Here is a 108,979-nt window from a genome sequence, read left to right as displayed (position 1 = left end):
CGGCCCCAACGGCGCCGGCAAGACCACGCTGCTCGACCTGATCTGCGGCAAGACGCGTTCGAGCCACGGCAGCATCAAGTTCAAGAACCACGAGATGACCAAGCTGCCCGAGTACGAGATCGTGCGCAAGGGCATTGGACGCAAGTTCCAGACGCCGTCGATCTACGAGAACCTCAGCGTGTTCCAGAACCTCGAGGTCTCGTTCCCGCGCGGCCGCGGCGTGTTCGGCGCGCTGGCCTTCAAGTGCGACGCGGCAGTGAAAGACCGCGTGCAGGCCGTCGCCACCGAGATCGGCCTGGAACAGCACCTCGAGTTCGAAGCCGGCCTGCTCTCGCACGGCCAGAAGCAGTGGCTCGAGATCGGCATGTTGCTGATGCAGGACCCGGAGCTGCTCATGCTCGACGAACCCATCGCCGGCATGAGCGTGCGCGAGCGCGAGCTCACCGCCGAGCTGCTGCAGCGCATCTGCAAGGGCCGCTCGGTGATCGTGATCGAGCACGACATGGATTTCGTCAAGAAGATCGCGCACAAGGTGACCGTGATGCACCAGGGAAAGATCCTGGCCGAAGGCTCGATGGAGCAGGTGCAGAACGACCCGAAGGTGATCGACGTCTACCTGGGGCATTGATGACAACCCCCACGTCACTTCGTTCCTGCCCCCCGAGGGGGCGCTCGCCGGCTTGGGGCGGCCCGGCGCCGGCTCAGTCTTGTTCAGACCGGCCTTGCGGCCGTTGAGGATCAACATGCTCACCGTCACCAACCTCCACACCGCCTACGGCCAAAGCGAGGCCCTGCACGGCATCGACTTCTCTGCGAAGAAGAACGAGACCATCGCCATCATGGGCCGCAACGGCATGGGCAAGACCACGCTGTTCAAGAGCCTGATGGGCGTGCTGCCGATCAAGAGCGGCAGCATCACCATCGACGGCGCCGACGTCTCGAAGGAAGAGAGCTACCGCCGTGTGCAGAAGGGCCTGGCCTACGTGCCGCAGGGCCGCATGATCTTCCCGACGCTCACGGTGCTCGAGAACATCGAGACCGGCATGGAGAACACTAAAAGCAAGCGCGTGCCCGACGAGATCTACGCGCTGTTCCCGGTGCTGTTCGACATGCGCGGCCGCAAGGGCGGCAACCTTTCCGKCGGCCAGCAGCAGCAACTCGCCATCGCAAGAGCGCTGGTCACCAACCCCAAGGTGCTGCTGCTTGACGAGCCAACCGAAGGCATCCAGCCTTCCATCATCAAGGACATCGCGAAGGCGCTGAACGAGATCCGCAAGATGCGCGAGATCACGATCATCGTCTCGGAGCAGGTGCTGAGTTTCGCGATGGACGTCGCCGACCGCCTGTTCGTGATCGAAGGCGGGCGCCTTGTTCATGAAAGCTCAAGAGCCGCAACCGACTCAGCCCGCATCAAGCAATTCCTTTCCGTCTGACCCCAACATTCGCACCACAGGAGCCAAGCATGACCGACACGCTGATCAAGGTCGACCTCACCAAGTCGCCCGTCGAGAACGAGAACATCCACAACCGCTGGCACCCCGACATCCCGATGGCGTGCTGGGTCAACCCGGGTGACGACTTCATCCTCGAGACCTTCGACTGGACCGGCGGTTTCATCAAGAACAACGACAGCGCCGACGACGTGCGCGACATCGACCTCACCACCGTGCACTACCTCAGCGGCCCGGTGGGCGTGAAGGGTGCCGAGCCGGGCGACCTGCTGGTCGTCGACCTGCTCGACATCGGCGCGAAAGACGACAGCCTGTGGGGCTTCAACGGCTTCTTCAGCAAGAAGAACGGTGGCGGCTTCCTGACCGAGCACTTCCCGCAGGCGCAGAAATCGATCTGGGACTTCCACGGCCTGTACACCAGCTCGCGCCACGTGCCGGGCGTGAAGTTCGCCGGCCTGATCCACCCCGGCCTGATCGGCTGCCTGCCCGACAAGAACATGCTCGCGCTGTGGAACGAGCGCGAGCAGCAGCTGATCGACAGCAACCCCACCGGCGGCCTCGCCAACCCGCCATCGCCCGGCACCGCGCACATGGGCAAGATGAGCGGCGACGCGAAGGCCAAGGCAGCCGCCGAAGGGGCACGTACCGTGCCGCCGCGCGAACACGGCGGCAACTGCGACATCAAGGACCTGTCGCGCGGCTCCAAAGTCTTCTTCCCCGTCTACGTGGACGGCGCGGGCCTCTCGGTCGGCGACCTGCACTTCAGCCAGGGCGACGGCGAGATCACCTTCTGCGGTGCGATCGAGATGGCCGGCTGGGTGCACATGAAGGTCACGCTGATCAAGGGCGGCATGGCCAAGTACGGCATCAAGAACCCGATCTTCAAGCCGAGCCCGATCACGCCGCACTACAACGACTACATCATCTTCGAGGGCATCTCGGTCGACGAAGCCGGCAAGCAGTACTACCTCGACGTGAACGTCGCCTACCGTCAGGCCTGCCTCAACGCCATCGAGTACCTGAAGAAGTTCGGCTACTCGGGTGCGCAGGCGTATTCCATCCTGGGCACGGCACCGGTGCAGGGCCACATCAGCGGCGTGGTCGACGTGCCGAACGCCTGCGCCACGCTGTGGCTGCCGACGCAGATATTCGACTTCGACATCAACCCGAATGCCAACGGGCCGACCAAGTTCATCGACGGCTCGGTCAGCATGCCGCTGTCGCCCGACCTCGTTTAAGCGCCCACCATGCCGACCTACGACTACGCCTGCGCGCAATGCGGCGGCTTCGACGCATTCCGCACGCTTGCCGCACGCAATGAGGCGGCCGTGTGCCCCGACTGCGGCGGGGCCTCGCCGCGCGTGTTCGCCAGCGCGCCGCGGCTCGCCTTGATGGAGGGCAGCACGCGCCGCGCGATGGACGTCAACGAGCGCGCGCGGCATGAGCCCAAGCATTCAGGCGATTACACGCGGCTGAAGCACCCGTCGGGCTGCGGCTGCTGCTCCACCGGCAAGCGAGGTGCGACGGTCACCGCAGCGAACGGCAACAAGGCCTTCCCCAGCAGGCGGCCCTGGATGATCAGCCACTGAAGCAGTAGAGACGAGACAGCAGGCGCACCCGCCACGGCACAATGCTCCGGCCACGCCACCAGCAGGTGTGGATGGAGTCTCTCGATGAAATGTGCTCTGGTGGGATCCCGCTATTTCGGCGCCTCGGTGTTCGAGGCTTTGCGCAAGGAAGAAGGCGTGGAGATCGCGGGCGTCGTGGCCCCCGCGGCCGACGACCGGCTGGCGCTCGCGGCGCAGAAGGCCGGCGTGCCGGTCCATGTGATGGCCAACCCGAAGATCGTGCCGGGCGACGCCGTGCCCGAGGGCCTCGACCTCATCGTCGCGGCGCACACCCATGCGCGTGTGAGCGACGAAGCGCTGGCCCGCGCACGCCACGGCGGCATCGGCTACCACCCGTCGCTGCTGCCGCGCCACCGCGGCATTGCCGCCGTCGAGTGGACCATTCTCGAAGGCGACCCGATCGCCGGCGGTTCCATCTACCACTTGGCCGACGGCTGGGATGCCGGCGCCATCGCCGCGCAGGACTGGTGCTTCGTCGGCAAGGGCGAGACGGCGCGCGAGCTGTGGGAGCGCGCGCTGGCGCCGATGGGCCTCGCGCTGATTGCGCAGGTGGTGCGGCACGCCCGCGACCACGACGAAGTGCCTGCCCGCACGCAAGACCTGCGCTACGCCACCAAGGCGCCGATGATCCGCCGCGCCGTGGTGCTGACCGAAGACGACGCACACAAGACCACCTCGCTCGTGGTCACCGTGATGGGGCCCGACCGCCCCGGCATCGTGAGCCAGCTGTCGGACAAGGCCCAGCGCTTCGGTGCCAACTGGGCCGCCAGCCGGCTGGCCCGTGCGGCCGGCGAATTTGCCGGCATGGTGCACTTCGAGGTGCCACGCGAGAACGCCGATGCATTGGTGACCGCGCTGCGCGGGTTGGAGTCCACCGGCCTGAAGGTCGTGATCGCCAAGAGCGACGAAGCCAACCGGCCGGCCACGCTGCGCGGCGTGGAGCTGGAACTCATCGGCAACGACCGCGTGGGCATCGTCAGCAACCTGACGCGCATCCTCGCCGAGCGCGGCGTGAGCATCGAGAACATCCACACCGAGATCACGCGCGCCGCGAGCGGCCACCAGACCTTCAAGGTCGGTGCGCACCTGCTGGTGCCGGCCACCATCTCGATCGACGACCTGCGGCGCGAGCTGGGCACGCTCGCCAACGAGATGCAGGTCGACATCGGGCTGGAAGAGAAAGCACCCCGGGTCTCACCGGGCTGACGGCTTCAACTCTCGTTGTGCGCCACCTGAATGCGCCGACGCGTGCGTGCGTTCAGATCGTAGATGTTGAAGTTGCTCATCGTCTTGCCATAGAGATGCAGGCTGACGGCACGTGAGCGCTCTGCCGAAACCCCGGTCACGTGAATGTGATCCGGGTTCGGAACGAAGCTCGTCACGGCGCCGTGTCGCAAGAGAACCGTGCCGCCACGTGCCAGGTCGATCTCGGTGTCGACACCTCGGTCGGGCGAGGTCCTCACGTAGCTGCGCTCCTCGAGCACACCTTCCACCACGCCGACCACGCCCCAGCTGCCATGGTCGTGCACCGGCGTCCACTGGCCGGGCAGCCAGACGATCGAGTACAGAGACAGGCTTTCGTCCGGCGCGTCGAAGATGAGGTTGCGGGTGTAGCCGGTAGGGCTGTCGCGATAGTGCTGGGGTTCGAGGAACGTGCCGGCCTGATCGATCAGGTCCAGCATCAGTGGTGCCAGGGCGAGCACACAGTCAGCTGGGTCCGGTTGCAGGCGGCTGCGCGCGGCGGCCTGCGCGATGAACACGTCGAGAGCGGAGGAGGTCATGCCGACATTGTGCTGCGCTTGATCTTCAGCGGCGAGGCGGTTTGACCGCGGCGCGCTTCGCTGGCGTCGTGCCGACCTTGCGGGCCGAATCGACCACGATCAGATCGACCAGGGCCTGGGCCGCAGGCGACAGGCTTCCGCTCTTGCGCAACAGCAGCACGAAGCCCCGCGTGACCACTGGTTCGTGCAGCGACAGCACGCGCAGGCTCGGGTAGGTGCCGGCCTGCAGCGCGAGGCTGGGCACCACCGCCGCGCCCACGCCTGCGGCCACCAGGCCGACGGCCGTCGAACTGCGCTGTACCTCGTAGTGCGATTTCAGCAGCGAGCCGAAGTCGGCCAGGCTCTCGTCGAGCAGAGGCCGGTTGCTGCTGCCCGGGCCGGGCAGGATCAGCGTGTGCTCGCGCAGGTCGCTCCAGCGCAGGCGCTGACGCGTGGCCAAGGGGTGGTCATCGCGGCACACCAGCACGAAGCGGTCGTGCAGCAGCACACGGCTGGTGAGCTCCGGGTGGTGCTGGCCGGTGATGCCGATGCCGAACTCGGCCTCGCGCCGCAACACGGCCTGCTCGACGCCGTCGGTCGAATGGTCGAGCACACGAATGCGGTTGTCGGGGTGGCGCGCCGCATAGGCCTGGATCACACGCGGCAGGTATTGCACGCCGACCGTGGGCACGCAGGCCAGCGTCACGTTGCCGCGCATCGCACGGCCGGTCTCGCGGATCTCTTGCAGCGACGACTGCAGCTCTGCCAGAAGGCGCCGCGCCTGTGGCAAGAAGTTGGCGCCCAGGCCGGTGAGCGCCAGCGAGCGCGTCGTGCGCTCGACCAGCTTCACGCCGAGAAAGGTCTCGAGGTTCTGCAGCCGGCGGGTGAGTGCCGTCTGCGTGATGAACAGCGACGCGGCCGCCTTGCGAAAGCTGCCCTGCTCCGCCAGCGCCACGAAAGCCTGCACACCCAGCACGTCGATCTTCATGAAGTTTTATGCATCAATCGCTGCAATCAATTCAGTTTACACACGAGCCTGCGCGGCGCAACATGCCATTCGCTGCGGCTCAATGCACCTCCACCATGACAATCACTCCTTCGAATTGACATGAAGAATCAGAGTGAACCTTGGCTGGCCGGCTTGACCGAGCGCAGCTCCGAATCACAGCGGCTGGCCTTCGGCCTGGCCTGCGCGATGCGCATCGAACACTTGCTGGAAGATGCCCGCGCCATCGAATGCCTCGCGGTGCTGCGGGGCTTCGTCGAAGGCCGCACCGGCCGCACCGAACTCGATGCCGCCGCGCACCAGATGGCGCATGTGGCGCAGAGCCACCGAGGCTCCGCGTCCATCGACGGCTGTTCGCACGCTGCCGTCTCTGCCACGTACGCAGTAGCCAATGCGCTCGCCGGCAAAGCCGTGGCCGTCGCTGACTACGCGGCCTATGCGGCGGTCTACGCCTACGGTGGCTACGCCGTCACCGACCCGCAGGCCTACGAACCCGAACGTGCGTGGCAACGCGCCGCCTGGCAAGCGCTCTCGTCTTCAACATCACCCCACACCCAGGCCGCTGCGCCATGACCCCTGACCCTGACGCCCTCACCCCAAGCCTGGCACTTTCGATCCGGTGGCCCATGCTCTTCATCGCATTCAGCCGGATGGCCTTGACCGGCTTCGGCGGCGTGATGCCCTTCGCCTATCACGCACTGGTCGTGAAACGGCGCTGGCTGACGGAGCACGAGTTCTCCCAGTACCTCGCCTTCAGCCAGATGCTGCCCGGCCCCACCATCTGCAACATGGCCGCGATGATCGGCTGGCGCTTTGCACGCTGGCAGGGGGCCGTGGCTGCGTTTGCCGGCGTGCTGCTCGGCCCGATGCTGCTCGTGCTGGCCCTGGGCATCGCGTATGCGCGGTTCGCCACGCACCCTGTCGTGCAGCACGTGCTCGTCGGCATGTCGGCAATCGCCGCCGGGCTGGTGATCGCGACGGCGCTGAAGATGGCGCTCGGGCTGTCGCGCGTCAACGAGCGCTGGAAGCAGATGGCGTCGACGGCGTTCATCGGCGTGGCGGCCTTCTTTGGCGTAGGCGTCATGGGCTGGCCTCTGATCGCGGTGGCGGCCGTGCTCGCGCCGCTCTCCATCGCGCTGGCCTGGGCCCAATCGGCGCCAGCTTCACCGGAGCAGCCATGAACACCGACGCCGACGGCAGCGTGCTGGTCCCGATGCTCTTGTACTTTGCCCTCATCTCGCTGACGGCGGTGGGCGGCGGCGTGCTGATGCTGGCGCCGGACGTTCACCGCTACGCCGTCGACACGCACCACTGGCTCACGGCCGACCAGTTCGTCGCCGCCTTTGCGATCGCGCAGGCCGCGCCCGGGCCCAACGTGCTCTACGTCACCCTGGTGGGTTTGCAGGTCGCCGGACTCACCGGCGCGATCGGCGCCACCATCGCGGTGGTGATGCCGACGTTCGTGCTGACCATGTTGCTGGTGCGCTTCACACCGCAGCGGCCGGCGGGCCGCTTGAGCCGTGCCGTGAAGAGCGGGCTTGCACCCATCTCGACCGGGCTGCTGGCAGGCGGCGGCTGGGTGCTCGCCCGCACTGCGGACACCGGGCACACGCAGGTGCTGCTGACCGTGGCCAGCGTCGGCGTGATGATGATGACGAAGCTGAACCCGGTGTGGCTGATTGCCATCGGCGCTGCGGTCGGCGTCGCGCTGCAGCTCTGAGGTCTGCCGCGAGAACTCAGTCGACGATGAACAGCGTCGCGCCGAGCGCGGTGGACGACTGGTGCGGTTCCGCGTTGTCGGCCACCTGGTAGCTCATGCCGGGGGTGAGGGTGAAGGTTCTGCCATCGGCGAGCGCGGTGTGAAGCTCGCCGTCCATGCAAAAGAGCACATGGCCTTTCACGCACCAGTGGTCGGCGAGGTAGCCTGCCGAGTACTCGACCATGCGAACGCGGATGTCGCCGAACTGCCGTGTGCGCCACCACGCGGTGCCGGTCTGGCCCTTGTGTTCGGTGCGCTCAACGGTCAACCAGTCGGTGGTGCAGAAGGGGATGTTCGACATCTTCATCAAAAAACTTTCAGGTCAGCGCAGAGAGACGACACGAACCACCGTTTGCCAGTAGTCGCGAAACCCCATCTGCTGATAGAGCCGGCGCGCGCCGTGGTTGTCGTGCATGACGTGCAGAAACGGCGTCTCGCCGCGCTGCATCTGGCGGCGAATGAGTTTGAGCATCAGCCGGCGCGCGAGGCCGCGGCCCTGATGATCCGGGTGTGTGCACACGCCGCTGACTTCCCTCAGCGATTCGACGGCCATGCGCTCGCCGGCCATTGCGATCAGCCGGCCCTCTTCGAAGTAGCCGAAGTACTCGCCCAGCTCGATGGTGCGCAGCCCGAACGGCCCCGGGCGTGTGAGCGTGGTCAGCTCCAGCGCCTGTGTCGCATGCGCTGGCGTGAAGGGCACAGCGTCGGGCGCTTCGTCCTTCTCGGGCATGTCGGCCTCCCACACCATCTTCACGATGGTGGTCTCTGCATCGATCTGCCAGCCCGAAGGCACCGGCCCCGACCAGCCCACGCAGTAGAAGTGCTCGCCGGGCTCGCAAAACGGTGCGAGCGCGTCGAAGCGCGGCCGCTCCATCTCGGGGAAGCCGACGATTGCCGAGAAACCCGGCGCATAACGGCGCGCCTCCTCGTTGCCGACCGCGTGCTTCGCGTGCGGCCCGGTGAGGCTGTGCCAGACGATGTTGTCGAGAAGGTGCTTCATGGAATGTGGGCGCCCTGCAATCGGGCCGTCAGGATAAGGGCTTCAAAGAGCACGCACCGGCACAGTGGATCACGCCCGGGGCTCGACAGGCCATGACAGACCGCTGCGCAAACAGGCGTGATCTGTGGCGAGACGGCACCGATGCGCAGCGCTACCCTGCGCCCGAGAGGTACACCTTCATGCTGAAGCTGCTGGGCAAGTCGTCGTCGATCAACGTGCGCAAGGTGCTGTGGCTGTGCGCCGAGATGCAGCTCGCCGTCGACCACGAGGAGTGGGGTGCGGGCTTCCGCTCGACGCAGACGGCCGAGTTCCTGGCGCTCAACCCGAATGCGATGGTGCCGGTGCTGCAGGACGGCGCCTTCGCGCTGTGGGAGTCGAACACCATCTGCCGCTATCTGGCGGGACGAGAAGGGCGCGTCGACCTGCTGCCGGCCAAGCCTGCCGAACGTGCGCGTGTCGAGCAGTGGATGGACTGGCAAGCGACGGAACTCAACAACGCATGGCGCTACGCCTTCATGTCGCTGGTGCGCCAGAGTGCGGCGCATGCGGATGCGGCTCTGCTCGCAGCAAGCGTCGCCGAATGGAACCGGCACATGGCGATCCTCGACGGGCAGCTCGCCAAGACAAAGGCCTACGCCGCGGGTGAGACCTTCACGCTCGCCGACATCGTGCTCGGCCTGTCGGCCAACCGGTGGTTCATGACGCCGATCGAGCGGCCCGCCTTGCCCGCGCTGGCGGCATGGTTCGAACGCCTGAGCCAGCGCCCGGCCTTTCTGCTGCACGGAAAGAACGGCACGGCCTGATTCGTTGAACCGAAGGTGAACGGCGGGCCGCAGTTACCTGTCAACTTTGTAAAGCTCGGCCCAACGGCCCGGCACGGGTCAACCGGCCTCGGCACATGGCGTTGTGAACCCATGACCACGGCGAACCGCGCTGCCCAACCTTCCTCCGGCGAGGCATTCGGCGCGGCACGGCCTGACCCATCGCGCCGCGCCTTCGTGCGTGGGCTGACCGTCGCCAGCACATCGCCTTCGTTGCTGCTCGCTGCCTGTGCCACGACGGGCAAAGACGTGGCGCTGCCCTCCGACCCGGCCACTGCCTACCGGCTCGCCAACCGCATCAGCTGGGGTGCGACCGATGCCGAGCTGCAACGTGTGCGGCAAAAGGGCGCAGCGGCCTACATCGACGAGCAGCTCCGCGCCACCGCAGGCAACACGTTGCCCGCCCCCGTGCAAGCGCAGATCGACGTGCTGCGCATCCAGAAGACCTCGCTGCAAACGCTGGTGTGGGAGACCGAAGCCTCTCGCAAGAGCATCGACGCCGTCGGCACCGAAGAAGGCCGCAAGGCCGCGCAGCAGGCTTACCAGCAAGAGCTCAACAAGCTCGCACGCGAAGCCGCGTCTCGCCACCTGCTGCGTGCGCTCTATTCGTCGAACCAGCTGCAGGAGCAGATGACCTGGTTCTGGTTCAACCACTTCAACGTGCACCAGTACAAGGGCAACGTCCGCGCGATGCTCGGTGACTACGAAGAGCGCGCCATCCGTCCGCATGCACTGGGCCGCTTTCGCGACCTGCTCGGTGCCGTGGCCCACCACCCGGCCATGCTGCGCTACCTTGACAACGAGCAGAACGCGGCAGGTCGTCCAAACGAGAACTACGCGCGCGAGCTGCTCGAGCTGCACACGCTCGGTGTGGATGCCGGCTACACGCAGCGCGACGTGCAGGAGCTCGCCCGCGTGCTGAGCGGCCATGGCGTCAACCTCACAGACGACACGCCCAAGCTGCGGCGCGAGCTGGCGACGCAGTACGTGCGCGACGGCATCTACGAGTTCAACCCCAACCGGCACGACTTCGGCACCAAGAACCTGCTGACGCTCACCATCCGCGGCAGCGGCGCCGCCGAGCTCGACGAGGTGCTGGATGCGCTGGCCGTGCACCCGTCGACCGCACGCTTCGTCTCGCGCAAGATGGCCAGGCATCTGCTCGCCGACGAGCCGCCTGCCCGCGTGGTCGACGCGATGGTCGATGCCTGGGGTCGCAGCCAGGGGCAGATCGCTGCAGTGCTGGGCGTGCTCTTGCGCGCACCCGAGTTCGGCGCGGCAGCCTCGCCCAACGCGCCCGCCAAGTTCAAGGACCCAATGCACTTCGTCGTCTCGGCCGTGCGTGCCTGCTACGGCGATCGTGTGGTGCTGAACACCGGGCCGATGCAGAACTGGCTGAACCGCCTGGGCCAGGGCCTCTACAACCGGCAGACGCCCGATGGCTACCCGAGCAACGAAGCCTCGTGGTCGAGCTCGGGCCAGATGGCCACGCGCTTCGAGATCGCACGCGCGCTCGGCAGCGGCAGCGCCGGCCTGTTCAAGACAGACGACCCGATGGCGCCGCGTGAGCAGCCTGCGTTTCCGCAGCTGTCGAAGCCGATCTACTACGAGGCGGTGCGCCCGCAGCTCGCAGCGTCCACACGCGATGCGCTCGACACCGCTGCCTCGCCGCAAGACTGGAACAGCCTGTACCTGTCGTCGCCTGAGTTCATGTACAGCTGAGGGAGACGCCGCCATGCAACGCCGCACACTTCTCCACGCCGGCCTGGCCGGCGCCATGGGCTTGACGGCCACGGGCCGCCTGTTCGCCGCACCCGCGAACGGCTCGCGGCTCCTGCTCGTCTTCTTGCGTGGCGGCTACGACGCGGCAAGCCTGCTGGTGCCGACCAGCAGCTCGTTCTACCGCGAGGTGCGGCCCAACATCGCGATCCTGCGTGCGGCCGATGGCACGCGCGGCGCACTGCCGCTCACTGCCGACTGGGGCTTGCACCCCGCGCTCGAAGCGTCGATCTACCCGCTGGCGCAGAAGCAGCAGGCCTGCTTCGTGCCATTTGCCGGCACCCACGACACCTCGCGCAGCCACTTCGAGACGCAAGACACCATCGAGCTCGGCCAGGCCGACGCCGGCCGGCGCGACTTCGGCTCGGGCTTCATGAACCGCCTGGCCGCCACGCTGCAAGGGCGCGACGCCATCGCCTTCACCGACCAGCTGCCGCTGGTCTTGCGGGGCAATGTGAACGTGGCCAACGTGTCGCTCAAGAGCGTGCCCAAGCCGGGCGATGCGCGCCTTCGGCAGGCACTCACGTCGATGTACCGCGCGCACCCCCTCGAAACGCGCGTGAACGAAGCCTTCGACGTGCGTGACGAGGTCACGCGCGAGATGTCCAAGGACATGGTGGGCGAGATGGAGGCCGCCAACCGCAACGCCATCGACGCCAAGGGCTTCGAGGCCGAAGCGCGACGCATCGCGCGGCTGATGCGCGACCGCTACGCGCTCGGCTTCGTCGACGTGGGTGGCTGGGACACGCACGTGGGACAAGGTGCCGCCACCGGCTACCTCGCATCGCGCTTCGACGAACTCGGCCGCGGCCTCGCCGCCTTCGCCGACGAGATCGGCGAGACCGCATGGCACGACACCGTGGTCGTGGTCGTCAGCGAATTCGGCCGCACGATGCGCGAGAACGGCAACCGCGGCACCGACCATGGCCATGGCAGCGTTTACTGGGTGCTCGGCGGCAGCCTCGCCGCACCACCGGTAGCAGGCCTGCAGCAGGCGATCGAAGCACGCACGCTGTTCCAGAACCGCGACCTGCCGGTGCTCAACGAATACCGTTCGCTGATTGCCGGGCTGCTGGCGCGGCAGTTCGATCTCTCGGCCGCGATGCTTGACCAGGTGTTCCCCGGCGCGACGCCGCGCGACATCGGCCTGATCTAGACGACCGTATCGCGTCTTCTTTCTCCCCGCCCGTTTGTTTGTTCACTGCCCTCAGAAAGGCCGCAGACCCATGTCCCGTTCTCTTGAGTCGTTCTCGCGCCGCGCGCTCTTGCTCGCGCTGCCCGCCGTGCTGTCGGCCTGCGTGGTCGCGCCGCCGCGCCATGTGGCCATCGGTGTCTCGGCGCCCGGCATCAGCGTGCGCGTGGCCGCGGCACCGCCGCCGCCGCGTGTCGAAGTGATTCCGCCGCCGCCTGCGCCGCATTGGTACTGGATCGGCGGCCATTGGCGCTGGGACGGCAACCACCATGTGTGGGAAGGCGGCCACTGGGTCGAACCGCGCATGAATGAAGTGTTCGTGCAGGCGCGTTGGGTGTCGGCCGATGGCGGCTGGGTCTACCAACCCGGCCACTGGCAACGCAGCGAAGCGCCTCCTCCCAATGTGATCGTGATCGATGCGCCGCGCCCGCCGCCACCGCCCCGCCGCGAAGAGATTCCGCCGCCACCCGGGCCCGCGAACTTCTGGATTCCGGGCCACTGGCGCTGGGACCGCGGCGACCACGTGTGGGTGGGCGGGCATTGGGAAGCCGAGCGGCCCAACGCCTACTGGGTGCCGGCGCACTGGGTTCCGAATGGGCCGACGTGGCGCTACGTCGAAGGCCACTGGCATCGCGAATGAGCGCGGACCTGAACGCCCGATGAAGCACATCGCCGTGCTTAACCCTGGCCTCACGTCGCAAGGTCAACGCCTGTCGCCACGACCTCGTTGTTTGCAGCACGGGCCGACGGCTCGCTCACACAACCACAAGGAGCTTTCATGAAACGCACCCTGATCACCGCCACCGTACTTCTCGCCGCCAGCGTCGGCGCCTTTGCACAGACTGCTGCCTCCACTGTGCAGCGCGACGTGAACCAGCAGACACGCATCGAGCAAGGCCTCCAGAACGGCAGCATCACCTCACGCGAAGGCGCGCTGCTCGAACGCGACCAGACGAAGGTCGACAAGCTGCAAGCCCAAGCGTTGAAAGACGGCAAGATGAGCGATGCCGAACGCGCGCGCCTCACCGCCGCCCAGAACAAGGCGAGCCGCGACATCAAGACCGCCGAACACAACGGCGTCAACGGCAACCCGCAATCGGCCTCGTCGCAACGCATGCAGGCCGACGTGCAGCGCAACATCAATCAGGAGAAGCGCGTGGAAGGCGGCATCCAGAACGGCTCGCTCACCAACCACGAGGTCAGCAAGCTGGAGCGAGGCCAGGCCAAGGTCGACCACAAGGAATTCGTGGCCGGCCGTGACGGCAAGGTCAGTGCCAAGGAGCAGGCGCGCGTGCAGCACGCCGAGAACCACCAGAGCCACCGCATCCGCCGCGAGAAGACCGACGCGAACGTGCGCAAGGGCTGAGCCCTTCGCCTCTGCGCACCGTGCGCTGAAGGGGTGATGAACCAACGGCCGGGTGACCCCGGCCGTTTTTCATGCGTTCGCCAGCAGCGGCCGCTTAGCGTGCGATCGACGTCTCGCTGCTCGCCGAGCTGACCGCGCGCGGTTCGATGTCCGGCAGAGATGCTCGATCGCGTCTTCCCCCGGCGCAGCGCCAAAGGACATCGGTCAGTCTAACGGCAAGTCCATGGAGGAAGAGCGTTAGGCAGATAGGTGCCGTAGACTGCTACTCGTTCAAATAACGTTAAACGTCTTGAATCGTGCGCCCATTCGCCACCTGCTTGGAAACGGCAATGAAACCTGGTCTTCCCCTATTCGGCCGAATCGTTCTAGCTGTAGCTATTGCGCTCGCAGTGTCAGCCTGCGATATGGTCGCTTCGGTCAAAGAGGGGATCGCTCAGTCAGAGCAAGCGGCAGAGGCCATAGGCAAACAAGTAGGCAACAAGCCGCAGGTCGGCTTCAACTACAACAACGGCACATTGGCCTCGGTCACGGTCGTTTTTCAGAAAGCTCCCGCGGTGCCTCTTGACGAGTTGGAGAAGATTGCGCGCAAAGAAGTTCTCTCCGCCTTCAAGAACGAACCAACCAATCTTGTCATTTCCTTTGTCTATGCCAAAGTCGTCTAACGCTTCCGTCGAGAGGACGTCACAAGGGCTGCGCCCTCGTGCCACTCTCATGTCAAACGGTAGGGCGCTTGCAGATGAATCCGACATCCGAGTACATCGAAATTAAAGCGTTCTTGCGCTTCTTCGCCGGGCGCTTTTTAGATCAGCGTGTTCCCGCGGCCTGCGATCGGCCTATGGCGGTTCTCGAACGGCAGGAGGAGGAATCTGCAGCTCGCGCAGCCTCCGGCCTTCGTATGGCTGTAAACAACTGCATGGAGATCTCGTCTCCCTGGCCACTGTCACAGATCGTTGCGCTGGACGCGGAGATGGCGGAGAAGGGCCTTCGCACCCTCTCGTACGTTCGATCTCGCTACTGGGGTCGATACGCTGCAATGCTGAAGCGCGGTGCTATTCGAAATAGCGATGAGTTTGCCGTTGCTCAAGGCGTTCTGGCGGATCAGTCTCTTTTGCAGAGCCTTCCTGAAGCAGAGCGCCAGACGCTTCAAGCGCTGGTCCGTTCCTATCGACAGACGCGCCCCAACCCTTCTATCGGAAGGGCGTCGCCTGGCGGGCCGGGCAACGCCTCTCATATCAAACGGTAGGCCGTACAGCAGCATCCTGCGCGCTAGCAAAATGTCGGAGAAGCCAATGCCACGTCCCGCCAGAGCCGGCGTCCTCTTCTATGCCAAGAATCTTCTTGCAGTCTCGAACTTCTACGAGAAGGTCCTTGGTGCACAGGTGCTACACGCGGGCAACGACCACCGGGTCCTGCAGTCCCTCGACGCCCAGCTCGTCATCCACGCTATCCCGGCGGAGTACAGCAACTCAATCGTCATCGAGGTGCCACCTGTGCCGCGCCAAGAGCAAGCAATCAAGCCGTTCTTCACTGTGGACAACCTGGATTCCGCGGAGGAAGTGGCAGAGCAATGCGGGGGCAAGGTGTGGGTCCAATTTGGGCAGGACCAGGCATGAACGTGCGCAATGTTTGCGATCCTGAGGGCAACATCGTGCACTTGCGCGACGGCACAGCCTAGCCCTTCCGTCGAGAGGACGTCTCACAGCTGGCTTTGCCAGTTGCCATCCACCTCTTATGTCAAGCGGTTAGCTCTCGCTGGAGCAAATAGCAGATCGGGCCCGTGCCATTCGCACGATGGTCGCAGTGTTGGTGGCTGCGACTACGACCTCGAGAGCTGTCCCACCGATAGAGCCGACGATCAGGTTGTTGGCTATCCAGAATCCGGTTCCGCACAACATCACGAGCCGCATTGGAATGCCGCGCATAAGGAACAGCGCCACGGTTCCCAAGCAAGAAGCGGTCAGCGGCAACCAGTCACTCCACTTCGTTGCTACCGCGAGACCGAATCCGATGTTGGTCGACAAAACGGCCCCAACCACCCATAGAGATCTCGTCCACATCGCCAAGAAGGAGCGAACGGTAGAGACAGCTGAGCTGGCAGTTGCAGTCGGGTTTCCCAAGAGGGCAAAGTGCGCCACATAGGCAATGCACTCGCCCGTCATGAGCAGCTTGAACCGCTTGTCGTCCGTCTGCAGGAATGAACCAACGCCAAGGATGAAAGCCACGTATCCCAGGCACTGGGCGGTTGAGAACCAATCCGTTGTCATTCTTCAATTGTCGCAAGGGCCGCATGGTGGGGTGAGGCCTAACCGTTTCGTAGGGGACTCAGGACCTTGCTACGGTTTAGTTGACGCTTCCAACTGACGGCGACGGCAGCCCTCGCGTTCAAGCCCAGCTGAGTCAACAACCCATCGTCGTGGGCCGGCGTCGTATCACCCTTCAGCCAACGCCGCCGAGAGCGCACGATCCACGTCAGGGCTGCGGTACATCGCTTCCGGAATTCGCGCGAGCGTGGACTCGTGGAGCTGCTCCGCCCCGAGGCCATAGAACTTCTGGAAGCTCATGATCAGCGGGCGCCATTGGTCCGGGTCCACACGATCGTGTTCGCCCTGCATCAGGATGCGTTTGTCGAGGTGCACGCGCTGGATGCGCAGCTCGAAGGTCGCGATCTTGCCGCGCAGCACCGCGTCATCGGCCGCCAGGCCGTGGGTGGCTTCGACCACTGCTTCCATCTGCACGGGGCACTCGCGCACGCGCGGCGACTTGACGGTTTCGGACGCGTCGGGCGTCAGTCCCGCTTCGCCGAACTTGTCGCGCAGGTGGCGGTAGCCGCGCGCCCGCTTGAATTCGGGCACCGGCTCGCGCCCGGTGGTCAGCGCGAGCCGGTTTACTGCCGCCACTTCGTTCACCGACGGCAGGTTGAGCACGCACTCGCCGGTGCGCAAGAGGTTCTGCGCTGTCTGCGAGCCGCAGCCGAGCCCGATCACGCAGCGCCAGCCGAGCCAGAAGGCCGACGACATCGGCGCGAGGTTGAATGAATCGTCTTCGTTGACGCTGCCGATCAGAACGACGGGCGTGCCGAAGTAGAGGATCGATGGGGTGCTCGAGATGTGCATGATGGCTCCGGCGTGCCGGGCGAGGGCCCGGCGTTCGAAACCAGTGTCGGCATCACGGCGTGCCGCTGCTGGCCGGAAACGGCCATGGAGTTCGGCGCAGGCTTTGTCTACTTCTGCGGCACGTAGCGCGCGCCGTAGGCGAGCAGCGCCGAGGCCAGCACCACCGCGCCGAGGGCCAGGGTCAGCGAGGCTGCGGTGGCGATGCTGCCGATCAGCGGCGGGCCGATCATGAAGCCGCTGTAGCCGATGGACGTGACCGACGCGATCGCAGCCGCCCGGCTCACACCCGGCACACGCGTCGCTGCGTTGAAGAGGATGGGCGCGACCGGCGCCAGCCCTGCACCGACGAGCGCAAAGCCGATCAGCGCGATCCACGCGTTGGCCGAGAGCAGCACGACCGCCATCGACACGGCCGACAGGCCGGCACCGAAGCGCAGCAGCGCCTGTTCGGAGTAGCGCGCGCGGAGATAGTCGCCGCCGAAGCGCGCCAAGGCCATCGCCGCGGAAAAGGCCGCGTAGCCGAGCGCGGCCTGGGCCTGCGGCATGCCGACGTCTTGCTTCAGGTAGAGCACGCACCAGTCGTACATCACGCCTTCGGCCGTCATGCCGGCGAAGATCAGCAGGCCGATGATCAGCAGCAGGCCGCGCGGCCAGGCGAACTGCGACTTCTCGCTCTCATCGCTGCCGCTTGCATGGGTTTCGAGCATGCCGCGCGCCGAGACGACGGCCACAAGCGCGACACCGGCGCAGATGCCGAAGAGCTGGAGCCGCGGTGGCACGCCAGCGCCGAGGAGGTAGGAGACGAGGGCCGCGCCCGTCATGCCGCCGACGCTGAACATGCCGTGCAGGTTGCTCATGATGGCGCGGCCGCTGAGGCTTTCGAGCTCCGACCCTTCGGTGTTGATGGCCACGTCGAACAGGCTCATCGACCCGCCGAACAGCATCATGGCGGGTAGCAGCGCCACCACGTTCGGGAACTCGAGCACGAGGCCCAGCATCAGGCTCATCACCAGCGACGCCAGCATCGCGGCCTTGCGCGCGCCGATCAGGCCGACGATGCGGCCTGCCACGAAGAGCGACAGCACGGCACCGATTGCTGCGGAAAACAACACCATCGAGAGCGTGGCCTCGCTGATCGCGTAGCGGGCCTTCAAGGACGGGACGTGCGCGCCCCAGGTGCCGGCGAGCGTGCCGAGCGCCATGAACTGGAGCCGGGTGGCCCAGCGTGCACGGCGCAGGGCGGAAAGGGAATGCGGCACGGGGTGTGCCGAAGCGCTGATCGAAGTCATGAACGAGTCTCGGGATTTCGGTGTCGCGCGATGCGCTGCGACAGGCTGCGGCAGTGTGCCAGAATGTGCCGATTCGTGCACATAGCCGAAAAGCCCATGAAAGCGAATCGACCTACCCGAAAAACCGATCAGCCCGCCAAGGCTGAGGCAGCGCGCCCTCGCTTTGCCGAAGAGCGGCAGAGCGCGATCGCACAGATGCTGCGCGAGGCAGGCCGCGTCGAAGTGGCGGCCCTCGCCACGCTGCACCAGGTGTCCGAAGACAGCATCCGCCGCGACCTGCGCCAGCTGCAGTCGCGCGGGCTGGTGCAGAAGACACACGGCGGAGCCATCGCGCTGCATGTAGGCGCCATGCCGATGGCACAGCGCAGCGACGTGAAGGTCTCGGCCAAGCGCAGCATCGGCCGCGCTGCGGCGGCGCGTGTGCAGGCGCACCAGACGCTCTTCATCGACAGCGGCAGCACCGCACTCGCGCTGGCGCAGGCGCTGGCCGCAGCCGGCGCCCCGCGGCCGCTGACGATTGTCACCGCCGCGCTCGACGTGGCGCTGCTCTTCTGCGGCGACGCCCAGGTCACTCTGGTGCTGGCCGGCGGCGAGTGGTCGCACGAGACGCGTGCGTTCTTCGGGCCGCAGGCCGAGAGCACGGTGCGTGCACACCGCGCGGACTGGGCCTTCCTCGGCGCTTGCGCCCTTCACCCACGCCTCGGGCTCACCTCATCACACGGCGGAGATGCGCTGCTGAAACGCGCCATGCTGGACTGCGCCGCGCAACGCGTGCTGCTGGCCGATGCCAGCAAGTTCGAGCTGGTGCAGCCGCAGGTTGTCGCCGGGCTGGACCAGGTGGACGTGGTGGTCACCGATGCCGCGCCGAAGTGGCTGCGCGCGGCGGTGAAGGCTGTCGAGCGGGTTTGAGCGGCCGGGCTCGCGCCAGCCAAGCGCGGTCGGCGGTGGCCTTCAGGTCACGAAGCCAGCCGCAACCGGCGCGTCACCCCGCTTTGCCACGAGATCGATCTCGATGCGCGCGCCTTTGGCAAGACCGGTCACGCCGATGCATGTTCGAGCGGGTCGACGCCCGGCTGCGAAGTGACTGGCGTAGACGGCGTTCATCGCCGCGTAGTCTTCATCGAAGTGCGTGAGGTACACACGCACCGACAGCGCGTGCTCCAGGCCCAGGCCGCAACCGGCCAGCACCGTCTGGAGGTTCTTCAGCACCTGGCGCGTCTGCGCCTCGATGCCTTCGGGATAGGGTGCGTCCACCGAGGTGCCGACAAACGGCATCTGCCCGGTGACGAACACCCAGCCGTCGGCTTCGACTGCGTGGCTGAAGGGGGCAACCGGGTCGGGTGCGCCGGTGATCATGTGGAAGATGGGCGACATCGTGCAAGGTGAGATGGCAACGACCGTCAGCATAGAGCCGCTGTCGCTCATCTTTGAAGTTCGACACGCGTCACGGCAAGCCAGTTGCATGCCAAGCCGTTCACTCGGTGGCCTGGCCGCACGCCGGCACCTTGCAGAAGTGGCTTCGCCACTCCTTGATGAGCTGACGGCGGTTGCCGGGGTAGCGTTCGTCCAGAAAATCAGCGCTTCGAATCCGGTCGGCGCGAAAGAGCCGAACCTCCTGGCGCAGCTCGCACCATGCGGAGATGAAGCGCTGCGATTCGACGAAGCCGATCATCATGGGCCAGATCGTTCGTGCGGCCGTCGTCCCTGCCTCATCGGTGTAGACGATGCGCATCTTGTGCTGCTCACGCATGGCATGGCGGACTCGCCCGAGATCAAGGCCCGACGCGTCTTCATGCCCGCCGACGTAGAACGTGTCGTCGTCATCCAACGCACGCTTCATCTCGGCAGGGATCACGCCGCCGATCTTGGCCAACGCGTTCTGCGCCGCGAGCGCCAGCGCCTGGTCCGGCTGGTGGTTGACCCACTTGGCACCTGCCACGAGTGCCTGGATCTCTTCCTCCGTGAACGACATCGGAGGAAGCAGAAACCCTGGCCGCAGGATGTAGCCGACACCCGCTTCGCCAACGATGTGCGCACCCATGCCTTGCAAGGTGGCAATGTCGCGGCGGATCGTGCGCAGCGACACCTGCGTCTCCCGCGCCAGCACCTCGCCCAGCACCGTGCCGCGGCGTCGGCGAAGCACCTGCATGAGTTCGAACAGTCGATGGCTTCGAGACATGCTTACTCCACGGCGATCAGGCCCTTTCCACCGATTCTCTTGCCGGCTTCGAGCTCACCGATGAGGCGGATCGCTTCACCCAAGGGCACGGTCTCGGCGATCGGCAAGCGCAGGCTGCCTTCGCTTGCCGCGCGCGCCACGCGGTCGAGTATCTCGGGCCTCGCGCTGCAGACGATGGGCTTGAGCTTGCGGCTCACCAGCGCGCGCAGGAACTTGACCGGTGTGGGGTCGATGTCGAGAAGCACACCCTTCTCGCGCAGCATCGAGAGACCCACCGACGTGGGCAGCATGGCGGCCGTGTCGTAGACGACGTCGTAGCGCTGACCGAGCTTCGAGAAATCGGTGGTCCGATAGTCGTAGACGTCTTGCAGGCCCAGCGCGCGAGCGCGTTGCATCGCAGCGGCACTGCAACTGCCCGATACCTTGGCGCCCAGCATCCGGGCGATCTGGACAGTCGCTTCACCCACGGCCCCGGTGCAGCCGTTGACGAACACATGCTGGCCGGCCCGCAGGTGCGCCTTGTCGACGAGGCCGTTCCAGGCGGTGACGCCTGGGGTGGCCAAGCAAGCCGCGTTCTCGAAGGAGAGCGCATCGGGCTTGTGGGCGATGAAGCTCTCGTTCGTGATCACCGCATGGCCGAAGGCGCCGCTTTGCTTCAGGCGGGCCATGCCGAACACCGCGTCGCCCGGCTTGAAGCGCGTGCTGCCTGGACCCACGGCGATCACCGTCCCGGAGAAGTCCATGCCCATGGGGCGGGGGAAGGCCCTGCCCGTGATGATCTTCATCAGGCCGTTGCGCACCTTCCAGTCGATGGGATTGATGGCAGCGAACCTGACCTTCACTGCGACCTGGCCCTGGCCCGGCTCTTCCAGCGTGAAGTCTTCGAGCCGCATCGTCTCTGGCCCGCCGTACCGATGGTATTGAACGCGCTTCATCGAGCGGCACTCGATGGGTAAGGAACAGCCGCGAGGGCCTGTGCGAATACCGCTGGCTTCCCAGTCGTCATGATGAATGTCTTGTTGTGAGTGAGAGGGTCAATGTATTCAGCACTGGTGACAGATTCCGGCACCAACGTGAACAAGACATCGGCTGGCGTCAGGCTCGCAAGGACGCCATGTCGATGACGAACCGGTACTTCACGTCGCTCTTCAGCATCCGGTCGTAGGCCGCATCGATCTGCTGGATCGGGATCAGCTCGATGTCCGAGGTGATGCCGTGCTGGGCGCAGAAGTCCAGCATCTGCTGGGTTTCCTCGACGCCTCCGATGAAGGAGCCTGCGATGGCGCGGCGGCCGTAGACCAGTGGTGCCGTGTCGAACGTTGCGTCCAGCGGCCCCAGGTAGCCGACCAGCACCAGGGCACCGTCGAAGTTCAGGGTCGATACATAAGGGCCGACCGGATGGACGTAGGGTACGGTGTCGAGGATCAGATCGAACCGGCCGACCCCTGCGGCCATCTGCGTGGCGTCGGTCGAGACGACCACGTGGTCGGCGCCCAGAGCGCGCACATCTTCTTCCTTGCCTGCCGATCGCGTGAACAGCGTGACCTCGGCCCCAAGCGCCTTGGCCAGCTTGAGGGCCATGTGGCCTAGCCCGCCCAGGCCCACAACGGCAACCTGGCTGCCGGGGCCGATGTTCCAGCGCTGCAGCGGCGACCAGCTGGTGATGCCGGCGCACAGCAGCGGCGCGGCGCCGGCCAGGTCCAGCCCGCTTGGCACGTTAAGCACAAACCGGTCTGACACCACGATGCGTTCCGAGTACCCGCCGAATGTGCGCGTGCCGTCATGGCGATCGGTGCTGCCGTAGGTGAAGGTGGGCGTCTGCGCACAGTGCTGCTCGTAGCCGCTTCCACAGGCCACGCAGCGGCGACAGGAGTCGACCATGCAGCCGACGCCGACGTGGTCACCGGGCTTGAAACGCGTGACGCCTGAGCCAACGCCCGACACGCGGCCGATGATCTCGTGGCCAGGCACGATTGGGTAGGTCGTGAAGCCGCGGTGATTGCGAGCGAGGTGCAGGTCGGTGTGACAGACGCCGCAGTAGAGGATGTCGATCACGACGTCGTCGGGGCGCGGCTCGCGCCGCTCGAAGACGAATGGCACCAGAGGATCCGTAGCGGACTGCGCCGCGTAGCCGAACACGTTCATGTCAGCTCACAAGCCGAGGAGCCGCTCGGCGTTGCCGTGGGCGATGAGGGCCTTGTCTGCGTCACTGACCGGCAGGCGCTCGATGAAGGCACGCGCGCCGTCCAGACTCTGGTACGGGTAGTCGATGGAGTACAGGATGCGCTCCGCCCCCATCAGCGTGTGGATGAACTGGAAGTGCGGCAAGGTCAGCATGCCGCTGGGCGACACGAGCACGTGCTCGCGGTAGGTCTGCACGATGGGGCGCTTGAGGCCCGAGGCCTCCTGCGGGATGGAGTCCTCCAGCCTTTGCAGGAAGAACGGCACCATCTCGCCCCAATGGCCGCTGATGACCTGCAGCCTGGGGTAGCGGTCGAACACGCCTGCCAACAGCATGCGCACGACCTGGATGCCCGCTTCGTTGTGCCAGCCCCAGGCAAACATGGCCAAGCGCGCGCCGAGCTCACGCTCGAAGCCGCCGTAGTACGGCGCTTGCACGGCGGGCAGCGGCAGCCCGGGGTGGACGTACAGCGGCACGTTCAACTCGTCGAAGGCGGCGAGGATGGGCGCGTACCGCGGGTCATCCAGAAAGCCTTCGCCGGGACGGCCATTGATGAGCGCGCCCTTCAGGCCCAACGCCTTCACTGCCCGCTCCAGCTCGCGTGCGGCAGCCTCGGGCGCCTGCCATGGCAGCGTGGCGAACCCTGCGAAGCGCGTGGGGCGGGTCTGTGCCGCGAGGGCCAGCTTTTCGTTGGCGGTGCGGCACAGGGCGATCGACTGCTCGGCAGGCAGCAGCTGGGGAAACCCGCCGTAGGAGAGCACCTGCATGCCGACGCCTGCTGAGTCCATGTCGGCGAGGCGCGCCTTGCCCATGTCCAGCGCTTTGCGGGCGGACTCGCTGGGCGCGATGACGTGCGGGCGGCTCCGATCGGCCACGTGCCGGCCGTCGACCACGCGGCTGCCCCAGTCGGGCAGATACGGCGCCTCGGCGAGCACGAGGCCTTGCGTGGCCGCGCCGATGGCGGGGTCGAGCACGTGCTCTTCGACGCAGATCAGTTTCACGCGGTGCTCTCTTTCATCTCAGCGGCACGTCACGCCAGCAACGCGTCGCGCAGCGCTTCGCCCAGGCTCGCGGCGGACTGCGGGTTCTGGCCGGTGATGAGTCGCCCATCGACGACGACGTTGTCGGCCCAGTTGGCAGCGTTCTGGTGGTGTGCGCCGCGTTCGTTGAGCGTGGACGCGAGCAGGAAGGGCACCACGTGGGTGGACTGCACTTCCTCTTCCTCGCCATCGGTAAAGGCGGCCACCTTCTTGCCGGCCACCAGCAGGCTGCCGTCGGCACGGCGCGCGTTGACCAAGGCGGCAGGGCCGTGGCACACCGCCGAGACGATGCCGCCCGCCGCATCGATCTCGCGGATGGCCTTCTGTGCGGCCGCGCTGTCGGGGAAGTCCCACATCGTGCCGTGGCCACCGGCAAAGAAGATGGCCGAGTAGCGCGCCGGGTCCACGTCATCCAGACGCAGCGTGTGAGAGATGGCGTGGCGGAACTCGGCATTGGCCCAGTAGCGGGCAACGACCACGTCTTTCATGTCCTCCAGGCCATCCAGCGGCGCATCGCCGCCTTGCGGAGAGGCGAACTCCACGCGGAGGCCCGCTGACTGCAACTTCTCCAGCGGGTGAGTGACTTCAGCCAGGTTGTAGCCAGTGGGAATGCCCGTCGCGCCCTTCACCGCGTTGCTGGTGACGACGAAAAGAATGGGCTTGATGTCAGACGCTTGCTTGGTCATGGTTGGGGGTTCTCTGTTGAAGCGAAGGTGCGCGTGTGTGCTGCTCAAGACGCGAGGTTGCTGACGAAGAAGGACGTGAGCTTGGCAACGGCCTGGTCCACGTAGTGAGGCTGGTCGTACAGCGCGATGTGCGTGGCGCCTTCGATGACGAATAGCTCTTTGGGCCCGTTGGAAAGCGCGTACGCCTGGTCGCTGAAGATCTTGGTGTCGGCGATGCTCCCTGCGATGAGGAGCAAGGGTTGCGTCAGCAGATCCGGAATCAGGGGGTAGACCGAAAAGGCCAGCATCCTGTCCATGCTGGTCAGCGGGAACAGGCCCGGTGCGTTGGGGTGCTGACCACGGGGCGTGTGGTAGTAGTCGTACCCTTCACGCATCATGGTCGGCGTGTTTTCGTTGATATCTTCCAGGCGCTCGGGAACCGTCGGGAGATCGACGGTCTTTTCTCCCCGTGCTTCCGCCGTGCGCTGACGGGCGGCCGCTTCCAAGGTCTTGATCAGCTCGGCGTTTGGAATCGGAACACCAAACGCGCTCCGGGCTGCCTCGCCCATCGGCGTGGCGCTGACCCCGGCCACGGCCTTGAAGCGGCGCTCGGTCTGGGCCACGGCGAGTGCGTATCCACCGCCGGCACAGATGCCGAAAACGCCCATGCGCTCGACGTCGACGTACGGGAGCGTGGCGAGAAAGTCAGCTGCGCAGCGCGCGTCTTCGACGCGGGTCGTGGGGTCCTCCAGGAGGCGAGGTTCGCCACCGCTTTCGCCCTGATGGGACGAGTCGTACACCACGACCACGAACCCCTGCGCGGCGAGCCGCTTGGCGTAGAGGCCGATGGTCTGTTCTTTCACGCCTCCCATCGGGTGAACTCCGACGAGGGCGGGGTACTTCTTGTCTTCGCGGAAGTCGTCCGGAACATGAAGATGCCCCGCAAGCTCGACCGCCTTGTTGGTGAATGAAACGACCTTGATCATGGCGATGCGCTTGCTATCAAGCGTTGCCGGGTGCGAAGAGTGCTTCCCAGTGGAAGGGGCCCAGCGGGATGACGTCCCAATCGATGAGCCCGGCCTTGGCCAGCGGGAACTCGCGCAGAATTTTCTTGGCGGCTTCAACCGAGTCGCACTCGGCAATGATGGCGACGCCCGGGCGGTCCTGGCGGAAGTAGATGTCCCGCACGACGCCGCCTGTGTAGAGCTGCCAGGTGTGGCGCACTTCGTCCAGCATGTGGGGTTGGTACTTCTCCAGGCTGGCGCCGGGTTGGGGAATGTCGAGGCAAAGCAGTTTCATGGTGGGTCTCTTGGTGGAGGTCTTGGGGTAAGAAAGATCAGGCGGGTTGAAGGCCGGCGCACGGTGTCGGCCACGCGTTCAGCCGCTGTAGGTGGGCGCACCGAAGACGATGGATATCAATGCGGCTTCTCCTGCGGTTTCTGCAGGTCGACCTGGAAAAGCGCGATGCTACGGTTGACTGCAGGTCGCCAGTGGCGAACGTTTCTCACAACTCTGTCGCTTGAAACGCGACAATGACCCGCATGCAAGATCGACTGGATGGTGTGGCGGTGTTCGTCGCGACGGTGGAAGCCGGTGGCTTCGCGCGGGCTGCCGAGCGCTTGTCGTTGTCGCGATCAGCGGTCGCAAAAACAATTGCCCGGATCGAGGCACGGCTTGGGGTGCGGCTGTTCCACCGGACCACGCGCGTGCAGAGCCTGACCGAAGACGGTCACGTCTATTACGAGCGCTGCACCCGTGCCATCGAGGAGCTGCGCTCGGCCGAGGCCTTGCTCGAATCTGGGCGGAGCGAGGTCAACGGCCGGCTGCGGGTTTCGATGCCGGTGCTTTTCGGCCGCTATTGCGTTGCGCCGATCCTGCTGGCGTTCGCGCGGGAGCATCCGAAGCTCGAACTCGAACTGTGTTTCAGCGACCGTCCCGTGGACATCATTGCGGAGCGCATCGACCTCGCCATTCGCAATGGCGCCATGGGATCGGCCACCGGGCAATTTCGCGCGCGCAGACTGACCAGCCAGAAGAAGGTGCTATGTGCCTCACCGGCGTATCTCGCGGCGCGCGGCCGTCCCGAAGACATCGCCTCGCTCGCGGCGCACGACGCCTTGCTGTACTGGCGTGCGGATTACGTGCAGCCTTGGCTCGTGCCGAATGCGGAAGGCAAGCTGGTCGAAGTCACGTTGAGTTCGCGGCTTCGGCTCGACGATCTCGAGGTGGTGGCAGACGCTGCAACGGCCGGCATGGGGCTCGCCTGGTTGCCGCACTGGCTCATCAAGGACCGGTTGCAGGCGGGCGCACTGATCCCGCTGCTCGGCAAGCATCCGAGCGCCTTCGTCGAGTGCCATGCGCTGTGGCCCGCTACCCAGCACATGCCGCTGCGCCTGCGGTTGGCGATCGACGCTTTGGTTGCTGAACTGCCCGAGGTGGTGGAGCCGTAGCCAAAGCTGGGTGGGGTGCAATCAGGCGGTGGCCTGCCGCATCAGGCTCTCGACATCGCGACGTGGTGGCGTCCCGAACTGGCGTGCGTACTCGCGCGTGAACTGGGAAGGATTTCCATACCCCACTTGATAGGCGGCGGTCGCAGCGTCCAGGCCGCCGGTGACCATCAAGCGTCGGGCCTCCGTCAGCCGCAGCCACTTCTGGAACTGAAGCGGACTCATCGACGTGAATTGCCGAAAGTGGTGATGAAACCTGGATGGACTCATCTCCACGCGGCTGGCGAGTTCCTCGATGCGAAGTGGCTCGTGAAAGTTGGACTTCAGCCACTCGATCGCGCGGCCGATGCGCTGGTTCTGACTGCCGATGGAAGCCATCTGCCACAGGTACCTGCCGCCGTCGCTGCGCAGCACCCTGTAGAAGATCTCCCGCTGCAACAGCGGCGCCAGCACCGGAATCATGTCGGGCTCGTCAAGCAGTCCGACGAGCCTGTCAAAGGCCTCGAGAAGCGCCAAGGTCGTCTCCCCGAGCACCATGCCGCGGTCGCTGACTGGCTGCCGGTCGGGGGGGTGCAACTTGCTCTCCATCATCAGCTCGCCAATCACCCGCGCGTCGAGCTTCAGCACGACACTCAGATACGGTGAATCAGGCGAGGCCTCTGCCACCTGCAAGACCACCGGCAGGTCGAGCAGGGTGATCAGGAAGCGTTGACTGTCGTAGGCGTAGGACTCCGATCCGAACTGAGCTCGCTTGGCACCTTGAACCGGCAGCGCGATGGCAGACCCCACCATGCAGCTGACAGGCCCGCCGACCTCCGCGTGCCGGTACAGGCTCAGGCCGGGGATCGCGGTTTCGCACAGCTCTTGGTCAGCCGTCCACTCGGCGATCCGCGACGCAATGTGAGTCCGCACGCGTTCGAATTCGGTATGCATTCGTCGAATCATAGGGACCGGCAGCGCGATCCTGGCTGATCAAATTGCCTGCAGCAGGATCAGGCAAGCATTCAGGAGTATTCGTCTACCGCAACGCCGGTCCCACGACCAGAATCGATGCAGAACGCAGCAAAGCGCCCATGCGCATTGCCGTGACGCCGCAGAAGGAAATCGATGAACCCAACGATCCGCTCCCGCCTCTTCCGGGCCATGCTGCTCGCGGCTGTCGCTTGCGGCTCGTGCGCTGCATTTGCGGCCGACCTTCGGGCACCGGACAGCTTCTCCGCGATCGCCGACAAGACCGAGCGTTCGCGTGCCCTCTTCGTCGAAGCTGGCAAGGTGATCCAGAGCCCGCGCTGCCTCAACTGCCACCCGGCCAGCGAGCGCCCGACGCAAGGGGCCGACATGCACCCGCACAGCCCCCTAGTGGTGCGCGGCGCCGACGACAAGGGCGCCATCGGCATGCGATGTACCACCTGCCACCAGAGCGCCAACTTCGAGCCCTCCGGGTTGCCCGGCCATCCGCTGTGGCACGTGGCGCCCAAGAGCATGGCCTGGCAGCAACGCTCGCTGGCCCAGATCTGCAGCCAGATCAAGGACCCGCGCCGCAACGGCGGCAAGTCGCTGCCTCAGATCCATGAACACATGGCCAGCGACTCGCTCGTCGGCTGGGCGTGGCAGCCGGGTGGAACGCGCGAACCCGCGCCCGGCACGCAGGCGCAGTTCGGCGCCCTGATCGCCGCCTGGATCGAGAGCGGCGCTGCCTGCCCGCGCTAAGCCCCGGCACCCCATCAGACCCACCCTCTTGGAGCACCGCATGCCTGTCACGCTCAACGTCAACGGCCAGAACCGCGAGGTCGATGTCGACCCTGCCACCCCGCTGCTGTGGGTCATCCGCGAAGACCTCGGCCTCACCGGCACCAAGTACGGCTGCGGCATCGCCCAGTGCGGCGCGTGCACGGTGCATGTCGACGGCGAGACGCTTCGCTCCTGCTCGGCGCCGGTCTCCGCTGTCGCGGGGCGCAAGGTGGTGACGATCGAGGGCGTCTCCTCGCGTGCCGCACGAGCGGTGCAGAAGGCCTGGGTCGAACTCGACGTGGTGCAGTGCGGCTACTGCCAGTCGGGCCAGATTATGTCGGCCGCGGCGCTGCTGGAGAAGAAACCCAAGCCGAGTGACAGCGACATCGACCATGCGATGGCCGGCAACATCTGCCGCTGCGCAACCTACCACCGCATCCGCGCCGCCATCCACGCCGCGGCCAAGCAACTCGCCTGAGGCCGCCATGCATGCGCTGATGAAAAATGCCCTCGACCCCGAGGCGCGCGACCGTCTGGCTCGCGAGCTCGGGCTGTCCACCGTCGAGCAGCCGCCGGCGGTAAGCCGTCGATTCATGCTGCAGGCGCTCGCCGGTTCCGGCCTGGTTCTGGGCTTCGGCGGCCTGGCGGCTGGCGAAGCCTTCGCCGCCGGGCTGGCCGCCGAAGGTGCTGCCACCGGGCCGCTGGCACCCAACCCGTTCGTGCGCATCGGCACCGACAACCTCGTCACTGTCGTCTGCAAGCACCATGAAATGGGGCAGGGCAACATGACAGGTCTCACCTCGCTCGTGGCCGAGGAGCTCGATGCCGACTGGGCGCAGATGCGTAGCGAAGCCGCACCAGCCGACGCCACGCGCTACAACAACCTGAAGTTCGGGCCCATGCAGGGGACCGGCGGCTCGACGGCCATCGCCAACTCGTACCTGCAGTACCGCAGCGCCGGTGCGGCCGCGCGCGCGATGCTCGTGGCCGCCGCGGCCGATGCGTGGAAGGTGCCCCCCACGGAGGTGAAGGTCTCCAAGGGCGTGCTCAGCCACGCCTCTGGCAAACGCGCCAACTTCGGCGAGATGGCCGAAGCGGCCAGCCGGCAGGCCGTGCCGGACAAGCCGATCCTCAAGGCCGATAAGGATTTCACCGTCATCGGCAAGAACGGCTCGACGCCGCGCATCGACTCGCCGTCGAAGTGCAACGGCAGCGCCGTCTACACCATCGACGTCAAGCTGCCCGGCCTGTTGAGTGCGGTGATCGCCTTCCCGCCGAGCTTCGGTGCCACGCTGGTGTCGTTCGATGCTGCGGCGGCGAAGCAGGTGAAGGGCGTGACCGACGTCGTGCAGGTGCCCGAGGGCGTGGCCGTCGTTGCCACGGGCACCTGGGCCGCGCTTCAGGCCCGCAAGGCGCTGAAGCTGCAGTGGGACGAAGCCACGAGCGGCCAGTTCGACAGCGAGAAGACGCTCGCCGCGTACCGCGAGCAGGCGAAGCAGCCGGGTGCGCCTTTCACCAAGCCGGCCGCTGGCGCGCCGACGTCCACGCCGACTGTGAAGACGATCGAGGCGGTCTACGAGTTCCCGTTCCTCGCCCACGCGACCATGGAACCGATGAACTGCGTGGCATGGCTGCACGACGGCATGCTCGAGACCTGGGGTGGCCACCAGTTCCCGACCCTGGACCAGATGTTGGCCGCCAAGGTGGCGGGCCTGCCGATGGAGAAGGTCAAGCTGCACAGTGTGTACTCGGGCGGCAGCTTCGGCCGACGTGCCAACGGCTCGGCCGACTTCACCGTCGCCGCGGTCAACGTCGCCAAGGCGATCGGCCGGCCGGTGCCGGTGCGGGTGCAGTTCTCGCGCGAAGACGACACCGGGGCCGGCTTCTACCGGCCGATGATGGTTCATGCGGTCAAGGTAGGGCTGGATGCCAAGGGCGGCATCTCGGAGTGGAAGCACACCATCGTCGGCCAATCGATCATCGCCGGCACGCCGATGGAGTCGATGATGAAAGAGGGCATCGACCCCAACTCCATCGAAGGCGTGTTTCAGTCGCCGTACGCGTTGCCGATGATGGCCGGCGAACTGCACTCGCCGAGCCTGCCGGTCAAGCCGCTGTGGTGGCGCTCGGTCGGCAACACGCACACGGCCTACGTGATGGAGACGCTGATGGACGAGCTGGCCGCCGCAGCCGGCCAGGACCCGCTCGCGTTCCGGCTCGGCTTGCTGAAGAACAGCGAGCGCGCCGCCGGCGTGCTGAAGCTGGCTGCGCAGAAGGCGGTCTGGGGCCGGCCGGCGAAGGCAGGCATCGCCCAGGGCATCGCGATGCACCACTCGTTCGAAACGTTCGTCGCCCAGGTGGCCGACGTGTCGATGAAGAACGGCAAGGTCAAGGTCGAGCGCGTGGTCTGCGCCGTCGACTGCGGCATCGCCGTCAACCCCGACGTGATCCGCGCGCAGATAGAAGGCGGCATCGGCTACGGCCTGTCGGCGCTGTACTACAGCGAGGTCGAGATCAAGGCCGGCCGCGCGGTGAATCGCAACTTCGACACCTACCGCGCCCTGCGCATCCACGAGATGCCGAAGATCGAGGTCTACATCGTGGACAGCAAGGCGGAGCCCACCGGTGTCGGAGAGCCCGGCCTGCCGCCGCTCGCGCCGGCGGTGGCCAATGCGGTGGCGCGGCTGGGCGGGCCGCGGGTGCGGCGGCTGCCGTTCGCGCGGGCAGGTCTGATTCAGGCCTGAAGCTCCGGGCGTACGGATCGCCTGCGTTCAGGCGAATCAGGCAAGCATTCAGCAGCATTCGCCTTCGCGCTGTGGGTCCTGCAGACCAGAATCGATGCAGGAGTGAATGATGATGACCACCCGAGAGTTCCTGGCCGGCATGGGGGCTGCCGCGCTGGGGTTGCGCACCGCCTCGCCTGTTCTCGCGCAGACCTCCACGCGTCCGCTCATTCGCTGGGCCGAGCTGGATGTCGACCCTGCGAAGCTGGAAAGCTTCAAGGTTGCGGCCAGTGCGCTCAAGGACGCGGTCCTTCGCACGGAGCCCGGCGTCGTGGCTTACCACGCAGTCTCTGAAGCCGACCACCCCGCGCGGGTCCATGTGTTCGAGATGTACGACGATGCCGAGGCCTATCAGGCTCACGTGCGACAAACTCACTTCCAGGACTTTCGCACCACAACCGAAACGATGGTGACAGGCCGCCGGCTGCACGACGCCGCGGCCATCAAGCTCGGCGCCAAGGCGCGCTTGACCGCGTCACCGCTGGTGCGCATCGCAGAGCTCGAGATCGACCCGGCTCAGTTGTCTGCATACGAGGCCGCCGTCTCGGAGGAAATCGACGAATCGATCCGCTCGGAGCCGGGTGTGCTCACCATCTACGCGGTGGCGTTGGCAGACCAACGGAGCCGCCTGCGATTCCTCGAGATCTATGCCGACGACGCGGCATATCGCCAGCATCTGGAATCGCCGCACTTCAAGAAGTACGTGCAGGTCACCCAGCCCATGATCCGGGCGCGAAAGTTATCCGAAGCGCGGCCGGTGTTTCTCGGCCTGCGGCAGCGTTGACTCCACACCAGCGACTCACGAGAACATGAAGAGAACTGCGCGTATTGCAGCCGTTGGCGCCTTCGCCGCGGCAGCTGCGCTGCTTCCGCTCCAGGCCCGCGCGCAAGCGTCGTCCACCAAGCCGCCGCCTGCCTTCTACATCTCGGAGTTCGAAGTCACGGACCCTGAAGGCATCCGCCCCTACAGTGCCGCCGTCGAATCGACCTTCACGCCCTTCGGCGGCCGCTACGTGGTGCGTGGCGGACAAGCCAAAGCCCTTGAAGGTGAGGAGACCAAGCGCATCGTGATGATCGCCTTCCCGAGCTTCGAGCAGGCGCAGGCCTGGTACGACTCTCCTGCCTACCGCGCCATCCGGCCCATCCGCCATCAGTCCGCCAAGTCTCGGGTCTTCATCGTGGAAGGGCTGCGACTCGAGCCCAACTGACGGCCTCGCCGATCACCCACCCGCACCTCGAAAGGTTGTTCGACCATGAATTTGACAGGCAACACCGTCCTCATCACCGGCGGAGCGAGCGGCATTGGCTTCGCGCTGGCGCGCCAACTGTCGGACAGAGGCAATCGCGTCATCATCTGCGGACGAAGCGAAGAGTCCCTGGAGACAGCGAAGGCACAGGCACCGGCGTTGCTCACGCGCGTCTGCGACGTCGCTGATCCGACAAGCCGCCGCGCCCTGCTTGCTTGGCTCAAGACGGCTCATCCCGGCCTGAACGTCGTCATCAACAATGCCGGCGTTCAATACCGCCGCAGCTTCGCCGATGCCACGGCGCTGCAGGACCTGGATCAGGAGGTGTCGATCAACTTCACGGCGCCCATTCACCTGATCGGTGACGTGCTGCCCTTGCTGAGGCAACAGCCGCAGGCCGTGATCGTCAACGTGAGTTCAGGGCTCGCGTTCTCGCCGATGGCCGACGTGCCGGTCTATTGCGCTACCAAGGCCGCGATCCATTCCTTCACGCTGAGCCTGCGTCATCAGTTGAGGGCGACGAGCGTCCGGGTGGTGGAGCTGGCGCCCCCGATCGTCGACACCGGGTTGGGAAGCGGCACCCGCAGCGAAGGAACGGCCCGCCAGCAGATGATGTCGCCAGAGGACTTTGCGACCGAGGCGCTTGCCCAGCTGGAAAGTGATCAGGTCGAGATCATGGTGGGCATGGCGGCGAACACGCGCAAGCTCGGCGAAGCCTTGTTCGATCGGATGAACACCCGCTAACGAGGCACGCCTCACCGGAAGCCCTCACGAGAATGCGTCGATCTCCAATTCCTCCGCGGAGATGACGGTGCGCGCCAGGCTGCTCGCCCCCACAGCCGGGGCAGAATCGGCGCGGCGATCCGCTGGATCAGGCCGCCCGTCACAGGTCGGTAGCAACCCGCAAGCGAGGATATCCAGTGATTTCGTTCCGCCAGCGCTCACTCACGAGCCACACGAAAGACATTTTCATGCAGTGGCACGCGGTTGCCGTGCGCTGGTAGCCGCTGCGTTTTGCGCTGCGACATGGTCTGGTCGATCAAGCGGTGGCGAACTGCCTGTGTGGCCGCGCTGTTGGGGCTGGCTGCGCTGTGCGCGCATGCCGAGCGCATCGTGCTCGAGTCGTATCAGGAAGCGGAGGGGCTCACCAACCTGACGCCGCATTGCCTGGTTCAGGACGCACAAGCGCTGCTGTGGATCTGCACCGAAAACGGCCTGTTCCGCTTCGACGGCTTCCGCATGCACGCCGAGCCGCTGCCCAGCGAGGCCGGAGGTTATCTCTACGGCGGCCGCGTCGATTCACAAGGGCGGCTGTGGGTGCTGGCCGAGGGCGGTGTGTTCATTCGCCAGGCCGAGCCGGGCGGTCTGCGCTGGACAGAGGTACTCAAGCCGAATGGCAAGCATCTGCATGTCATGTCGAACCAGCAGTTCGAGATTGACGGTCACGGCGCGGTGTACGCGCTCGATGAAGACAACGTGATCTGGACCGCCGCTGCCGGCGGCGCGCTCGGCAGCTCGCTCGTCGTGCAGCGCGTGGATGTGCCGGCACCGCACTCCCTTTCCAACCAGTTGCTGCCGATCAAGCGGCGCGCAGAGGCGCTCTGGTTCTGTTGCGGCGACAGGCTGTGCGAATGGCGGGATGGCAAGATTCAACACTGGGGCCCGGCCCAGGGCTTGCCAGAGGACATCTGGGGCAACCTGCTGGTGTCACGCGATGGCAGCCTTTGGGCGCGCAGCAGCGGGCATCTCGCACGCTTGGCACCGGACGCCACGGCCTTTAAAACGGTGGCAGCGCCCATGCGGCGTGCCGTGTACGACACCGACGCCACCATCGAGGATGCGCAGGGCGCAATCCTGACGGCCACGGACCACGGCATCGCACGCTGGAACGGTGAACGCTGGCTCGAGTGGACGGGTACAGAGGGGCTGCCCGAGACGCCGGTCAGTGTGCTGATGTTCGACGCGGAAGGTTCGCTGTGGTTGGGCGCGTCCGGGCGTGGCGCCCACCGCTGGATCGGCTACGGCCAGGTGGAGCACTGGACCGAAGCCTCTGGTTTGCCGGCACCGGCGGTGCTCGACCTGGCACGCGACGGAAGCGGCCGGCTCTGGGCAGCCACGGGCAAAGGGATGGCATGGTTCGACGCTTCGGCCCGCAAGTTCCGCAGAAATGCACTGCTCGCGCGCACAGCGGAGCCTGTGCATGGCCTCGCAGTGGACGGAGCTGGCGACCTTTGGTGGGTGCAGGGTGGCCGCCTGCTGAGCGTGAAAGCCGGCGGCGTCGAACCTCGCACCATGGCGCCCAAATCCGACCTGTATGTTGTCTCCCAGGGGGACGGCCGGGTCTATGCGAGCGGCAACAAGGGCCTGGAGCGGCTCGACGCGACGAATTCGGGGCTGCGCCGTATGCCGGTGGCGGACGGCCAGTTCGATCCGCGCTCAGACAGCCGGATCGTGCTGGACGGAAAGCAGGAGCGCTTCATTCGCACCGGCCGCGATCTATGGGATCGGCGGCAGGACGGGTGGGCGAAGGTTCGAGACGTCCAGGGGCAGTTGATCGATTCGCTGGTGGCCACGGTTGCGGAGGGCACGCTGTGGGCCAGTGGATCGGATGGGCTCGGCGCCTACATGCCAGACGCAAGCGGCGCGCGCCAACTGCTGTTCCTGCCCAAGTCCGCCTTCGGAGGGGCGGCGGCGTCAGGGATGCGGGCAGGCCCTGACGGACGTTTGTGGATGAGCACCGATCAGGGCATCTTCATCCGTGCCACCGACAGCACCTGGTCACGGCTGGATCGCCGCACGGGGCTGGTGTGGAACGACCTGACCTCGGGCTTCCTGGCCGACGGCGACGGCGGCGTGTGGATTGCCACCACCGCCGGCCTTACTCATCTGTTGCCCGGCGCGCACGCAGCGCCCTTGCCCGCCTTGCGGCTGGACGAGATGGCGTTCGGCAACCGCACGTTCCGCACACCACCGGCAGAACCCGTGGCCTGGCAGGACCGCTTTCTTCGCGTCACGGTGGGAACGGCCGGTTTCTCCCGTGCGCGTTCGCTGCACATCGAATACCGCCTTGGGGCCGATGCGCCATGGCACACGGCGCAGAGTTCTGTGATCGACCTCGGCGCCGCGGACCCGGGTGCACACGTGCTGGAACTGCGCACGGCCGGTCTCTCGGCCGTGGAAGGTGTTGGCCCGGTGCTGCGCATGAACTTCGAGGTCCGGCCCCCATGGTGGAATTCTGCGGAAGCCCGCGGCGCCTATGCAGCGGCCCTGTTGATCCTGTGGTGGTTGTCCATCCGTTGGCTTCGGCGCCGTGACCGCGCGCGGCAGCGGACACTCGAGGCCGCCGTGGCTGAACGCACAGCGGCCTTGGCCTCTTCGGAGGTGGCGCTGCGCCGGCTCGGAGAGCACAACGCACAGGCGCTGGAAGACGAGCGCTTGCGTGTCTCCCGCGAGTTGCACGATGAGATGGGCCAGCAACTCGCGGCGCTGCGGATGGAGGTCTCCATCGCCAAGGTGCGCGCCAACTCGAATAAGCCCGTCGAGACTGCGCAGCTAGAGACACTGCTCGGCCGCGTGGACCGCCTGGTGGGCACCGTGCGCGGGCTTGTGTCGCAGCTGCGGCCGCCCGCGCTCGACGGTGGCCTGCAAGCAGCCCTCGAATGGCTGGCGGCTGAGTTCACGAACAACACCCAGCTGCCATGCACCGTGCATGTCGACCCCGACGCGCATCAGCTGCCGCCGCAGACCGCCACGATGGTGTTCCGCATCGCCCAGGAATCGTTGACGAACGTACGCAGGCATGCCGGAGCTCGCAGCGCGAAGGTGAGCTTGACGCGCGAAGGCGAAGCGTGGGTGCTGGCGGTCAGTGACGACGGCCAAGGCTTCGATCCGTCGGCCCACCGACCCGGCTTTGGTCTTCTCGGGATGGAGGAACGCGCCCGCCTGCTCGGCGGCAGCCTCGGCGTTCAGAGCACGCCGGGTGCCGGCACCCGGATCGTGTTGCGCATAGAGGCCGCTTCAATCAGCGAGTAGGCCGCTGGGTGCATGTCGCTCCTGCACCTGGTTCTGAGACCTCGCCCTACTGTCCAGGCGGCGGCTGCCAAAGCTCCACCTTGTTGCCCTCGGGGTCCATCACCCAGCCGAACTTGCCGTACTCGGAGTCGTCCATCTTCTCGAGGACCTTGCATCCTTCGTCCCGTAGCGCCTGAAGGACAGCGGCCAAGTCTTCGACGCGGTAGTTCACCATGAAGGTCGACTTGCTTGGCGCGAAGCCCGCGCCGTCTGCGGCGCCGATGGACCACACGGTCGTTCCCTGGGTCGGGTTGCCCGCCGCGTCGGTCCAGCTGAATGCGGTGCCGCCCCACGCCTGCACGTCGATGCCCAGGTGCTGCTTGTACCAAGCCCGCAATGCGACCGGGTCGTTCGCGTTGAAGAAGATTCCTCCGATGCCTGTGACTCTCTTCATCTGAGCCTCCCGAGTGCGATCAAGTTGAACGGCATTGCTTTTGCGACGCCCGACGATTGGCGGAACTAGGCCGCCTCTTCGCTGAGCGCAAACCCAGTGTATTTCTCAGCTGCGGTGACCTCTCTGCCCACGAACGGTGGGGCGATGTACTTCGCCGCGGCCTCACGGCTAATGAACTCCATCTCGAAGATGACCAGCGCATGGTTCCGTGCTTCGTACACATCAAGCGCCCCACCTTCAACCGAGTACCTCACTTTGGTTGCGGTTCTGCCGGGAAGCACCGAGAGAGATTGGTACTCGGCTTCCGACAGATAGATGTTCACGACCGATTCGGGCTCCGATCCGATTCGCTCGTACTTCTTGCCGAGCTTGAAGACGGGTGGACAGCGCTGCTCGCAAATTTTGCGGAGCCTCAGACGACCAGCAGTGAGGTATTTGTCTTCGATCGTCCGCGCCCGCACAGCAGATAGGTGAAGACCGTCGATTGTTTCGACAAGCCACCGACGTTCGATCTCGGCGTATGAATACTTGGGTGGCATGATGTCTTTCAGAGCGCTCCAGCGCCTTGGTTCAAAGCGAGACAGGGGAGTCAACGTACAAGCAAAGTATTCGCCAAACCGGGTCGGCGAAAAGGACTCCAACAATATGCCGTTGTCAGATCCCCAGAAGCTCGCGGACCATGCGGCGCGTCGGCGTCAACGCAGCGTCGTGATACTTGTTCTGTCGAACGCGGGCGTCGGGTTGCTACTCGCGTTCCTCGTCTACTCGGTTCTCTCTGCGTCGAAGGCCTCGTACACACAACAGGCGAATGACCTGGCAGAAGGGATGGTCGCGATTGCGCAAGTCAGCATTGCGAGCGACCTTGGCCAGATCGATGCGGTCATCCGCGCCACAGGTTCGGAGCTGACACGGGTTCTGAGCAATCAGCCAACTGACAGAGCGCCCGTGCAAGGCATTCTGACCTCGAATCTCAAACTGCTCAGTGGCGTGGAAGCGCTGCGTTTCTCTGATGACACGGGCCGCGTGCGCTGGGGAAACGATCTTCCGCCGGGTGCACCCCCAAGCGTTTCAGACCGCGAATATTTCAAGCAGGCGCTGCTTCACACGTCTGACGACACGCTTGTGACGGGCCCGCTTCGTTCACGGGTCTCGGGCAACTGGGTCGTCGTCTTCATTCGGCCACTTCGCGTCGATGGCCAGTTCAAAGGCATTCTTTACGTCAGCGTTGCTGCATCTCACTTCTACGAACTGTTCGAACGCTATGACCTGACCGATCAGGACGCAGTCACCTTGCGCAACAGCCAGCTGGAGCTGATCGCACGCCGCGCGCCCGGCAGTTCCGTGCAGGGGCAAGTCGGATCGACGACGGTTTCAGAGCAGCTCAAAGCTGCCGTCTTGAACCAACCATCGAATGGAACGTTTGCTTCGACGGTGGCCGTGGACGGCGTCGAGCGCATCACTGCCTATCGAAAAATCGAGGGCTGGCCTTACACCGTGTTTGCCGGCATCTCCCGCGACCGGTTCTTCAAGCCATGGGCGGCCCAGGCGTGGACGGTTTCCCTCCTGGCGGCCCTGGCCTGGGCACTCGTTGCAGCCGCATCCATTGCCGTCTACACGGCGAGCTTGAGAGAAGGTGCCGCCATGCAGGCACTCGTTGGGCAGACACGCCGCGTCCAGGCGCTGCTGCGAATCGCAGGCGACGGAATACACATCGTCAACCGCGCAGGAATGCTGGTCGAGTTGAGTGACTCCTTTGCCGAAATGCTGCGCTCTTCTCGCGCCCGTTTGCTGGGGCGCCACATCTCGACCTGGGACGCCAATCAGAACGAAGCAAAGGTTGGCGCCTGGCTCTCCAAGGTGAAGGACGGCGACAAGCAGCGGGTCGACGTTCAGCACCGTCGTGATGACGGCAGCGTCTTCGATGTCGAGCTCAACATGCGCGTGGCCGAAATCGACGGTCAGCTCTTTGTGTTCGGGTCCGGGCGCGATGTGACGGAGGCTCGACAGCTCGTTCGCGAGCAGGCAGCCGTGCTCGAAAGCGATCTCGTCGGCATGGCGAAGGTCGAGAAGCGCGTCATCAAATGGAGAAACAGGGCGTTCGAACGGATCCTGGGATACGGCCCCGGCGAGCTGGAGGGCACGTCGACGCTCGCTCTCTATGAGAACGAAGACGTGTTTCGCCAGATCGGCGAGGAGCTCTACCCCGTCATCGGCGCAGGAAAGCAGTACCGCACCCATGTCCGCATGCGGCACAAGCATGGCGAGGTGCTGTGGATCGACCTGAGCGCCACGCGGCTGAGCGACACGGAGACCTTGCTGATGGCCGTCGACATCACGGCCATGAAGAACGCTCACGAGCAGATGGCGCATGTTGCGTTTCACGATGCCCTGACCGGGCTGCCGAATCGTCTGCTTCTCGCCGATCGCCTCGGACGGGCACTGAGCATTTCAAAACGAGAAGGCTTCCTGGTGGCGGTTTGCTACCTCGACCTGGACGGCTTCAAGGCCGTCAACGACACGCTCGGCCACGACGCTGGTGATGCATTGCTGGTGGAGATAGCGCGCAGGCTTCAAGCCAACATCCGCCCATCGGACACGGCGGCGCGTCTGGGGGGCGACGAGTTCGTGCTGGTCCTGCAATTCGTGCCCTCCGATGACTGGCACCGTGGCTTGGAGCGCGTTGTCGAGGCGCTCGCCGAGCCCATCGTGCTGCCCAACGGCGAAGTCGCGAAGATCGGAGCAACGTTCGGCGTGGCGATCTCGTACGACGCAGACCGCTCCAGCGCAGAGGAGCTTCTGCAGCGTGCGGACCGCACGATGTTGACCGGCAAGCGCACCGGCAAGGGCGGGATCTACGTCGACTGACTGTGCACCGGGGTCATGCCTCCGACGGCCTTGACGTCGAGGCAACGGCGACCAACTCCCGCCAGCGGACAATCGCCCCACCGCACCCAGCATGCCTCCCGCAGGCGAAGCCACCATGCCCACCTTGGACGACCCTCTCCACGACCGCGAAGTCGGCGCACGCGACAGCACGCTCGACACCACCCGCATCGACGACACGCGCATCGGCGCCGTCCGCCCGCTGATCACGCCGGCGCTGCTGCAGGAGCGCGTGCCGGTCGGCGACAACACGCTGGCGCTGGTGGAGAACAGCCGCGTCGCCATCGCCAACGTGCTGCATGGCCGCGATGACCGGTTGATCGTCGTCGTCGGCCCCTGCTCGATCCACGACCACGACCAGGCGATCGAATACGCCCACTTGCTGAAGGCGCAGGCCGATGCCCTGGGCGCCGACCTGCTGATCGTGATGCGGGCCTACTTCGAGAAGCCGCGCACCACCGTCGGCTGGAAGGGCTACATCAACGACCCGCACCTGGACGGCAGCTTCGCGATCAACGAAGGGCTGGAGCGCGCGCGCCGCCTGCTGCTGGAGCTGACGACGCTGGGCCTGCCGACGGGTACCGAATTCCTCGACCTGCTGAGCCCGCAGTACATCGCCGACCTGATTGCCTGGGGCGCCATCGGCGCGCGCACCACCGAGAGCCAGAGCCACCGCCAGCTCGCCTCGGGCCTGAGCTGCCCGGTTGGCTTCAAGAACGGCACCGACGGCAGCATCAAGGTGGCGGCCGATGCGGTGCTGGCCGCACGCGCCCCGCATGCCTTCATGGGCATGACCAAGATGGGCGTGGCCGCGATCTTCGAGACGCGTGGCAACGACGACTGCCACGTGATCCTGCGCGGCGGCAAGGAGCCCAACTACAGCGCGGCCCATGTGGCCGCAAGCTGCGACGCCTTGCGCGCCGCCGGCCTGCGCGAGCAGGTGATGATCGACGTCTCGCACGGCAACAGCAGCAAGCAGCACCAGCGGCAAGTGGTCGTGGCAAACGACGTGGCCGCGCAGATCGCCGCTGGCGAGCAGCGCATCACCGGCGTGATGATCGAAAGCCACCTCGAAGAAGGTCGGCAGGACCAGGCACCGGGCGTGCCGCTGAAACGCGGTGTGTCCATCACCGACGCCTGCATCGGTTTCTCGCAGACGGTGCCGGTGTTGCAAACCCTGGCCACCGCCGTGCGCGAGCGCCGCAACCGCGGCACCCGCTGAGCCGGGCACCACAGAAAGAGCTCACCTCATGCAAGAGATTTCAGGCCACATCAACGCCAACCCGGCGGCAACGCTGCTGCTCGCGGCGATGGTGATCGCAAGCCTCGTCGGGCTGTTCGTGTCACCGCCAATGATCGAGCGCAACCTGTTCCGGCCGCACTGGCTGCTGCCGCGCCGCGAGTACCTCACTCTCGTGACCAGCGGCTTCCTGCATGCCGACCTGCCGCATTTGCTCTTCAATGCGTTCACCTTCTGGGCGTTCGCGTTCTCGCTCGAGCGCACGATCGGCACCCAGGCCTTCGTGGCGCTCTACGCCTTCGGGCTGTTGGCAAGCGACCTGGGCACCTACTTCGCGCACCGCAACGACCCGGAGTACCGCACGCTGGGTGCCTCAGGCGCCATCCTGGCGGTGCTGTTCGCCTCCATCGTCTACCACCCGAAGGCGTCGCTCTACATCCTGCCGATCCCGATCCCCATCCCGGCGCCGCTCTTCGCGGTGGGCTACCTGGCCTACACGTACTACGCGTCGCGGCAGGCGCGTGGGCGCGTCAACCACGATGCGCATCTGTCGGGCGCACTGGCAGGCATCGCCTTCGTGGCCTTGGCGGACCCCGAAACGCTGGCGAACGCGGTTCGCATCGTGTTCGGTTGACATCCGCTGGAGCTTCGGATGCGCAAAGCAGGCAGCGGCGGGCTCGTCTACTCCACCGACAGCGGCCGCATGTGCCCGAACTGCCGGCAGCCGGTGGCGGCGTGCACCTGCAAGCAGCCATCGGCATCGGCTGGCGACGGCAAGGTGCGCGTCAGCCGCGAGACCAAGGGCCGCGGCGGCAAGGCCGTGACACTGGTGCGTGGCCTGGGCCTCGACGCCGCTGCGCTGGCCGAGCTGGGCAAGCAGCTGCGCACGCTGTGCGGCACCGGCGGCACCGTGAAAGACGGGGTGATCGAGCTGCAGGGCGACCACGTCGAGCGTGTGATGGAGCAGCTCAAGGCCAGCGGCCGTGTCGTGGTGAGAACCGGCGGCTGAAGCGTTTACGCTTTCGGCTCAGTGACGCAAGGTCAGCCCGATCAGCCGCGACACCACCGCGGCGAGGTACATGACACCGGCAAACATCTCCACGCTGGCCAGTGCGCGCGCTGGCGGCTTGAGCGGGATCACGTCGCCGATGCCGGTGCTGGACAGAAGCGCGAAGCTGAGGAACATCAGCTCCGTCCAGGTGCGCGGCGAGTCGGGGTTCACGGCTGCCGAGAAACTGCCCGGCTGCAAGGCCTGCAGCACCACGAAAAGGTAGGTGAAGCCCCAGGCTACCAGCGTGAAGGTGGCACCCGCAGCGAACAGCTCGTCGGTGGTGGCGCGCTGGTCTTCCATCATGTAGGCGATAAGGCTGCCGGCGGCATAGAAGTAGAAGACCGCTTCCAGCGCAGCCGACCAGGGCAGCAGCCAGGTCATGTGAAGAATCGCCTGAAGCAGCAGCAGCACGATGGCCGGCAGCGCGATGCAGGCGCTGATCCACGTGAGGCCCGGCGTGCGCCGCACCATGCCGGTGGTGATGACCAGCACCACGATGCCGAAGGCGCCGAGCGCCATCGGCCCCACGCGTGTGGATTCGATGAAGGGGTACAGCAGCAGCCCCGCCAGCTGCACGACGAGCAGGATGGCCGACGGGTGGCGGCGCGTCAGGGCAAGCAGGCGGACATAGTGCATGGCCGCATTGTCGGACGCAGCGGCGGTGCAGGAACAGCACCGCCGCTCGATCACCTCATGGCTGTCGGGTCACGCCTTCTTGCTGATGACGCGGTAGGCGACCAGCAGCAGGATGGCACCGACCACCGCGCCGATGAAGCCGGCGGACTCGCCTGAGTGGTACCAGCCGAGCGCCTGGCCCAGGTAGGTGGCGGCGAGCGAGCCGCCGATGCCGAGCAGGGTGGTGATGATGAAGCCGCTCGGGTCCCGGCCGGGCATGAGCATCTTCGCGACGAGCCCGGCGATGAAGCCGATGAGGATGGTCCAGATGAGGTGCATGGTGGGTTCTCAGGCGGGGATGCGCAGCAGCTGGCCAGGGTAGATCTTGTCCGGGTTGGAAAGCATGGGTTTGTTGGCCTCGAAGATCTTCATGTACTGGTTGGCGTTGCCGTAGTAGGTCTTGGAGATGGCCGAGAGGGTGTCGCCCTTCACCACGGTGTGGAACTTCGATTCGTCGGCCGGCGTGGCCACCGTCATCTGGTCGTTCACCTTGGCCACGCCCGAGACGTTGCCGCAGCACAGCACGATCTTCTCCCGGGTGGCCTGGTCGTCGGCAGCGCCCGACACGGTGACGGTGCCGGTGGCGCCATCGACCACCACGCTCAGGCCGGTGGCGCTGAGGTTCTGGGTGACGATGTAGGCCACGATCGCCTTGGCCGCCTTCTCGTTCGCGGCCGCCGAGGCCGCCTTCAACGCCTCGTTGTCGGGCGCGGCCTCGGCCTTCTGCGCAGCGGCTTCCGTCTCCTTGTGGCCGAACAGCTTTTCGCCAGCGTCCTTGAAAAAGCTCACGATGCTCATGATTGCTCTCCTGTGAGGGTTGAGGGATTGATCGGCCGCATCATGCACCCGAAGCCATCGCGCACGTGTGACGATTGGCCGACCTTGCGCTGAACCGAGCATGACGGGGGGCAGCCCATGCGCGTGCAAGACCCGGCAGAATCGCTTCTACCAACACCGACCCCCAGGGCTTCCATGATCACTGCCGAACAATTCAACCAACGTGGCGCCAACAACCTGCCGGGGCACCTCGGCATCGTCATCAAGAAAGTCAGCGGGACCGAAATCCGCTCGGAGATGCCGGTGACGCAGTTCCTGATGGCGCCCAACGGCTTCCTGCACGCCGGCAGCGTCGTCACGCTCGCCGACACCTCGGCGGGCTACGGCTGCATCGCCAACCTGCCCGAAGGCGCCATCGGCTTCACCACCATCGAGCTCAAGTCCAACCACCTCGGCACAGCGCGCGAAGGCACGATCGAGTGCACGGCCAAGCCCGTGCACCTCGGCAAGACGACGCAGGTCTGGGACTCGGTCGTCACCCACCGCGAAACCGGCAAGACCATCGCGCTCTTCCGCTGCACGCAGCTGGTTCTCTATCCCAAGCAGGGAAGTTGAAGGGTAGCGACGCGTCTGGGGCAGCAGTGAACCTGGCACATCACCGCACGGCAGGAGGGAGAGGCTGTTCGTGCTCGGCGTCTCTAGCCATGCCGTAATCGGCCTCTCAACAGCCTTCTTCTGCCGCAGGTGAATGCCCCAATACTGACCTTCTCAACGACCGACAGATGTCGATCAGCTCGCGATCGAGCGCCGCATTGTCGAACTTGGATTCCACTTTCAGGCGGGCCTCTGTACGCATGCGCGCTACGTCAATCTCGCCAGCTGCGACGCGGTCAAGGGCATTCGCGATGGCCGCGGAATCGCGCTCGGCGACCAGCAGGCCCGATACGCCGTCGTCGATCAACTCGGGAATGCCACTGTGGCGAGTCGCCAGCACGATTACGCCTTTGGCCATGGCTTCCATCAGCACCACGGGCACGCCTTCCATGTCGCCGTCCGCTGCAGTGACCGAAGGCAGCAGGAACACGTCTGCTTGTTGGAGTGCTTCAAAGACCTTGTGTTGTGGCTGCTCGCCAGCAAAGTTGATCACTCCTGGCTTTGCGCTGCCGGCAAGCTCGCGCAGCGGTTGGTCGAGCGGGCCGGTGCCGATGATGGTGCAGGCGATGTTCGACCGCGCTTGCGTCACGCCTGCCAGTGCGTACTCGAGCCCCTTCTTTTCGGTCAACCGGGCAACAGACAACACCTGCAGTGGGTCGATCGGCTGCCGCGTGGTCGCGCTCATTTGCAGCTGGTCGAGATCGACACCCATGCGCAATACGCGCAACTTGTCTTTCGGAGCGCCCCACTCGAGCAGCCGCTGCTTCCACAGCTCGCTGATAGGCAGCAGCACCTCGGTTTGTTCGAACAGCCTGTGGTAATTGCCGAGGTGCTTCTTGATGATGTCTGACCTGCTGACGTCGAAGCCATGAAACACCGTCGCGACCGGCCCATCGACGAGGCCTGATTGCCGCAGGTACATCGCGCGCACCCCGGTCGGGCCGAAGTGCGCCACGATGGCGTCGAACCGGCCGATAGGGCCTTGCCGTGATTGCGCCGCGATGTCCATCAGCGCTTCTGGGCAGCCCGTCCATGCAGCCCGCAAGCCAGTGCCCAACGCCTTCCAGCCTTGCCGTGACAACAGGCTGCCGGAAACAAACCGCACCAGCAATACGGCACGCGACAACCGGCCGCCCACCTCGTGCCGCAGCGGGTGGATCAAACGGTCCAGCCCAAGCTGCTCGTATTTCTCGTGCTTGAATGGTTTGTCCGCTTTCTTTCCAACCACGATGCGCACCTCGTGCCCAGCCTCGACCAGCCCGACGATTTGCCGCAAGACGAAGGTCTCTGACAGAACTGGAAAGTCCCTCAGGACAAAGGCGATTTTCATCAAGGCGAGCGTACCTTCGGAACTCGCGATCGCCGGAGTAAGCCCGAGCCGTACCCGTGCTTCATTCACACTTTCTGAGCACACGCCGACAATCCGGTGCGCGGGAATCAACACCCGCTGATTCCCAACCGCTTCCCGATGACGAACACCAGCACCTCCCGAACCCTCGGCCTCGACACCCTGCGCGCGCTCGCGATCACGCTGGTCTTCATGTACCACTACATGGTCTTCGTGAGCGGCACGCCGACCTTCGGCTGGCTCAGCGTGGTCGGTTGGGTGGGCGTCGACCTCTTCTTCGTGCTGAGCGGCTACCTCATCGCCAACCAGCTGTTCGCCGGCATGGCGCGCGGCGAGACGCTGTCGCTGAAGGCGTTCTACGCCCGCCGCGGCCTGCGCACATGGCCGGCCTTCTGGGTCGTGCTGGCGGCGTACTTTTTGTTCCCTGCGGTGATGGGCGGCAAGACGCCACCCCCGCTGTGGCGCTTTCTCAGCTTCACGCAGAACATCGGCCTGCAGCCCGGCACGGCCTTCTCGCACGCGTGGTCGCTGTGCATCGAAGAGCAGTTCTACCTGCTGCTGCCGGCGGCCTTGCTGCTGGCCAGCCGCGTGAGCTCACGCCGTGCCCACGCCTGGGCGGCCATCGTCGGGCTGATGCTGGCGGGCATGGCGATCCGCGCCGTGCTGTGGTCGCTCTACGGCCGCGAGGACTCCGGGCAGATCGAGCACTACTATCCGAACGTCTACTACGGCACCCTCTGTCGCATCGACGAGTTCCTGCCCGGCGTGGCCGTCGCGTTCTTCAAGAACTTCCATCCGCGCAGCTGGCAACGCGCGATGCAGCATGGCCAGGCATTGTTGGCCGCCGGATTTGCGGCGACTGTGCTGATGCTCGTCGGCGTCTACCACTTCTATTACATCGACGGCTATGGCTACGGCTTCTTCATGTCGGCATTCGGCTACTCGCTGGTCGCGGTGGCGTTCTCGCTGCTGGCGATGGCGGCGCTGAGCCCGAACTCGTGGCTGCATGTGTTGAAGATTCCCGGCGCCCACCACCTGGCCGTGTGGTCCTACTCGATCTATCTCACGCACAAGGCGGTCGGCGTGATCGTCAAGAACTATGCGAAGACAGCGGCGTTGTCGCCCAGTGTGGTGCTGCTGGTCACGACCGTGCTGTCGGTGCTGGTGGGCGCCTTGCTGTACCGCGTGATCGAAGCTCCGTTCATGGCCTTGCGCGAGCGCTGGTTCCCGAGCACCTTCGGAGCGGCGCGATTGCCAGCGGCCCAACCCCTCACCCGATGAATCGCTTGATCACCATCACGCTCTGCCTCATTGCCCTGGCCTATGCCGCCGTCTGCGGTGCGTTGTTCGTTTTCCAGCGTTCCTTCATCTACTACCCGCAGCCGAGCCGCGTCGACACACCGCTGATCCGCGTGCCGACCGGCAGCGACGACGGCGTCACCGTGCAGGCGAGCGTTCGCGAGCATGCAGGCACCCAGGCCGTCGTCTACTTCGGCGGCAATGCAGAAGACGTGTCGCAAGACCTGCAACCGCTGAGCGAGGCGTTTCCCGACCACGCGCTCTACCTGCTGCACTACCGCGGCTTCGGCCGCAGTGGCGGCAAGCCGACGGAAGAGGCCATCCAGCGCGATGCACTGGCGCTGTTCGACCTGGCCCACCAGAAGCATGCCAACGTGATCGCGATCGGCCGCAGCCTCGGCACCGGCGTGGCAGTGCGGCTGGCGAGCCAGCGCCCGGTGTCGCGGCTGGTGCTCGTCACGCCCTACGACAGCCTGCGAGAGCTGGCCGTGCGGCAGTTCTCGTACTTTCCGGTTCGCTGGCTGATCACCGACAGGTACGAGTCGTGGAAGTACGTCCCGCAGATCAAGGCACCGGCTCACCTCATCATGGCCGAGCACGACGAGGTGATTCCGCGCGCCAGCACCGAGCAGCTCTTCTCGCGTTTCGCGAAAGGCCGCGCCACGCTGAGCGTGATCCCCGGCGTGTCGCACAACACCGTGATGCAACATCCTGGCTATCTGCGGATGTTGGGCAGCATGCCGTGAGCGACGAGCTCAAAGCACAGCCAGGCGCGTTACGCAGAGGACGCGCCGGGTCCCGTCAACCGAGGGCGTCAGCCCAGATGTTCCTGGCCCATGCCGATGCATAGACGCCTTCGGCCTCGCTGCGCTGCGCCGACACGCCGCCGGCACCCGCCACCGGCTTGAAGGTCTTCTCGGCTGCCACGTACTCGTGGACGCTGGCGACATGGATGGCCTGGTTGGCGTCGACGTAGCTGTAGCAGGTGTTGATCAGCATCGGGTGCGCGTCGACCTCTTGGCCGTTGAGCTGGGCCACGATGGCGGCGGCCGCCACCTTGGCATGTGCGTTCGCCATGTGGCCGCTCTTGGGCATGCCCGGCGCGATCTGGATCGAGTCGCCGAGCACGTGGATGTCTTTCGCCGCGGTCGATTCGAAATCGAGGTAGTTCACACGGCACCAGCGGCCCGCCGCATTCGCAAGCCCGGCCTTCACCGCGAGCGTGCCGGCACGCATTGGCGGCAGCACGTTGAGCACGTCGGCGCGCACGTCGTCGTGCAGTTCGATGCGGACCTTGCTCGCCGCCGCATCGACACCGATCACCTTCTGCAGCGGCCGGTACTCGACCATGCCGGGGTACAGGTCGGCCCAGGCCTTCTTGAACAGCGCGGGCTTGGACGTGACGTCGGCATTCGCATCCAGGATCAGCACCTTCGAGCGCGGCTTCTCGCGCTTGAAGTAGGCCGCGATCACGCTGGCGCGCTCATAAGGCCCCGGCGGGCAACGGTAGGGGGACTCGGGCACGGTGATGGCGTACACGCCGCCATCGGGCATGGCCTCGAGCTGCCGGCGCAAGGCCAGCGTCTCGGGCCCCGCCTTCCATGCCTGCAGCACGCGGCCGCTTGATTGTGCTTCGCGCAGGCCCTGCACCTCATCGAACATCAGTTCAACACCGGGCGACAGCACCAGCTTGTCGTAGCGGATGCTTGCTCCGGAGGACAGCGTCACCGTCTTCTTGTCGGCGTCGATGCCCGCTGCCTCGTCGCGTACCCACTTCACGCCGTGGCGCGACACCAGCGTGTCGTAGCTCACCGTGATGTCGGCCAGCGTGCGCGTGCCACCCAGCACGAGGTTCGACCCCGGGCACGAGACGAAGCTCGCCTGCGGTTCGATCAGCACCACGTCGATCTGATGGTCGGACCACATCCGCACGTACTTGGCTGCCGTGGCACCGCCGAAGCCGCCACCGATCACCACGACCTTCGCGCTCGCCGGAACGGCCGTCGATGTGGCGCAGGCGCCGAGTGTGAGCAAGGTGCCGCCGGCGAGCCCGGCCTGGATCAGATCACGACGCTTCATGCCGGCCCCTTTCATTTCTGCGCCGCGAAGTACGCGGCCAGCTGGTCGATCTGCTCGGGCGTGTAGCCCTTAGCGATCTGGTGCATCACGGTCGCGGGGCGCGTGCCGTCCTTGAAAGCGGTGAGCTGCGCGGCCAGGTAGTCCTTGTCTCTGCCGCGAAGCCCGATGAGGCCGGCACCGGCCTCGGCCTTGCCGTCGGTGCCGTGGCATGCCGCGCAGGTGGCGGCCAGGGAGCGCACATGCGACGAAGGGGCGGCTTGGGTTTGCGCGTGGGCGCTCGCGGCGGCGCAGCAGATGAGCAGGCTCAACGCTCGGCACGTGCTCGTGGGCAGCAAGGTCATGGGGTCTCCTGTTTCCTGTTGTGCGAACGGCGGCATCTTGCACCCGATCAGCGGTTTTGTCTGGCGAGTGGGTTGTGGTGGATGGCCAGCTTGCATCGGCTTCCGATGACAAAAACGTCATCTGCCGGACAGCTTCGCGCGCCGGGCCGATTTCTACGATGCCTTCGTTCGACCGTTGATCGTTTGACCTGTTATTGCCAGGGCACACCCACGCTGCCCAACTTATCCATTGGAGAAGAATCGAATGAAGCTCGCCGCTTTTGCCTTGAGCGCTGTTGCGCTTGCTGCGTCCACCGCAGCCCATGCCCAGGATGCACAACCATCCACCACCAACGTCACGCTGTACGGCATCGCCGACGCCTATGTGCAGTTCGCCAGCGGTGCCAGCAACTTGACGCGTGCCCAGTCGGGCGGTCTGTCGGGCTCGCGCTTCGGCATCCGTGTCAACGAAGACCTGGGCGGTGGTTTGCTTGGCCTCGCCGTGCTCGAAAGCGGCATCAACCTTGACGACGGCACCAATGGCCAGAATGCCTTCTGGGGTCGCCAGTCCTACGTCGGCGTCGCTTCGCCCTACGGCACGCTGAGCCTGGGTCGCCAATACGGCAGCGTCTACACGCTGTCGAGCGACTTCAGCGAGTTCTCGAATGTCTCCACCGGCGCAAGCACCGCGGTGATCGGCGGCTTCGGCGGCTACGAGCCGGTGCGCGGCGGCACGACCTACAGCGCCACCGGCAACGGCGGCCCGGCCCGGGTCAACAACTCGGTCAAGTACGAGACGCCGACGTTCAGCGGTTTCAAGGCCGGGGCACTGTGGGGCTTCGGTGAAGCCGCCGGCGGCACCAACGACCAGCGTGTCGCCGATGTCTACGCGCGCTACAGCGGCTACGGCTTCGACGCGATGGTCTCGTTCGTCGACGACAAGCAAGGCCTGACCTCGCAGGACGTGCGCACCACCTCGGGCGCGGTCGGCTACACCTATGGCGACTGGCACGGCACGGCCGGCCTGATCTCGGTGAACGACCGCAGCGCGGCGGATGCAGACGGCCAGGGCTACTGGGTCGGTGGCGACTACCGCTTCGGCCGGCAGCTGGTGCGTGCGCAGTACCTGCAGAACAAGGCCAAGAACGTCCACGAGGGCAAGACCCAGGCCTTCGGCGTCGGCTACCAGTACGACCTGTCGAAGCGCACCAACCTGTACACCGCGCTGACACGCTTCAAGAACGACGGCGCCAGCTACGCCAACCGCTGGGCCAGCGCGGTGCCGGCTGGCCTCACGACCGTCGACGACCGCAACATCACCGAGTTCACGGCGGGCATCCGCCACTCGTTCTGAGCAGGCGGGAGCTAGCAACGAATGAGGCCACTCCCATCAGGATCGGCCTCTTCGTTGCCTCGTTTCCATCGACACCCAAGGTTCGCCAGCGCCGAAGGGAGCACACCACAACCCAGCCATCAATCCCCATCCCAATCAGGGTCTTCAATCGCCCCGACCATCCATGTCGCATGCTCCCGCAGCAGCCAACCCTGTCCCCGCTCGAACCACAAGCCAACCAGGACCGCACATGGCCATCACCTTGAACGTCAACGGCAAACGCCACCAGGTCGACGCCGAACCCGAAACGCCTTTGCTGTGGGTGCTGCGCGAACAGCTCGGCCTCACCGGCACCAAGTACGGCTGTGGCGTCGCGCAATGCGGCGCCTGCACCGTGCACCTTGACGGCGAGCCCACGCGCAGCTGCGTGCGCCCGGCTTCGACGATCGAGGCCAAGCAGAAGATCGTCACCATCGAAGGCCTGTCGCCCAAGGGCACACACCCGATCCAGAAAGCCTGGGCCGCGTTGGACGTGCCGCAGTGCGGCTACTGCCAGTCGGGAATGATCATGGCGGCTAGCGCCCTGCTGAAGGCCAAGCCGAACCCGACCGACGCCGACATCGACGAGGCGATGACCAACATCTGCCGCTGCGGCACCTACAACCGCGTGCGCGCCGCGATCAAGATGGCTGCGCAAGGCGGCACGGCCGCGCAGGCGGGCATCGACATCCAGCACATCGGCGGAGGTGTGGCATGAGCGCGCCGACCCTCGACATCTCGCGGCGCGGCTTCCTGGGTGGCGCCGCGGCAGGCGGACTGGTCGTGGCCTTCCACATTCCGTTCGCAAGCAAAGCCGAAGCGGCCGAAGCCGCCGCCACACCCGAGATCAACGCCTGGGTCGTCGTGAAGCCCGACGACACCGTCATCATTCGCATCGCCCGATCGGAGATGGGTCAGGGCTCGCTCACCGGCCTCGCACAACTGGTGGCCGAGGAGCTCGACTGCAACTGGGCCAAGGTGACCACCGAGTACCCGACGCCGGGGCAGAACCTCGCGCGCAAGCGGGCCTGGGGCAACTTTTCCACCGGCGGCAGCCGCGGCATCCGCGAGTCGCACGACTACGTGCGCAAGGGTGGCGCCACGGCCCGCGTGATGCTCGTGCAGGCCGCAGCCGATCAGTGGAAGGTGCCTGCCTCCGAATGCAGCGCCGCGGCCAGCGTGATCACGCACGCGCCGACCGGTCGCAAGACGAGCTACGGCAAGGTGGCGCTCGCCGCCGGCAAGCTCACGCCGCCCACCGAGGTGGCGCTGAAGGACCCGAAGGACTGGAAGCTCGCCGGCAAACCGCTCGCGCGGCTCGACACGCTCGACAAGCTCACCGGCAAGCAGGTCTACGGCTCCGACCTCAAGTTGCCCGGCATGCTCAACGCGGCCATCCGCGACTGCCCGGTGTTCGGCGGCAAGCTGAAGAGCTTCGACGAAGCGGGCGCGATGAAACGCCCCGGCGTGAAGAAGGTCGTGCGCGTGGGCGACAGCGCGGTGGCCGTGGTGGCCGACACCTGGTGGCACGCCAAGAGCGCGCTCGAGGCGATGACCGTCGAGTGGGACGAAGGCCCCAACGCACAGGTCAGCAGCGCGAGCATTGCCGAGATCCTCAAGGCGGGCCTCGACGCGCCCGAAGCGGTGGTGGGCAACAGCAATGGCGATGCCCGTGCGGCGCTCGCAACGGCCGCGCGCAAGGTCGAGGCGGTGTACTCGTACCCGTTCCAGAACCACGCGACGATGGAGACGATGAACGCGACGGTCCGCTTCTCTTTGTCTAAGGACGGAGCGCCCGAGCGTTGCGAGGTGTGGACGCCCACGCAGAACGGCGAGGCCGCACTCGCCGCGGCTTCCGAGGCCTCGGGCCTGCCGCCCGAGAAGTGCGAGGTCTACAAGCTGCTGCTCGGCGGCGGCTTCGGCCGGCGCGGCGCCGTGCACGACTGGGTGCACCAGACGGTGCAGATCGCAAAGCAGATGCCGGGCACGCCGATCAAGCTGATCTGGTCGCGCGAAGAAGACATGACGCACGGCCGCTACCACCCCGTCACGCAATGCAAGATGACGGCCGGGCTCGACGAGCAAGGCAATCTCACGGCGCTGCACATGCGCATCTCGGGCCAGTCGATCCTCGCGGGTGTGTTCCCTCAGATGATCAAGGACGGCAAGGACCCGGTGGTCTTCCAGGGCCTCAACCCGCCGGGGCCCGAAGCATCGATCGGCTACACCGTGCCCAACCTGCTGATCGACCACGCGATGCGCAACCCGCATGTGCCACCGGGCTTCTGGCGCGGCGTGAACCTGAACCAGAACGCGCTCTACCTCGAATGCTTCATGGACGAGCTGGCGCACGCGACCCACCAGGACCCGCTGGCCTTCCGCCGCAAGCTGATGGACAAGAGCCCCAAGCACCTGGCCGTGCTCAATGCCGTGGCCGAGCGCGTGGGCTGGGACAAGCCCGCACCGGCCGGCGTGTACCGCGGCCTGGCACACACCATGGGCTTCGGCAGCTATGTGGCCGCCTGCGCCGAGGTGTCGGTCGACGCCGAGGGCAAGCTCAAGGTGCACCGCATTGTGGCCGCGACCGACAGCGGCCATGCCGTCAACCCGCAGCAGATCCAGGCGCAGGTGGAAGGCTCGTTCGTCTACGGGCTGTCGGCCGCGCTGTTTGGCGGCTGCACCGTGAAAGACGGCCGCATCGAGCAGCAGAACTTCGACACCTACCCGGTGGTGCACATGGAAGACATGCCCAAGGTCGAGACCATCGTGATGCCCTCGGGCGGCTTCTGGGGCGGCGTGGGCGAGCCCACCATCGCGGTCGCCGCACCGGCCGTGATGAACGCCATCTTCGCGGCCACGGGCAAGCGCATCCGCGACATGCCGCTGAAGAACCACAGCTTGAAGAAAGTCTGATGCACCGCGCCGCCGCCATGCTGGCCTTCGCAGCAGGCGCAGCGTTTGCGCAGACGGAATTGAACGTGGTGGGCGATGCGATCCCCGAGCCGCTCACGGCCACGCCGGGAGACCCGGCGCGGGGCCGCGAAATCGTCGCCAGCCGGCAGACCGGGCTGTGCCTGCTGTGCCACACCGGCCCGTTTCCAGAAGACCGCTTCCAGGGCAACCTGGCGCCCGATCTGGCGGGCGCCGGCTCGCGCTGGTCGGCCGGGCAGCTGCGGCTGCGCATTGCCGATGCGCGCCAGCTCAATCCACAAACCATCATGCCGGCCTACCATCGCAGCAGCGGGCTGCAATGGGTGGGCCCGGCCTGGCGCGGCAAGAACTTGTTGACCGCTCAGCAGGTCGAAGACGTGGTGGCCTATCTCGAAACCCTCAAATAGCTTGGCGATGCAACGAAGAGAACTCCTTCAGCTCGGGGTGGCCCTCGGCACGGTGGTCACCGTGCCGGCCGTGCGCGCCACCTCGTCCGAGATGCAGGACGCCATTCGCGGCTATGCCAACGGCGCGCCGGTGAAACCGGGCAAGGTGAAGCTCGACGTGCCGCCGCTGGTCGAGAACGGCAACGCGGTGCCCATCACCGTCAGCGTGGACAGCCCGATGAGCGCCACCGAGCACGTGACCGGCATCGCCGTCTTCAACGACCGCAACCCGCAGCGCGACGTGGTGCGCTTCACGCTCACCCCGCGCTCGGGCAAGGCGCTGGTGTCCACGCGCATCCGCCTCGCCACCTCGCAGCAGCTGGTGGCGGTGGCGCGTATGAGCGACGGCAGCTACTGGTCGCACAGCGTGGATGTGCTGGTCACGCTGGCGGCATGTCTGGAGTGAGGTGAACATGGCACGCACCCTCCTCACCGTCCCAACCACCGCCAAGCGCGGCGAGGTCATCGAGTTGCGCACGCTGATCGCGCACATCATGGAGACCGGCTTCCGCCCGGATGCCAACGGCCAGGTGAAGCCGCGTGACCTGATCACCCGGTTCGCCTGCCGCTTCAACGGCGAGCTGGTGTGCAGTGCCGAGCTCTACCCCGCGGTCGCCGCCAACCCGTACCTCTCGTTCACGATGCTGGCCACCGAGAGCGGCACGCTCAGCTTCAGCTGGGAAGGCGACAACGGTTTCTCGCAGAACGAGAGCGTGGTGCTCACCGTCACATGAAGCGCTGGGCTGCAGCCCTTTCGGTGGTGGCCTGCTGCCTGAGTGCCACCGCCCAGCCCACGGACCCACGCCGCTCGGGTTTCGACGACATGAGCCCGCAGACGCAGGCCATGCAGCGTGACGACATGCAGAACCCCGCGATGCTGACAGTGCAGGACGGCGCCGCGCTGTGGGACCGTGCCCCGAGCGCATCGGCCAAGGCCTGCTCGGGCTGCCATGGTGCGGCGGCCACCTCGATGCGCGGCGTGGCCACGCGCTACCCCGCGTTCGACAACGCGCTCAAGCGGCCCATCGACCTTTCACAGCGCATCAACCAGTGCCGCGAGCGACGCCAGCAAAGCGCAGCGTTCGCGCCCGAAAGCGCGGAACTCTTGGCCTTGGAGGGCTACGTCGCACTCCAGTCACGCGGCATGCCGATCACCCCGCCCACCGACCCGAAGCTGCAGGCCCCGCGCGCCCGCGGTGAGGCGCTGTACCGCCAGCGCATCGGCCAGCTCGACCTGTCGTGCGCACAGTGCCACGACGAGCGGGCAGGCGGGCGGCTCGGCGGCAGCCTCATTCCGCAAGGGCATGCCACCGGCTACCCGCTGTACCGGCTCGAATGGCAGTCGGTGGGTTCGCTGCAACGGCGCCTGCGCAACTGCATGAACGGCGTGCGCGCCGAAGTGCCGGCCTACGGCGCACCCGAGCTCGTCGAGCTGGCGCTTTACCTGGCGTGGCGCGACCGCGGCATGAAGCTCGAGTCGCCGGCCGTGCGGCCCTGACCCGCCACTACGCGTACGCGTTCGGGTAGCGGTCGACCGTGAGGCCGCTCATGTCGATGCCGGGCGTGCGGCCCGAGATGATGTCGGCCATCACGCGGCCGGTGCCGGCTGCCATGGTCCAGCCCAGGGTGCCGTGGCCTGTTGCGAGGTAGAGGTTGGGCAGGCGCGTGGCGCCGACGACCGGCGTGCCGTCGGGTGTCATCGGCCGCAGGCCGCACCAGAACTCCGCGCGCGACACGTCGCCTCCCCGTGGGAAGAGATCGGTGACCACGTGCTCCAGCGTCTGGCGGCGGGCGTTGTGCAACTGCAGCGTGTAGCCGGCCAGCTCGGCCGTGCCGCCGACGCGGATGCGGTCCCCCAGGCGCGTCACCGCGACCTTGTGTGTCTCGTCCATCACCGTCGACTCGGGCGCGCCGGTGGCCTCGGCGATCGGCACCGTGATCGAGTAGCCCTTAACCGGGTACACCGGGATGCGGATGCCGATGTCTTTCAGCAGCAGCGGCGAGTAGCTGCCGAGCGCCACGAGGTAGGCGTCGGCCTTCAGCAGGCCGACATTGGTGAGCACGCCCTCCATGCGGCCGCTTGCGGTCTGCAGCTGCTGGATCTGCGTGCCGTAGCGAAACTGCACGCCGCGTTGCACCGCGAGCGCGGCCAGGTTCTGCGTGAACTTGAAGCAGTCGCCGGTTTCGTCACCGGGCAGCAGCAAGCCGCCGACGAACTTGTCGCGCACCTGCGCGAGCGCGGGCTCGTGGCGAATGCAGCCCTCGCGGTCGAGCAGCTCGAAGCCCACGCCGTAGCGCTTGAGGATGGCGATGTCGGCCGCCGTGCCGTCGAGCTGCGCCTGTGTGCGAAAGAGCTGCAGGGTGCCCTGCATGCGCTCGTCGTAATGGATGCCGGTCTGCGCGCGCAATTCCTTCAGACAGTCGCGGCTGTACTCGGCCAGCCGCACCATGCGGCTCTTGTTTTCCTCGTAACGCGCGCTCGTGCAATTGCGCAGCATGGCCAGGCCCCAGCGCACGAGGTTCATGTCGATGTTGGGGCGGATCACCAGCGGGCGGTGGTGCATCAGCAGCCACTTCACTGCCTTGATCGGCACGCCCGGCCCGGCCCACGGTGCCGAATAGCCGGGTGAGACTTCGCCGGCATTGGCGTAGCTGGTTTCCAGCGCCGCTGCGGGCTGCCGGTCGACGACGGTCACCTCATGGCCGGCCAGCGCCAGCTGATACGCAGACGCGACGCCGATCACGCCGCTGCCCAAGACCAACACCTTCATGTGCGAAACCCTCTTGTTATGAGGCGCCTGCGCGCCGATCCGTGCGCGCATTCTCCGACGAAGCCTGGCCGCCAGTTGCGTGCCGACCAGGGCGAGGCGATTTTCATGTCGAGGTTTCAGGGCGGGTGTAAGTTTGCGGCCCCGGCGGCGACCCACCTTCTGCTGCTGGCCTTTGCAGGCCTGTCCCCGGGGTCGCCGTTGAAAGGAATCGCCATGAAATCTCTCGTCAAGCTGATCGCGTCACTCGCCTTCGCGCTGTTTGCCATGGCAGCGTCTTCCGCTTCAATGCCCTTCGAGCAGGCCGCGTTCGACAAGGCCGTGGCCGCCGGCGGGCCGGTGATCGTGCAGTTCCACGCCGACTGGTGCCCCACCTGCCGTGCCCAGGCGCCACTGGTGAAGCAGGAACTGGCCGAACCGAAGATGAAGGACGTGAAGTTCTTCGTCGCCAACTTCGACACCGAGAAGGACCTGAAGAAGGCGCTCAAGGTGTCGACGCAAAGCACCTTCGTCGTCTTCAAGGGCGGCAAGGAAGTGGCGCGCTCGACCGGACAAACCACGCTCGGCGCAATCGACGCCACGTTCTCGAAGGCGCTCTGACGCTTCTGGATCGAATGCAGCATGGACTTCGGTTTTGCCACCTTCGGGCTGGGCTACCTGGCGGGTGTGTTGTCGACGCTGTCGCCTTGCGTGCTGCCGCTGATTCCCATCCTGCTCGCCACCGCGGTCGGCGCACACCGGCTCGGCCCCTATGCGCTGGCCGCCGGGCTGGCCCTGTCCTTTGCGATCGTCGGCGTGTTCATCGCGACGCTCGGTGCATCGCTCGGGCTCGACGCGTCGACGTTCCGCAGCGTCGCTGCGGTGGTGTTGATCGGCTTCGCCGTCGTGCTTCTGTCGTCGCGCCTGCAGGAGCGATTTGCCACGGCCACCTCGGGCTTGAGCGCGGTGGGCGACCAGTTGCTGTCGCGCATGCACCTCGAAGGCTTGACGGGCCAACTCGTGATCGGCCTGGTGCTCGGCATCATCTGGAGTCCGTGCGTCGGGCCCACCTTGGGAGCGGCCACCACGCTCGCCTCGCAAGGCCAGAACCTCGCGCAGATTGCGCTGCTGATGCTGGTCTTCGGTGTCGGTGCGGGCACGCCGCTGGTGGTGCTGGGCTCACTCTCGCGCAGCACGGTGATGCGGGTGCGCGGCCGCATGATGGCGGCGGGCCGGGGCGGCAAGGTCGCGCTCGGCCTCCTTCTGCTGGCCGTGGGTGTGTCCATCCTCACCGGGTGGGACAAGCAGTTCGAGGCCTGGGCTGTCGATGCTTCGCCGGCGTGGCTCACGGCGCTCACCACGCGCTTCTGAGCCCTTCTTCCTGAACCGAACATTGCTGCGCTGAATGCGGCTGGCGGCAGTGTCCTACGAGCGCAACCGCGTGGGGCCGACAGAGTCTCAAGACATCCGCCGCTAAGGTGACCCGTTCACCCACTCGCGCAGGAGTTTCTCGATGGCCGCCTCTTCTCTCCCACCACGCCGCTCGGGTGCCAGCACGGCCTGCGGCATTGTGCTGATCCTCATCGGGCTCGTGCTTGCGGTGGGTGGCGTCTGGCTGGTCTCGCTGGGCGGCAGCGGCTACTACCTCGTCGCCGCACTCGGCTGCTGGATCACTGCGGTGCTGCTGTTGAAGCAGAGGGCTGCGGCCTGGTGGGCCTATGCGCTGCTGCTCGTCGGCACGCTTGTGTGGGCGCTGTGGGAAGCAGGGCTCGCGTGGTGGCCACTGGCTGCGCGGCTCGATGTGTGGTTCGTGATCGGCTTGGTGTTGTTGCTCCCTTCGGTGTCGCGCTCTTTGGGCAGCGCTTCATCGCGACAGGGCGGCCGCGTGGCCCTGGGTGCCGTGCTGGCGGTCTACGCAGTGGTGGCGCTCGCATCGATGGCTTCTGACCCGACGACCATCGAGGGCACGCTGCCGACGGCATCCGCGGCACCTGCCACTCCCGCGGCGGCCATGCCGGCCGGCGAGTGGCAGGCCTATGGCCGCACGGGCGAGGGCCAGCGCTATTCGCCACTGAACCAGATCACACCGGCCAACGTGAGCGACCTGAAGCTCGCGTGGACCTTCCAGACCGGCGACGTGCGCGGCCGCGAAGGCGACCCGGTCGAGACCACCTATGAGGTGACGCCGCTGAAGATCGGCAACCGCCTCTTCCTGTGCACGCCGCACCAGTCGGTGATTGCGCTCGACGCGACCACCGGCGCACAGCTGTGGCGCTACGACCCGCAGATCCGCGGCCAGCTCGCGCTGCAGCATCTGACCTGCCGCGGGCTCTCGTACCAGCCGCCTGCCGATGCCGATGCAAGCGCTGCCACTGCAGCAGCCTCGGCCGCGAGTGCAGCCACACCTGCCGTCGCCAACGCATCGCCTGATTGCGCAGCCAAGCTCTTCATGCCGACGGCCGACGCGCGGCTCATCGCACTCAACCCCGACACCGGCGCTGTGTGCAAGAGCTTCGGCGGCGGCAAGGGCGAGATCGACCTGTCGGCCCACATGCCCAACCTGATGCCGGGCTCCTACTACTCGACCTCGCCGGTGGTCGTTACGCGCCAGTACGTGATCGTCGGCGGCACCGTGCTCGACAACGCGTCGACCAAGGAACAGTCGGGCGTGATCCGCGCGTTCGACATCAACACCGGCGAGCTGGTGTGGAACTGGGACTCGGCCAACCCGGATGCGACCACGCCCATCGCGGCCGGGCAGACCTACACAGCGAACTCGCCCAACAGCTGGTCGATCTCGAGCGTGGACGAAGCGCTGGGCCTGGTCTATGTGCCGATGGGCAACCAGCCGCCCGACCAGTGGGGCGGCAAGCGCACGCCGGCCGTCGAGCAGCATTCGTCTTCGGTGGTGGCGCTCGACATCGCTACCGGCAAGGCGCGCTGGGTGTTCCAGACGGTGCACCACGACCTGTGGGACTACGACGTGCCGGCACAGCCCAGCCTCATCGACCTCAACATCGGCGGCAACACCGTGCCCGCGCTCGTGCAACCCACCAAGCAGGGCGAACTCTTCGTGCTCGACCGCCGCACCGGCAAGCCGCTGCTGCCGGTGACAGAACAGCCCGCGCCGCAGGGCGCCGCCGAAGGTGACCGCACCGCCGCCACGCAGCCCAAGTCGGCCCTCTCGTATGAACCCAAGAAACTCGAAGGCCGCGACATGTGGGGCGGGACACCGTTCGACCAACTCTACTGCCGCATCGCCTTCCACCGCCTGCGCTACGACGGCCGCTTCACGCCGCCGTCGACGCAGGGCTCACTCATCTACCCCGGCAACTTCGGCGTCTTCAACTGGGGCAGTGTGGCGGTCGATCCGGTGCGGCAGATCGCGTTCACGACGCCGACCTACCTCGCCTTCACCTCGAAGCTGGTGCCACGCCCGAACGACACCGAGCTGATGGTGCAGGACGACGGCCCGCCCAAGGGCCCGCTGCCGGCGCTGAACGAAAACTTCGGCGCCCCCTTCGCGGCCAAGATGGGCGCCTTCGTGTCGCCGCTCGGCATCCCGTGCCAGGCGCCGCCTTGGGGCTATGTGGCCGGTGCAGACCTGCGCACAGGCCAGATCGCGTGGAAGCACCGCAACGCCACGGTGCGCGATCTGTCTCCCTTGCCGCTGCCCTTCAAGATGGGCGTGCCCAACATCGGCGGGCCGATGCTCACCGCCGGCGCCGTGGCCTTCTTGTCGGGCTCGCTCGACAACTACGTGCGCGCTTATGACGTGACCAGCGGCCGCCAGCTGTGGGAAAGCCGCCTGCCCGCCGGCGGCCAGGCCACGCCGATGACCTACACCGGTGCCGATGGCCGCCAATACCTGCTGGTGGTGGCTGGCGGCCACGGCTCCACCGGCACCAAGCCGGGCGACTACGTGCTCTCCTACGCCTTGCCGGCGAAGTGACTTGACGGCGACTTCGCCATGGCAGGTGCCTTTGTCGCAATACCGCAGTAACCTCGGGCACGCCGTCCAACCGGCTGGCGCCCCTCACCCAGGAGACTCGCATGATGAAGTCCGGCATCGATCAGAAGGCTTTGGCCGACATGTTCACCAACGCCACCAGCAAGCAGGGCGAGGCGCTGCGCCAGGCGGTGAGCAGCGCGACGCTCAAGGCCTTGCAGGGCCGAGAGATGACGGTGAAGAACATCCAGGGCGTGTTGAAGTCGGTGACGCAGGCAGCCTCGGCCGGTGCAGCGGGCAGCAGCCTGCCTGCGGTCGACGTGGAGGCCCTGCTCGGCAAGGCCCTGGCCGGCATGGACTCGGCCCTGCTGCAGGCCGTGGAGGCACAGCGCAAGGCGCTGGAGCAGTTCGTCGAGCAAGGTGTGAGCACGCAAGAGAAGCAGCTGAAAGGCGCACTCGGTGACCTCGAGAAGATGGAAGACATGTTCTTCAACACCGTCACCAAGGCCGCGCAGGCCGCAAGCGAACAGCTGCAAGGTCCGTGGACCCAGGTGCTCGAGAGCATGCAGATGAAGGGCTCGGCCTCCGGCACGCAAGCCACCGCTACGGTCGAGCAATTGATGGCCTCGGCGCAGCAGGCCAGCCGCGAAGGCCGCGCTGCCGGTGCCAAGGCGGCCGAGGCCCTGATGAAGGGCTATGCCACGCTGGTCAGCGGTGTGTTGATCGGCATGTCCGAAGGCCTGCGGCAGGAGTCGCCGGCCGCCAAGCCGGCCGCCAAGACCACGCGCAAGTGATGGGAGGGAACACCATGCCGCGCACGGCCCTGCTCGTCATCGATGTGCAACGCGGCGCCTTCGATGGCGTGCGCTGCGAACCCATTACCGACGCGCAGCGCCTCGTCGACCACAGCGTTGCGCTCATCCACGCCGCGCGTGAGGCGGCGGTGCCCATCGTCTTCATCCAGCACTGCGCCGAGCCGGGAGATGCTTTCGAAGAAGGCTCGCCGCATGGGGAGCTGCACGAGGCGCTGCAGCCCCTGTCCGGTGACAAGGTGATGAAGAAGCATGCGTCCAGTGCCTTCCAGGGGACCGACCTCGCCGGTCTGCTCGACGGCCTGGGCGCCGAGCGCCTGGTCGTGTGCGGCCTGCAAAGCGAGTTCTGCGTCTTCAACACCAGCCGCTCGGCCCTCGACAAAGGTTTCGCGCTCACTGTGGCCGAAGACGGGCACAGCACCTGGCCGTCGAAGACCGAAACGGCGAACGCCATCTCGGCACGCATCAACGAGGACTTGCAGAAGCGTGGTGCCGAGCTGCGTTCCACCGCAGACATTGCCAGTTCGTGGCGGGAAGCCAAAGCCTGAGTGTTCGAGCGCGGCTCGGGGCTGTCGCAGAACGGCAAGCGTGAAGAGGCATCATGGAGGTCGACGTGCTTGCGCAAGGTGCAGCACGGTGATGCCAACCTGAACCTCCATCGCAGCCGACCATGACCGACAACCCGTACGCACCGCCCAACGCCCCCGTCTCCGACATCGATCCGAGCGAGGTGGAATACGCCGGCTTCTGGGTTCGCACGGGCGCGGCCCTGATCGACACGGTGCTCATCCTCGCGATCAGCTTCCCGCTGTTGTTCGCGCTGTACGGCTGGGCCTATTTCGACAGCCAGAAGAGTGGCTTCGTCGCAGGCACCGGCGACTTCATCATCACTTGGCTGCTGCCGGCGGCCGCATCCATCGTCTTCTGGCTGACCCGCCAGGCCACGCCGGGCAAGATGCTGTTGTCCGCCCGCGTGGTCGATGCGCGCACCGGCAACACGCTGACCGTCGGCCAGTCGATCGGGCGCTATCTGGGCTATTTCATCTCGACGCTGCCGTTCGGCCTCGGCCTCATCTGGGTGGCTTTCGACCCGCGCAAGCAGGGTTGGCACGACAAGCTGGCGGGCACCGTCGTCATCCGCTCCAAACGCGGGCGGACTCAGCCAGTCTCGTTCGACAAGGCCGGCCGCTGACCAGCCATCAAGCTATCGCAAGGCCGCGTCGCGAATCTCCCGCGCCACGCTTTGCAACCGCGTGAAGGCACCGAACCGCGCCTCGTGCAGCATCGACAACTTGCCGCCGGCCGGCTCGTAGCTGCGACTGACCCTCGACATCCTCACCATCGCTGACGCCACGTCGTCGAAGATCCCACCGGCAACGCCGCCGAGCATCGCGGCGCCGAGCAGAACCGGCTCATCCGCTTCGGTGGCGACCACCGGCTTGCCCGTGGTGTCGGCCAGCAGCTGGCGCACGAAATCGCTTCGACCCGCGCCACCGCTGATCACCACCCGCTCGACCGGCGCGCCGGCTGCCGCCTGCACATCGATGATCTGGCGCAGCCCGTAGCCGATGCCGCACAGGCCCGCCACGTACAGCGCGACCAGGCTGTCCAGGTCGGTGTCCATGCCGAGGCCGACGATCACGGCCCTCGCGTGCGGGTCGGCCAGCGGTGCGCGATTGCCGAGAAATTCAGGAACCACGTGCAGGCCGTCGGCCAGCCGCGCGGCCTGCGACAGGCCTCCAGCCTCCTGCTCGGCGAGTGCGCCGAGCATCGTCGGCAAGGAGTCACCGGTGCTCTCGGCACGGCGCCGCGCTTCAGGCGTTGCGGGGTGCAGCGACAGCAGGCGTTCGATGGCCGCGCCGGCCACCGACTGCCCGCCCTCGTTCAGCCACCGGTCCGGGACCATCGCCGAAAAATACGGCCCCCAGACGCCGGGCACGAACACCGGCTGCTCGGTGGTCGTCATCGTGCACGACGAGGTGCCGAACACGTAGGCGAGGCACGCTTCAGCCCGGCCTTGCGCGCCCACGCTGCCAATGCCACCCGCATGCGCATCGATCACGCCGGTGGCCACCGGCGTGGCGGCGCGCAGCCCGAGCTCCGCAGCCGCTTCGGCCGTGAGCCCGCCACCGAGCCGCGTGCCCGGGTCGACCACGCGCTGACCGATGCGCACGAAGGCCTCGTCGGCGAGCACGCCGAGGCCGATGGTGCGGAAGTAGTCCGCGTCCCAGCGCCGCTCGTGCGCGAGGTAGGTCCACTTGCAGGTCACCGTGCAGGTCGAGCGTGCAAGGTCGCCAGTGGCACGCCAGGTCAGGAAGTCGGTGAGATCGAAGAACTGCCACGCCGCGGCAAAGACATCGGGCTTGTTCTCGCGCAGCCACAGCAGCTTCGGCGTTTCCATCTCGGGCGAGATGCGGCCGCCGACGTAGCGCAGCACCGGGTGGCCAGTGGCGTTGATGCGCTCGGCCTGCGCGACGGCGCGGTGGTCCATCCAGACGATGATGTTGCGCTCGGCTTGCCCGGACGGGCCGACGGCCAGCGGCTGCCCGCCGGGGCCGAGCACGACGAGCGAGCACGTGGCGTCGAAGCCGATGCCGGCCACCTGTTCCGGCGCCACGGCCGATTGGGCCAGCACGTCTTTCACCACCTGGCAGACCGCGCGCCAGATCTCGCCGCTCGACTGCTCGACGATCGAGCCGCTCGCCTGGTACAGCGTGATGTCGTGCTTCGCCGAGGCGAGCATGCGGCCTTCGGCATCGAAGATGCCGGCGCGGGCGCTGCCGGTGCCGACATCCACGCCGATGACAAAGCGCGCGTCGGCCATCGCTGCGGTGGAGCTCGGGGCGGCATTCATCGGGCACTCAGCCTCTCAGAGGTCGACGCTGTTGGGCAGGATCACGAGGTCGCGCACCGTCACGTTGCGTGGCCTCGTCAGCATGAAGAGCACCGCATCGGCAACCTCCTTCGGCTGCATCAGGCTGCCCGACGCGAGCGCTTCGTCCATCTTGGCCTTCGGCCAGTCGTCCAGCAGCGCGGTGACGACCGGGCCCGGCGCGACCGCGCCGACGCGCACGCCATACTTGGCCACCTGGCGCCGCGTGGTGTGGACGAAGGCCTGCACCGCGAACTTCGACGCGGTGTAGATCGGCTCCCACACGACCGGCACGATGCCGGCGATGGAACTCGTGAAGATGATGTCGCCCGACTTCTGCGCCACCAGGTGCGGCAACACGGCGTGCACCGAGCGGAAGGCGGCGTTGATGTTCAGGTTCAGCACGCGGTCCCATTCGTCGGGGTCGCCGGCCAGCACCTCGCCGCCGACGTAGGCGCCGGCGTTGGCGTGAAAGATGTGCAGGCCCCCAGCCAACGCCAGGATCCTCGGCAGGATGGCCGAGACCTGCGCCGGCTGCAGCAGGTCGACCGTCAACGGCAGCGCGTTCGGGCCGAGCTCGGCACACAGCCGTGCGAGCCGGTCTTCTGCGCGGTCGATCAGCACCACCTTGGCGCTCTCGGCGAGCAGCGAGCGGGCGCACTCCAGCCCGATGCCCGATGCGGCCCCTGTGATCGCAGCCACCTTGTCTTTCATGCGTTCGCTCATGTGTGCTGTTCTCCTGGAATCGATCGACGACGTGAAACTGCTACGCGCGACCATGGGTGACGCGGGATTGGCGCGCCAGCGAGTCGACGATCACCGCGATGGCAAGCACCGCGCCGGTGATCATGAAACGCAGCGATGACGACAGGTTCAAGAGCGTCAGCCCGCTCGCGATCGACTGGATCACGATGACGCCCAGCACCGCCGAGTACGCGCTGCCCCGCCCGCCGAACAGGCTGGTGCCGCCGATCACGGCCGCGGCGATCGCGTTGAGGTTCACGTCGCCGGTACCGGCCTGCTGGCTCGCCGATGCCAGCCGCGCTGCAGACAGCACGCCGCCGAGTGCCGCGAGGCTTGCGCACAGCACGAAGGCGCTGGTGTAGACGTGGTTGACGTTGATGCCGGCGCGCCGTGCGGCCTCGCGGTTGCCGCCCACGGCGTTCATCGAGCGGCCCCACCGCGTGCGTGTCAGCGCGTAGTCCATCGCCACCGCCAGCGCGAGGAACACGCCGAACATCAGCGGCACGCCGCGCCCGCGGTTCAGGTACGCGACGATCACTTCGAACAGCAGCGTGACCACCACACAGCGCGTGACGAGGCCGCCCACCGTCGCGGCCGACAGGCGCGCGGCCATTCGGCGCGAGCGTGTGTGCAGGCCGATGGCCAGCATCACTGCGCCCGGCACCAGCGCCAGCAGGTACGAGGCACCGGCCGGGATCACCATCATCTGCCCGAAGTTCACCATCGGCGATCCGTACGGCAGGTTGATCGACCCACTCGTGCCGAGCACGTAGAGCTGCAGCCCGAGGATCGCGAGCAGGCCCGACAACGTCGCGACGAAGCTCGGCATGCCGAGCCGGTTGAGCAGCAGCGCATACAGCGCGCCGATCAGCGCACCCACGCCCACCGCCACGGTGATCGCCGCCAGCAGCGGCCACTCCTGGTTGACCCAGAGCATGCCGACCATTGCCGACGCGAAGCCGCTCATCGAGCCGACCGAGAGGTCGATCTGCCCGACCATCAGCACGCAGACGATGCCGAGCGAGATCACGCCGACCGTCGAACAGTCGAACAGCAGGTTGACCAGGTTGTCGGCCGACAGGAAGACCGGGTTCAGGCTCGTGAAGACGGTCCAGATGATCACCAGCCCGACGAGCACCGGCAGCGAGCCGAGGTCGCCCGAGCGGACGCGGTCGACAAACGCGCTGACGCTGCCGCCGATGCCGGTCGCGTGCTTGACGCGGACGTCGCTGCGGTCGAGCAGCGGCGCGGCGGACGCTGCCGGTGCACGGGCGCCTTGCATGTCTTGGCTCATCGCGGCACCTTCGTTCATGCCGTCGCTCATGTGTGCGGCTCGGCCTGGCGCCGGCCGGCGCGGCGCGACACGGCGTTCTCGGTGGCGCCCGTGATGGCAGCCACCAGCTGCTCGTTCGACGAGTCGGGATAGAAGACGCCGTTGTTGCGGCCGAGCCGCAGCACGACGATGCGGTCGGCCACCGCGCGCACGTCTTCCATGTTGTGGCTGATCATGATCACCGCGTGGCCGCGGTCGCGCACCCGCTCGATCAGGTTGAGCACCTCGGCGGTCTGCGCGACACCGAGTGCGGCGGTGGGTTCGTCGAGCATGATGAGCTTCGGGTCGAGCAGCAGTGAACGCGCGATCGCCACCGTCTGGCGCTGCCCGCCGGACAGCGACGCGACCACATCGCGCACGCTCGGGATGCGAGCCGATAACTCGTTCAGCAGCGTCCAGGCCCGCACTTCCATCGCGACCTCGTCGAGCCGCAGCGGGTTCAGCTCGCGGCCGAGGTAGATGTTCGCGACCACGTCGAGGTTCTCGCACAGCGCGAGGTCCTGGAACACCGTCGCGATGCCGAGGTCGAGCGCCGCGCCGGGGTCGGGCAGTGTGACCGGCTTGCCGTCGAAGTGGATCGTGCCGGCGCTCGGCTGGTGGACGCCAGCGAGCACCTTCACGAGCGTGGACTTGCCCGCGCCGTTGTCACCCACCAGCGCCACCACCTCGCCGGCATGCACGTCGAGCTCGATGTCCGTCAACGCGGAGACGGCGCCGAAGTTCTTCGAGATGCCGCGCAAGCTCAGCACGAGCTTGCCCGGCGCCGGACGGGTGGTGGAGTTGTCTGCCATGGCGTCGCTTCAGTTCGCGATGCCCAGCCGCTTGCAGCCTTCGGCGTAGCGGCCGGTGCACAGTTCCTTCGCGCTGAGGATGCCCTTGTCGATGATCTCGGCCTTCAGGTTCTTGGCGGTGACCACCGCCGGTGTGAAGAGCTGCGACGGCGTCTTGTAGAGCATCATTTCGGACTTCGGCGTCTGGCCCGACAGGAAGCCGACCGCCACCTTCGCCGCTGCAGCCGCAACGATCTCGCTCGGCTTGGAGATGGTGTTGTATTGGTCGCCCGCAACGATGAGCTGCAGCGCCGCGGTCGTCGCGTCGTTGCCGCTGACCGGTGGCACCGGGTTGACGCCGGCTGCCTTGAAGGCCGCGATCGCGCCGCCGCCCGTGCCATCGTTCGCGGCCACCACGCCGACGATCTGCGCGCCGAAGCGCGTGATCTGTCCGCTGACCCATTGCTGCGCCTTGGGCGGCGCCCACTCCGGCGTGTCGAACTCGGCGAGCGTCTTGTATCCGCTGCCCTCCAGGCCGGCGTGGATGCCCTTCTTGATCAGCCCGGCCGCCGCGTCGGTCGGCGAGCCGTTGACCTGCAGCACGCCGCCCTTGTCGGTGGGCACGCCCATGGCCTTGAGCTGCTGCACGAGCGATGCGGCGATGGCCTTGCCGATGCCTTCGTTGTCGAACGACACGTAGTAGTCGGCGGGCGTGGACGGCACCGGCCGGTCGTAGGCGATCACCTTGATGCCCTGGCCTTGCGCCATGCGCACGAGCGAGGCTGCGGCGGTCGAATCCACCGGGTCGAGCACGATGACCTTCGCACCCTGCGAGATCACCGAGTTGAACTGCTGCTGCTGTTGCGCGGCGTCGCCGTTGGCATTCTGGTAGAGCACCTTGCAGTCCGGGCAGAGCTTGGACATCTCGGCCTTGAAGCCGGGGAAGTCATGCTGCTCGTAGCGGGTCGACGCCTGGTCGGGCATCAGGAAGGCGACGGTGCCGCTCGGCGCAGCCAGCACCGCGGTGGCGCTCGCCAGGCCCAGCGCCGATGCGCAGAGGGCGCGTCTCATGTGTTGAGTAAGTCGTGTCATGTCGTTGTCTCCGTTCTGGTTGGTATTCGGCGTGCGGGTGCCGCCGATGATGGGAACTGGATCTGGAACTGGACTAGGGCAGGCGCCAACGCCTCAGGCGGCGTCCTCCATCACGGCGTTCTCGGCGAGCAGCGCCCTGAAGCGCGAGGGCGACATGCTCTTGTGGCGCAGGAACTGCCGGTTGAAGTTGGAGATGTTCTTGAAGCCCGCCGCGAAGCAGATGTCGGTGACCGACATCGCGGCCTCGCTCATCAGCAGCTGGCTCGCGAGGTTGATGCGCAGGCGGTTCACGTACTGGCTCAGCGCCATGCCGGTGTGGCGCTTGAAGCTGCGCGAGAACCCGCTCGGGCTCAGCCGCGAGATCTCCGCCAGGTCCTTCTCGCTGAACGGCTCGGCCAGGTGGCCGCTGATGTGCGCCAGCGCCTCGTTGATGCCGGTCGCCATGAAGCCCGACGGATCGGGGTGGTAGCTCTCGCTCGTCAGCAGGCGAATGCCCTGCGCGCGGCTCAGCGTGCCGACGATCGACATGAAGAGCTCGATCCGGCGGACCTCGGACGCGCGGATCAGGTCGGCCATCATCGGGGCCACGCGGGCGGCGGTCTCGGCCGAGAAGAGCGCGCCGCGCCGGCTCGCCTCCAGCACCGGCACAACCGCGGCGAGCTCGGGCAGCAGCTGCGTCGCGTCGCGAATGAAGGTCTCCGAGAACTGCAGCACCCGGCTGCGCAGCGGCACCTCAGTGCCCGGCGGCAGGTGGCTGACCCAGTTGTGCGGCAGGTTCGGCCCGGTCAGCACCAGGTTGCCCGGCGCGAAGTTGCCGATGAAGTCGCCGACGAAGTAGCGCCCGGTCGTCGCGACGACGTGGTGCAACTCGAACTCCGGGTGGAAATGCCAGCGCACCGTGCGAAACGGATAGCCGTGTTCCCACGCCTTGAACGATTCCGCGCGTCCGATCTGGACGACCTCGAGGTCCGGCTTCATCGGTATGGCCTCCTGGCCCGGCCGCGGGCTCAGAGCCTGTGAATGGATCCGGCGCGCCCGAGCGGGTGTGTCGGTTTTGTTCACAGGCTCTCAGGTCCGTGGTCGAGCCACTTGTCTCATGGCACTCTGTGGTGACGCCTGTTGTCCGGCATCTGTTGAACAGAATGTAGAGGGGGCCGTGCCGGGCAGCTACTACATTCCCGGCCGCCGGCTAGTACTTTTTTGACTTTTCGCGCGGCAGGAACGACGCGATTGCGCGGCTAACCCGCAGCTGGGCGCATGCCGATGCTCAGGCGACGATCTTTTCTGCCGGCTCGGGTTCTGCCAGGCTGCCGCTCTGCATGGCCGCGAAGAGCGGCTGGCGCTCGGCCAGCTCGGCCGGTGTGCCGACGTCGACGATGCGGCCCGCGACCATGAACACCACGCGGTCGAAGTGCGCGAGCAGGCTCATGCGGTGCACCGCAGCCACGATGCAGGCCTTGGCGTAGGCGCGGTCCAGCCGTTGGTGCACGAGCTGCTCGGTCAGTGCGTCGAGCGCGCTGGTCGGCTCGTCGAGCAGCAGCAGCGAGCTGTCGCGCGCGGCGAGGAAGCCGCGTGCCAGGGCCAGGCGCTGGCGCTGGCCGCCGGAGAAGTTGAAGCCGCGCTCCGACATCGGCGTCTCCAGCCCCATCGGCAGCTCGGCGAGCACGCCGTCGAGTGCGCTGACGAAGACCGCCTGATGCAGCGCCGTGTCGGGCTTCTCGTCACCGAGGGTGATGTTGTCGCGCACGGTCAGCTCGAAGATCTCGGCCTCCTGCGGGATCAGCGTGGACAGTGCGCCGAGGTGGCGGTGGCCGAGTTGCGGCACGCCGTCGACCGCCACGTGGCCGTGCTCGGCGGTGTAGAGGCCGGCCAGCACGCGCAGCAGCGTGCTCTTGCCGGAGCCGCTGGGCCCGACGAGTGCGATGCGTTCGCCGCGCACAAGGCTCAGGCTCAGCTCTTCGATGCCGCCGCGCTCGGCGCCGGGGTGCTTGAAGGCAATGCCTTGCATGTCAATGCGTTGCCAGTCGGGGTCGAGGCCGAAGGCCGGCGCCGGCGATTGGGGCGAGTTGCGGATCAGGTCGGCACTGGCGAAGTCGGTCTGCGTGCGTGCGAGGTTCTGGTAGTTCGACGCCATCGAGCACAACACGCCGGCCGCCTGCTGGGCGTACTGGTAGATCATGAACAGGCTGCCGATCAGCAGCGCGTTGCCGGCGGCACCGGCGCCGCTGGTCGACCAGGCATAGACGATGACCAGGCCCCAGCTCAGGCAGGCGGTGAGCAGGTCGACGGCGCACCACTTCCATTCGTTCAGCACGATGCTGCGGCGAAGCGGCTCGAAGACGGCGACCAGCCGGCTGTCGAGCAGGCGGCGGGTCGCGTCTTGCAGGCGGAGGCTGGCGATGGACGAGATGTTGCCGACAAAGTCGAGCAGGCGCGAGGCATAACGGCGCTGCGCCGTGTTCTCGCGCTCGGCCAGCCGCATCAGCGCGCCGTCGAAGCGCACGATCGCCACCGCGATCAGCACGAAGCCGACCAGTGCCATGGTGCCTGTGACCTTGGACAGCAGTGCCAGCGCGATCAGCGGGCCCGCCACGTTGATGAGGTTCTGCAGGTAGATGAACTGGCTCTCGGTGAAGCACGACAGCGCACCGCTCGCCTGGTTGACGCGGTGTTGGAGGTCGCCCGAGTGGTGGCGCTCATGCCAAGTGAGCGGCGCGTGCGTGAGTCGTGAATATAGGGCGTCGGCCACGCTGCGGCGCACGCGCAGGGCGACCGAGCGCTCCATCACGCGCGCCGGCCCGTGGAAGGCCCAGACGAGCATCTGCAAGCCGAGGATGCCGGCGATCCAGCGGCCGGCGATGGCCAGGCCCGCGATGCCGGCGGTCTGGATGCTGTTGATCGCCTGCGCGGCCATCCACGGCATCGCGAGCTTGAGCATCTGCGAGCCGCCGAGCATGGCGAGCGCGGTGGCCATGCGTGCACGAACGCCATCGGCGTGTTGCCACACGTGGCGGTAGAGCTGGACGAGCGGTGTGGCGACGGCGGGGAGAAGCGGCTGGGTCATGAAAGTAGGTGAATGCAAGCGCGCGTGGACTGTAGGTTGAGCCGTCTTGCGCACCCAGTCGGGGCCTCGCCAGATCGGATGTCAGAAGTTCTCTGACATGACTCCACCGTCAACGCACGATGCGTTCCACCGGAACACCGATTGCTCGTTTCTGATGTCACGGCAACCGCGAAGGAGCGAAAAAATGCACAGATCCCGCATCGACATCGCCGGTCTCAGCCTGGGCGCGACGCTGGCCGGCAGCCCCGAGAAACCCGCCCTCGTGCTGCTGCATGGCTGGCCGCATTCGAGCCGCGTCTACGACGGGGTGGCCGACGAGTTCGGGCAGCACCATTTCGTCATCGCATTCGACCTGCCGGAGATCGGCGACTCACGCGGCGCGCCCGCCTCGGCCGAGAAAACGGTGCTGGCGGATGTGATCCTCGGTGCCGCTGAGCGGACCGGCGCCAAGAGACCCGTCATCGCGGGCTTCGACGTCGGCGGCATGGTGGCCTACGCCGCGGCGCGAGACCACGGGCAGCGCATCAGCGGCGCGGTGGTCGCGAACACCGTCATCCCTGGCATCGACCCGTGGGCCGAGGTGCTGGCGAACCCGCACATCTGGCACTTCGCCTTCCACGCGATCCCGGAGCTGCCAGAGAAGCTGGTCACCGGGCACCAGCGCGAGTACTTCGACTACTTCATCGGCATGCTGGTCGGCAACAAGCGTGCAGTCACCCCGGAGCTGCGCGATGTGTTCGCGCGAGCCTACGAGCGGCCCGCAGCGCTGAAGACGGGCTTCGACTGGTACCGCGCGCTGGAAGCCGATGCCAAACACAACGCGCAGCCCGTGCAGGTGAGCACTCCGCTGCTCTACCTGCGCGGCGATGCCGATGGCCGCACGCCGGAGCCCTATGTTGCCGGCTTGAAGCGGGCCGGCGCGCAGCGCATCAGCAGCGACGTGATGCGCGGCGGCGAGATCGCGCCGGTCGAAGCGCCCGAAGACTTCGTGCGCATCGTCGGCCGCTTTGCGGCCGACTGCCAGCGCTAGGCTAGCTCGGCGAAGAGCCTTCAGTCGTTGTCGCGAAACAAGCGCAGGTCGACGGCGTTCGCCATGGCGCGGTAGCCCGCGTCGTTCGGGTGCAGGTGGTCGCCCACGTCATAGGCCGGCAGGATCTTCGTCGGGTTGGCCGGGTCGCGCACCACGGCGTCGAAGTCGATCACCGCGTCGAAGGCACCGCTGCTGCGGATCCAGGCGTTGACCGCCTGCCGTTTTGCCTCGCCCTCGGGCTGGTAGTAGCCGGGAAAGATGGTGCCGACGTAAGGCGTCAACGTCGCTCCGTAGACCTTGATGTCTTGCGCATGCGCCCGCCGGATGATCTGGCGGTAGCCCGCGATGATGTCTTCGGCACTCACGGCCTCGGGTGTCCCGGGCGGGGCGTGGCCGAAGTCGTTGATGCCTTCGAGCAGCACCACGAACTTCACGCCCGATTGCGCCAGCACATCGCGGTCGAAGCGCGACAGCGCGTTGGGTCCGAACTCCGGCACCTGCCCGTCGTGCAGCACGCGGTTGCCGCTGATGCCCTGGTCGAGCACGCCCACGCGCATGTGCCGCGCCTGCAGGCGCTCGGCCAGCACGTTGGGCCAGCGGCGGTTGGCATCCACCGTCGAACCATAGCCGTCGGTGATCGAGTCGCCGAAGGTCACGACGGCCACCGCGTCACGCGCCAACACCTCGATGCCCGACAGCAAGGCCCACGACAGGCGGGTGCTTGCGACCGGCATGTTGCCGGCCTCGGTGTAGTTGCCTGGGGTGGACGCGTAGTTGGTCTGCACCGCCAGCGAATGCTCGGTGACCGGCCCGGTGGCACCGGGCAGGTAGACGCTGACCGCCAGGTTGCTGAGCGCCGGCACATCGAGGTCGACCGGGTCGCTCACGACCAGCGCGCCGGGTGGAATGGTCACGGCGGTTTGGCCGCCGAACTTCAGCGGCCGGTCGGTCCCCGGGTTGATGATGGGGCCCTGGGCTTGCAAGGCCACACGCGCCTCGCCGATCTTGAGCGAGGTGGTGCCGAAGGTGTTCGACAGGCGCACCCGCACGCGCTCGCCACCGATGCTGGTGTGCGCGATGAGGCGCAACGTCTGGTCGTTGAACCCGGCGGTGAAGAGGTTGGACGGGGCGGCCGTCCAGGTGCCGACCCATTCGGCATCGGCGTCGCCATGACCGCGGCCGTGGCGGTCGCGATCGTGGGCCAGCGCCGACGGTGCGATGCCCGCCAGCATCGCGACCGACAGCAATGCGGCAACGGCGCGGCGGCGCGAAGCCCAGACTTTCAAGCGGGACGTGAGTTGAACCATGGTTGTCTCCTGGCTGGTGTTTTTGACGAAACGCGTTGCCACGGTGAACTCGGCAACGCGCGGGAGAACCGGCAATCGATGTGCCGCTACGTCAAACAGGCCAGGCCCTCACGGGCCACTCACGGCTGCTATGAGGCGCTGTGCAGCGCGCGAACCGCCTCGAAGCGCTGGTCGAACTCTTGCCGCAATTGCTTGCGCACCTGCGCCGCGGAGAAGCGGCGAATCTCATCCGGCGTGGACGGCTGCAAGGGCGGCACGGCCACCGGCTTGCGGTCGTCGTCGACCGCCACCATCGTGAAGAAGCAGCTGTTCGCGTGCCGCAGCACCTGGCTGCGGATGTCTTCGGCGATTACCTTGATGCCGACCTCCATCGATGAGGTGCCGGTGTGGTTCACGGCCGCCATGAAGGTCACCAGTTCGCCGACGTGGATGGCTTGGCGGAACATCACCTGGTCGACCGACAGCGTGACGACGTAGCGGCCGGCATACCGGCTTGCACAGGCGTAGGCCACTTGGTCGAGCAGTTTCAGGATGGAGCCGCCGTGCACGTTGCCGGTGAAGTTGGCCATGTCGGGCGTCATCAACACCGTCATCGTCAGTTGGTGGGCGGGCCGGTCCATGTGCTTCTCCGTTCTGTGAGGTGGCCGATTGTCGACCGCTTCACCGGAGGCACCTGCATGTTCCAAGCCAGCGGCGAGATCGAAGGGCCGCATGCCCCATCGACTCGCGGATCGGTGCTTATCCCGCGTCGCCCCCGCCCTGCGGAAAGACCTGGCTCGCCTCGCCCTTGATGTGCGCGCCGGGTGCCATCAGCTTGGCGGCGTGGGTGCGCAAGGCGTCCTTGACCACGGGCAGCATCTCGCCGCCGGTCGGGTGGTCGAGTTCTTCAAGCAGAAGTGCGCGCATCTCGGGCGCCCAGAAGAGCTTGAGGTGGCCGGCGACGGCCTGCGCGGCGACCTCGGGTCGGTCTTCGGTCTGCGATTCAAAGAACGTGGCGATCTGATTCGCCATCTTCACCAGGTTTTCGGATCGGGCTTGCACGGCAGTCTCCAGGAAACACACGGAAGCCCATGCTAGCCATACGGCCCGAAAGCCGTGTCATCCAATCACTGCGTTGGCGAGTAGGACAAGGCGCGAACCGATGAATCGGTGGCGCGCCGCCTCAACTCACGCAGCAGCTACAGCAGCGGGCGCGCGCCGCGCCTGCCACACCGCTGCGCCGAACACCGCCATGCCGGCGAACGCCAGCAGCGTGCCGACCCAGCCGGTCGAGGTCCAGCCCAGGCCGGCGGCGATGGCGGTGCCGCCCAGCCAGGCGCCGAGCGCATTGGCCACGTTGAAGGCCGAGTGGTTGAGGGCGGCGGCCAGCGTCTGCGCCTCGCCGGCCACGTCCATCAGGCGGATCTGCAGTGCCGGCCCGATGGCAACGATGGTGCCGACCAAAAAGACGTTGATGGAGATGGCCAGTGGATAAGGCGCGGTGAAGACGATGGCGCCGAGCACCAGCGCGTCCCACACCAGCACGCCGGCGATGGTGCGCATGAGCGACTTGTCGGCCAGGCGCGAGCCGACGAGGTTGCCGACCACCATGCCGACGCCGAACAGCGCCAGCACCAGCGGCACGGCGTCGACCGAGATGCCGGTGACTTCGGTGAGCAGTGGCTTGATGTAGCTGAACACCGAGAAGAGGCCGCCGAAGCCGATGGCGCCGATGCCCAGCGTGAGCCACACCTGCGGCTTGGCCAGCGCGCTCAGCTCGCGCAGCGGGCTCGCGCCGTGCGCGGCGGGCAGGTCGGGCACGCCACGTCGGATCAGCACGCAGGCCAGCGCGGCGATGGCGCCGACGAGCACGAAGGCAGCGCGCCAGCCCAGGTGCTGGCCGAGCCAGGCCGCGATCGGCACGCCGACCAGCGTGGCGCTGGTGAGGCCCAGCATCACGAGGCCCACGGCACTGGCACGGCGCTGTGGCGGCGCGAGCGAGGCAGCCACCAGCGCGGCCACGCCGAAGAAGGTGCCGTGCGGCAACCCGGCGATGAAGCGCAACAGGTTCAGCGACAGGTAGCCCGGTGCCAGCGCGCTCGCCAGGTTGCCGACAGCGAACAAGGCCATCAGCGCGATCAGCAAGGCGCGCCGCGGCCAGTGGGCGGCCAGCACCGCGAGCACCGGCGCGCCAATCACGACGCCGAGCGCATAGGCGCTGATCACATGGCCGGCCTGAGGGATGGAGACGCCGATGTCTTTGGCCACCTCGGGCAGCAAACCCATGATGACGAACTCGCCTGTGCCGATGGCAAAGCCGCCGACACCGAGGGCGATCACCGCCGGCCAGAAGCTCCGCTCCCGGCTGGCGACCGCGGACAAGGGTGAGGCGGTAGCAACGGTCGAGGTCGAAACGGAAGTCATGGCGGGGCGGGAGTGGGAAGGCAGACGGTGCGGGAGGGCAGCGACGGTGCGCACCGTCCCGCCATTGTGCTGCGCTGCAGCAATCTGCGCCGGCCGAGGGCTTCTGCGCCGCCCGCGGGCGTGACCGCGTTCACGCACTTTCTGGGCGGTTGACGAGATAAGGCCCGAGCGTCAGAGCAACGTCCCGCCAAAGACTTTGTCCTGACATACCCGCGGTTGTGGATTGCAGGGCCAGTGGATAGATTCGAGCGATCAGAGGCCCCACACGCAGGGCCATCACCTCTCGATATGGAGACAACCATGCCGCAAACCCCCACCCCTCCCCAGGTTCCGCTGCTGATCGGCGGCAAGCTCGTTCAATCGCGCTCCGAGCGCTGGCGCGACATCGTCAACCCTGCGACGCAGCAGGTGCTGGCGCGCGTGCCGCTCGCCACGGCCGACGAGGTCAACGCAGCCGTGGCCGCGGCGAAGGAAGCCTTCAAGACTTGGCGCAAGACGCCCATCGGCGCGCGGGCGCGCATCTTCCTCAAGTACCAGCAGCTGATCCGCGAGAACATGAAGGAACTCGCGGCCATCCTCACCGCCGAGCAGGGCAAGACACTGGCCGATGCGGAAGGCGACGTGTTCCGCGGCCTCGAGGTGGTGGAGCACGCGGCGAGCATCGGCAACCTGCAGCTCGGCGAACTGGCCAACAACGTGGCGAATGGCGTCGACACCTACACGCTGCTGCAGCCGCTGGGCGTGTGCGCCGGGATCACGCCGTTCAACTTCCCCGCAATGATCCCGCTGTGGATGTTCCCGATGGCGATTGCCTGCGGCAACACCTTCGTGCTCAAGCCCTCGGAGCAGGACCCGATGGTCACCATGCGCCTGTGCGAGCTTGCGATGGAAGCGGGCGTGCCGGCCGGTGTGCTGAACGTGGTGCACGGTGCCGAAGACGTGGTCAACGCGATCTGCGACCACCCCGACATCAAGGCGATCTCGTTCGTCGGCTCGACCAAGGTCGGCACGCACGTGTACCAGCGCGCCTCGCTCGCCGGCAAGCGCGTGCAATGCATGATGGGCGCGAAGAACCACGCCATCGTGATGGCCGACGCGCACAAGGCACAGACGCTCGACGCGCTGATCGGCGCCTCGTTCGGCGCGGCCGGGCAGCGCTGCATGGCGGTGTCGGTGGCGGTGCTGGTGGGCGATGCGCGTGGCTGGATTCCCGACCTGGTGAGTCGCGCGAAGAAGCTGGCCATCGGCAGCGGCACCACCGCCGGCGTCGACGTGGGACCGCTGATCTCGTGCGCCGCGAAAGACCGTGTCGAGACGCTGATCTCGCGTGGCATCGAAGAAGGCGCCAAGCTCGAACTCGATGGCCGCAAGCCGCCGATCGACAGCGCATTGAAAGAAGGCAACTTCGTCGGCCCGACCATCTTCTCGGGCGTGAAACCCGGCATGAGCATCTACCACCAGGAGATCTTCGGCCCGGTGCTGTGCATTGCCGAAGCGGCCACGCTCGACGAAGCCATCGAGCTGATCAATGCCAACCCGAACGGCAACGGCACCGCGATCTTCACGCAGTCGGGTGCGGCCGCGCGCAAGTTCCAGGAAGAGATCGACGTCGGGCAGATCGGCATCAACGTGCCGATCCCGGTGCCGGTGCCACTGTTCTCGTTCAGCGGCTCGCGCGCGTCCAAGCTCGGCGACCTGGGGCCGTATGGCAAGCAGGTGATCCTGTTCTACACGCAGACCAAGACGATCACCGAGCGCTGGTTCGACGACGACCTGTCGAGCGGCGTCAACACCACCATCAGCATGCGCTGAGCGGCAGCACCGACACATGGACTTCGAGCTGTCTGAGGATCAACGGGCCTACCAACAAGCCGCACGCGAATTCGCGGCCAGCGCGATGGCGCCGCATGCGGCCGAGTGGGACGCGCAGGGCTTTTTTCCGCGCGACACCTTGCGCCAGGCCGGTGAGCTGGGCTTTTGCGGCCTGTACGCCGACACCGCGCACGGCGGGCTCGGCCTGCCACGGCTGGACGCGAGCATCGTGTTCGAGGAACTGGCCGCCGCCTGCGCCTCGACCGCGGCCTACCTGACCATCCACAACATGGCCACCTGGATGGTCAGCCGCTTCGCGCGCCCCGAGGTCGCAGAGGCCTGGGTGCCGACGCTCGCGCGCGGCGAGAAGCTCGCTTCGTACTGCCTCACCGAACCCGGTGCCGGCTCGGACGCCGCCTCGCTGCGCACCACCGCGCGCCGTGAGGGCAACGAGTACGTCATCGACGGCGGCAAGGCCTTTATCTCCGGCGCCGGCGCGACCGACGTGCTGGTGGTGATGGCGCGCAGCGGCGGCTCCGGCGCAGCCGGCGTGTCGGCCTTTGCCGTTGCGGCCGACAGCCCGGGCATCGAATACGGCCGCAAGGAGAGCAAGCTCGGCTGGAACAGCCAGCCCACCCGCGCGATCACCTTCGACGGCGTGCGCATACCGGCCAACCAGTTGCTCGGCGAAGAAGGCGAGGGCTTCAAGATCGCACTGCGCGGGCTCGACGGCGGGCGCATCAACATCGCCACCTGCTCCGTCGGTGCCGCGCAGGCCGCGCTCGATGCAACACAGCGCCACCTGCACGAGCGCCAGCAGTTCAAGCGGCCGCTGGCCGACTTCCAGGCGCTGCAGTTCAAGTTCGCCGACATGGCCACCGAGCTCGTGGCGGCACGGCAGATGGTGCGGCTGGCCGCCTCGAAGCTCGATGCCGGCGCGCCCGATGCCAACATCTACTGCGCGATGGCCAAGCGCGTTGCCACCGACAACGCCTTCGCCATCTGCAACGAGGCGCTGCAGATCCACGGCGGCTATGGCGTGATGCGCGAGTACCCGCTGGAGCGCTACCTGCGCGATGCGCGGGTCCACCAGATCGTCGAGGGGACGAACGAAATCATGCGGGTGATCGTCGCGCGCCGCATGCTGCAAGCCGACGCGACTGAAAGCATTCGATGACCGGTGTGATGGAAGACTCTGTGATCTTTGGCGAGGTGGCCACCGCAGGCGGCCACCGCTTCGGGCGTGCCACGCTGAACGGGCCCGCCACGCTGAATGCGCTGACGCTCGAGATGATCGACCGCATGGCGCCGCAGTTCGAGGCCTGGGCAGCAGACCCATCGGTCGTCGGCATCGTGCTCGATGGCGCGGGTGAAAAAGCGTTCTGTGCGGGTGGTGACGTGGCCGCGCTCTACCGCGCAATCCGTGCGGAGAAGCCGGGCGATGTGCCGGCCCTGGCGGAGGCGTTCTTCGAGCGCGAGTACCGGCTCGATTACCGCATCCACACCTTCGCCAAACCGGTTCTCTGCTGGGGCCACGGCATCGTGATGGGCGGCGGCATCGGTCTGCTCGCCGGTGCGTCGCACCGCGTGGTGACGCACCGCAGCCGCTTGGCCATGCCCGAGATCGGCATTGGTCTGTACCCTGACGTTGGTGGCAGCTGGTTCCTGAACCGCATGCCCGGCAAGCTGGGTGAATTTCTCGCGCTGACCGGGGCGCCGTTGAATGCAGCCGATGCGCGCTTCGCCGGGCTGGCCGACTTCACCGTGCCGCAGGACGACAAGGCGCGCGTGCTGGAGGCGATCGCCGGCACCGACTGGTCGAGTGATTCGGATGCGAACGCCGCGCAGCTGAGTCGCCTGCTCGCCGGCTTCGAGTCGCCGATGGCTGCTGAGACCTCACCGCTGCGCCGCCACTTCGACCTGATCGACCAAGCCATCGGGCACGACACGCTGGCCGAGACGGTGGCGCGGCTGCAGGCCTTCACCGACCACGCCGACCCGTGGCTAGCGGCCGCGGCGAGCAGCATCGCCAAAGGCTCGCCGACCTCGCTGGTGCTCGCCCGCGAGGTGCTGCGTCGCACGCGCGACCTATCGCTGGCAGAGGTGTTCCGCCTTGAGTACCAGCTGTCGGTGGGCTGCTGCACGCAGCACGACTTCGCCGAAGGCGTGCGCGCGCTGCTGATCGACAAGGACCGCACGCCGAAGTGGCAGCCCGCGACGCTGCAGGAGGTGACAGCGGCCCTGATCGCCGAACACTTCAAGCCCCGTTACGCCGGTGCGCACCCGCTGGCCGACCTGGGCTGACCCTCCCCTAAAAACAAGCACGGAGACACGCATGAGCACACACCCCATCGCCTTCATCGGCCTCGGCAACATGGGCGCGCCAATGGCGCAGAACCTGTTCAAGGCCGGCCACACGGTGCGCGCCTTCGACCTCAGCGCGGCGGCGTGCAAGGCGGCTGCGCTGCAGGGGCTGACGGTCAGCACCTCGGCGAGCGATGCGGTGAATGGGGCCGACATCGTGATCTCGATGCTGCCTGCGAGCCGGCATGTGGAGTTGCTCTACCTCGGTGACACCGGCCTGCTGCGCAAGCTGCCGAAAGGCACGCTGGTGATCGACTCCAGCACCATCGCACCAGCAAGCGCACGCAAGGTGGCCGAGGCCGCCAGCGGTGCCGACCTGGCGTTCCTCGACGCGCCGGTGTCGGGCGGTACCGCGGGTGCGGCGGCCGGCACGCTCACCTTCATGATCGGTGGCGACGCCGGCGACCTCGAACGCGCCACACCGGTGTTGCGCAACATGGGGGCCAACCTCTTCCACGCCGGCGGCCACGGTGCCGGCCAGGCCACCAAGCTGTGCAACAACATGCTGCTCGCGGTGCTGATGATCGGCACCTCGGAAGCGCTGTCGCTCGGCCAGGCCCTGGGGTTGGACACCAAGGTACTGTCCGAAGTGATGCGCCGCAGTTCGGGTGGCAACTGGGCGCTGGAGAAATACAACCCGATGCCCGGCGTGATGGACACCGCACCGGCCTCGCGCGGCTACAGCGGCGGCTTCGGCACCGACCTGATGCTGAAGGACCTGGGCCTCGCGGTCGAAGCCGCATTGGCCAGCGGCAGCTCGGTGCCACTGGGCGGCCTGGCGCGCGACCTGTATGCCGCGCACAGCAAGGCCGGCCATGGCGGGTTGGACTTTTCGAGCGTGATCGGGATGCTGTCGCCGGACACCTTGCGCAAGTAAGGTCTCCGCCGCTGCCGTCAGGCGGCGGTGTGCTGCAGGATGGCCGGCACGAGAAGATCCCACGTCGCAGCCGGCGGCATCTCGTGGCCGACGCCTTCGAGACGCAACAGGCGCGCGCCCGGCACCTCGCGCGCGGTCGCCTCGGCATGGGCGATCGGGAACAGCGGGTCGTCGGTGCCATGAACCACGAGCGTCGGCACGCGCACCTGGTTCAGGCGCGGCCGAAGCGGCGGGCCTTCGCCACCCACGCTCCAGTGGTTGTTCAGGGTCGCCACGTTGGGCGTGCGGTCGAACGACCGGCCGATGAGTGTGCGCATGCGGGCGTCGTCGAAACCTTGCGGGCCGGCGAACAAGCGGAGTTGCTCGAGTTGATGGTCGATCACGGCGTCGCGATCGGACCAGTCCAGCGGCGGAGCCGGCTGGCTGAACGCCGCCTGCAGCCGGGGCGACATCGGTGGCAGGCCCGGGTTGTTGGGGCCGCCGGGGCCACCTGGGCTCGTCGACATCAAGATCAGTGTGGCGACGTGTTCTGGATGGTCGAGCGCGAGGTGCAGCGCGATCGCACCGCCCATCGAGATGCCGACGACATGCGCACGCCGCACCTCCAGGGCCTGCAGCAAGGCCACCGCGTCGTCGACCAGGTCGTCGAAGCTGAACCCAGGCTGCCCTGGCGGGTAGCTGGTGGAGCGGCCGGTGTCGCGCAGGTCGTAGCGGATCACGAAGCGCGAGCCCTCGGCCAGGCGCTGACAGAAGCCGTCTTCCCACCAGTCCATCGAGCTGGCCGCGCCGGCGATCAGCAGCAGCGCCGGGTCCGTGGCTGCACCGAAGGTCTGCACGCACAGGTCGACGCTGTTGGCATGAATGATTCGTTCAGGCGTCATGGTGCGTTCTCCCAGTGAGGTTGAAGAGGCTCAGCGCGTGCCCTGGACCCACAGCCGCTGAGGGCCGGGACCGTTCTCGGCCAGCGTATCGAGCGGGTTGCGCAGCTTGCAGCGGTCGATCGACAGGCAACCGCAGCCGATGCAATCGTCCAAAGTGTCGCGCAGCTTCTTGAGCTGCGCCATGCGCTCGTCGAGTTCGGCGCGCCAGCCGGCAGACAGGCGCGCCCAATCGGCCCGCGTCGGCGCCGCCGACACCGGCAGCGTGGCGAGCGCGGCCTCGATGTCGGCCAGCGCGATGCCCACCCGCTGCGCCACGCGGATGAAGGCCACGCGACGCAGCACCTCGCGCGCGTAGCGGCGCTGGTTGCCGGCGCTGCGGGCGCTGCTGATCAAGCCTTTGGTCTCGTAGAAGTGCAGCGTCGACACCGCCACGCCGCTGCGGCGCGCCACCTCGCCCACCGTGAGCGTGGGCGAGATTCCGGCTTGTTCGAGCGGCGTCTTTTCCATCCCGGCTGTCCATCAAAGTGCTTGACCTCAACTTTACTTGAGGTTGCAGACTGCCGTCTCCTTTACCGAACCCATCTAACAGGAGATACCGACATGCACAACTCATCTGCAACCGTGTTCCGCGTCGACAAGTTCATCGTTCCCGCACCAGTGCTCAGCGCCTTCGTCGACCAGATGCAGCAGATCCAGCGCACGCTGCGCACCCTGCCCGGCTGCCTGCGCGCGACGGTGCTCACGCAGACCGGCGGGACGGGCGAGTTCAACGCGCTGACCCTCGTCGAGTGGGAGAACGACGAGGCCGTGGCCGCAGCCCAGCAGACCGTGCAGAAGAAGTTCGCGGAAGAGGGCTTCGACCCGAAGAGCTTCGTGCAACGCCTTGGCGTGCGCAGCGATCTGGGGCTCTACAAGAGCGCCTGATCGGCAGGCTGACCCTGCAGGCCACCTGCAAGGCGTACCGAGGCCCGGCAACCCTGATGCCAGCAGGGAAGAGCTCAACAACACGGCCTAACGGCGCTACGGTGTGCACATCGCCACCACGGAGATCGCCGCCATGTCGCCCTATGTCGATGGATTTGTTTTGCCTGTGCCGACTGCCAATCTCGAGGCCTATCGCCGGATTGCAGAACAGGCGGGCAACATCTGGAAGGAATACGGCGCGCTGGCTTACTGGGAAGGCGTGGCCGATGACGTGAAACCGGGCAAGCTGACTTCGTTTCCACAGAGCGTTCAGCTGAAGGACGACGAGACGGTGGTGTTCTCGTGGATCGTCTTCAACTCTCGCGAGGAGCGCGACGCCATCAACGAAAAGGTGATGGCCGATCCGCGCCTGGAGGACATGATGGACCCGACCAACATGCCCTTCGACGGCGCGCGCATGTTCTTTGGCGGCTTCAAGACGCTCGTGAAGCTATAGGGCGGCTCACACCCGATGAGCACGCCGGAATGAAGGTGTCCGAAAACGGCTGATCCCGCCGCCTATGCTGATTTCAGCAACTTGTCGGAGGAACGGACCATGGCTTCGATTCGCAAAGAGATATCCATCGCAGTGCCGACCGAGCAGCTGTGGGATGCGATGCGCGATGTCGGCGCGTTGCACACGCGGCTGGTCGCGGGCTTCGTGGTCGACTGCCGGCTGGAGGGCGAGAGCCGAACCGTCACCTTCGCGAACGGCATGGTGGCCACCGAGCTGATCATCGACGTCAACGATGCTGATCGTCGCGTGGCCTGGTCGGCGGTGGGCGGCCGCCTGACCCATCACAACGCCTCGGCGCAGGTGTTTGCTGAAGACGACGGGAACAGCCGCGTGGTCTGGATCGCCGACCTGCTGCCGCACGAGCTGGCCCCGAGCATCGCTGGCATGATCGAGCAGGGCCTTGCTGCGATGAAACAAACGTTGGAGAGGGCCGCTTCGTCCCCTGACATTGAAAGCACTGCAACGCCATGAACAAACGCGCCCTCCTGTCGACCGCCTTTTGCCTGCTGCTGGGCACCGCCTTTGCGGCCTCGATGCCTTACAACGAGGCCGCCGATGCGAAAGCCGACGTGCGCGCCGCGCTGGCCGAAGCGCAGCGCGCCAAGAAGCCGGTGCTGGTGATCTTCGGTGCCAACTGGTGCGAAGACTGCCGCGCCCTCGACGCCTCGCTGAAGACGAGCAAGAACGCCGAACTCATGGCGAGCCACTTCGTCGTCGTGAAGGTCGACGTGGGCCGCTTCGATCGCAATCTCGACATCAGCTCGGTCTATGGGGAGCCAACAAAGAAGGGCATTCCGGCGGCGGTGGTGCTGTCACCGGGCAATGACGTTCTTTACGCCACGCGGGCCGGCGAGCTGTCGAACGCCCGGCGCATGAGCGACACCGGCGTTTATGACTTCTTCCAGGCGGCCGTGACCACGGCGGCCAAGGCCAAACCCTAGCGACTAGGGAAGTCTCCGTAGGAGTTCGACTACGGCGCGAGAGGCCGTTGCCCGACAGCGTGGGCGCGAAGCCGCTGCTCAGAATGACGCCAATCTAAACGCATCGGAGAGCAGTCCCCATGAGCAAGAAGGCCCGTGTCAACGGCAAGATCGAATACCGCGAAGGTGATGGCATGAACCTGGCCATCCCCCGGGGGCCCGTCGAGATCGAGGAGACCGTTCTTGACGTGACGATCAGCTGGGTTGACGGCGAGACCCATGGCTCGACGGCCATTCCGCTCGCGGACTTCAAGCGCCACGTGGCCAACAAAGCCATCGAGGTGGTAGACACCACTCCGGCCTAACTCACCTCGTTGATTCGAACCGCCATTGCATGGCCATCGACAAGCGCTCGCCTGTCTTCAAGGTGCGCAGCCCGGGTTGGCCGGGCAGGTGAAAGGCATCGATCGGCTGCGTGATCGGCTCGAAGCAGAAGGCCGGGCCCTGCAGCGGGCGGTAGACGAGGCAAAAGTTTTCAACGTCTGCTGAGAACTCCGGCATCGCGAGCGTGACGCGCCGCTTGTGTTCGGGCCAGTCGATGCACGCCGTGCCGCTCCAGCCGGTGTAGCCGTTGTCGATCAGGCTGCCGTTGGCTTCGGCTCCTTCGCTGAGGTTCCAGCCGGCGGGAAAGTCATGCGTGTGCTCTGTCGGGATCATGTCCGCACCACACAGCCAGACGCCCTTGACCGGCGCGGTGACGCGCGTCTGCGGCGTTCGTGGAAACCATGGGTGCACGCCCAGGCCGTAGGGCAACGACTCGTCGCCCAGGTGCTGCACCTCGACGCGCTGGTCGAGCCCGCCTTCGACCAGGCGGAAGGTCTGCGTCGCCGTGTACTCGTGCGGGTTGCCATCGAAGCGGCGCGACGTCAGCGTCATCACCAGCGTGTCGGCGGCCGGCTGCGACAGCTGCCAAGCCTGCCGCCAGCCATCGCCGTGGATCGGATAAGGCATGCCGGCGCGGTTGGGCTTCAGCGCGTGGAAGCGGCCTTCGTGCGCGAAGCCGCCCTGGCTCACGCGGTTCGACCACGGCAGCATCGCGAATGAAGCCAGCGACGAAATGATGAGCGACTGGCCGTCCCACGGCCGCCACAGGTCAATGGGGCCTGACGGGTCGTCGATCTGCCATGCGGCCACGCCGCCGCCGAATGAGGGCACGAGGCCTAGCCGTTGGCCAGCGTGTTGCAACCAGGTGATCGGGTGCGGGCTGTCTTGCAAGTGCGTTCTTTTCAGGCGCTTTTCAGGCACCAAAGCGGTGGGCCGAAACGCCGGTGATGTTCGTCTCGAGGGCAAACAGGCCGCCCGCCAGCGGCTCGGCCTGCAGCTGCTCGGGCGACAGGCCGAAGCGCGCGCTGGTGACATACAGCGTTTGCAATTGCGGCCCACCGAACATCACGTTGGTGATGTGGCTGGTGGGCAGCGCGACGCGGGCGAGTTCCGCGGCTGTCAGCGGGTCATGGCAGGTCACGCAGGCGGCACCCCAGTGTGCGATCCACAACCGGCCGGCAGCATCGGTGGTCATGCCATCGGGAAAGCCGTCGCCCTCGGCAAACTGCAGCCACAGGCGGCGGTTCGACAAGGCAGCGGTCTTGGGGTCGAAGTCCCAGGCATTCACCCGGCCCTGCACCGTGTCGTTGACGAAGATCGTGCGACCGTCGGCCGTCCACGTCGGGCCGTTGGTCACGGCGAAACCGAGTTCGTGCCGCACGCAGGTGCCGTCGGCGCTGTAGGCGTACAGCATGCCGGTGGGCGCGACGCAATCGAAGTCCATCGTGCCGCCCCAGAAGCGGCCGGCGGCGTCGCACTTGCCATCGTTGAAGCGGTTGCCTGCGGGCTCTTCGGGCGGCCGATGGAGATAGTGCACAGCGCCGGCACCGTTCGGGTCTAAGCGGGCAAAGCCGCGCCGCATCGTCACGATCAAGCCGGGTTCAGAAACCTGTTCAGAGAGTGCCGAGATTTCTTCATCGAAGGACCAGCTGTCGCGCCGCTCATCGGCTGGGCGGTAGCGGTAAAGCTGCCGGCCGAGGATGTCGACCCAGTACAGCGATTGCTCGCGTGATGACCAAAGCGTGCCCTCGCCCAAGGTGGCGCCTGCCGGCCACACGCACCGCGGCGTGCCAACTTCGTAAGTGGTGTTCACTGCTTGTCTGTCTCCATGCTGAAGCCACGCGTGGGCCCTTGACGCAGCGGATGGTATCTGTGCATATTGATAAAGGAAATCACGAATCTTCCTATTGATCCATACAGATTTAGCAATGATGAGCAAAACGCCAACACCCGAGACAAACACGCTTGCCACCTACCCGAGCCTCAAGGACCGTGCGGTCTTCGTGACCGGCGGCGCCACCGGCATCGGCGCCGCCATGGTCACCGCTTTTGCCGAGCAAGGCGCACGCGTGGCCTTCATCGACGTGGCAGCGGCAGAGGCCCAAGAACTGTCGCAGCAGTTGGCTGAGCGCGGCTTGCCGAAACCGTGGTGGCGGGCGTGCGACGTGCGCGACATCGCGGCGCTGCAGACGGCCATCGCCGATGCTGCCGCCGAACTCGGTGACTTTGCCGTGCTGGTCAACAACGTTGCCAGTGATGACCGGCACACGCTCGAGTCCATCACGCCCGAGTACTACGACCAGCGCATGGCCATCAACGAAAGGCCGGCGCTGTTCGCAATCCAGGCCGTGGTACCAGGCATGAAGCGCCTCGGCTTCGGCTCGGTCATCAACCTCGGCTCGACCGGCTGGCAGACCAAGGGCAGCGGCTACCCCTGCTACGCCATGGCGAAGTCGTCGGTCAACGGCCTCACCCGTGGCTTGGCGGTGAGCCTGGGCCAGGACCGCATTCGCATCAACGTCGTGTCACCCGGCTGGGTGATGACGGAGCGGCAAGTCCGCCTGTGGCTCAACGCCGAGAGCGAACGCGAGTTGGCTCGTGCGCAGTGCCTGCCGGACAAGCTGCAGCCAGGCGATGTTGCCCGCATGGTGCTGTTTCTGGCATCGGATGACGGCGCCATGTGCACGGCGCAGGAATTCAAGGTCGACGCCGGGTGGGCATAAGGAAACGGCCCCCCAGTCGCTGCGCTCCTGCCCCCAAGGGGCGCCACCTTAGGCCCGGGAGACCCGGGCTTCGGCGTTGCTCTGTGCGCGTCGCTTCGCTCGCTTTGCCGGGATGGCACCGGCACTCTTGGAGCGACTGAAGACTCACACTTCTACGTCGAACTTGCGGCCGTAGATGGATTGGCTTGATGTTTTGAGCGCCTTCATCATGACCTTGACCGCGGGCGACAGCAGGCGGTCGGTGCGGGTGATGATGCCGAAATCGTCCATGTGGCAGGGCATGTCGATCGGGACGAGCGACACGATGCCGTGGGCGGCGTAGTAGCGGGCCACGTCGGAGCCGATGACGGCGAGCATGTCGCTCTGCTGCAACATGCGGGTCATGAAAAGCAGGGCTGAGGTTTCGACGACGTTGATCGGCGGCGCGAGGCCTTCTTCCTGGAACATCAGCTCGAAGCGATGCCGCAACACACTGCCGGCCGGCGGCACGATCCAGCTCGCGGCCACCACATCGCGCAGCGTCAGGCCGGCCACACCGAGCATCGGGTGACCGGGCCGCGCCACCGCGCACACCGGCTCGGAAGACAGCCGCTCGTAGCGAAGCTGAGACTTGTCGTGCTGCTCGAACAGCCGCGCGACCAGGATGTCGAGCTTGCCCTGCGCCATGCGCTCCATCAGCACGTCGCTGGTCTCGATCTCGATGGCCACCCGCAGCGTGGGCTGCTCCTGCTTGACCAGCGCCACCGCCGGCGGCAGCAGCATCAACCCGGTCGAAGTGATTGCTCCCACGCTGACTTGGCCAAACCGGCCGGCCTTCAGAGCGGTGAGCTCGTCGTGCGCCTGGTTCAGGCTGGCGAGTGCCACGCGGGCATGGCGGATCATGGTTTCGCCATACCAGGTGGGCTGCATGCCGCGCGGCAGCCGGTCGAAAAGCGAGACTTCGAGCACGTCTTCCAAGTCCTTCAGCAGCTTGGAAGCGGCCGGCTGGGTCATGTTGAGCACCTGGGCGGCGCGGTGCAAGTTGCCTTCTTCGGCCAGGGCCACCAGCAAGAGGAGCTGCCGCGTCTTGAGTCGGGCGCGAATGAACCAGTGGCTGTAATGCGTCATCGGGTTTTCCAGAATTCGGCTAGTGATATCAATTGTGTCTAAATTCTGATTGGATTGATATTCGTTTTGTTTTTAGACTTGCGGCCTCTTCAGACACTCAGGGCGGTTCTTCAAATGCAGGGCAACGTTCCCCTCACAGCTCGGCACTACATCAATGGACGCTGGGAAACCGGCGTCACCACCGGCAACAGCGAAAACCCGTCGGACACCCGTGAAGTGGTCGCTACCTACGAGCGCGCTGACCGCAACCAGACCGAACTCGCCATCCGTGCAGCCGCCGAGGCCTTCGGCGCCTGGAGCGTGAGCACGCCGCAGCGCCGTGCCGACGCCTTGGACCAGATCGGCAGCGAAATCCTCGCTCGCAAGGACGAGCTCGGCTCCCTGCTGGCGCGCGAAGAAGGCAAGACCCTGCCCGAAGCCGTGGGCGAAGCAGCCCGTGCCGGCAACATCTTCAAGTTCTTCGCCGGCGAGGCCTTGCGCGGCGGTGGCGAATCGGTTCCTTCCGTGCGCCCGGGTGTGGGTGTCGAGATCACCCGCGAACCGGTCGGCGTGGTCGGGCTGATTGCCCCGTGGAACTTCCCGCTCGCGATTCCCGCCTGGAAGATCGCCCCCGCGTTGGCTTATGGCAATAGCGTGATCTTCAAGCCCGCCGAGCTGGTGCCGGCCTGCGGCTGGGCACTGGCCGAAATCATCAGCCGCGCGAGCCTGCCGGCCGGTACGTTCAACCTGGTGATGGGCAGCGGCCGCGAAGTGGGCCAGACCCTGGTCGACAGCCCGCTGGTCGACGCGCTCAGCTTCACCGGCTCGGTGCCCACCGGCGAACGCATCCTTCAATCCACCGCCGCACGGCGCGCCAAGGTGCAGCTCGAGATGGGCGGCAAGAACCCGCTCGTCGTGCTGGCCGATGCCGATCTCGACCAGGCCGTCGAGTGCGCGGTGAACGGCTCGTATTTCTCGACCGGCCAGCGCTGCACGGCGTCGAGCCGGCTGATCGTCGAAGCATCGATCCACGACGCCTTCGTCTCCCGCCTGCGCCAACGCCTGTCGGCACTCAAGGTCGGCCACGCGATGGAGCGTGGCATCGACATCGGGCCGGTCGTCGACCGCAACCAGCTCGACCAAGACCTTTCTTATATAGAGATCGCCCGCGGCGAAGGTGCCGAGCACGTGTGGGGCGGCGAGCGCCTGGAGCGCCCGACCCCCGGCTATTACATGAACCCGGCGCTCTTCCTCGCGAAGCCCGAGCACCGCATCGCACGCGAAGAAGTCTTCGGCCCGGTGGCCTGCGTGTTGCGCGCCGACGACTACGAGCACGCCTTGGCGCTCGCCAACGACACTCCCTTCGGCCTGTGCGCTGGCATCTGCACCACCTCGCTCAAGCACGCGACGCACTTCAAGCGCCACGCGCAGGTCGGCATGGTGATGGTCAACCTGCCGACGGCCGGCGTGGACTTCCACGTGCCTTTCGGCGGGCGCAAGGGTTCCAGCCACGGTCCGCGCGAGCAGGGCCGCTATGCCGCAGAGTTCTACACCACCGTGAAGACGGCCTACACGATGGCTTGATCCGCGGCGTTGCCGCGATTTCCGTTCGGCGCACCCCGCGCACTTTTTCGATCAATAACAGGAGACAAACGCATGACCTCGAACAGAAGATCCCTGCTGGCCACCGCGGCTTTGCTGGGAGTGTTGCCGCTGAGCGCCCTGGCGCAGAAGAAGATCGTGTTGGGCTTTGCCCAGGTCGGAGCCGAAAGCGAATGGCGCACCGCCAACACCGAGTCCATCAAGTCAGCGGCCAAGGAAGCCGGCATCGAACTGAAGTTCTCCGACGCGCAGCAGAAGCAGGAAAACCAGATCAAGGCCATCCGCTCGTACATCGCGCAAAAGGTCGACGTGATCGCCTTCTCGCCGGTTGTCGAATCGGGCTGGGAAACCGTGCTGATGGAAGCCAAGGCCGCCAAGATCCCGGTGGTGCTGACCGACCGCTCGGTGAACGTGAAAGACGACTCGCTCTACGTGTCGTTCATGGGCTCGGACTTCGTCGAAGAAGGCCGCAAGGCTGGCCGCTGGCTGGTCGACAAGATGAAGGGTGCCACCGGCGACGTGAACATCGTCGAGCTGCAAGGCACCGTGGGCTCGGCACCGGCGATCGATCGCAAGAAGGGCTTCGAGGAAATCATCAAGGCCGACCCGAAGTTCAAGATCATCCGCTCGCAGACCGGTGACTTCACCCGCGCCAAGGGCAAGGAAGTGATGGAAGCCTTCCTGAAGGCCGAGGGCAAGAAGATCAACGTGCTGTTCGCGCACAACGATGACATGGCCATCGGCGCCATCCAGGCGATCGAAGAAGCCGGCATGAAGCCCGCGAAAGACATCGTGATCATCTCGATCGACGCCGTGAAGGGCGCCTTCGAAGCCATGATGGCCGGCAAGCTGAACGTCAGCGTGGAGTGCAGCCCGCTGCTCGGCCCGCAGCTGATGAGCGCCGTGAAGGACCTGAAGGCAGGCAAGCCGCTGGCCAAGCGCATCGTCACCGAAGAGGGTATTTTCCCGATGGAAGTGGCTGCGAAGGAATTTCCGAAGCGGAAATATTGATTCGGCTCATTACCTGAGTTCGAATAGGAGCATCGGCCCCGTGCTAACCGCATCGGGGCCGATTGCTCGATCAACGAAACCTGGAGACATTTCTCATGAAACGCACTTTCCTCAAGTCCCTGCTCGCTGTTGCAGCCGTCGCCATCACTGGCGTGGCCACGACCGCCCACGCGCAGGACAAGGGCCCCGTCGCCATCTCTATGCCGACCAAGTCGTCGGCCCGCTGGATCGATGACGGCAACAACATGGTCAAGTACTTCAAGGAAAAGGGCTACAAGACCGACCTCCAGTACGCTGACGACGACATCCCGAACCAGCTCGCACAGATCGAGAACATGGTCACCAAGGGCGCGAAGGTCCTGGTGATTGCAGCAATCGACGGCACCACGCTGTCCGACGTGCTGCAAAAGGCTGCCGACAAGGGCGTGAAGGTCATCGCCTATGACCGCCTGATCAAGGGCTCGAAGAACGTCGACTACTACGCCACGTTCGACAACTTCCAGGTCGGCGTGCTGCAGGCCAGCTACATCGAGCAAGCCCTCGGCCTGAAGTCTGGCAAGGGTCCGTTCAACATCGAACTCTTCGGCGGCTCGCCGGACGACAACAACGCCTTCTTCTTCTACAACGGCGCCATGTCGGTGCTGAAGCCGTACATCGACAGCGGCAAGCTGGTGGTTCGCAGCAAGCAGCTCGGCATGGACAAGGTTTCCACGCTGCGCTGGGACGGTGCTGTTGCCCAGGCTCGCATGGACAACCTGCTGTCGGCCTACTACACCAACGCCCACGTCGACGCTGTGTTGTCGCCGTATGACGGCCTGTCGATCGGCATCATCTCGTCGCTGAAGGGTGTGGGCTACGGCACGCCGAAGTCGCCGATGCCTGTGGTCACCGGGCAAGACGCCGAAGTGCAGTCGGTCAAGTCGATCCTGAAGAAGGAACAGACCTCCACCGTGTTCAAGGACACGCGTGAACTCGCCAAGGTGACGGTCGCCATGGTCGACGCGATGCTGAGCAACAAGAAGCCGGAAGTGAACGACACCAAGACCTACAACAACGGCGTGAAGGTTGTGCCTTCGTACCTGTTGAAGCCGGTCAGCGTGGACATCAACAACTGGCAGAAGGTGCTGGTCGAAGGCGGCTACTACAAAGAGTCGCAGATCAAGTGATCCTTGGCACGCGTGGGCCGGTTTCGGCCTGCGCGTGTCTGGCTACTGAGTACCCCCAGGCCCGTCGCTTTTTTTGCGCTTGGCCTCGAGGGGTCAAGAAGACTCGGGAACGGTCCTTCGTTTCCTTGAGAGCAGCAGTTCATGACTGAACAAGACAAGGCACCTGCCATCCTCGAGATGCGCGGCATCAGCAAGGATTTCCATGGCGTGAAGGCCCTGGACAACGTGAACCTCACGGTGCGCATGGGCGAGATCCATGCACTGGTGGGCGAGAACGGCGCGGGCAAATCCACGCTGATGAAGGTATTGAGCGGCGTGTACTCCGCCGAAGAAAGTGCGGGCGAGATCCGCTTCGAAGGCGAGGTTCGCCGCTTCAAGGGCATTGCCGACAGCGAAGCGCTGGGCATCATCATCATTCACCAGGAGCTGGCGCTGGTGCCTCTGCTCTCGATCGCCGAGAACATCTTCCTCGGCAACGAGATCGCAAGCGGCGGCGTGATCGACTGGTTTGCGGCCTACGCGAAGACGCGCGAGCTGCTGGCCAAGGTCGGACTGAAGGAATCGCCCACCACGCTGGTGACCCACCTCGGCGTGGGCAAGCAGCAGATGGTGGAGATCGCCAAGGCGCTGTCGAAGCAGGTCAAGCTGCTGATCCTCGACGAGCCCACCGCCAGCCTGAACGAAAGCGACAGCGACGCGCTGCTCGAGCTGCTGCGCGGCTTGAAGGCGCAGGGCGTGTCGTCGATCCTCATCTCCCACAAGCTCAACGAGATCGCCAAGGTGGCCGACTCGATCACGGTGCTGCGCGACGGCAGCACCGTGGAAACCATCGCCTGCAGCATCAGCGAGCCGGTGAGCGAAGACCGCATCGTGCGCGGCATGGTCGGGCGCGACATGGCGCACCGCTACCCTCCGCGCTCGCCCAACATCGGCGAGACGGTGTTCGAGGTACGCGACTGGCGCGTGTTCCACGCGCTGCATGCCGATCGCGAGCAGATCAAGGGCGTGAGCCTGCACGTGAAGCGTGGCGAGATCGTCGGCATCGCCGGCCTGATGGGCGCGGGCCGCACCGAGTTCGCGATGAGCGTGTTCGGCAAAACCTACGGCCAGCGCATCAGCGGCAGCGTGTCCATGCACGGCAAGCCGGTCGACGTGAGCACCGTGCGCAAGGCCATCGACCACGGCATTGCCTACGTCACCGAAGACCGCAAGGGCTTCGGCCTGGTGCTCGAAGAGAACATCAAGAAGAACATCAGCCTGGCCAACCTCGAGGCCGTGGCCAACCGCTCGGTGGTCGACGAAGGCCTGGAGCACAAGGTCGCGACCGACTACCGCCGCGCACTCAACATCCGCTGCTCGGGCGTTGACCAGACCGTGGTCAACCTGTCCGGCGGCAACCAGCAGAAGGTGGTGCTCAGCAAGTGGCTGTTCACCCAACCCGAATTGCTGATCCTCGACGAACCCACGCGCGGCATCGATGTCGGCGCCAAGTTCGAGATCTACACCATCATCGACAAGCTTGCCAGCGAGGGCAAGGGCGTGCTGATGATCTCCAGCGAGCTGCCCGAGCTGCTCGGCATGTGCGACCGCATCTACGTGATGAACGAAGGCCGCTTCGTCGCCGAGTTCACCGCTGCTGAAGCCTCGCAAGAGCGAATCATGCATGCCATTGTCAAATCCGGAGGCTCCGTTCATGCAGAGTGACAAAGTGGCGGCAACGCCGCTCGTTCCCCCCACACCCGCGTCGGCCACGCCCGCGGCCGCCAACGCGCCCGCCGCGCCCACCTCGTACACGGGCTTCATGAAGAACAACCTGCGCGAGTACGGGATGTTGATCTCGCTCGTCGCGATCATGGGGCTGTTCCAGTACCTGACCGACGGCACGCTGCTGCGCCCGCTCAACCTCACGAACCTGGTGCTGCAGAACAGCTACATCGTGATCATGGCGCTGGGCATGCTGCTGGTGATCGTGGCCGGCCACATCGACCTCTCGGTCGGCTCGGTGAGCGGTTTCATCGGCGCGGTGGCCGCGGTGCTGATGGTGCAGTACGACTGGAATTTCGCGAGCGCATCGCTGGTGTGCATCGCCGTCGGCGCAGCCATCGGCGCAGCGCAGGGTTGGTTCGTCGCCTTCGCACGCATCCCGTCGTTCATCGTCACGCTGGCGGGCATGCTGGTGTTCAAGGGCCTGGCGCTGGCACTGCTCGCAGGCCAGTCGGTCGGGCCGTTCCCTGAGCTCTTCCAGAAGCTCAGCTCCGGCTTCATCGCCGACCCGCTGGAAGGTGAGACCCTGCGCACCACCTCGCTGTTGATCGGCGTCGCGGCCGCCGTGCTGCTGGTGTTCTTCAAGGTGCGCGGGCGGGCCAATTTGGCCAAGCACGACATGGTCACCGAGCCCTACCTCTTCTTCATGCTGAAGAACGGTGCGTTCGCCTTGATCATCCTCGCCTTCAGCTGGTTGATGTCCACCTACAAGGGCCTGCCCAATGTGTTGATCGTGATGGCCGTGCTGATCGTGGCCTACGACTTCATCACCACGCGCACCACCGTCGGCCGCCGCATCTATGCACTGGGCGGCAACGAGAAAGCGGCACGCCTGTCGGGCATCAAGACGCAGCGCCTGTCCTTCCTGACCTTCGTCAACATGGGCGCGCTGTCGGCACTGGCCGGCCTGGTGTTCGCCGCGCGGTTGAACACCGCCACCCCGAAGGCCGGTCTGGGCTTTGAGCTCGACGTGATTGCTGCCTGCTTCATCGGCGGCGCATCGGCTTCGGGCGGTGTCGGCAAGGTGATGGGCGCGGTGATCGGCGCTTTCATCATGGGCGTGATGAACAACGGCATGTCGATCCTCGGCATCGGCATCGACTACCAGCAGGTCATCAAGGGCCTGGTGCTGCTGGCGGCCGTGTTCGTCGACGTCTACAACAAGAACAAGTGATGACCTCGCCGATCCTCGAGTTGTCGGGCATCGACAAGCAGTTCGCTGGCGTCAGCGCGCTGCGCGACGTGCAATTGCGCCTGTTCCCCGGCGAGATCCATGCGCTGATGGGGCAGAACGGGGCAGGCAAGTCGACGCTGATCAAGGTGCTGACCGGCGTTCTCGAATCGAGCCGCGGCGACATGCGCCTGGCCGGCGCAGCGATTCGTCCGCGCTCGCCGCTGGACGCGCAAAAGCTCGGCATCAGCACCGTCTACCAGGAAGTGAACCTCTGCCCCAACCTCTCGGTGGCAGAGAACGTGTTCGCCGGCCGCTACCCGCGCTGTGGCGCGCTGCAAGGTTTTCGCATCGACTGGGCAGAAGTGCACCGGCGCGCCCGTGAGCTGCTGGCACGCATTGGGCTCGACATCGACGTGACGCAACTGCTCGGCAGCTGCTCTGTGGCAGTTCAGCAGCTTGTGGCCATCGCCCGCGCCCTGGGTGTCGAGAGCAAGGTGCTGATCCTCGACGAGCCGACCTCGAGCCTGGATGAAGACGAAGTGCAGAAGCTCTTCGCCGTGCTGCGCCGCTTGCGCAGCGAGGGCATGGCGATCCTTTTCATCACGCACTTCCTGAACCAGGTGTATGCGGTGTCCGACCGCATCACCGTGCTGCGCAACGGCCAGTGGGTCGGCGAGTGGCCGGCGGCCGAGCTGGGCCCGCAAGCGCTGATCTCGGCGATGCTGGGCCGCGAGTTTGCCGCCACTGCCGGTACTGCGGCCCCGATGGCCGAGGCCGATGCGAACACGCCGGTCTTCCTTCAGACCGAAGGCCTGGGCCAGGCCGGCCGCCTGCACCCGATCGACCTGAACCTCAGAGCCGGTGAAGTGCTGGGGCTCGCCGGCCTGCTGGGCGCGGGCCGCACGGAGCTGGCCCGCCTGCTGTTCGGCCTGGAGGCGCCGGACAGCGGCACGCTCCGCATCGATGGCAAGAACGTGCGCCTCACCAATCCGGCCGATGCGGTCGATCACGGCTTGGCGCTGTGCCCCGAAGAGCGCAAGACGGACGGCATCGTCGGCGAGCTGTCAGTGCGCGAGAACATTGCGCTCGCGCTGCAGGCCCGCCAGGGCGTGCGCCGTTTCATGTCGCACGCCGAGCAGACGGCGCTGGCCGAAAAATTCGTGAAGGCACTGGGCATCAAGTGCACCAATGTCGAAATGCCGATCGGACTGCTCTCGGGCGGCAACCAGCAGAAGGCAATGATCGCCCGCTGGCTCGCCACGGACCCGCGCCTGCTGATCCTCGACGAACCCACGCGCGGCATCGACGTGGCCGCCAAGCAGGAAATCATGGACGAGATCCTGCGGCTCGCGAAGGCCGGCATGGCGGTGCTGTTCATCTCGTCGGAAATGAGCGAGGTGGTACGCGTGTCCAACCGCATTGCCGTGCTGCGCGATCGCCGCAAGGTTGGCGAGCTGCCAGGCGGCAGCAGCGAAGCGGCTGTCTATGAATTGATCGCGGCGGAGCATGAGCATGCGTGATTTGATGAAGCACCGCCTGGCGTGGCCGGTGATCACGCTGTTCGTGCTGCTCGCCATCAACGCGGCGTTCAACCCCGGCTTCCTGCACATCGAATGGCGCGACGGTCACCTGTACGGCAGCCTGATCGACATCCTCAACCGCGCGGCACCGCTGATGCTGGTGTCCCTCGGCATGACGCTCGTGATCGCCACGCGCGGCATCGACATCTCGGTCGGCGCCGTGGTCGCCATCGCCGCCGCGCTCGCGGCCTGGATGATCGGCGGTGCGCTGGTCGTCGTCGATGGCGTTGCGACGCACGTCACGCGCTTCCCGATGCCGCTGGCCCTCTTCGCGGCAGTTGCAGTGGCAGCGCTGTGCGGGCTGTGGAACGGCATGCTGGTCGCCCGGGTGGGCATGCAGCCCATCATCGCCACGCTGATCCTGATGGTGGCGGGGCGCGGCATTGCGCAGCTCATCACCAACGGGCAGATCATCACGATCTACTACGGACCGTACTTCTTCCTCGGCAGCGGCTACCTGTTCGGCCTGCCGTTCTCGCTGTTCATCGTGGCGGCAGTGTTCATCGCGCTGTACCTGGCGATCACGCGCAGTGCGCTGGGCCTGTTCATCCAGTCGGTGGGCATCAACCCGGAGGCTTCGCGCGTCGCAGGTGTCAAGGCGCGCGCCATCATCGTCGGTGTCTACGCCTTCTGCGGCGCTTGCGCCGGCGTGGCAGGTCTCTTGATCAGCTCCAACGTGAAGAGCGCCGACGGCAACAACGCCGGACAGTTGATCGAGCTCGACGCCATCCTCGCCGTCACGCTTGGGGGCACCCTGCTCACCGGCGGCAAGTTCAGCCTCGTCGGCAGCATGCTTGGCGCGCTGATCATCCAGACACTCACCTATGCCATCTATTCGCTGGGCGTGCCGCCCGAGATCAATCTGGTGGTCAAGGCCGTGGTGGTGTTCGCGGTGATGCTGATGCAGTCGGCCGAGTTCCGCGACAGCATCCGCTCGCTGGTGCAAAAGCCTGCGCGCGGCGAGGTGCGGGCATGAACGCCGTCGTGTCGCCCACCGTCCAGGCCAGCAAGCCTGCCGCTGTGCCATCCGCGATGCGGATTCAGCAGAAGTATCTGCCCCTCACCGCGACGATCTCGCTCTTCGTGGTGATGGCCACGCTGGGCTCGGTGTTCTACACCGGCTTCTTCGCGCCGCAGGTGTTCCTGAACCTGTTCATCGACAACGCCTTCCTGATCATCTGCGCGGTCGGCATGACCTTCGTGATCCTGGCCGGCGGCATCGACCTCTCGGTCGGCTCGGTGATCGCGTTGACGACCATGGTCTCGGCATCGCTGGTGCAGCGCCACGGCTGGAACCCGTTCGCGGTGCTGCCTTTGGTGCTCGCGATGGGCACCGCCTTCGGCGCGTTGCAAGGCTTCCTGATCGAGCGCTTCCGGCTGCAGCCCTTCATCGTCACGCTGGCCGGCATGTTCATGGCTCGCGGGCTGTGCTACCTCATCAGCATCGACTCGATCGACATCACCAATCCGGTGTACTCGGCCATCTCGCAGGCACGCATTCCGGTGTGGGCGTTCGGTGAAGAGACCGCCTCGATCTCGATCGGCGCGCTGATCGCCATCGCCGTGCTGCTGGCCGCCATCTTCATTGCGCACTGCACGCCCTTCGGCCGCGCGGTGTATGCGGTGGGCGGCAGCGAGCATTCGGCCGTGCTGATGGGCCTGCCGGTGCGCGGCACGCTCATCGGCGTGTACACGCTGTCGGGCTTCTGCTCGGCACTGGCCGGCGTCGTGTTCACTTTCTACATGCTCTCGGGCTACGGCCTGCACGCGGTGGGCCTGGAGCTCGATGCCATCGCCGCCGTCGTGATCGGCGGCACGCTGCTCACCGGCGGCGTGGGCTACGTGTTCGGCACGCTCTTCGGCGTGCTGATGCTCGGGATCATCCAGACGCTCATCTCCTTCGACGGCACGCTCAGCTCCTGGTGGACGCGCATCGTCGTCGGCGCCCTGCTGTTCGTGTTCTGCCTGCTGCAACGGGTGTTCGCAGCGCGCACCGCCAAGCCTTCCTGAAGACAATTCCATGACCACCGACACCAAGAAAAAACTGCGCTCTGCCGAATGGTTCGGCACGGCCGACAAGAACGGCTTCATGTACCGAAGCTGGATGAAGAACCAGGGCATCCCCGACCACGAGTTCGACGGCCGCCCGATCATCGGCATCTGCAACACCTGGAGCGAGCTCACGCCCTGCAACGCGCACTTCCGCAAGATTGCCGAGCATGTGAAGCGCGGCATCTCCGAGGCAGGCGGCTTCCCGGTCGAGTTCCCGGTGTTCAGCAACGGCGAATCGAACCTGCGCCCGACCGCGATGCTGACGCGCAACCTCGCGAGCATGGACGTCGAAGAGGCGATCCGCGGCAACCCGATCGATGCGGTGGTGCTGCTCACCGGTTGCGACAAGACCACGCCTGCGCTGCTGATGGGCGCGGCCAGCTGCGACGTGCCCGCCATCGTCGTCACTGGCGGGCCGATGTTGAACGGCAAGCTCGAAGGCAAGGACATCGGCTCGGGCACCGCCGTCTGGCGCCTGCATGAGGCGATGAAAGCAGGCGACATCAACCTGCACCAGTTCCTGTCGGCCGAGGCCGGCATGTCACGCTCGGCCGGCACCTGCAACACCATGGGCACGGCCTCGACCATGGCCTGCATGGCCGAGGCGCTCGGCACCTCGCTGCCGCACAACGCGGCCATTCCGGCCGTCGACGCCCGCCGATACGTGCTGGCGCAGATGTCGGGCATGCGCGCCGTCGAGATGGCACGCGAAGGCCTCACGCTGTCGAAGATCCTCACCCGCCAGGCCTTCGAGAACGCGATCCGCGTCAACGCGGCCATTGGCGGCTCGACCAACGCGGTGATCCATTTGAAGGCCATCGCCGGTCGCCTGGGCGTGCCGCTGGAGCTTGAAGACTGGACACGCATCGGCCGCGGCACGCCGACCATCGTCGACCTGCAGCCCTCGGGCCGCTTCCTGATGGAAGAGTTCTACTACGCTGGTGGCCTGCCTGCGGTGATCCGCCGCCTGGGCGAAAACAACCTGCTGCCGCACCCCGATGCGCTGACCGTCAATGGCCAATCGATCTGGGACAACGTGCGCGAGGCGCCGAACTTCAACGACGAGGTAATCCGCCCGCTCGACAAGCCACTGATGGCCGATGGCGGCATGTGCATCCTGCGTGGCAACCTCTCGCCGCGCGGCGCGGTGCTGAAGCCCTCCGCCGCCACGCCCGAGCTGCTGAAGCACCGCGGCCGCGCCGTGGTGTTCGAGGACTTCGACCACTACAAGAAACGCATCGTCGACGAGACGCTGGAAGTCGACGCGAACTCGGTGCTGGTGATGAAGAACTGCGGTCCCAAGGGCTACCCCGGCATGGCCGAGGTGGGCAACATGGGCCTGCCGCCCAAACTGCTGAAGCAGGGCGTGACCGACATGGTGCGCATCTCCGACGCTCGCATGAGCGGCACCGCCTACGGCACCGTGGTGCTGCACGTCGCGCCCGAGGCGGCCGATGGCGGCCCGCTGGCAGCAGTGCGCGACGGCGACTGGATCGAACTCGACGCCTTCGCCGGCCGACTGCACCTGGACATCAGCGACGCCGAACTGGCCGAGCGCCTGTCCACCTTCAAGGCGCCGGTCGCGAGCATGACCGGCGGCTACCAGCGCCTCTACGTCGACCACGTGCTGCAGGCCGATGAAGGCTGCGATTTCGACTTCCTCGTCGGCTGCCGCGGCGATGCCGTGCCGCGCCACTCTCACTGAATATCCATCATGAGCACAGCACCAAGATACCGCGGCATCTTCCCCGTCGCACCCACCACGTTCACCGAGTCGGGTGAACTCGACCTCGTCAGCCAGAAGCGCTGCATCGATTTCATGATCGACGCCGGCTCCGACGGCGTCTGCATCCTCGCCAACTTCTCCGAGCAGTTCCTGCTTGCCGACGACGAGCGCGAGCTGCTGACCAAGACCATCCTCGAGCACGTGGCCGGCCGTGTGCCGGTGATCGTGACGACCACGCACTTCAGTACCAAGGTCTGCATCGAGCGCAGCCGCCGCGCGCAGGCCATGGGCGCCGCGATGCTGATGGTGATGCCGCCGTACCACGGCGCCACCTTCCGTGTCGGCGAGCCGCAGATCCACGAGTTCTATGCACGTCTGTCGGACGCGGTGGGCATCCCCATCATGATCCAGGACGCACCGGCTGCCGGCACGCCGCTGTCGGCAGCGTTCCTCGCCCGCATGGCGAAGGAGATCGAGCACGTGTCGTACTTCAAGATCGAGACGGCCGGTGCGGCCTCGAAGCTGCGCGAGTTGATCCGCCTCGGCGGCGACGCGATCGAAGGCCCGTGGGATGGCGAAGAAGCCATCACGCTGCTGCCCGACCTCGACGCCGGTGCCACCGGCTCGATGACCGGCGGCGCCTACATGGATGGCATCCGCCCCATCATCGAAGCGCACCGCAACGGCGACCGCGAGACCGCGTACTCGCTCTACCAGAAGTGGCTGCCGCTCATCAACTACGAAAACCGCCAGGCCGGCCTGCTGGCTGCCAAGTCGCTGATGAAAGAAGGCGGTGTGATCGCGTGCGAAGCGCCGCGCCACCCGCTGCCTGCCATGCACCCCGATACGCGTGCCGGCCTGATCGAGACCGCAAGAAGGCTCGACCCGCTGGTGCTGCGCTGGAGTCCCCAGATCCGATAAGCGTTCCCCCTGTGGAAGAGGCGCCCCCGGCCTCTTTCAATCTCAACTGAAACCAAGAAACCAAACCGGAGACTGAACCATGAAAACCATCCGCCAACTCGCGCCGCACGCACTGGCGCTCGCCGCCTCCATGGTCGCGTCGCAGGCCTATGCCGTCGACTTCGACGGTTACTTCCGCACTGGCCCTGGGCTGACGTCCAAGAACTCCGCGCGTGCCTGCTACGACCTCGGGATCTCCGGTGGTCACTACCGCCTGGGCAACGAGTGCGACCTCTATGGTGAGTTCGGGCTGGCCCAGACCGGCACGTCCGAAGGCGTGTCCTGGAAAGCCAAGGTCATGTTCAACGAGTACAACAACGGCACCGACATCGGTGGCTCGGCGTCCTCGTTCGAGCAGATGTACGTCGAAGGCAAGGGCTTCGACATCGCCCCCGGCACCAACTTCTGGATCGGCAAGCGCTTCTACGGTCGTAAAGACGTKCACATCCTCGACACCTTCTTCGTGCGCATGGACGGCGTGGGCGCYGGTGCAGACCAGATCGAGCTGGGCGGYGGYGCCAAGCTCGGCGTGGCCGCCTTCACCAGCGACACCGGTTCGGGCTTCGGCGACGGTGGCAACGGCAAGTCGACCAACCCCGGCGCRCGCCTGAACGTCGACGTGCAGGAGATCCCGGTCGGCATGGGCGCTCTGCGCGTGACCGGCACCTACACCCAGGGCCGCTATGACAACGCAACCGATGGCAAGGGCACCAGCGGCTTCGGTCTGAGCCTGCAGCACACGGTCGACATCGCCGCACTCGGCACCGGCAGCGGCAACACCCTGTGGCTGCAGTTYGCCCAGGGYTCGGCTGGTCTGGACGGCAACTTCGGCACCATGACGGCACCGAGCAGCGTGAAGAAGTGGCGCCTGGTGGAAAGCCTGACGTGGCAGCTGGGCGCCTTCGGGGGCCAGGCGGTGGCGCTGTACGGCCAACACGACAAGGACGATGTGGCCGGCACGACGAAGTTCAACGAAGCCTCGATCGGTGGCCGTGCGTCGTACGCGCTGACGAACAACTTCAAGCTGGTGAGCGAGCTGGGCTACATGCAGAAGAAGCCTGACGGTTCGGGCACGCAGAAGCTGACCAAGTTCACCTTCGCACCGACGCTGTCGGCCGGCCCGGGCTTCTGGAACCGCCCGGAGCTGCGCCTGTACGTCACCACCGCCAAGTGGAACGACGCTGCCAATGCCGCCGCCGGCCCGAACGGCCTGACCGGTCTGGCCAACGGCAAGACCAAGGGCACCAGCTTCGGTGCCCAAGCGGAAATCTGGTTCTGACCTGACTGTCGACGCAAAGTACGCCGGGCCGCTTGGCCCGGCCTCTTTCACCATCACCAAGCCCCGAGATGCTCGATCTTTCGCGTTTGATCGCTGTTGATTGGGGAACCAGCAGCCTGCGTGCCTGGTGTTTCGATTCGAGCGGAACGGTGATCGGCGAACACAGCAGCGACCAAGGTCTGCTGAAGGTCGCACCCGGTGGATTTGCCGACGTTCTGCGCGCCGCCGTAAGCCCCTGGGTGCGCGGCGACAGCGTGGTGCTGATGAGTGGCATGGTCGGCAGCAAGCAAGGCTGGGTTGAAGCGCCATACGCGACGATGCCATCGGGCGCGGACGAATTGGCCGCTGGGCTGATCGAAGTGCCCTTCGATTGCCGCTGCCTCATCGTTCCTGGAGTCAGGCGCACGGGTGCAACGCCCGATGTGATGCGTGGCGAAGAGACACAACTCGTCGGGCTCGAAGGTGAGCTCGATGGCAGGTTGGTCGTGTTGCCCGGCACGCACAGCAAGTGGGTCTGGCGCAAGGCTGGGCGCATCACCTGGTTTCGCACGTTCATGACAGGCGAGTTGTTCGATCTGCTGGGCAAACACAGTCTGCTCGGACGGTCGATGGCTGGCGAACAGATTGACCCGGATGGGTTTGCTCGCGGTCTCGCACAGGCACGCGCGCCCGGGGGTCTGCTGGAGAAGATGTTCGCCATGCGAGCGCTGTGGCTCAGCGGCGAGCTTCCTCCGAACCAACAGCGCGGCTATCTGTCAGGCCTGCTTCTCGGAACGGAGTTGGGCGATGCGCTCGCGGCGTTGAAGCGTGAAGCAGGGCCCGACGCCGGCGCGGCGCGGCGGGTTGACCTCGTCGCGAGCCCTGCGCTGAAGAATGTGTATCGCTCGCTGCTCGAGTCCGCCGGCCTCGAGGTACGCGTGGCCGACGGAAGCATTGCTGCACGCGGCCTGATGCGCATTGCGCTGCAGGCCGAGTTGCTCATCTGAAAGGAGCCGACATGGATCTGACGAACACCGATCTCGCGAAGCACCTGCCGCTGATTGCCATCCTGCGTGGCGTGAAGCCCGACGAGGTGATCGGCGTGGCCGACGCGCTGATGGCACACGGCTTCACGCTGATCGAGGTACCGCTGAATTCCCCGTCGCCGCTGCAAAGCATCCAGGCCCTGGCGCGCCATGTCGGCGCGCGGGCCCTGGTCGGTGCCGGCACGGTGATGACCGAAGCACAGGTGCGCCAGGTGAGGGAAGCCGGCGGCAAGCTGATAGTGATGCCGCATGCCGACGTGGCCGTCATCCGCGCGGCCAAGGCGGCCGGCCTCGTGTGCCTGCCAGGCGTGGCCACGCCCACCGAAGCCTTTGCCGCGCTCGCGGCGGGTGCAGACGGCCTGAAGATATTCCCTGCCGAAGCCATCGCGCCACCGATCCTCAAGGCCTGGCGCGCCGTGCTGCCTGCCGAGACGCGCCTGTACCCCGTCGGCGGTATCCAGCCGCAAAGCATGCGGGCCTACCTGGAAGCGGGCGTGGCTGGCTTCGGCCTCGGCTCGGCGCTCTACCGCCCCGGGGATTCACCGGCGCAAGTCGGCATGCACGCAGAACGCTTCGTCGAGACCTGGGCCGCCTGCGGCGGTCAGCCCGTCTCACCACCCTGAACGCCCTCTGACCGTAGCGAGTTCATCATGTCCGCTGACACCCCCTCCAAACCCGGGCGGCGCAGGCTGCGCTCTGAATCCTGGTTCGCCGGCACCGACCGCGACGCCTTCATCCACCGCAGCTGGATGAAGAACCAGGGCCTGCCCGACGACGCCTTCGACGGCCGCCCTGTCATCGGCATCTGCAACACCTGGAGCGAACTCACGCCCTGCAACGCGCATTTCCGAGACATCGCCGAGCGCGTGAAGCGCGGGGTGCTTGAAGCGGGGGGTGTGGCCTACGAGTTCCCGGTGATGTCGTTGGGCGAGACCAACCTGCGGCCTACCGCCATGTTGTTCCGCAACCTCGCGAGCATGGACGTCGAGGAATCCATCCGCGCCAACCCGATCGACGGCGTGGTGCTGCTCGCCGGATGCGACAAGACCACGCCTGCGCTGCTGATGGGCGCGGCCAGCTGCGACCTGCCGACGCTCATGGTCTCGGGCGGGCCGATGCTCAACGGCAACTACAAGGGCGAGCGCATCGGCTCGGGCACGCATGTGTGGCTCTTCTCCGAGAAGGTCAACGCCGGCGAGATGAGCATGGACGATTTCATGCAGGCCGAGAGCTGCATGTCGCGCTCGGCCGGCCACTGCATGACCATGGGCACGGCCTCGACCATGGCCTCGATGGTCGAGGCCCTGGGCGTCACGCTGCCCGGCAATGCGGCCATTCCCGCGGTCGACTCGCGGCGCTATGCGTTCGCGCAGATGTCGGGCCGGCGCATCGTCGACATGGTGCGTGAAGACCTGCGCCTGTCCAAGCTGCTGGTGCGCGACGCCTTCGTCAATGCCGTGCGGACCAACGCCGCGATCGGTGGCTCGACCAACGCCGTGCTGCACCTGATGGCGATTGCCGGCCGCGTACATGCTGATGCCGGCGCCAGCCTGAACCTCGACGACTGGGATGCCCTGGGCCGCGACGTGCCGACGCTGGTCGACCTGATGCCTTCTGGCCGCTTCCTGATGGAAGACTTCTTCTACGCCGGTGGGCTCCCCACCGTACTGCGCGCACTCGGCGACGCCGGCCTGTTGAACAAGGACGTTCTCACCGCCAACGGCAGCACGCTGTGGAACAACGTGAAGAACGCGCCCAACCACAACGCCGAAGTGATCCGCCCGCTCGACAAGCCACTCGTCGAGAGCGGCGGCATTGCCGTGCTGCGCGGCAACCTCGCGCCGCTCGGCTGCGTGCTCAAGCCCTCGGCCGCCACGCCGGCGCTGATGCAGCACCGCGGCCGCGCGGTGGTGTTCGAGAACATCGAGCATTACAAGGAGCGCATCGTCGACGAGGCGCTCGACGTCGACGCCAACTCGGTGCTGGTGCTGAAGAACTGCGGCCCCAAGGGCTACCCCGGCATGGCCGAGGTGGGCAACATGGGCCTGCCGCCCAAGGTGCTGCGCCAGGGTGTGACCGACATGGTCCGCATCTCGGATGCGCGCATGAGCGGCACCGCCTACGGCACCGTGCTGCTGCACGTGGCGCCCGAAGCCGCTGCCGGCGGCCCGTTGGCGTTGGTGCAGGACGGCGACTGGATCGAGGTCGACGTGGCCGGCCGCCGCCTGCACCTCGACGTGCCCGATGCCGAGCTTGCGCTGCGGCGTGCGAAGTGGAAGCCCGAGCCCGTCGCGATGAGCACCGGCTACCAGGGTTTGTACGTGGAGCGCGTGATGCAAGCCGACAAGGGTGCCGACCTCGACTTCCTCGTCGGCTGCCGCGGGCACGCGGTGCCGCGCGAGTCTCACTGAAGCGCGTCGGCCGTGAACTGCGTCGCCTCGTTCAAGTCTCACCACGCGGAGCGGTGCTGGCTCGGCAAGGCGTTCTCAACGATTCCCGCCTGATCAGAGCGGGCCTTGGCCCTGTGCGCACGCGAAAGCATCGCGCACAGGGTCTTATTTAGGGCAACGCTGAACAAGTCCCTTGCAGACGGCGCATCCTCGTTTTGGGTGGTCTGCGGCGTTGCAAATGCTCGCTATACCTGCGGGTATCGCTGCGCTTTGCGCCTTGCAGCCCATCCCAAACCGAGGCGCCCCGCCTCGCAGGGATTTATTCAGCGTCGCCTTAGAGCGTGGCGCCACCGTAGCTCATGGGTGATCCGCCGTCCCAACCGGGGATGGCGGCGGCCTGTTCGATCCAGCGGGCGAACTGCGCCTCGTCGAGCTCGTCCGACTCGCGCACATCCAGCGAGCGCACATCCTTGAACTGCCCGACGGGTGGAACAGGTGTCAGCGACGCCCCCTTGAAGAAGCTGAACTTCACGTGGCGCTGGAAGGCCGCGATGGCGAGGAACCAGCCTTGCCCCTCGACGCCGTAGAACGGGCTGTGCCACCGCACCGCCTTGCGAACGCCGGGCACCAGCTTCACGACCAGCGCGTCGACCCGCTGGGCGACTGCCGCCTGCCAGGGCTCCAGGCTCGCGATGTAAGCCTGCACGCCGGCGTCTCCATCGGACTTGGGCAGCACCGCGGGCTTGCGGGCCTTCGGGCGCGAGGCCTTCGCTGTGCTCGGCACGACGGCGCGAGTGGCGCGGGCTTTGGAAGTTGCCACCGTCGCAGCCCCCGTAGCCTCTAGCCGCGGGCCGTAGATTTGTTGAAGGCCACGGCGGCTCGAATGAGCGCCTTCAGGGCCTTCGCGTCCGGCTTGTCGCCTTCATGGAAGTCGATGGCGCGCCGGACGTTGCCGTCGAGGCTGGAGTTGAAGAGACCGGACGGGTCCTCAAGCGCAGCCCCCTTGGCAAAGGTCGTCTTCACGGCCTTCTTGTAGGTCTCGCCGGTGCAGATCAAGCCGTGGTGCGACCAGACGGGGTTGCTCCACTTCCACTCCTCGACCACCTCGGGGTCGGCCTCCTTGATGATGGCGCGCAGGCGGGCCAGCATCTCGCCGCGCCAGTCACCCAGCTCCTCGATTCTTCTGTCGATGAGGTCAGAAGCAGACTCGGCTGTTGTCATCGTGCTGTTCTTCATCTGAACTGCCTTTCAATCAGTGGGTTCAAGCCGAGCGGCGTGCCTGGATCATCTTCCACCCGTTGCCGGAGGGGTCGCGAAAGCCCGCGTCCACCGTGCCATAGCGGTCTATTGGCTCCTGCGTGAATTCCACGCCGCGGGTGAGCAGCCGATCGTAGGCCGCCCGGCAGTCGTCCACGGTCAGCACGAGCGGCGGCATCGCGCCCTTGGCCACGATGGCGCGCAGCGCCTGCGCGGTGGCCGCGTCGAGCACCGGCGGCCCGGGCGTGAACAGACCGAGCTGGAACGAGGGCTGCTCCGGGTGCTGCACCGTGAGCCAGCGGTAGTCGCCATTGCCCACGTCCGTGTGGACACGGAACCCCAGCTTCTCGACATAGAACGCGAGCGCTTCATCCTGGTCTCGCACGTACACACCCACCACTTCAACACCTTGACTCATAGGACCTCCTTTGGTTCGGACGTGTTTATATCGCCAGCCTCCTGGCGGCGCTTCTCCGAAACTGCTGTCGTGAGGTCGGGCCGATGGGCGGCGCTGAGGATGCAGGCCGGCACGCGGCCCAGCTCGCTGGTGTGGTTTCGAGCGGCGCCCTTCACGGCTCGCACAGGGGCCACCTCGGTGGGCTCATGGCCCGCAGCCCTCTCGCGTGCGCGGACGGCGCCCGGGCTCTCGCCGGTGATGTCGCGAAAGGTGCGGCCGAAAGTGCCCAGGCTGCCCCAGCCGGTCTGGAAGGCGATGTCGGTGATGGGCAGGTCCGTGTCGCGCAGCAGCGCCTTCGCCCGCTCGATGCGCCGCGTGAGCAGGTACCGGTGGGGCGGGACGCCGAAGGCCTCCTTGAACGAGCGCGCGAAGTGGGCCTCGGAGACGTCGCTCACGCTCGCCAGCCGAGGCACGGGCCAGTCTTCGTGCGAGGCAGCATCCATCCGGTCCTTGGCGCGCAGTAGTCGGCGCAAAAGGCCTGGGTCCTGGCTTGCCAGGTCGGCACTCAGGCCGCCTGCGGGCGCGGCCTTAGGGGACGGTTTCCTGCCTGCCGCCTTCGCGGGCAAAGGCGCTGACGGGGTGGTCTTGGATGTCGGCATCACGGTTCCTGCAGGGCTCGATTCTCAGCCAGCCCACGCGCCGGTTCGCGCGGCAATGCACCCGGACATCGCAGGGTAAATCCGGGGACGCGGCCCATCCTTGATCGGCAACTCTCGTGGGCCAACGCAAGGGGATTCGACAGATGAACACCTATGACTTCAAGGGCCAGACGGCGGTCGTGACGGGTGGCGCGCAAGGCATCGGCTTCGCGGTGGTGCAGCGCCTGCTCGCCGGCGGCGCGAAGGTCGCGCTGTGGGACCAGAGCGCCGACGCCTTGCAGTCGGCCAAGGCATCGCTCGGCGGGCGCT

116 protein-coding genes (2 of these 116 only partly in view) are annotated in these 108,979 nt (G+C 66.3%); 71 read left to right on the top strand and 45 right to left on the bottom strand.

Annotated elements, in window-relative coordinates; all coding sequences use genetic code 11:
- The 5 genes from urtD to AC1DYS_RS01910 all read left to right on the top strand — a co-directional run.
- Positions 1-628: the 3' portion of an urea ABC transporter ATP-binding protein UrtD gene (gene urtD, locus AC1DYS_RS01930; protein WP_477895509.1), read on the top strand. Its footprint begins 116 nt before the window's first position; only the last 628 of its 744 coding nucleotides appear in the window; its start codon lies beyond the left edge, outside the window; the stop codon is at positions 626-628.
- A gap of 115 nt (positions 629-743) precedes the next feature.
- Positions 744-1,433 carry an urea ABC transporter ATP-binding subunit UrtE gene (urtE, locus tag AC1DYS_RS01925; RefSeq protein ID WP_477895507.1) on the top strand — a complete coding sequence of 230 codons (690 nt, stop codon included), beginning with the start codon at positions 744-746 and terminating at the stop codon, positions 1,431-1,433.
- Between the two features lie 29 nt (positions 1,434-1,462).
- Entirely contained in the window at positions 1,463-2,689 is a 1,227-nt protein-coding gene (gene fmdA / locus AC1DYS_RS01920; RefSeq protein WP_477895505.1) for a formamidase, read from the top strand.
- Between the two features lie 9 nt (positions 2,690-2,698).
- Positions 2,699-3,040, top strand: a complete 342-nt coding sequence (locus tag AC1DYS_RS01915) for an FmdB family zinc ribbon protein (protein ID WP_477895503.1) — start codon at positions 2,699-2,701, stop codon at positions 3,038-3,040.
- Positions 3,041-3,124: 84 nt separating this feature from the next.
- Complete coding sequence (locus AC1DYS_RS01910; protein ID WP_477895501.1) at positions 3,125-4,285, top strand: ACT domain-containing protein; 1,161 nt, start codon at positions 3,125-3,127, stop codon at positions 4,283-4,285.
- Between the two features lie 5 nt (positions 4,286-4,290).
- Here the strand turns inward: AC1DYS_RS01910 and AC1DYS_RS01905 are convergent, their stop codons facing one another.
- Positions 4,291-4,860, bottom strand: coding sequence for a cysteine dioxygenase family protein (locus tag AC1DYS_RS01905; RefSeq protein ID WP_477895499.1), 570 nt, complete (start codon positions 4,858-4,860; stop codon positions 4,291-4,293).
- Between the two features lie 25 nt (positions 4,861-4,885).
- The gene (locus tag AC1DYS_RS01900) at positions 4,886-5,827 is read right to left on the bottom strand and encodes a LysR family transcriptional regulator (protein WP_477895497.1); all 942 of its coding nucleotides are present in this window, start codon (positions 5,825-5,827) and stop codon (positions 4,886-4,888) included.
- A gap of 120 nt (positions 5,828-5,947) precedes the next feature.
- On the opposite strand from AC1DYS_RS01900, the gene AC1DYS_RS01895 reads away from it, so the two are divergent.
- The 3 genes from AC1DYS_RS01895 to AC1DYS_RS01885 are packed head-to-tail and all read left to right on the top strand — an operon-like array spanning position 5,948 to position 7,565.
- Complete coding sequence (locus AC1DYS_RS01895; protein WP_477895495.1) at positions 5,948-6,418, top strand: hypothetical protein; 471 nt, start codon at positions 5,948-5,950, stop codon at positions 6,416-6,418.
- A 53-nt stretch (positions 6,419-6,471) separates the two neighbouring features.
- Positions 6,472-7,026, top strand: coding sequence for a chromate transporter (locus AC1DYS_RS01890; protein ID WP_477895493.1), 555 nt, complete (start codon positions 6,472-6,474; stop codon positions 7,024-7,026).
- Positions 7,023-7,565 (top strand): chromate transporter, encoded by a 543-nt coding sequence (locus AC1DYS_RS01885; RefSeq protein ID WP_477895491.1) that lies wholly within the window; start codon positions 7,023-7,025, stop codon positions 7,563-7,565. Before AC1DYS_RS01890 ends, AC1DYS_RS01885 begins: the two co-directional genes overlap by 4 nt.
- A gap of 16 nt (positions 7,566-7,581) precedes the next feature.
- On the opposite strand, the gene AC1DYS_RS01880 is transcribed toward AC1DYS_RS01885, so the two are convergent.
- On the bottom strand, positions 7,582-7,911 hold the full coding sequence (locus AC1DYS_RS01880; RefSeq protein WP_477895489.1) for a DHCW motif cupin fold protein: 330 nt from the start codon (positions 7,909-7,911) through the stop codon (positions 7,582-7,584).
- A gap of 15 nt (positions 7,912-7,926) precedes the next feature.
- On the bottom strand, positions 7,927-8,604 hold the full coding sequence (locus AC1DYS_RS01875; protein WP_477895487.1) for a GNAT family N-acetyltransferase: 678 nt from the start codon (positions 8,602-8,604) through the stop codon (positions 7,927-7,929).
- Positions 8,605-8,783: 179 nt separating this feature from the next.
- Here AC1DYS_RS01875 and AC1DYS_RS01870 point away from each other — a divergent pair, with 179 nt between their 5' ends.
- From AC1DYS_RS01870 to AC1DYS_RS01835, 8 genes are all read left to right on the top strand, one after another.
- A complete protein-coding gene (locus tag AC1DYS_RS01870; protein WP_477897239.1) occupies positions 8,784-9,407 on the top strand; it encodes a glutathione S-transferase family protein in 624 nt (207 codons plus the stop codon).
- 111 nt (positions 9,408-9,518) lie between these two features.
- Complete coding sequence (locus AC1DYS_RS01865; RefSeq protein ID WP_477895485.1) at positions 9,519-11,147, top strand: DUF1800 domain-containing protein; 1,629 nt, start codon at positions 9,519-9,521, stop codon at positions 11,145-11,147.
- Between the two features lie 13 nt (positions 11,148-11,160).
- Entirely contained in the window at positions 11,161-12,360 is a 1,200-nt protein-coding gene (locus AC1DYS_RS01860; RefSeq protein ID WP_477895483.1) for a DUF1501 domain-containing protein, read from the top strand.
- Between the two features lie 70 nt (positions 12,361-12,430).
- A complete protein-coding gene (locus tag AC1DYS_RS01855; RefSeq protein ID WP_477895481.1) occupies positions 12,431-13,036 on the top strand; it encodes a YXWGXW repeat-containing protein in 606 nt (201 codons plus the stop codon).
- 138 nt (positions 13,037-13,174) lie between these two features.
- Positions 13,175-13,762: a hypothetical protein gene (locus AC1DYS_RS01850; RefSeq protein ID WP_477895479.1), complete on the top strand. Its 588-nt coding sequence runs from the start codon at positions 13,175-13,177 to the stop codon at positions 13,760-13,762.
- Positions 13,763-14,091: 329 nt separating this feature from the next.
- On the top strand, positions 14,092-14,424 hold the full coding sequence (locus AC1DYS_RS01845; protein ID WP_477895477.1) for a hypothetical protein: 333 nt from the start codon (positions 14,092-14,094) through the stop codon (positions 14,422-14,424).
- A gap of 74 nt (positions 14,425-14,498) precedes the next feature.
- Positions 14,499-15,005, top strand: coding sequence for a hypothetical protein (locus AC1DYS_RS01840; protein ID WP_477895475.1), 507 nt, complete (start codon positions 14,499-14,501; stop codon positions 15,003-15,005).
- A gap of 46 nt (positions 15,006-15,051) precedes the next feature.
- Positions 15,052-15,375 carry a VOC family protein gene (locus AC1DYS_RS01835; protein WP_477895473.1) on the top strand — a complete coding sequence of 108 codons (324 nt, stop codon included), beginning with the start codon at positions 15,052-15,054 and terminating at the stop codon, positions 15,373-15,375.
- A gap of 129 nt (positions 15,376-15,504) precedes the next feature.
- Here the strand turns inward: AC1DYS_RS01835 and AC1DYS_RS01830 are convergent, their stop codons facing one another.
- The 3 genes from AC1DYS_RS01830 to AC1DYS_RS01820 form a co-directional block, all read right to left on the bottom strand.
- Positions 15,505-16,026, bottom strand: coding sequence for a YgjV family protein (locus tag AC1DYS_RS01830; RefSeq protein ID WP_477895471.1), 522 nt, complete (start codon positions 16,024-16,026; stop codon positions 15,505-15,507).
- A gap of 165 nt (positions 16,027-16,191) precedes the next feature.
- On the bottom strand, positions 16,192-16,875 hold the full coding sequence (locus AC1DYS_RS01825) for a flavin reductase family protein (RefSeq protein ID WP_477895469.1): 684 nt from the start codon (positions 16,873-16,875) through the stop codon (positions 16,192-16,194).
- A gap of 107 nt (positions 16,876-16,982) precedes the next feature.
- Positions 16,983-18,164, bottom strand: coding sequence for an MFS transporter (locus AC1DYS_RS01820; protein WP_477895467.1), 1,182 nt, complete (start codon positions 18,162-18,164; stop codon positions 16,983-16,985).
- A 96-nt stretch (positions 18,165-18,260) separates the two neighbouring features.
- Here AC1DYS_RS01820 and AC1DYS_RS01815 point away from each other — a divergent pair, with 96 nt between their 5' ends.
- Positions 18,261-19,073 (top strand): DeoR/GlpR family DNA-binding transcription regulator, encoded by an 813-nt coding sequence (locus AC1DYS_RS01815; RefSeq protein WP_477895465.1) that lies wholly within the window; start codon positions 18,261-18,263, stop codon positions 19,071-19,073.
- 42 nt (positions 19,074-19,115) lie between these two features.
- Here AC1DYS_RS01815 and AC1DYS_RS01810 read toward each other — a convergent pair whose 3' ends face one another.
- The 8 genes from AC1DYS_RS01810 to AC1DYS_RS01775 form a co-directional block, all read right to left on the bottom strand.
- The gene (locus AC1DYS_RS01810) at positions 19,116-19,538 is read right to left on the bottom strand and encodes a RidA family protein (RefSeq protein WP_477895463.1); all 423 of its coding nucleotides are present in this window, start codon (positions 19,536-19,538) and stop codon (positions 19,116-19,118) included.
- Positions 19,539-19,638: 100 nt separating this feature from the next.
- Entirely contained in the window at positions 19,639-20,343 is a 705-nt protein-coding gene (locus AC1DYS_RS01805; protein ID WP_477895461.1) for a helix-turn-helix transcriptional regulator, read from the bottom strand.
- A gap of 2 nt (positions 20,344-20,345) precedes the next feature.
- On the bottom strand, positions 20,346-21,278 hold the full coding sequence (locus AC1DYS_RS01800) for an NAD(P)-dependent alcohol dehydrogenase (protein WP_477895459.1): 933 nt from the start codon (positions 21,276-21,278) through the stop codon (positions 20,346-20,348).
- A 160-nt stretch (positions 21,279-21,438) separates the two neighbouring features.
- On the bottom strand, positions 21,439-22,488 hold the full coding sequence (locus AC1DYS_RS01795) for an NAD(P)-dependent alcohol dehydrogenase (RefSeq protein ID WP_477895457.1): 1,050 nt from the start codon (positions 22,486-22,488) through the stop codon (positions 21,439-21,441).
- 6 nt (positions 22,489-22,494) lie between these two features.
- Positions 22,495-23,526 carry an amidohydrolase family protein gene (locus AC1DYS_RS01790; protein ID WP_477895455.1) on the bottom strand — a complete coding sequence of 344 codons (1,032 nt, stop codon included), beginning with the start codon at positions 23,524-23,526 and terminating at the stop codon, positions 22,495-22,497.
- Positions 23,527-23,555: 29 nt separating this feature from the next.
- The gene (locus AC1DYS_RS01785) at positions 23,556-24,251 is read right to left on the bottom strand and encodes a type 1 glutamine amidotransferase domain-containing protein (protein WP_477895453.1); all 696 of its coding nucleotides are present in this window, start codon (positions 24,249-24,251) and stop codon (positions 23,556-23,558) included.
- Positions 24,252-24,295: 44 nt separating this feature from the next.
- The gene (locus AC1DYS_RS01780; protein WP_477895451.1) at positions 24,296-25,216 is read right to left on the bottom strand and encodes an alpha/beta hydrolase; all 921 of its coding nucleotides are present in this window, start codon (positions 25,214-25,216) and stop codon (positions 24,296-24,298) included.
- Positions 25,217-25,232: 16 nt separating this feature from the next.
- Complete coding sequence (locus tag AC1DYS_RS01775) at positions 25,233-25,529, bottom strand: YciI family protein (protein WP_477895449.1); 297 nt, start codon at positions 25,527-25,529, stop codon at positions 25,233-25,235.
- Positions 25,530-25,762: 233 nt separating this feature from the next.
- On the opposite strand from AC1DYS_RS01775, the gene AC1DYS_RS01770 reads away from it, so the two are divergent.
- A complete protein-coding gene (locus AC1DYS_RS01770) occupies positions 25,763-26,680 on the top strand; it encodes a LysR family transcriptional regulator (RefSeq protein ID WP_477895447.1) in 918 nt (305 codons plus the stop codon).
- 21 nt (positions 26,681-26,701) lie between these two features.
- On the opposite strand, the gene AC1DYS_RS01765 is transcribed toward AC1DYS_RS01770, so the two are convergent.
- Positions 26,702-27,610, bottom strand: coding sequence for an AraC family transcriptional regulator (locus AC1DYS_RS01765; RefSeq protein WP_477895445.1), 909 nt, complete (start codon positions 27,608-27,610; stop codon positions 26,702-26,704).
- A gap of 174 nt (positions 27,611-27,784) precedes the next feature.
- Here AC1DYS_RS01765 and AC1DYS_RS01760 point away from each other — a divergent pair, with 174 nt between their 5' ends.
- The 7 genes from AC1DYS_RS01760 (at position 27,785) to AC1DYS_RS01730 (ending at position 36,470) form a co-directional block, all read left to right on the top strand.
- Positions 27,785-28,387 (top strand): Isoquinoline 1-oxidoreductase subunit, encoded by a 603-nt coding sequence (locus tag AC1DYS_RS01760; protein ID WP_477895443.1) that lies wholly within the window; start codon positions 27,785-27,787, stop codon positions 28,385-28,387.
- Between the two features lie 40 nt (positions 28,388-28,427).
- Positions 28,428-28,886, top strand: coding sequence for a (2Fe-2S)-binding protein (locus AC1DYS_RS01755; RefSeq protein WP_477895441.1), 459 nt, complete (start codon positions 28,428-28,430; stop codon positions 28,884-28,886).
- 115 nt (positions 28,887-29,001) lie between these two features.
- Positions 29,002-31,152, top strand: coding sequence for a xanthine dehydrogenase family protein molybdopterin-binding subunit (locus AC1DYS_RS01750; protein ID WP_477897237.1), 2,151 nt, complete (start codon positions 29,002-29,004; stop codon positions 31,150-31,152).
- A 109-nt stretch (positions 31,153-31,261) separates the two neighbouring features.
- Positions 31,262-31,975, top strand: a complete 714-nt coding sequence (locus tag AC1DYS_RS01745) for a putative quinol monooxygenase (protein WP_477895439.1) — start codon at positions 31,262-31,264, stop codon at positions 31,973-31,975.
- A 25-nt stretch (positions 31,976-32,000) separates the two neighbouring features.
- The gene (locus AC1DYS_RS01740; RefSeq protein WP_477895437.1) at positions 32,001-32,399 is read left to right on the top strand and encodes a DUF1330 domain-containing protein; all 399 of its coding nucleotides are present in this window, start codon (positions 32,001-32,003) and stop codon (positions 32,397-32,399) included.
- 45 nt (positions 32,400-32,444) lie between these two features.
- The gene (locus AC1DYS_RS01735) at positions 32,445-33,182 is read left to right on the top strand and encodes an SDR family oxidoreductase (protein WP_477895435.1); all 738 of its coding nucleotides are present in this window, start codon (positions 32,445-32,447) and stop codon (positions 33,180-33,182) included.
- A gap of 573 nt (positions 33,183-33,755) precedes the next feature.
- Positions 33,756-36,470, top strand: a complete 2,715-nt coding sequence (locus tag AC1DYS_RS01730; protein WP_477895433.1) for a sensor histidine kinase — start codon at positions 33,756-33,758, stop codon at positions 36,468-36,470.
- Between the two features lie 46 nt (positions 36,471-36,516).
- Here the strand turns inward: AC1DYS_RS01730 and AC1DYS_RS01725 are convergent, their stop codons facing one another.
- Together AC1DYS_RS01725 and AC1DYS_RS01720 are read right to left on the bottom strand one after the other, a co-directional pair.
- Entirely contained in the window at positions 36,517-36,903 is a 387-nt protein-coding gene (locus AC1DYS_RS01725) for a VOC family protein (RefSeq protein WP_477895431.1), read from the bottom strand.
- A 65-nt stretch (positions 36,904-36,968) separates the two neighbouring features.
- Positions 36,969-37,442, bottom strand: a complete 474-nt coding sequence (locus AC1DYS_RS01720) for a CYTH domain-containing protein (RefSeq protein ID WP_477895429.1) — start codon at positions 37,440-37,442, stop codon at positions 36,969-36,971.
- A gap of 106 nt (positions 37,443-37,548) precedes the next feature.
- On the opposite strand from AC1DYS_RS01720, the gene AC1DYS_RS01715 reads away from it, so the two are divergent.
- From AC1DYS_RS01715 to AC1DYS_RS01700, 4 genes are all read left to right on the top strand, one after another.
- On the top strand, positions 37,549-39,768 hold the full coding sequence (locus AC1DYS_RS01715; protein ID WP_477895427.1) for a bifunctional diguanylate cyclase/phosphodiesterase: 2,220 nt from the start codon (positions 37,549-37,551) through the stop codon (positions 39,766-39,768).
- A 115-nt stretch (positions 39,769-39,883) separates the two neighbouring features.
- On the top strand, positions 39,884-41,008 hold the full coding sequence (locus tag AC1DYS_RS01710; RefSeq protein ID WP_477895425.1) for a 3-deoxy-7-phosphoheptulonate synthase: 1,125 nt from the start codon (positions 39,884-39,886) through the stop codon (positions 41,006-41,008).
- 28 nt (positions 41,009-41,036) lie between these two features.
- The gene (locus AC1DYS_RS01705; protein WP_477895423.1) at positions 41,037-41,660 is read left to right on the top strand and encodes a rhomboid family intramembrane serine protease; all 624 of its coding nucleotides are present in this window, start codon (positions 41,037-41,039) and stop codon (positions 41,658-41,660) included.
- A gap of 18 nt (positions 41,661-41,678) precedes the next feature.
- The gene (locus AC1DYS_RS01700) at positions 41,679-42,035 is read left to right on the top strand and encodes a translation initiation factor Sui1 (RefSeq protein WP_477895422.1); all 357 of its coding nucleotides are present in this window, start codon (positions 41,679-41,681) and stop codon (positions 42,033-42,035) included.
- Between the two features lie 18 nt (positions 42,036-42,053).
- Here the strand turns inward: AC1DYS_RS01700 and AC1DYS_RS01695 are convergent, their stop codons facing one another.
- From AC1DYS_RS01695 to lysM, 3 genes are all read right to left on the bottom strand, one after another.
- Positions 42,054-42,713 carry an ion channel gene (locus AC1DYS_RS01695; RefSeq protein ID WP_477895421.1) on the bottom strand — a complete coding sequence of 220 codons (660 nt, stop codon included), beginning with the start codon at positions 42,711-42,713 and terminating at the stop codon, positions 42,054-42,056.
- 69 nt (positions 42,714-42,782) lie between these two features.
- Positions 42,783-43,031 (bottom strand): GlsB/YeaQ/YmgE family stress response membrane protein, encoded by a 249-nt coding sequence (locus tag AC1DYS_RS01690; protein WP_047492064.1) that lies wholly within the window; start codon positions 43,029-43,031, stop codon positions 42,783-42,785.
- A 9-nt stretch (positions 43,032-43,040) separates the two neighbouring features.
- Positions 43,041-43,550 carry a peptidoglycan-binding protein LysM gene (gene lysM / locus AC1DYS_RS01685; RefSeq protein ID WP_477895419.1) on the bottom strand — a complete coding sequence of 170 codons (510 nt, stop codon included), beginning with the start codon at positions 43,548-43,550 and terminating at the stop codon, positions 43,041-43,043.
- Between the two features lie 174 nt (positions 43,551-43,724).
- On the opposite strand from lysM, the gene AC1DYS_RS01680 reads away from it, so the two are divergent.
- Positions 43,725-44,144: a PaaI family thioesterase gene (locus AC1DYS_RS01680; RefSeq protein WP_047492059.1), complete on the top strand. Its 420-nt coding sequence runs from the start codon at positions 43,725-43,727 to the stop codon at positions 44,142-44,144.
- A gap of 106 nt (positions 44,145-44,250) precedes the next feature.
- On the opposite strand, the gene AC1DYS_RS01675 is transcribed toward AC1DYS_RS01680, so the two are convergent.
- Positions 44,251-45,627 carry a glycosyltransferase gene (locus tag AC1DYS_RS01675; RefSeq protein ID WP_477895416.1) on the bottom strand — a complete coding sequence of 459 codons (1,377 nt, stop codon included), beginning with the start codon at positions 45,625-45,627 and terminating at the stop codon, positions 44,251-44,253.
- Positions 45,628-45,651: 24 nt separating this feature from the next.
- Between AC1DYS_RS01675 and AC1DYS_RS01670 the strand changes: the two genes are divergently transcribed.
- A complete protein-coding gene (locus AC1DYS_RS01670) occupies positions 45,652-46,812 on the top strand; it encodes an acyltransferase family protein (RefSeq protein WP_477895414.1) in 1,161 nt (386 codons plus the stop codon).
- Positions 46,809-47,576, top strand: coding sequence for an alpha/beta hydrolase (locus AC1DYS_RS01665; protein ID WP_477895412.1), 768 nt, complete (start codon positions 46,809-46,811; stop codon positions 47,574-47,576). Before AC1DYS_RS01670 ends, AC1DYS_RS01665 begins: the two co-directional genes overlap by 4 nt.
- Positions 47,577-47,631: 55 nt before the next feature.
- Here the strand turns inward: AC1DYS_RS01665 and AC1DYS_RS01660 are convergent, their stop codons facing one another.
- Positions 47,632-48,909, bottom strand: a complete 1,278-nt coding sequence (locus AC1DYS_RS01660; protein WP_477895410.1) for an NAD(P)/FAD-dependent oxidoreductase — start codon at positions 48,907-48,909, stop codon at positions 47,632-47,634.
- Positions 48,910-48,920: 11 nt separating this feature from the next.
- The gene (locus AC1DYS_RS01655) at positions 48,921-49,250 is read right to left on the bottom strand and encodes a c-type cytochrome (RefSeq protein WP_477895408.1); all 330 of its coding nucleotides are present in this window, start codon (positions 49,248-49,250) and stop codon (positions 48,921-48,923) included.
- 244 nt (positions 49,251-49,494) lie between these two features.
- Here AC1DYS_RS01655 and AC1DYS_RS01650 point away from each other — a divergent pair, with 244 nt between their 5' ends.
- From AC1DYS_RS01650 to soxA, 7 genes are all read left to right on the top strand, one after another.
- The gene (locus AC1DYS_RS01650) at positions 49,495-50,583 is read left to right on the top strand and encodes a porin (RefSeq protein ID WP_477895406.1); all 1,089 of its coding nucleotides are present in this window, start codon (positions 49,495-49,497) and stop codon (positions 50,581-50,583) included.
- A gap of 229 nt (positions 50,584-50,812) precedes the next feature.
- Entirely contained in the window at positions 50,813-51,319 is a 507-nt protein-coding gene (locus AC1DYS_RS01645) for a (2Fe-2S)-binding protein (protein ID WP_477895404.1), read from the top strand.
- Positions 51,316-53,514, top strand: coding sequence for a xanthine dehydrogenase family protein molybdopterin-binding subunit (locus AC1DYS_RS01640; RefSeq protein WP_477895402.1), 2,199 nt, complete (start codon positions 51,316-51,318; stop codon positions 53,512-53,514). The genes AC1DYS_RS01645 and AC1DYS_RS01640 overlap by 4 nt, the downstream gene beginning before the upstream one ends.
- The gene (soxX, locus tag AC1DYS_RS01635) at positions 53,514-53,939 is read left to right on the top strand and encodes a sulfur oxidation c-type cytochrome SoxX (protein WP_477895400.1); all 426 of its coding nucleotides are present in this window, start codon (positions 53,514-53,516) and stop codon (positions 53,937-53,939) included. The genes AC1DYS_RS01640 and soxX overlap by 1 nt, the downstream gene beginning before the upstream one ends.
- Positions 53,940-53,946: 7 nt before the next feature.
- Positions 53,947-54,384: a SoxY-related AACIE arm protein gene (locus tag AC1DYS_RS01630; RefSeq protein ID WP_477895398.1), complete on the top strand. Its 438-nt coding sequence runs from the start codon at positions 53,947-53,949 to the stop codon at positions 54,382-54,384.
- A gap of 7 nt (positions 54,385-54,391) precedes the next feature.
- Positions 54,392-54,712 carry a thiosulfate oxidation carrier complex protein SoxZ gene (gene soxZ / locus AC1DYS_RS01625; RefSeq protein WP_477895396.1) on the top strand — a complete coding sequence of 107 codons (321 nt, stop codon included), beginning with the start codon at positions 54,392-54,394 and terminating at the stop codon, positions 54,710-54,712.
- Positions 54,709-55,476: a sulfur oxidation c-type cytochrome SoxA gene (soxA, locus tag AC1DYS_RS01620; RefSeq protein ID WP_477895394.1), complete on the top strand. Its 768-nt coding sequence runs from the start codon at positions 54,709-54,711 to the stop codon at positions 55,474-55,476. The genes soxZ and soxA overlap by 4 nt, the downstream gene beginning before the upstream one ends.
- 7 nt (positions 55,477-55,483) lie before the next feature.
- On the opposite strand, the gene AC1DYS_RS01615 is transcribed toward soxA, so the two are convergent.
- Positions 55,484-56,749 carry a D-amino acid dehydrogenase gene (locus AC1DYS_RS01615; RefSeq protein WP_477895392.1) on the bottom strand — a complete coding sequence of 422 codons (1,266 nt, stop codon included), beginning with the start codon at positions 56,747-56,749 and terminating at the stop codon, positions 55,484-55,486.
- A gap of 213 nt (positions 56,750-56,962) precedes the next feature.
- Between AC1DYS_RS01615 and AC1DYS_RS01610 the strand changes: the two genes are divergently transcribed.
- The 6 genes from AC1DYS_RS01610 (at position 56,963) to AC1DYS_RS01585 (ending at position 62,678) form a co-directional block, all read left to right on the top strand.
- Positions 56,963-57,346 (top strand): thioredoxin family protein, encoded by a 384-nt coding sequence (locus AC1DYS_RS01610; RefSeq protein WP_477895390.1) that lies wholly within the window; start codon positions 56,963-56,965, stop codon positions 57,344-57,346.
- Positions 57,347-57,367: 21 nt separating this feature from the next.
- Positions 57,368-58,096 carry a cytochrome c biogenesis CcdA family protein gene (locus AC1DYS_RS01605; protein ID WP_477895388.1) on the top strand — a complete coding sequence of 243 codons (729 nt, stop codon included), beginning with the start codon at positions 57,368-57,370 and terminating at the stop codon, positions 58,094-58,096.
- A 142-nt stretch (positions 58,097-58,238) separates the two neighbouring features.
- Positions 58,239-60,677, top strand: a complete 2,439-nt coding sequence (locus AC1DYS_RS01600) for a membrane-bound PQQ-dependent dehydrogenase, glucose/quinate/shikimate family (protein ID WP_477895386.1) — start codon at positions 58,239-58,241, stop codon at positions 60,675-60,677.
- 101 nt (positions 60,678-60,778) lie between these two features.
- The gene (locus tag AC1DYS_RS01595) at positions 60,779-61,468 is read left to right on the top strand and encodes a DUF6781 family protein (RefSeq protein WP_477895384.1); all 690 of its coding nucleotides are present in this window, start codon (positions 60,779-60,781) and stop codon (positions 61,466-61,468) included.
- A gap of 14 nt (positions 61,469-61,482) precedes the next feature.
- Positions 61,483-62,034 carry a cysteine hydrolase family protein gene (locus AC1DYS_RS01590; protein WP_477895382.1) on the top strand — a complete coding sequence of 184 codons (552 nt, stop codon included), beginning with the start codon at positions 61,483-61,485 and terminating at the stop codon, positions 62,032-62,034.
- A 122-nt stretch (positions 62,035-62,156) separates the two neighbouring features.
- On the top strand, positions 62,157-62,678 hold the full coding sequence (locus AC1DYS_RS01585) for an RDD family protein (protein WP_477895380.1): 522 nt from the start codon (positions 62,157-62,159) through the stop codon (positions 62,676-62,678).
- Positions 62,679-62,690: 12 nt separating this feature from the next.
- Here AC1DYS_RS01585 and AC1DYS_RS01580 read toward each other — a convergent pair whose 3' ends face one another.
- From AC1DYS_RS01580 to AC1DYS_RS01550, 7 genes are all read right to left on the bottom strand, one after another.
- Positions 62,691-64,340 (bottom strand): FGGY-family carbohydrate kinase, encoded by a 1,650-nt coding sequence (locus tag AC1DYS_RS01580; RefSeq protein WP_477895378.1) that lies wholly within the window; start codon positions 64,338-64,340, stop codon positions 62,691-62,693.
- A 15-nt stretch (positions 64,341-64,355) separates the two neighbouring features.
- Entirely contained in the window at positions 64,356-65,084 is a 729-nt protein-coding gene (locus AC1DYS_RS01575; RefSeq protein WP_477895376.1) for an SDR family oxidoreductase, read from the bottom strand.
- Between the two features lie 40 nt (positions 65,085-65,124).
- Positions 65,125-66,414, bottom strand: coding sequence for a sugar ABC transporter permease (locus AC1DYS_RS01570; protein WP_477895374.1), 1,290 nt, complete (start codon positions 66,412-66,414; stop codon positions 65,125-65,127).
- Between the two features lie 8 nt (positions 66,415-66,422).
- Positions 66,423-67,226: an ATP-binding cassette domain-containing protein gene (locus AC1DYS_RS01565; RefSeq protein ID WP_477895372.1), complete on the bottom strand. Its 804-nt coding sequence runs from the start codon at positions 67,224-67,226 to the stop codon at positions 66,423-66,425.
- Between the two features lie 9 nt (positions 67,227-67,235).
- Positions 67,236-68,276 carry an ABC transporter substrate-binding protein gene (locus tag AC1DYS_RS01560; RefSeq protein WP_477895370.1) on the bottom strand — a complete coding sequence of 347 codons (1,041 nt, stop codon included), beginning with the start codon at positions 68,274-68,276 and terminating at the stop codon, positions 67,236-67,238.
- A 114-nt stretch (positions 68,277-68,390) separates the two neighbouring features.
- Positions 68,391-69,275 (bottom strand): helix-turn-helix domain-containing protein, encoded by an 885-nt coding sequence (locus AC1DYS_RS01555; RefSeq protein ID WP_477895368.1) that lies wholly within the window; start codon positions 69,273-69,275, stop codon positions 68,391-68,393.
- A 289-nt stretch (positions 69,276-69,564) separates the two neighbouring features.
- Positions 69,565-71,361 carry an ABC transporter ATP-binding protein gene (locus tag AC1DYS_RS01550; protein ID WP_477895366.1) on the bottom strand — a complete coding sequence of 599 codons (1,797 nt, stop codon included), beginning with the start codon at positions 71,359-71,361 and terminating at the stop codon, positions 69,565-69,567.
- A 184-nt stretch (positions 71,362-71,545) separates the two neighbouring features.
- Here AC1DYS_RS01550 and AC1DYS_RS01545 point away from each other — a divergent pair, with 184 nt between their 5' ends.
- Positions 71,546-72,391: an alpha/beta fold hydrolase gene (locus AC1DYS_RS01545; protein WP_477895364.1), complete on the top strand. Its 846-nt coding sequence runs from the start codon at positions 71,546-71,548 to the stop codon at positions 72,389-72,391.
- 20 nt (positions 72,392-72,411) lie between these two features.
- Here the strand turns inward: AC1DYS_RS01545 and AC1DYS_RS01540 are convergent, their stop codons facing one another.
- From AC1DYS_RS01540 to AC1DYS_RS01525, 4 genes are all read right to left on the bottom strand, one after another.
- Complete coding sequence (locus AC1DYS_RS01540; protein ID WP_477895362.1) at positions 72,412-73,698, bottom strand: SGNH/GDSL hydrolase family protein; 1,287 nt, start codon at positions 73,696-73,698, stop codon at positions 72,412-72,414.
- A 128-nt stretch (positions 73,699-73,826) separates the two neighbouring features.
- Positions 73,827-74,318, bottom strand: a complete 492-nt coding sequence (locus AC1DYS_RS01535; protein WP_477895360.1) for an acyl-CoA thioesterase — start codon at positions 74,316-74,318, stop codon at positions 73,827-73,829.
- Between the two features lie 118 nt (positions 74,319-74,436).
- Positions 74,437-74,739 carry a formate dehydrogenase subunit delta gene (locus AC1DYS_RS01530; protein WP_477895358.1) on the bottom strand — a complete coding sequence of 101 codons (303 nt, stop codon included), beginning with the start codon at positions 74,737-74,739 and terminating at the stop codon, positions 74,437-74,439.
- Positions 74,740-74,865: 126 nt separating this feature from the next.
- Positions 74,866-76,101, bottom strand: a complete 1,236-nt coding sequence (locus tag AC1DYS_RS01525; RefSeq protein ID WP_477895356.1) for an MFS transporter — start codon at positions 76,099-76,101, stop codon at positions 74,866-74,868.
- 300 nt (positions 76,102-76,401) lie between these two features.
- Here AC1DYS_RS01525 and AC1DYS_RS01520 point away from each other — a divergent pair, with 300 nt between their 5' ends.
- Genes AC1DYS_RS01520 through mmsB (AC1DYS_RS01505) form a run of 4 tightly spaced genes read left to right on the top strand, consistent with a single transcriptional unit; the run spans position 76,402 to position 81,154 of the window.
- Positions 76,402-77,913 (top strand): CoA-acylating methylmalonate-semialdehyde dehydrogenase, encoded by a 1,512-nt coding sequence (locus AC1DYS_RS01520; RefSeq protein ID WP_477895354.1) that lies wholly within the window; start codon positions 76,402-76,404, stop codon positions 77,911-77,913.
- A 16-nt stretch (positions 77,914-77,929) separates the two neighbouring features.
- A complete protein-coding gene (locus AC1DYS_RS01515; RefSeq protein ID WP_477895352.1) occupies positions 77,930-79,090 on the top strand; it encodes an acyl-CoA dehydrogenase family protein in 1,161 nt (386 codons plus the stop codon).
- 8 nt (positions 79,091-79,098) lie between these two features.
- Positions 79,099-80,217 (top strand): enoyl-CoA hydratase/isomerase family protein, encoded by a 1,119-nt coding sequence (locus AC1DYS_RS01510; RefSeq protein WP_477895350.1) that lies wholly within the window; start codon positions 79,099-79,101, stop codon positions 80,215-80,217.
- 31 nt (positions 80,218-80,248) lie between these two features.
- Positions 80,249-81,154, top strand: a complete 906-nt coding sequence (mmsB, locus tag AC1DYS_RS01505) for a 3-hydroxyisobutyrate dehydrogenase (protein ID WP_477895348.1) — start codon at positions 80,249-80,251, stop codon at positions 81,152-81,154.
- A 17-nt stretch (positions 81,155-81,171) separates the two neighbouring features.
- Here mmsB (AC1DYS_RS01505) and AC1DYS_RS01500 read toward each other — a convergent pair whose 3' ends face one another.
- Positions 81,172-82,035, bottom strand: a complete 864-nt coding sequence (locus AC1DYS_RS01500) for an alpha/beta fold hydrolase (RefSeq protein WP_477895346.1) — start codon at positions 82,033-82,035, stop codon at positions 81,172-81,174.
- 30 nt (positions 82,036-82,065) lie between these two features.
- Positions 82,066-82,542 carry a redox-sensitive transcriptional activator SoxR gene (gene soxR, locus AC1DYS_RS01495; RefSeq protein ID WP_477895344.1) on the bottom strand — a complete coding sequence of 159 codons (477 nt, stop codon included), beginning with the start codon at positions 82,540-82,542 and terminating at the stop codon, positions 82,066-82,068.
- 93 nt (positions 82,543-82,635) lie between these two features.
- Between soxR and AC1DYS_RS01490 the strand changes: the two genes are divergently transcribed.
- From AC1DYS_RS01490 to AC1DYS_RS01470, 5 genes are all read left to right on the top strand, one after another.
- Positions 82,636-82,959, top strand: a complete 324-nt coding sequence (locus AC1DYS_RS01490) for an antibiotic biosynthesis monooxygenase (protein ID WP_477895342.1) — start codon at positions 82,636-82,638, stop codon at positions 82,957-82,959.
- A 133-nt stretch (positions 82,960-83,092) separates the two neighbouring features.
- Positions 83,093-83,455, top strand: coding sequence for a DUF1428 domain-containing protein (locus tag AC1DYS_RS01485; protein ID WP_477897235.1), 363 nt, complete (start codon positions 83,093-83,095; stop codon positions 83,453-83,455).
- Positions 83,456-83,554: 99 nt separating this feature from the next.
- Positions 83,555-83,986, top strand: coding sequence for an SRPBCC family protein (locus AC1DYS_RS01480; RefSeq protein ID WP_477895340.1), 432 nt, complete (start codon positions 83,555-83,557; stop codon positions 83,984-83,986).
- The gene (locus AC1DYS_RS01475; protein ID WP_477895338.1) at positions 83,983-84,456 is read left to right on the top strand and encodes a thioredoxin family protein; all 474 of its coding nucleotides are present in this window, start codon (positions 83,983-83,985) and stop codon (positions 84,454-84,456) included. Before AC1DYS_RS01480 ends, AC1DYS_RS01475 begins: the two co-directional genes overlap by 4 nt.
- 119 nt (positions 84,457-84,575) lie before the next feature.
- Complete coding sequence (locus AC1DYS_RS01470) at positions 84,576-84,800, top strand: hypothetical protein (protein WP_047491973.1); 225 nt, start codon at positions 84,576-84,578, stop codon at positions 84,798-84,800.
- A 1-nt stretch (position 84,801) separates the two neighbouring features.
- On the opposite strand, the gene AC1DYS_RS01465 is transcribed toward AC1DYS_RS01470, so the two are convergent.
- The gene (locus AC1DYS_RS01465) at positions 84,802-85,710 is read right to left on the bottom strand and encodes an aldose 1-epimerase (protein WP_477895336.1); all 909 of its coding nucleotides are present in this window, start codon (positions 85,708-85,710) and stop codon (positions 84,802-84,804) included.
- Positions 85,711-85,732: 22 nt separating this feature from the next.
- Positions 85,733-86,632, bottom strand: coding sequence for an SMP-30/gluconolactonase/LRE family protein (locus tag AC1DYS_RS01460; RefSeq protein ID WP_477895334.1), 900 nt, complete (start codon positions 86,630-86,632; stop codon positions 85,733-85,735).
- A 115-nt stretch (positions 86,633-86,747) separates the two neighbouring features.
- On the opposite strand from AC1DYS_RS01460, the gene AC1DYS_RS01455 reads away from it, so the two are divergent.
- Positions 86,748-87,542, top strand: coding sequence for an SDR family NAD(P)-dependent oxidoreductase (locus AC1DYS_RS01455; protein WP_477895332.1), 795 nt, complete (start codon positions 86,748-86,750; stop codon positions 87,540-87,542).
- A gap of 144 nt (positions 87,543-87,686) precedes the next feature.
- On the opposite strand, the gene AC1DYS_RS01450 is transcribed toward AC1DYS_RS01455, so the two are convergent.
- The gene (locus tag AC1DYS_RS01450) at positions 87,687-88,649 is read right to left on the bottom strand and encodes a LysR substrate-binding domain-containing protein (RefSeq protein ID WP_477895330.1); all 963 of its coding nucleotides are present in this window, start codon (positions 88,647-88,649) and stop codon (positions 87,687-87,689) included.
- 114 nt (positions 88,650-88,763) lie between these two features.
- Between AC1DYS_RS01450 and AC1DYS_RS01445 the strand changes: the two genes are divergently transcribed.
- From AC1DYS_RS01445 to AC1DYS_RS01380, 14 genes are all read left to right on the top strand, one after another.
- Complete coding sequence (locus AC1DYS_RS01445; protein WP_047491956.1) at positions 88,764-90,212, top strand: aldehyde dehydrogenase family protein; 1,449 nt, start codon at positions 88,764-88,766, stop codon at positions 90,210-90,212.
- A gap of 72 nt (positions 90,213-90,284) precedes the next feature.
- Complete coding sequence (locus AC1DYS_RS01440; protein WP_047491953.1) at positions 90,285-91,241, top strand: ABC transporter substrate-binding protein; 957 nt, start codon at positions 90,285-90,287, stop codon at positions 91,239-91,241.
- A gap of 95 nt (positions 91,242-91,336) precedes the next feature.
- The gene (chvE, locus tag AC1DYS_RS01435; protein WP_047491950.1) at positions 91,337-92,407 is read left to right on the top strand and encodes a multiple monosaccharide ABC transporter substrate-binding protein; all 1,071 of its coding nucleotides are present in this window, start codon (positions 91,337-91,339) and stop codon (positions 92,405-92,407) included.
- 141 nt (positions 92,408-92,548) lie between these two features.
- Positions 92,549-94,111 carry a multiple monosaccharide ABC transporter ATP-binding protein gene (mmsA, locus tag AC1DYS_RS01430; RefSeq protein ID WP_477895327.1) on the top strand — a complete coding sequence of 521 codons (1,563 nt, stop codon included), beginning with the start codon at positions 92,549-92,551 and terminating at the stop codon, positions 94,109-94,111.
- A 97-nt stretch (positions 94,112-94,208) separates the two neighbouring features.
- Positions 94,209-95,345 carry a multiple monosaccharide ABC transporter permease gene (gene mmsB / locus AC1DYS_RS01425; RefSeq protein WP_477897233.1) on the top strand — a complete coding sequence of 379 codons (1,137 nt, stop codon included), beginning with the start codon at positions 94,209-94,211 and terminating at the stop codon, positions 95,343-95,345.
- Complete coding sequence (locus AC1DYS_RS01420) at positions 95,345-96,865, top strand: sugar ABC transporter ATP-binding protein (protein WP_477895325.1); 1,521 nt, start codon at positions 95,345-95,347, stop codon at positions 96,863-96,865. The genes mmsB (AC1DYS_RS01425) and AC1DYS_RS01420 overlap by 1 nt, the downstream gene beginning before the upstream one ends.
- Complete coding sequence (locus AC1DYS_RS01415) at positions 96,852-97,901, top strand: ABC transporter permease (RefSeq protein ID WP_477895323.1); 1,050 nt, start codon at positions 96,852-96,854, stop codon at positions 97,899-97,901. Before AC1DYS_RS01420 ends, AC1DYS_RS01415 begins: the two co-directional genes overlap by 14 nt.
- Positions 97,898-98,935, top strand: a complete 1,038-nt coding sequence (yjfF, locus tag AC1DYS_RS01410) for a galactofuranose ABC transporter, permease protein YjfF (RefSeq protein WP_477895321.1) — start codon at positions 97,898-97,900, stop codon at positions 98,933-98,935. Before AC1DYS_RS01415 ends, yjfF begins: the two co-directional genes overlap by 4 nt.
- 10 nt (positions 98,936-98,945) lie before the next feature.
- Positions 98,946-100,682 (top strand): IlvD/Edd family dehydratase, encoded by a 1,737-nt coding sequence (locus tag AC1DYS_RS01405; RefSeq protein ID WP_477895319.1) that lies wholly within the window; start codon positions 98,946-98,948, stop codon positions 100,680-100,682.
- A 9-nt stretch (positions 100,683-100,691) separates the two neighbouring features.
- Positions 100,692-101,624: a dihydrodipicolinate synthase family protein gene (locus AC1DYS_RS01400; RefSeq protein WP_477895317.1), complete on the top strand. Its 933-nt coding sequence runs from the start codon at positions 100,692-100,694 to the stop codon at positions 101,622-101,624.
- 79 nt (positions 101,625-101,703) lie between these two features.
- Positions 101,704-102,942, top strand: a complete 1,239-nt coding sequence (locus tag AC1DYS_RS01395; RefSeq protein WP_477895315.1) for a maltoporin — start codon at positions 101,704-101,706, stop codon at positions 102,940-102,942.
- 68 nt (positions 102,943-103,010) lie between these two features.
- Positions 103,011-103,928, top strand: a complete 918-nt coding sequence (locus tag AC1DYS_RS01390; RefSeq protein WP_477895313.1) for a 2-dehydro-3-deoxygalactonokinase — start codon at positions 103,011-103,013, stop codon at positions 103,926-103,928.
- Positions 103,929-103,939: 11 nt separating this feature from the next.
- Positions 103,940-104,590 (top strand): 2-dehydro-3-deoxy-6-phosphogalactonate aldolase, encoded by a 651-nt coding sequence (locus AC1DYS_RS01385; RefSeq protein WP_477895311.1) that lies wholly within the window; start codon positions 103,940-103,942, stop codon positions 104,588-104,590.
- 27 nt (positions 104,591-104,617) lie between these two features.
- Positions 104,618-106,378 (top strand): IlvD/Edd family dehydratase, encoded by a 1,761-nt coding sequence (locus AC1DYS_RS01380; protein WP_477895309.1) that lies wholly within the window; start codon positions 104,618-104,620, stop codon positions 106,376-106,378.
- A 313-nt stretch (positions 106,379-106,691) separates the two neighbouring features.
- On the opposite strand, the gene AC1DYS_RS01375 is transcribed toward AC1DYS_RS01380, so the two are convergent.
- Genes AC1DYS_RS01375 through AC1DYS_RS01360 form a run of 4 tightly spaced genes read right to left on the bottom strand, consistent with a single transcriptional unit; the run spans position 106,692 to position 108,514 of the window.
- On the bottom strand, positions 106,692-107,177 hold the full coding sequence (locus AC1DYS_RS01375; protein WP_477895307.1) for a DUF1801 domain-containing protein: 486 nt from the start codon (positions 107,175-107,177) through the stop codon (positions 106,692-106,694).
- Positions 107,178-107,197: 20 nt separating this feature from the next.
- Complete coding sequence (locus AC1DYS_RS01370; protein ID WP_477895305.1) at positions 107,198-107,593, bottom strand: DUF1801 domain-containing protein; 396 nt, start codon at positions 107,591-107,593, stop codon at positions 107,198-107,200.
- 25 nt (positions 107,594-107,618) lie between these two features.
- Positions 107,619-108,032 (bottom strand): VOC family protein, encoded by a 414-nt coding sequence (locus tag AC1DYS_RS01365; RefSeq protein WP_477895303.1) that lies wholly within the window; start codon positions 108,030-108,032, stop codon positions 107,619-107,621.
- A complete protein-coding gene (locus tag AC1DYS_RS01360) occupies positions 108,029-108,514 on the bottom strand; it encodes a helix-turn-helix transcriptional regulator (protein ID WP_477895301.1) in 486 nt (161 codons plus the stop codon). Before AC1DYS_RS01360 ends, AC1DYS_RS01365 begins: the two co-directional genes overlap by 4 nt.
- 299 nt (positions 108,515-108,813) lie before the next feature.
- Between AC1DYS_RS01360 and AC1DYS_RS01355 the strand changes: the two genes are divergently transcribed.
- On the top strand, positions 108,814-108,979 hold the 5' portion of the coding sequence (locus AC1DYS_RS01355) for an SDR family oxidoreductase (protein WP_477895299.1). The gene runs 587 nt beyond the window's last position; 166 of the gene's 753 nt are visible here — the first part of the coding sequence; the start codon lies at positions 108,814-108,816; its stop codon lies off the right edge, out of view.

The organism is Rhizobacter sp. P2_G4 (assembly GCF_056403575.1).
Note: the sequence above shows the minus strand (reverse complement) of the source record. Positions and strands in the feature narration are given on the sequence as shown.

Excerpts from the sequence above, each read along its gene's own strand:
- fmdA (WP_477895505.1), top strand. The coding sequence starts at position 1,463 with ATGACCGACACGCTGATCAAGGTCGACCTCACCAAGTCGCCCGTCGAG.
- AC1DYS_RS01915 (WP_477895503.1), top strand. The coding sequence starts at position 2,699 with ATGCCGACCTACGACTACGCCTGCGCGCAATGCGGCGGCTTCGACGCA.
- AC1DYS_RS01910 (WP_477895501.1), top strand. The coding sequence starts at position 3,125 with ATGAAATGTGCTCTGGTGGGATCCCGCTATTTCGGCGCCTCGGTGTTC.
- AC1DYS_RS01905 (WP_477895499.1), bottom strand. The coding sequence starts at position 4,860 with ATGACCTCCTCCGCTCTCGACGTGTTCATCGCGCAGGCCGCCGCGCGC.
- AC1DYS_RS01900 (WP_477895497.1), bottom strand. The coding sequence starts at position 5,827 with ATGAAGATCGACGTGCTGGGTGTGCAGGCTTTCGTGGCGCTGGCGGAG.
- AC1DYS_RS01895 (WP_477895495.1), top strand. The coding sequence starts at position 5,948 with ATGAAGAATCAGAGTGAACCTTGGCTGGCCGGCTTGACCGAGCGCAGC.
- AC1DYS_RS01890 (WP_477895493.1), top strand. The coding sequence starts at position 6,472 with ATGCTCTTCATCGCATTCAGCCGGATGGCCTTGACCGGCTTCGGCGGC.
- AC1DYS_RS01885 (WP_477895491.1), top strand. The coding sequence starts at position 7,023 with ATGAACACCGACGCCGACGGCAGCGTGCTGGTCCCGATGCTCTTGTAC.
- AC1DYS_RS01880 (WP_477895489.1), bottom strand. The coding sequence starts at position 7,911 with ATGAAGATGTCGAACATCCCCTTCTGCACCACCGACTGGTTGACCGTT.
- AC1DYS_RS01875 (WP_477895487.1), bottom strand. The coding sequence starts at position 8,604 with ATGAAGCACCTTCTCGACAACATCGTCTGGCACAGCCTCACCGGGCCG.
- AC1DYS_RS01870 (WP_477897239.1), top strand. The coding sequence starts at position 8,784 with ATGCTGAAGCTGCTGGGCAAGTCGTCGTCGATCAACGTGCGCAAGGTG.
- AC1DYS_RS01865 (WP_477895485.1), top strand. The coding sequence starts at position 9,519 with ATGACCACGGCGAACCGCGCTGCCCAACCTTCCTCCGGCGAGGCATTC.
- AC1DYS_RS01860 (WP_477895483.1), top strand. The coding sequence starts at position 11,161 with ATGCAACGCCGCACACTTCTCCACGCCGGCCTGGCCGGCGCCATGGGC.
- AC1DYS_RS01855 (WP_477895481.1), top strand. The coding sequence starts at position 12,431 with ATGTCCCGTTCTCTTGAGTCGTTCTCGCGCCGCGCGCTCTTGCTCGCG.
- AC1DYS_RS01850 (WP_477895479.1), top strand. The coding sequence starts at position 13,175 with ATGAAACGCACCCTGATCACCGCCACCGTACTTCTCGCCGCCAGCGTC.
- AC1DYS_RS01845 (WP_477895477.1), top strand. The coding sequence starts at position 14,092 with ATGAAACCTGGTCTTCCCCTATTCGGCCGAATCGTTCTAGCTGTAGCT.
- AC1DYS_RS01840 (WP_477895475.1), top strand. The coding sequence starts at position 14,499 with ATGAATCCGACATCCGAGTACATCGAAATTAAAGCGTTCTTGCGCTTC.
- AC1DYS_RS01835 (WP_477895473.1), top strand. The coding sequence starts at position 15,052 with ATGCCACGTCCCGCCAGAGCCGGCGTCCTCTTCTATGCCAAGAATCTT.
- AC1DYS_RS01830 (WP_477895471.1), bottom strand. The coding sequence starts at position 16,026 with ATGACAACGGATTGGTTCTCAACCGCCCAGTGCCTGGGATACGTGGCT.
- AC1DYS_RS01825 (WP_477895469.1), bottom strand. The coding sequence starts at position 16,875 with ATGCACATCTCGAGCACCCCATCGATCCTCTACTTCGGCACGCCCGTC.
- AC1DYS_RS01820 (WP_477895467.1), bottom strand. The coding sequence starts at position 18,164 with ATGACTTCGATCAGCGCTTCGGCACACCCCGTGCCGCATTCCCTTTCC.
- AC1DYS_RS01815 (WP_477895465.1), top strand. The coding sequence starts at position 18,261 with ATGAAAGCGAATCGACCTACCCGAAAAACCGATCAGCCCGCCAAGGCT.
- AC1DYS_RS01810 (WP_477895463.1), bottom strand. The coding sequence starts at position 19,538 with ATGTCGCCCATCTTCCACATGATCACCGGCGCACCCGACCCGGTTGCC.
- AC1DYS_RS01805 (WP_477895461.1), bottom strand. The coding sequence starts at position 20,343 with ATGTCTCGAAGCCATCGACTGTTCGAACTCATGCAGGTGCTTCGCCGA.
- AC1DYS_RS01800 (WP_477895459.1), bottom strand. The coding sequence starts at position 21,278 with ATGAAGCGCGTTCAATACCATCGGTACGGCGGGCCAGAGACGATGCGG.
- AC1DYS_RS01795 (WP_477895457.1), bottom strand. The coding sequence starts at position 22,488 with ATGAACGTGTTCGGCTACGCGGCGCAGTCCGCTACGGATCCTCTGGTG.
- AC1DYS_RS01785 (WP_477895453.1), bottom strand. The coding sequence starts at position 24,251 with ATGACCAAGCAAGCGTCTGACATCAAGCCCATTCTTTTCGTCGTCACC.
- AC1DYS_RS01780 (WP_477895451.1), bottom strand. The coding sequence starts at position 25,216 with ATGATCAAGGTCGTTTCATTCACCAACAAGGCGGTCGAGCTTGCGGGG.
- AC1DYS_RS01775 (WP_477895449.1), bottom strand. The coding sequence starts at position 25,529 with ATGAAACTGCTTTGCCTCGACATTCCCCAACCCGGCGCCAGCCTGGAG.
- AC1DYS_RS01770 (WP_477895447.1), top strand. The coding sequence starts at position 25,763 with ATGACCCGCATGCAAGATCGACTGGATGGTGTGGCGGTGTTCGTCGCG.
- AC1DYS_RS01765 (WP_477895445.1), bottom strand. The coding sequence starts at position 27,610 with ATGCATACCGAATTCGAACGCGTGCGGACTCACATTGCGTCGCGGATC.
- AC1DYS_RS01760 (WP_477895443.1), top strand. The coding sequence starts at position 27,785 with ATGAACCCAACGATCCGCTCCCGCCTCTTCCGGGCCATGCTGCTCGCG.
- AC1DYS_RS01755 (WP_477895441.1), top strand. The coding sequence starts at position 28,428 with ATGCCTGTCACGCTCAACGTCAACGGCCAGAACCGCGAGGTCGATGTC.
- AC1DYS_RS01750 (WP_477897237.1), top strand. The coding sequence starts at position 29,002 with ATGCTGCAGGCGCTCGCCGGTTCCGGCCTGGTTCTGGGCTTCGGCGGC.
- AC1DYS_RS01745 (WP_477895439.1), top strand. The coding sequence starts at position 31,262 with ATGATGACCACCCGAGAGTTCCTGGCCGGCATGGGGGCTGCCGCGCTG.
- AC1DYS_RS01740 (WP_477895437.1), top strand. The coding sequence starts at position 32,001 with ATGAAGAGAACTGCGCGTATTGCAGCCGTTGGCGCCTTCGCCGCGGCA.
- AC1DYS_RS01735 (WP_477895435.1), top strand. The coding sequence starts at position 32,445 with ATGAATTTGACAGGCAACACCGTCCTCATCACCGGCGGAGCGAGCGGC.
- AC1DYS_RS01725 (WP_477895431.1), bottom strand. The coding sequence starts at position 36,903 with ATGAAGAGAGTCACAGGCATCGGAGGAATCTTCTTCAACGCGAACGAC.
- AC1DYS_RS01720 (WP_477895429.1), bottom strand. The coding sequence starts at position 37,442 with ATGCCACCCAAGTATTCATACGCCGAGATCGAACGTCGGTGGCTTGTC.
- AC1DYS_RS01715 (WP_477895427.1), top strand. The coding sequence starts at position 37,549 with ATGCCGTTGTCAGATCCCCAGAAGCTCGCGGACCATGCGGCGCGTCGG.
- AC1DYS_RS01710 (WP_477895425.1), top strand. The coding sequence starts at position 39,884 with ATGCCCACCTTGGACGACCCTCTCCACGACCGCGAAGTCGGCGCACGC.
- AC1DYS_RS01705 (WP_477895423.1), top strand. The coding sequence starts at position 41,037 with ATGCAAGAGATTTCAGGCCACATCAACGCCAACCCGGCGGCAACGCTG.
- AC1DYS_RS01700 (WP_477895422.1), top strand. The coding sequence starts at position 41,679 with ATGCGCAAAGCAGGCAGCGGCGGGCTCGTCTACTCCACCGACAGCGGC.
- AC1DYS_RS01695 (WP_477895421.1), bottom strand. The coding sequence starts at position 42,713 with ATGCACTATGTCCGCCTGCTTGCCCTGACGCGCCGCCACCCGTCGGCC.
- AC1DYS_RS01690 (WP_047492064.1), bottom strand. The coding sequence starts at position 43,031 with ATGCACCTCATCTGGACCATCCTCATCGGCTTCATCGCCGGGCTCGTC.
- lysM (WP_477895419.1), bottom strand. The coding sequence starts at position 43,550 with ATGAGCATCGTGAGCTTTTTCAAGGACGCTGGCGAAAAGCTGTTCGGC.
- AC1DYS_RS01680 (WP_047492059.1), top strand. The coding sequence starts at position 43,725 with ATGATCACTGCCGAACAATTCAACCAACGTGGCGCCAACAACCTGCCG.
- AC1DYS_RS01670 (WP_477895414.1), top strand. The coding sequence starts at position 45,652 with ATGACGAACACCAGCACCTCCCGAACCCTCGGCCTCGACACCCTGCGC.
- AC1DYS_RS01665 (WP_477895412.1), top strand. The coding sequence starts at position 46,809 with ATGAATCGCTTGATCACCATCACGCTCTGCCTCATTGCCCTGGCCTAT.
- AC1DYS_RS01660 (WP_477895410.1), bottom strand. The coding sequence starts at position 48,909 with ATGAAGCGTCGTGATCTGATCCAGGCCGGGCTCGCCGGCGGCACCTTG.
- AC1DYS_RS01655 (WP_477895408.1), bottom strand. The coding sequence starts at position 49,250 with ATGACCTTGCTGCCCACGAGCACGTGCCGAGCGTTGAGCCTGCTCATC.
- AC1DYS_RS01650 (WP_477895406.1), top strand. The coding sequence starts at position 49,495 with ATGAAGCTCGCCGCTTTTGCCTTGAGCGCTGTTGCGCTTGCTGCGTCC.
- AC1DYS_RS01645 (WP_477895404.1), top strand. The coding sequence starts at position 50,813 with ATGGCCATCACCTTGAACGTCAACGGCAAACGCCACCAGGTCGACGCC.
- AC1DYS_RS01640 (WP_477895402.1), top strand. The coding sequence starts at position 51,316 with ATGAGCGCGCCGACCCTCGACATCTCGCGGCGCGGCTTCCTGGGTGGC.
- soxX (WP_477895400.1), top strand. The coding sequence starts at position 53,514 with ATGCACCGCGCCGCCGCCATGCTGGCCTTCGCAGCAGGCGCAGCGTTT.
- AC1DYS_RS01630 (WP_477895398.1), top strand. The coding sequence starts at position 53,947 with ATGCAACGAAGAGAACTCCTTCAGCTCGGGGTGGCCCTCGGCACGGTG.
- soxZ (WP_477895396.1), top strand. The coding sequence starts at position 54,392 with ATGGCACGCACCCTCCTCACCGTCCCAACCACCGCCAAGCGCGGCGAG.
- soxA (WP_477895394.1), top strand. The coding sequence starts at position 54,709 with ATGAAGCGCTGGGCTGCAGCCCTTTCGGTGGTGGCCTGCTGCCTGAGT.
- AC1DYS_RS01615 (WP_477895392.1), bottom strand. The coding sequence starts at position 56,749 with ATGAAGGTGTTGGTCTTGGGCAGCGGCGTGATCGGCGTCGCGTCTGCG.
- AC1DYS_RS01610 (WP_477895390.1), top strand. The coding sequence starts at position 56,963 with ATGAAATCTCTCGTCAAGCTGATCGCGTCACTCGCCTTCGCGCTGTTT.
- AC1DYS_RS01605 (WP_477895388.1), top strand. The coding sequence starts at position 57,368 with ATGGACTTCGGTTTTGCCACCTTCGGGCTGGGCTACCTGGCGGGTGTG.
- AC1DYS_RS01600 (WP_477895386.1), top strand. The coding sequence starts at position 58,239 with ATGGCCGCCTCTTCTCTCCCACCACGCCGCTCGGGTGCCAGCACGGCC.
- AC1DYS_RS01595 (WP_477895384.1), top strand. The coding sequence starts at position 60,779 with ATGATGAAGTCCGGCATCGATCAGAAGGCTTTGGCCGACATGTTCACC.
- AC1DYS_RS01590 (WP_477895382.1), top strand. The coding sequence starts at position 61,483 with ATGCCGCGCACGGCCCTGCTCGTCATCGATGTGCAACGCGGCGCCTTC.
- AC1DYS_RS01585 (WP_477895380.1), top strand. The coding sequence starts at position 62,157 with ATGACCGACAACCCGTACGCACCGCCCAACGCCCCCGTCTCCGACATC.
- AC1DYS_RS01580 (WP_477895378.1), bottom strand. The coding sequence starts at position 64,340 with ATGAATGCCGCCCCGAGCTCCACCGCAGCGATGGCCGACGCGCGCTTT.
- AC1DYS_RS01575 (WP_477895376.1), bottom strand. The coding sequence starts at position 65,084 with ATGAGCGAACGCATGAAAGACAAGGTGGCTGCGATCACAGGGGCCGCA.
- AC1DYS_RS01570 (WP_477895374.1), bottom strand. The coding sequence starts at position 66,414 with ATGAACGAAGGTGCCGCGATGAGCCAAGACATGCAAGGCGCCCGTGCA.
- AC1DYS_RS01565 (WP_477895372.1), bottom strand. The coding sequence starts at position 67,226 with ATGGCAGACAACTCCACCACCCGTCCGGCGCCGGGCAAGCTCGTGCTG.
- AC1DYS_RS01560 (WP_477895370.1), bottom strand. The coding sequence starts at position 68,276 with ATGAGACGCGCCCTCTGCGCATCGGCGCTGGGCCTGGCGAGCGCCACC.
- AC1DYS_RS01555 (WP_477895368.1), bottom strand. The coding sequence starts at position 69,275 with ATGAAGCCGGACCTCGAGGTCGTCCAGATCGGACGCGCGGAATCGTTC.
- AC1DYS_RS01550 (WP_477895366.1), bottom strand. The coding sequence starts at position 71,361 with ATGACCCAGCCGCTTCTCCCCGCCGTCGCCACACCGCTCGTCCAGCTC.
- AC1DYS_RS01545 (WP_477895364.1), top strand. The coding sequence starts at position 71,546 with ATGCACAGATCCCGCATCGACATCGCCGGTCTCAGCCTGGGCGCGACG.
- AC1DYS_RS01540 (WP_477895362.1), bottom strand. The coding sequence starts at position 73,698 with ATGGTTCAACTCACGTCCCGCTTGAAAGTCTGGGCTTCGCGCCGCCGC.
- AC1DYS_RS01535 (WP_477895360.1), bottom strand. The coding sequence starts at position 74,318 with ATGGACCGGCCCGCCCACCAACTGACGATGACGGTGTTGATGACGCCC.
- AC1DYS_RS01525 (WP_477895356.1), bottom strand. The coding sequence starts at position 76,101 with ATGACTTCCGTTTCGACCTCGACCGTTGCTACCGCCTCACCCTTGTCC.
- AC1DYS_RS01520 (WP_477895354.1), top strand. The coding sequence starts at position 76,402 with ATGCCGCAAACCCCCACCCCTCCCCAGGTTCCGCTGCTGATCGGCGGC.
- AC1DYS_RS01515 (WP_477895352.1), top strand. The coding sequence starts at position 77,930 with ATGGACTTCGAGCTGTCTGAGGATCAACGGGCCTACCAACAAGCCGCA.
- AC1DYS_RS01510 (WP_477895350.1), top strand. The coding sequence starts at position 79,099 with ATGGAAGACTCTGTGATCTTTGGCGAGGTGGCCACCGCAGGCGGCCAC.
- mmsB (WP_477895348.1), top strand. The coding sequence starts at position 80,249 with ATGAGCACACACCCCATCGCCTTCATCGGCCTCGGCAACATGGGCGCG.
- AC1DYS_RS01500 (WP_477895346.1), bottom strand. The coding sequence starts at position 82,035 with ATGACGCCTGAACGAATCATTCATGCCAACAGCGTCGACCTGTGCGTG.
- soxR (WP_477895344.1), bottom strand. The coding sequence starts at position 82,542 with ATGGAAAAGACGCCGCTCGAACAAGCCGGAATCTCGCCCACGCTCACG.
- AC1DYS_RS01490 (WP_477895342.1), top strand. The coding sequence starts at position 82,636 with ATGCACAACTCATCTGCAACCGTGTTCCGCGTCGACAAGTTCATCGTT.
- AC1DYS_RS01485 (WP_477897235.1), top strand. The coding sequence starts at position 83,093 with ATGTCGCCCTATGTCGATGGATTTGTTTTGCCTGTGCCGACTGCCAAT.
- AC1DYS_RS01480 (WP_477895340.1), top strand. The coding sequence starts at position 83,555 with ATGGCTTCGATTCGCAAAGAGATATCCATCGCAGTGCCGACCGAGCAG.
- AC1DYS_RS01475 (WP_477895338.1), top strand. The coding sequence starts at position 83,983 with ATGAACAAACGCGCCCTCCTGTCGACCGCCTTTTGCCTGCTGCTGGGC.
- AC1DYS_RS01470 (WP_047491973.1), top strand. The coding sequence starts at position 84,576 with ATGAGCAAGAAGGCCCGTGTCAACGGCAAGATCGAATACCGCGAAGGT.
- AC1DYS_RS01455 (WP_477895332.1), top strand. The coding sequence starts at position 86,748 with ATGATGAGCAAAACGCCAACACCCGAGACAAACACGCTTGCCACCTAC.
- AC1DYS_RS01450 (WP_477895330.1), bottom strand. The coding sequence starts at position 88,649 with ATGACGCATTACAGCCACTGGTTCATTCGCGCCCGACTCAAGACGCGG.
- AC1DYS_RS01445 (WP_047491956.1), top strand. The coding sequence starts at position 88,764 with ATGCAGGGCAACGTTCCCCTCACAGCTCGGCACTACATCAATGGACGC.
- AC1DYS_RS01440 (WP_047491953.1), top strand. The coding sequence starts at position 90,285 with ATGACCTCGAACAGAAGATCCCTGCTGGCCACCGCGGCTTTGCTGGGA.
- chvE (WP_047491950.1), top strand. The coding sequence starts at position 91,337 with ATGAAACGCACTTTCCTCAAGTCCCTGCTCGCTGTTGCAGCCGTCGCC.
- mmsA (WP_477895327.1), top strand. The coding sequence starts at position 92,549 with ATGACTGAACAAGACAAGGCACCTGCCATCCTCGAGATGCGCGGCATC.
- mmsB (WP_477897233.1), top strand. The coding sequence starts at position 94,209 with ATGAAGAACAACCTGCGCGAGTACGGGATGTTGATCTCGCTCGTCGCG.
- AC1DYS_RS01420 (WP_477895325.1), top strand. The coding sequence starts at position 95,345 with ATGACCTCGCCGATCCTCGAGTTGTCGGGCATCGACAAGCAGTTCGCT.
- AC1DYS_RS01415 (WP_477895323.1), top strand. The coding sequence starts at position 96,852 with ATGAGCATGCGTGATTTGATGAAGCACCGCCTGGCGTGGCCGGTGATC.
- yjfF (WP_477895321.1), top strand. The coding sequence starts at position 97,898 with ATGAACGCCGTCGTGTCGCCCACCGTCCAGGCCAGCAAGCCTGCCGCT.
- AC1DYS_RS01405 (WP_477895319.1), top strand. The coding sequence starts at position 98,946 with ATGACCACCGACACCAAGAAAAAACTGCGCTCTGCCGAATGGTTCGGC.
- AC1DYS_RS01400 (WP_477895317.1), top strand. The coding sequence starts at position 100,692 with ATGAGCACAGCACCAAGATACCGCGGCATCTTCCCCGTCGCACCCACC.
- AC1DYS_RS01390 (WP_477895313.1), top strand. The coding sequence starts at position 103,011 with ATGCTCGATCTTTCGCGTTTGATCGCTGTTGATTGGGGAACCAGCAGC.
- AC1DYS_RS01385 (WP_477895311.1), top strand. The coding sequence starts at position 103,940 with ATGGATCTGACGAACACCGATCTCGCGAAGCACCTGCCGCTGATTGCC.
- AC1DYS_RS01380 (WP_477895309.1), top strand. The coding sequence starts at position 104,618 with ATGTCCGCTGACACCCCCTCCAAACCCGGGCGGCGCAGGCTGCGCTCT.
- AC1DYS_RS01370 (WP_477895305.1), bottom strand. The coding sequence starts at position 107,593 with ATGAAGAACAGCACGATGACAACAGCCGAGTCTGCTTCTGACCTCATC.
- AC1DYS_RS01365 (WP_477895303.1), bottom strand. The coding sequence starts at position 108,032 with ATGAGTCAAGGTGTTGAAGTGGTGGGTGTGTACGTGCGAGACCAGGAT.
- AC1DYS_RS01360 (WP_477895301.1), bottom strand. The coding sequence starts at position 108,514 with ATGGATGCTGCCTCGCACGAAGACTGGCCCGTGCCTCGGCTGGCGAGC.